This is a genomic window from Halochromatium salexigens, from assembly GCF_016653295.1.
Lineage (GTDB): Bacteria > Pseudomonadota > Gammaproteobacteria > Chromatiales > Chromatiaceae > Lamprobacter > Lamprobacter salexigens.
The window spans coordinates 55744-170776 of record NZ_NHSF01000054.1; the positions used below are offsets into that span (position 1 = coordinate 55744).

Consider the following 115033-nt stretch of genomic DNA (forward strand, 5'->3'; position numbering starts at 1 on the left):
GCGTTGATGGTCAATGATGTCGTCGCCTCGCCGTTGGCCAGTTTTGCTGCGCAGCCCGAGCGCATCGATGAGCCCTTCATGTCAGCCCCCATCACCACCGCCAACAGCGTGCTCGGGGTGATCAACGTCAGCAAGCGCCTCCAAGGCGACGCCTTCAGCGAGGCGGACCTGGAGCTGCTGGAGCTGTTCGCCTTGTTCGTTGGCAAGTCCATCCATGTCTTCCAACTCGAGAAGCTCTCCGAATCCCGCATCCTGCAGATGGCCCAGATGCTTGATCAGCGTGAAACGGGTAGTGGTGGGCCGATCAACCCTGATCCGGCGCGGATTGCCAAGATCGTGGCGAAATCGTTCTATCGCGAGCTCACCTTGGCCGGCTTCGGCCCCAAAGCCATCATGTCCGTTGCCAGCGAGGTGTTGGGGCAACTGAACGAGACGCTGAATACGCATCGCACGCGTCTCGAGCGGCGGGAAGAAAGTGGGTGACACGCCGGGCGATGAGGGATTCCTTGGCCTGCTCGATCATGTCCCGATTGATGGGGCTTTTGAACAACGACAATGGCATCAGTCTCGCTTACTTGCACGCACAAGTCGAACGGTATGCGCCCGGTGCATCCGGGTGAGATTTTGCGCGAGGACTTCCTCGCCCCTTTGGGTCTGAGCGTGAACGCCCTGTCCGTGGCGCTGCGCGTGCCGGCGACGCGACTGCATGAGATCGTCAAGGAGCGCCGCGCCATCTCGCCCGATACGGCGCTGCGCCTGGCGCGCTACTTTGGCGGCGATGCGCAGTCGTGGCTAAACCTGCAATCCAGCTTCGATCTGCGCCGCGCGGAGCTGTCAGGAAAAGGTTTATAACCCTGCCTGTAATCTGTCAAGGAATACCCGTAACCGCTCTATCCTGACGGTTTTACACGCCGTTCCAAGGTGTCAGGATAGGCAATTCAAATGGGCAGTAGGGAAAGAAAAAAGCTTGTCTTTTGGTAACACATGCGTTACCTTTAGATATGATCGAGGTTGTCCAGTACGAGACAGAGGATGGTCGTTGTCCGTTTGCCGAGTGGTTCACGGACCTGGATGCATGCGCCGCCGCGAAGGTGACGACAGCCATCGCACGGATCGAAGCGGGCAATCTAGGCGATGTCAAACCGGTCGGCGAAGGGGTCGCGGAGCGGCGGATCGACTTTGGTCCCGGCTATCGGCTCTACTTCGGCCAAGATGGTCGACGACTGGTTATCTTGCTCATCGGCGGAACCAAGAAGCGTCAGCAACAGGATATCGCCGAGGCGAAGGCGTACTGGAGCGCTTACAAACGGCGCAAGAAAGGAGGATAAGGCCATGGCACTGACACGCAGTTTCAAAGAAACGGTCAAGGCACGCGCCGCGCAGGACCCGGTGTTTCGCGTTGCCTTGCTTGAAGAGGCCCTTGAAGCATTCGTGAATGCGGATCTCGAGACCGGAAAGGTCTTGCTGCGCGACTATGTCAACGCCACCCTGGGCTTCGAGGAGCTCGGTGCGCGTCTGCACAAGAGCCCGAAAAGCCTGATGCGCATGCTCAGCACCGAGGGCAATCCGCGCGCCAACAACCTGTTCGCCGTGGTGTCGCACCTGAAAGAGCGGGAAGGTTTGCGCTTTGACATCACACTGCATGGGCGCCAACCCCAAGCCAAAGGCCTTAACACACAGGTTGACTTGTGAGCGCAGGACGTGAGCGAAGCGCCCCGCCTGTGCCGGAATGGAGTTGATGAAAAAGCGCCGTTCGAGGCTGTGATGCTGATCGATCCAACATTCACGTTCCACCATGCCGATGCTGCGTAGGCCCGACCAGCGTTCGCGCTCTGAGAGCGTGTTCAGTGCTTCACTGATCCAGTAACGGCGCACTTCCAGGCGCCCATGATCCTTATCGGTCTCCTCGGCGTAGTCGTCGGTCACATCGGCAAACTCACCCGCACGCGCAGTGTCGAAGAAATCTTCGACCTCCTCGTGCAGGTTACTCTGATTGCCCTTGAGACCAAGCACATAGTCTCCGCCCTGGTCGATGATCTGCTCGGCAATCTTGGTCTGACAGCCCATGGCATCGATGGTCACAATACAGCCCTTGAGCTCAAGCAATTCCAGCAGCTTGGGAATGGCGGTGATCTCGTTGGATTTCTCCTCGCTCGCTTCTTGGCCCAGCACCAAGCGGTTGCGGTTGCTCCAAGCGCTGACCCTGTGCAGGGCCTGCAGCCCGCGGCGGCGATCCCGCGACCCCCGGGAGGTCTTGCCATCGACCGCCACGACATCGCCGTCGGTCGCCTCGGCGAGCGCTTGCGTCCAGCTCACGAAGCAGCGTTGAAAGGCCTCCGGGCGCAGCCGCGAGATCACGGTGGCGATACAGTCGTGCGAAGGAATCCCGTTGGCGAACGGGGCGAACTTGCGCAGCCAGTCGAGCTTCTCCTGGCCGAACTCCTCCATCGCCTCCCAGCCCTCGGCTCAATGATCCCGGCGCTGTTTAGCGAGCCAGGCTTCGATCGTGGCCGGATCGAGCCCCTTGAGCCGCTCCTCGGGATCGAGCCCCTTGAGTCTGTCCTCCGGTGCGTAGTGCTTGAGGATGTCTGCTGGATCGCGCCGTTTGAGCGCATCTTCGATCACGAGTTCGTGGGTCTCGCGGATGAAGTCTTCCATGGTGTAGGCCATATCGGGGATCTCCTGTTGATAGATCAGGTAGAGGTGTTCAAGCAGCGCCCAGTGTCCGCCTTGGCTCGGGCTCGGGCTCGGGCGCGGGTGGCGGGCGCGGTAGTGGATCAGCCCCTGACGCATGCGATCCTGCTCGCAGGCGAAGAGTTCCCAAGCGGTGTTGCGCGGGTACTGGGCGATGGCATTGAGCACGATCACGCGCACCCGATGTCCACCCCAGGGCAGTTCATAGACACCGTCCCAGTCGGTGCGCTGTAACGGGTGCGTGCGCACCAGATCGCGCGGAAAGCGCGTGGCCACGGCGTAGAGGCCAAAGACACTTTCCTGGTGGCGCTCGCCTTTGCGGTTGAGCCTGAGCTTGCGGTAGTTGACGTAGTGCCCGATGAGTTCATCAAGCGTCCAAGCGTTCAGCGGTTCGTGGCGGGATTTGTAGGTCAGCAGATTGTGCGGGCGCAGGTTCTCCTTGATTTTCAACAAGCTCAAGCTTGATACGTTTTCCAAGTACAGCCGCAGCACGATTTAAGGTGTCGAGACGCACTTTATCGTTATCTGGATCGAGGAGGCGGTCAAGTTGTGACCTGCTGGTTTGCATACGCTTGGCCATTTCCACTTTGTTGATGTGTAGATTTTTCATGGCTTCCTGAAGTTGCCACCCTAGAAGGCGTTTGGCTGCTATTTGCCGTGCTTCTTCAAGTTGCCCTTCGCCTTGAAGAAAATCTTCAAGGGTGGAACCTATGTTTTTATCTTCAATCATGTGTTTCACCTTTCATACGCTTAACAGCAACGCTAAGGTCTTTCTCTGGGCTTTTTTGTGTTTTCTTTATATATGCGTGAAGCAAAACTAGCCTGCCACCAGAGAGACAGAAAAGAACCCGAGCGATTTTCCCAGAAGTCAAGTTGCTGCGGACTTCCCAAAGCCCCTTGTGTGAGGATATCGGCCGGCACACAGGCATTCCGATAGGCCAGCCGTACTCTAGTGTCTGAAGATCTGCCCCTACGCGCTTCCGATCTTCCTGCTCTAATTGCTTAAGCCACTCTCTGACAGGTTCACGACCTGAGCCCGTTTTATAGAACACGACTTGGACGCGTTTCTTTTTGTCTTCCGATTTACCTGTCATATAACAAGAAGTACCATAGAAGGTACATTAAAGCAAGAAAAAAATGCAACAAAACTGTTGCAGTATCACAGAGACACTGATCGCAGCTTAGACACTGACGGCTGTGACTAAATTGCCCCCAACCCGAGGCACTCAAACAGCGCGGTTCCACGCATCCCACTGCCTGCGAAAGGTGCGGAAGGCATGTTCGTTGGTCAACAACTGACTCTCAGTCAGCAGCAGCGTTTCCATGGCCTTATCGTCGAGCCACCGCTGTTTCTCATCTAGCCCGGCGCGGATAGAATCAACAATTTGCTCTTGATCACGCTCAAAATAGAAATGATCTAGATCTTTTTTTCCGGGCCGGCCGCTATATTGAGCATGGTAGCGTTCGCGCACGGTATCGAGATTGAGCCGCATGAGGATTCCCGGAGCACCCTTGACAGGCGCGTACTGCGGCTTTTTTTTCAGCTCCTCGAACAGCAGCAGGTCTTCATAAAAAGGTGCATGTCGAGGATGTACGGTGATGATGAAGTCGGTGCCCTGCATGAAGCCTGTGGTCAACGCCAGGGCATAGCGAAACAGCTTGAGTACGGTTGTCGCGCTCGCATGCTTCCGGTCTATCGCAAGCCCGGATATCTCACAGAGGCGTCGACCCTCGATCCTGAGCCTTTGTAGTTCTTCGGTGCAAAAACCATCTGCTGGCAAGCCAGCTTCTGAATCCATGACGCAGGTCAATGTTCCAGCGAGATTGCCTTGCTTCTCGGCGAGAATGGTGTGCGTGCCTGGCAAAGTGTTCCATAGGTTGATCCGCATCTGCTCTGGCTTCAGCTCTGTATAACCACATTTGAGGTAGACTTTGTAGACAAGCCGGTAGCAGTTGGCGAGATCTTCGCGCGAGGAGGCGATGCGCGTCTGCTCTTTGCCCTTGTTGTGCGTGCGATCTTCGGGCATAGAGCCGGTTTTCGTACTGTTTTGTTGTTGCCACAACATGGAGTCGTACCAGATTGATGCGAGTGTCAAGGGTGCATGGAGCTGAAGCACGTCGACGCGCGATCAGCGCAGCAGAAGCCGGCCATGCCGGTCGCGTCAGGTGTCGAGCCGCGTTGCTTGGATGGTGGTGTACGGGATTTTACTAATAAATGCAAGAGTCTGTTGTAAAATTTTCTGACAATCTGGGCAGATGGGTATCGCTGATTTCCCTTTTTTAATAAGGTGTTACAGCGATACCAACAACGCTACAACAGTCTGCAACGTAGGGAGGGAAGGAGTCTCCGCCTCGACAGCTTTGTTGCGTTAAGTTAGGTGTCAGAAACTTTAACATACCCCTTGATGGCTGCGAGAGGCATGAAAAAACGCTTTGTTTTATATGATAAAAAAATAATGGCATACTTTGTGCTTGTTTTTAGGGTTACTGGATCGCCTGGATTTAACGATGTAGACAGCTTATGAACGAAAACATCGAATATATAAGGCATAAAAGTCAAGCGCCTTTATTGCCTTTTCAATGAAATTGTGCTTGAGGTTATCAAGATGAAAAAAAACAACTTCTTCGCTAGTCGTTACCACTACTATTGGCTTCGCTTTTGCCACTTCTGTTGCAAGCGCAGACGTGTGTAATGTGAACGATGTTATGCTTACGAGCTACAGTAAGCAGGGTAGCGGTATCAAAAACACAGTAAACCAAAGTGCTAGCAATTGTCTGGGAGCATTTGATCAAAAGAAAGATGGTAATGATGGGTTTACTGGTAACACGACACAGGGAAATATCGGTATAAAAGATACCGGCTATCTGAACAAAACAAACTATTTTGATGGATATGAGTACGGAGCCTTTGTCGGCGAGGACGATCTTCTTGATCTCAGTGGAAATGGGGAGGCGGATGACCCAGGTTGGATATTTGCCGCTAAAATCGATTTCAATGAAGATGGAACAGGCAATACAACTACAGGTAAGATCGAAAATAACGGCCAAACCTTAGAGTTCGCTGAAAGCCTTATCGAGCTGGAATTTGATTCAGGCAGCGGCATGACTTCCGGCACCTGGACCTACACCCCACCGGAGACCAACCCGCAAGGCCTCATCGACGTTCTTGGAGCCAATAAATTCTTTGATCAGGCAGCGGTCATTTTTAAATCGGCCCGTGAATATGCCATCTATAATTTTACACTCGCCGATTTAGGGCTAGACCCGGTCGTCGGAACCGAAGATACAAACTATCGCTTCAGTGGCACTTGGGATATGTCAGGTACACTAAAAACCCCAAATGGAAAAAACCCAGCGGGACTCTCAAATGTCAGCCTCTGGCTCCGTGACCCGGATTTTGTTACCACTTCTTCCCAGCCGACGCCTAACACAGTGCCGACACCTGGAACGGTGTTCCTGTTTGGGGCGGGCCTGTTTGGGCTTGGAGCCATGCGTAAGCGCACCTTGTGGGGTTAGTGTAGATTAGAAAAGACTGTTTGCGATTTTCCGTGTGGATTCAAGGTCGTGTGTCGATTGTTGTCTTCACGACCCTTTGTTTGGCATCACCCGTCAGTGCCGATTGGCAAAGAATCGATGTACCTGCTGGGTTTCGGTTCTTCGATGATCAAGGGGTCGAGAGGATGCCTGGCTGCTCGCAAGGCCCGATCATGGAGCCGGGTAGCAGTGGGAATGCCACGCTCGATCAAGAAGATGGGGTCGTTGTCAGCCCTGCCAATGGTGCCTTCTCGTTCTTCGTCGACATGGAGGGCGCGGTCAGCGGGGATCTGTTGATCTACTTCGCTGGAGGCTTACTCGGCCGATCATGACGGGTCTGGCGCTGGCGGTATTCTGGTCGATACGCGGCTGACAAACCCGTTCGCTGGGTTCGCGAAGGTCTATATTCCTTTTGCTTTCTGTACTGAGCTAGGGCAGGTTATACCGACCCGGCGCAATGATATTGTCCGGGTCGAACACCTGCTTGAGCTTCCGCACTGTCTGCCAGTAAGGGTCGTCCGCCGAGACGATCTTGTCCATCATATCGACCCGCGCGCGATACGGCGACAGCCCGCGTTCCTGGACATAAGCCAGCAGCGCATCGGCACAACGATGCGCGCGCGTTGTTTGCTCGTCCTCGCTGCGATCGAACAACAGGTTGATCACCGCGACCAGCGAGGTGGCAGTTTCGATATTGAGCGTCATGTAGAGCCGATGGCCGTGCTCCTCGGCGATGCGCTCCATGCCCGCGACGACGTCCATCACCAGCGCACCATCCAAGGGTAGGGCGGGACTGATGAACAGGACGCCACACTTCGAGCTGTCAAATTCTTCGACATCCAGGTTGGGGTGCCCGAACTGCCACATCAGATTTTGGATCGGCAGATCGGTCGGTGTTCCGAGCGCGAGCTGATGCAACGGCCGCATGGCATGGATCGCTGCCGCGTTGGCGCGGGCGATGGGCAGGAAGCGCAGTGCATGGGTGACGGCAAAGCCGACATCGAGCAAGCGGTCGGTGACCACCATCACGCGCGCGAGCTTGCCGATGCGTTGGCGGATCTCGCGCAATGCGGCGCGCACCTGGCCATGATTGCCGGTCACGGCGGCGAGCGAGGCCCACTCGTTCGGCGCGAGCAGGTTCAGCACTTGCTCGGACTCGGCCAGCGCTTGGGAAGGCGAGCGCCCGCACGCGGTCTCCAGATACTCGGCGATTCCGTAGGTCAGGGTCGAGTGGTTCCGAGCCCGGTTGCCGATATGTGTCACTGAGGTTAACAGTCCGTCGCGTTTCAGCCGGGCCAGCCGGTTGATCAACTCGCCCAAGTCTTGCGTGCGATGCAGCGACAGCGACACCGCGACCTCGCGCGGCCGGCGTGGCCGCAGTCGCAGGCAAGCGCTTGTGACGATACCGAAATTCCCTTGGAAGAACAGACCATCGAGGATCGGGCCGAGTCCGTCCGGGTGAAGATGGGCGAGGGGTGAGTCCTCGCCGAGACGCCGGAAGCCGGTCTTGAGGATCTCGCTGGTGCCGGTGACGATTTCGAGGCCGAACAGGTCTTCGCGGCGCGGGCCGAAGTAGCCGACACCGCGATCGAGGGCGCAGCCGATCAGGCTGGTCGCTCGGCCGGCGCCGGTGACATTGAAGGTCAGCTCCGGGCAGTGTTCGGCGAGGAAGTCGTGGAGTTGTCCCTGGGTGACGCCGGGCTCGATGACCGCGATGGGGTGATCGACGGAGATCGCCTCGGCATTGCGGATGCGATTCATGCCGCTGAGGTCGACGAGGGTGTTGCCCTCGGTGACCGGCGAGCGCGAGCCGTAGCCCCAGTTGTGGCCTTTAGATATTGGATAAAAAGGAGTCGTCTTGTCTTGGCCATGCTCGCGGACTAGCGCTTGGACTTCGGATGTTGAGCGAGGCGACAAGACCATCGCTAAGCGCTGGTGGAATCCGGTGACATTGCTAGATGCGCTCATTAACACACTGAATCGATCTGAAAGTTTTACCGGCGCTAAAAAAAGCTAGCGCCTAAGCGCTAGCCTTTTAGTTTTCGTCAATTCCGGCTTATCGAAGAGCCGTTGCGATGACGATCTAGGCTGATTAGCTAGCCCGGCGGCGACGCGAAGCCGTCCAGCCTAACGCGATCAGTCCCAACCCGATGAGTGCCATGGATGTGGGCTCAGGGACAGGGGTAGAGGCAAAGCGCACTTCCGTTGTTCCATTGAGTGTGCCGGCGGTAAAATCATCGTTAAGAGCTGGAAGTACGGTACTGGCGCTCTGGAATGCAAGATTGAAAAATGGATCGGGCGCTGTGAAGAAAGTGCCCAAATTCACTAAACTGAAATCAGTATCTACGGCAGAGAAGGACTGATTTGCTTGGTTGGTTATTCCGCCACCGAAGTAATTCGTGGCGCTACCAATTAAGGTGTTAGTTCCCGAATTGGTCGTGACCGTAGGCGTTCCGCCTCCGTTTGTCGCTTCAACGAAGTCTCGGTCTACACCTGAGCCAGCATACATGCTATACGAGACTGAATCGATAGTGTAGGAAGGTGCAATTCCACCACCGGCGCCGCCCGATGCCTCGTACTCGAATTCAAACCAGAGGTGATAGTCACCGGTGAAATTTACGCTACTGGCGTCGAGCCCTCCCGTGAATTGCTCCGCACTGTTCAGATTGATGGTTTTAACTTGGAACCACCCAGTGGCATCAAAGCTAGCAAAGGCGTCGGTCGACGTGAATCCGGTCGAAAATGTTCCAACGAGTTCATCGCCGGAAAAAGTGTCATCCGTCCCACCGAAATTGACAGGATTGAATTCAAAGACATTGGCCTGGGCCAAGGGAGCAGCACTCCCAAGGATGAGTGCCATGGATGTGCCTAGAAATGCGTTTTTCGTGATCATCGGAAACTCCAGAAGTGTTGATGATGAGGTGCCTGAGGTGACGCTCGTAGTCACGGTAGCGTTCCGTTATCAGTGATGCAAACCCCTTGCCAAACGTCATTAATTTTCTTAACTTATTGTATTAGAAGTTTTTCTTTGCTTTCTTGTGTTTCTCGTGCTGTTGTTGGGAGGCGTCTGTGTAAGGTTTTTTGACGGTCCGAGGGGCTGGTGGTGTCTCCGGTTTGCTAGGTGCTGGGTGTCGCTGCTGAGGGGGGATGTCCGGCGTTGAGAGACCGCCGAGCGAGAAAAACCGCTTCAAGTCTAGAAAGTCCTGTTGCTGTGGCGGTTGCAACGAGGCATGAATCGCCTTGCAGTGCGCTAGCACGGTGTCTGTAAGACGATGCGGTTGGCCTTTGCTGACGACGACCATGAAGGGCACCAGCCCGGTCGCCTGAAACCGCACACCTGCGCCGAAGACCTGCATCGCCTGCTTGAAGTCCTGCGCCGTGAACGCTGCCCGAAGCGAGTTGAGATAATCGGTTGTAAAGAGTTCCGATTGTTGTTCGGCATGTTGCTCGGCGAAGAAGCGCCGGCTTGCTTCGCGCTTGAGGCGGCTGAAGTCGGCAAGATACACGGCACCGTCGGGCTTGAGAACCCGTGCGGCCTCTTGGAAGCTGGCGGTAAGGGTTTTCTCGTCAGGTAAATGATGCAAGGACATCGTCGACATCACAAGGTCAACCGATTGATCAGCAAAGGGTTTCAAATCCTGGATGTAGCAAGATTCAAAGCGCACGTTATCTAGCGCAAAGCGTTTTACCGTGTCGGCGGCGAACCCTAGCATGCTCTCCGAGGCATCGATGCCGATAAACTCAGCCTCCGGGTTCACCCGCGCGACCTGAGCAAGCTGGTTTGCTGGACCGCAAGCGAGATCAAGCACCACGTCGCCTGGCTTGATCAGACGACTTAGCTGGAGCGTATGGAAGAGATAGGTCGGCGCAATGACGCCGTCTTCACGTCCCGCGACCATGAATGCCTCGGCTTGGCTGGCGTCGGCCATGACCAAATCTGGCTCGGGTATGCGCTGATCCCGCCGCACAGCGAGCAACTCTAGGATTAGGTGCTTGAACAGCCCGACTTGAGGTGCTGACATGTTATTGATTCTCTTCGTTGAGTCTTCTGTGCTATCGCTGTTCCAGCAGTTGTGCGGCCTCTTTTGCCTCCTCGCTGCTAGGGTAGTCCGCAATCAGTGTTTCCAACTGGTCGCGCGCCTCTGCCCCGCGCCCAGCGGCAAGCAGAGCCTTGGCCAGATTGAGCTGAATCGACGGCACTTCCGGATTCAGGTCAACCGCTTGTTCAAAGCTGCTGACGGCAGCGGCATAATCGCCTTGCTCCATCTCGATGCTGCCCTTAGTATCGAGAATTGTACCGGCGTTCGGGGCCAGCTCGACAGCCCGGTTGGCAAGACGCAGCGCCTCGTCAGTGTCCCGCTGACGGAGTAGCCAGGCGAGATTATTTAGCGCGATCAGGTTATCCGGGCTGCTCTCGAGTAAGTGCTGGTAAGCAGCGATGGCCTCGCCCTCGCGTTCCATCGCGAGCAGTTGATTCGCGAGCAGTAAGCGCACCCCTTGATCCTGCGGGTGCTCGTCGAGCCACTTGGAAAGTGTCTCCACCGAAGCCGCTGCGTCGCCTGATTCGTACTGCGCTTGGGCGAGGGCGCCGATGAGGTAACGATCCTCCGGGGCCTGCTCGACCGCGCGCTGAAAGGCATCTAGCGCGTCTTCGATGCGGCCTTGGTTGTAGGCAATGGCTCCGACACGGCCTAGGACCTGTGGGTTATCCGGGTGCGTTTCCTGCGCCGGGGCAAGCATCTCGGCGGCTTGTTCAAGCTGGCCGTCCTGCGTCAGCAATTCGACCAGGATCAGCCGCGCTTCGAGATGGTCGGGGCGCAGCGTCAACCCCTGCTCCAAAGCAGCCCGACCCTCGTCTCGTCGCCCGAGTTCGACCAAGATGCGGCCAAGCAGGAGCGACACATCGGCGGAATCCGGTTGCTGCTCCTGAAGACGTTGTAGGATCTCGACGGTTGCTTCCCGGTCGCCACTATTCAACAGCGCCAGCGTCATGAGCCGCAGCCAGTCCACCGAGTCGCCATGGGTCTCTTCGCCCTCGCGCAGCACGGCAACGGCCTCTTCTGGGCGATTGGTTTGTAGATAGATTTCGGCCAAGCCACGCCGGGGTTGCAGGGCTTGCGGATGAGCCGCGACGGCCTGCTTGAGCAGGTCTTCGGCCTGCTCGGTATCCTCGTTCGCCATGCTGAGTCGGGCGAGATTGGAGAGCAAGCCAAGGTGCTCGGGATAATCTTCCAGGTACTGGGCTGCCAGCTCACGCGCTTCATCGACACGTCCATCCCGGGCGAGGAGGCCGGTCAAGTTGCTCGCAAGATCGGCTTTTGCGTCGGGGACTGTTTCCAGTCCTTCGCGAAACACGGTTTCGGCCTGCTCGGTATCGCCTTGAGCGATGTAAGCGAGCCCCTTGAGATTGTAATAGAGGGCGGGAGGGACATCGTCGCGCTGATCGAGTCGCTCGATCAAGGTGAGCGCCTGCTCGTACTCATTGGCACGCAGCCGTTCCATGATCATGGCGATTTCCAGGCGGGCATTACCACCTTCGGGGGCTAGCTCAAGCGCGCGTTCCAATTCGCTGAAGCCTTCCTCGCGCTGACCTTCCTGCATCAACGCCAATCCAAGCTGCGCGCGTGTGGCGGCCGAATCGGGCTCCATCGCGATCACCTTGCGCAGATGATGCAGAGCCTCATCGGCGCGCCCTTGCGCAAGATAGAGGTTGCTCATCATCGCCAGCGCCGCGCGATCCTCGGGATCGGTCTCCAGCACTGCATTCAGCGCCCGCTCGGCGCGCTCGCTGTCACCATCGCGCAGACGCGTCAGGGCCAACAGGCGGTTGGCTTCCGGCGAACTGGGGAATTCGCGAGTGTAGCGGTTCAGATAGCTCTCGGCCTGTTGCCAATTCTCCAGCGCATACTGGGTCGCGCCTAGGTAGAACACCGCCGGCATGTAGTTGGGCTCACGCGACAAGGCCTCTTCAAGCGCCGTGCGCGCGCTTTCGTAGTCTTGCTGATAGAACGCGATCATGCCGCCGACATAGCTGACCGCTGGATTCTCGCCAGAGCGTTGACGCAATGCTTGCCAGTCTTGCTCGGCGCCTTCGTAATCTTGCTGAAAGATCCGGGTCAGGGCGCGTTTGAAGCGTGGCGTGAAGGGCTGGTTGGTGGTGTCCACGGCCTTGCCGTAGGCTGCCTCGGCGTCTTCGAGCTGGCCGGCGTCGCGCTCCAGATCACCGAGCAGTTCCCAGGCGCGGTTGGATTCTGGATCGTGATCGAGGGCGGCTTGCAGGTAGCCGCGCGAGGCTTCTCGATCGTCTTCCAGCAGTTCAACCCAGGCCATGCCGAGCAGTGCCTCGGCGTTGGCTGGCTCGAGTTCGAGTGCTTCCTCGAACGTCGAGCGGGCCTCTTCAGTCCGTCCCTGTGTCAGCAGGGCCTGACCGCGCAGGGTCAGCACCTCGGGCTGTTGCGCGCTATCCGCTAACTCCTCGGGCGCGGTGGCGTCGATGACAAGATCGGTCTTGTCCTGCATCAGCCATGCGCGCAGGAGCGGCAGACGTAATTGCTCAGGGTCGGCGCCGAGTTCCTGGGCGCGGACCAGCTCGGCCTCGGCCTCGACGGCGTTGCCGGCGGCGAGACTGTATTCACCGAGCAGGCGACGCGCCTCGGCCTGCGACGGATCTTGCTGCAGGGCGTTCTTGATCTCGATGATGGCCGTTCGGACATCGCCCTCGGCATAAGCCTGTTGTGCTTGAGCGACATGCTCCTCGGCTGAGAAGGATGTCTGCCCGCAGGCGGTGACGAAGAGAAAAGCAGCAAACAGCGACTGACGCTGATTGGCGGTGAGGCAATGATAGATGTTCGTCAGGCTTGCTTTGCGCATGGTGCTGATCCTATACATACCGATGAAAACCGCTGAATGTGATGACCGGCCGGCGTTGGGTTAAACGTCAGTCGGCGAGGGCGTTGTTGGGACCGTCAGTTGGCTGCTAACCATCGATAATAGGGCCTTGACCTCGGGTTTCATGTGCTGGAGGAGGCTGTCGCTGGTGATAAAGAAGGGGCCGCGTTGGCCATGATAATCGACGATATCACCCGCTTGGACGAAGTGGATGCCAAAATATCTCATGTGCCGAGCGAGCCTGGGCTCCATCATCACCACCACCATCTTCATGCCTCGTTTTAGGCTGATGGTCGCGGAAGCCAAGTACAGGCCGAGGGCGATGTGCGGGAAGACGCGGCGCTCGGAGGGCGTCAAGGATACAGCTTCCTCACTGACACCATGTGCGGTCTTCGCTTCACCCGGGCGCCGGCGGAAGCGCCCGACGATGGCGAGACGTGATAATTCTCCAAAGGTGCTGCGATCGAGTTTGCTGAAGTCGATGATCGTATTGTCCAGGCTGTCGCGACAGTGGCGCTCCAAGGGTAATTGCGGCTCGTTACTACTGGATTTATTCAGCACCAGGCGCACGCAACCGGCAAACTCGCCCGAGGGACGGTGCCGCAACAGGCAATGCACCGAATGGGCATCGAATTCATCGAGTTCCCGGCCATCGGGGAAGTCCGCTTCGTTCTCGAAGTGGAGTTCGTGGCAGTAGACCTGGTACCGAATCCGATAGACCACATCGCGCAGCGCATCGGTGTTGGCGGGAACGAGTTCGAAGAACTGATTGAAGGCGTCAGCAAGGGAGGGGGCTGTGTCAGTCATCACTAATGTCTCGTCCGCCATGCGGGCATTGTTGATCGGTAGGATGGCCTGCCGCTGGATGATTCGGAGAGCGCGGAATCCCTATTGGCATTTCCCCGATGCTTACCACATACTCGCACCAAGGTCCATTGAGCAGCAGGTGTCAGCATTTTTTACGCCTCTGCCCCGCCTGTTGTTTCAGTCTTTATGCTATTGATAGTAAAGGCAATCTTGATGTTTTCTCATGGTTGTTCGCCTGCTTGGAGCCTCACCTTAAGGGGCCGACGCCAGCCGTGCTTGCGGTGTCGGCACGCTGATGTTTGAAGCCTTCTACGGCCTGCGGGAAGACCCCTTCCGCCTCAGCGCCGACCATCGTTTCTGCTTTGCGCACCGCAATTATGCGCGCGCGCGGGCATACGTGGATTATGCGTTGCACCGCGCCGAGGGCTTCGTCATGGTCACCGGCAGCCCCGGCACCGGCAAGACGACGCTGATCAACGAACTACTGAACAGCCTGCCTAAGGATACTACGCGCGCGGCCACCTTGCTGAGTACTCGCCTGGAGGCCGAGGATCTGTTGCGCATGACCGCCTATGCGCTGGGGCTGGAGTCGCGCATGCAGCCCAAGGCGATGCTGCTGCAGCAGTTGATGGAGTCGATGCACGAATACCATCGCCGGGGTGTGCGCACGCTGCTGATCATCGACGAGGCGCAAGACCTGGGCGCCTCCGCCCTGGAAGAGTTGCGCCTGCTGACCAATCTGCATCAAGCCGGCCATCCGCTGCTGCAGATCGTCCTGGTCGGCCAAGAGCCGCTGCGCGAGCTGGTCCGCCAGCCGGAGATGGAGCAGTTGCATCAGCGCCTGATCGCGGCCTGGCATCTGCAGCCATTGGACCCGGAGGAGACGATCGGCTACGTTCGCCATCGGCTCGAGACGGCGGGCTGGCAGGGTGATCCGGTGTTCGAGCCCGGTGTGATGGAAGCCGTGTACGCGTTCAGTCAGGGGGTGCCCCGGCGCATCAATCTGGTCTGCAGTCGCTTGCTGCTGCATGGCTGTATCAGCGAGTTGCATCGGTTGACGGAGGCGGATGCGCTGGATCTGGTCCATGAGCTGGGCGAGGAGGAGTTGGCGCCATCCGCCGAGCGGGCGTCCGCGAGCGAACAGTCGAAGGTGGATTGGGCGGCGATCGATCAAGGACTGGATTGGACGCCACGCGAGGCGCTTGTGTTGACTGAAGAGCCCGAGCCTGAGCTAGAACCCGAACCTGAGCCCGAACCAGCAGTTCGGGCCAGTAGGGATGCGATCGAGATCCCTGAGGCAGCAGAGATGCCTCAGTCAGCCGAGACGGCCAGCGCCGGGGCAGAGCAGGCCAACTCTTCTACTTTGGGGCAGCGTCAGGAGCAAGAGCAGGCTGAGGAGCAGCCATTGCCGGCGCCGAGCGCGGAGCAGGTTCGTATAGGCTCTCGATTGGAGCCAACGCTCAACCCCTTGCCCGGTCTCGCCGTCGAGGATGCAGGCGGGGGCAATGGCGCGCGCGTCGAGCGCGCTGCATCGAGGCTGGCGCAGGCACAAGCCGCAGAACTTCCGCGCGCGCGGTCAAGCCCGCGTATCATTAGGCGGCGCTCGGCGGGTATCCTTGGCTTCATCCTGTTCGTGCTGCTGAGTCTGGTGCCTGCCGGCATCCTGCTGCTGCCGATGGTCGCGGGCCTGTCCGCCAGCATGCCGGCGGCTGTGCCCTGGAGTCCGCCGCTGCCGTTGTCATAAGGTGCTATCGCAAGGGGAATCTCCGTGATGCAAACTCCGTTTCTGACTGACGCCCGGCTGTTCCTTGCGCTGAGCCTGGCGCTGCTTTGGGCGCTGGCGATGCCGGGGCTCGCCCTCGCCGATACCGAGCGCGGACGCGCGCTGGCACGGCAAGTCTACGAGCGCCCGGATGGTCGTGATACGGCCAGTTACGGCACCATGATCTTGACCGAGGCCGGGCGCGAGCCGCGGGTGCGCCGGCTCTATAGCTATCGGCGCGATGGCGCGGGTGGCGAGGTCGCGAATCTGATCCGCTTCACCGCGCCAGCGGATATCGCCGACACCGGTCTGCTGACCATCGACCGGGCCGATGGCAGCACCGATCAGTGGGTCTATCTGCCCGCGCTCGGGCGCGACCGGCGCATCCCCTCGTCGCGCAAGGGCGGGCGTTTCGTCGGCTCGGACCTCTTCTATGAGGATCTGCAGGATCGCAAGGTCGATGAGGACCGGCATCGCTGGCTGCGCCAGGAGACCCTGGAAGGGGTGACCACCGAGGTGCTGGAGAGCATTCCGACCGATCCGGACAACTCGGTCTATGGGCGGCGGCTGAGCTGGATTCATCCCAAGACCCTGATTCCGATGCGGATCGATTTCTATCAGCCGGGCGGCAAGACGCCCTTCAAGCGCCTGCGGGTCTATAAGGTCGAGCGCATCCAGGGCTATTGGACCGTCACCGATAGCCTGATGCAGGATCTGGAGTCGGGCCATCAGACGCGGCTGACCGCTGACGAGACCGTCTATGATCAGGATCTGCCAGAGCGGCTGTTCAGCAACCGCGCACTGAAGGACCCGGCCCTGGAGCGGCCGTTCAGACCATGATGAGCATGCCGTTTCTGTTGCGCCTGATTCGCGCCTGGGCTCGCGGATGATGAAGCGGATGTCGCTGAACCCATTGCGTCTGCCGCCCGTGGCTGCACTGGTGATCCTGGTGTCGTTGGCGATCGTGCCGATGGCGATCGCCGCGCTGACACTGACGATCAATAATTCGCCCGAGGCCTACATCCCTCCACAGAGCGAGGCGGCCATCCTCGAGCGCCAACTGCGCGAGCGTTTCCCGGGCGATGAAGTGCTGGTGGCGGCCTTCGTCAGCGAAGACCTCTATCAGGATGCCTTCCTCGAACGGCTCGAGCAGTTGGTCGCGACCATGCAGGAGCATCCGCTGGTCGAGCGGGTGCTGGCACCCGAGACCATGGATCACATCAGCGGCACGGCCGATGGCTTCGTGGTCGAGCCCTTGTTGGATGCCGCGATCCGCGCGCGGCTCGATCCCGATGAACGCCGCGCGCGGTTGCTGGCGGATCGCTTTGCGCCGGGCTTGCTGGTGTCCGAGGACGGCGGCCTGATTGCGCTGGCGGTGCGCCCGCGGGAGCTGGACAACAGTCTGCAGCGCCTGTCCGTCGAGGATGCCTTCAAGCAGGCGCTGGCGGAGACCGGGCTCGAGGCCGAATTGGTCGCCATGTCCGGGCAGCTACCGCTGGATGCGGCGCAATTGCGGGCGACGATCCGCGATAGCCTGACCTTCGTGCCAGCGACGCTGGCCATTGGTCTGGTGCTGATCGCCTGGCTGTTTCGGCGCTGGTTGGCGCTGGTGGTGGCGCTGGCGGTCATCAACGCGGGCGTGGGCACGGCCCTGCTGATGCTGGTGGTGCTGGGGCAGCCGTTCACGCTGATTACCGCGATCCTGTCGCCGCTGATGGTGTCGCTGTCGGTGGCGTTCCTGTTGCATTGGTACAACGCGATGGCGATGGCGGAGCGCCAAAAGAGCGCATCGGAAGCCGACGCGGCGGCCACCTCGCCCTGGCGCGTGCGGCGAGCCTGGGGCGCGATCCACCGCCCGGCCCTGTTCTCCGCGCTGACCACCGCCGCCGGGCTGATCTCACTGAGCATGAGCGAGATCCCGCCGATCCATGCGTTGGGACAGTCGGCGGCGGTGGGCGTGCTGATGCTCTATCTGCTGGTCGCCTGGATCCTGCCGCCGATCTTCGCGCGTTGGGATCGCGGCGCTTGGGCGCGGCCCGGCAAGGGGATCGGTATCCTGGATGCACCGGTCGCCTGGCTGCGGCGGCTCGGCATGCGCTATCCGCGCTGGGTGCTGATCCTCACCGTGCTGCTATTGGCCGCTGGCGCGCCGCAGGTGGCCAATGTCGAGGTGGAGAGCGATCTGTTCCGCTTCTTCCACGAGGACCATCCGATCACTCAGTCCAATCAGGTGCTGACCGAACGGCTGTCCGGGGTCACCGCGCTGGAGGTGGTGTTCGAGGCGCCCGCGCGCGATACCTTCAAGCAGGTCGAGCCGTTGCGCGAGATCCAGGCCTTTCGCGAGTGGATCGCGGCGCGCCCCGAGGTCGATCGGGTGACCACCCTGGTCGACATGATCGAGGAGATGCACTGGGGCTTCCATGCCGAGGACCCCGATTATCGCCGCCTGCCGGCGCAGAGCGATCTGATCGCGCAATATCTGTTCATCTACGACGGCACCGATCTCTACGAGTTGGTGGATCGGGATTTCCGCATCACGCGGGTGCTGCTGAACCTGAATGTCAATGGCGCGAGCAAGATCAACGCCGTCATCGATGACATCGAGGCGTTTTTGGAACAGCAGGCGCTTGGCGAGCTGACCTTCGACATCGCCGGCTTCGGGCGGCTGTTCGCGGATCAGGAGCGGTTGCTGATCGAGGGCCAGATCCGTGGCCTGATGTTGGCGGTCGGGCTGATTTTCCTGCTCATGGTCGTCATCTGGCGCTCGTTCTCGGCGGCGCTGCTGTGCATGGTGCCGAATCTTTCGCCGATCCTGGTGATCTTCATCGTCATGGGGCTCTTCGGCATCTGGCTGGATATGGCCACGGCGATGATCACCGGCGTCGCGGTGGGCATCGCGGTGGATGACACCATTCATGTCTATTATGGCTATCGCAGCCGCCGGGCTCGGGGGCGCTCGCCGGTCTGGGCGCTGGCGCGCACCTATCAGCACGCCGGGCGGGCGGTGACCGCGACCACGCTGATCTTGAGCGCGCAGTTCCTGTTGCTGCTCGGCTCGCCCTTCATGCCGACCAACGACTTCGGGCTGCTGACGGCGCTGGGCCTGGTGACGGCGCTGCTGTTCGATCTGCTGGTGCTGCCGGCGCTGCTGATGGTGACCGCCGGCTGGTGGTGGGCTCGAGGCCAGCGCAAGGCGGCGTTGAGCGCCCCGGAGGCTGATCGATCATCCCGCGCTGAAGCACGGGAGGTCTCGCGGAGGAGCTGATGAACGTGTCGCGTGCTTCGAGACGGATCACCTGGGTTGTGCCGCTGCTGGTGCTGCTAACGCTGCTGCCCATCGCGGCGGCCGCCGAGGTGCTGGAGCTGGGTTCGCCGGCGCCGCCTTTGCCCGAGCAGGTGCTGGAGTTGGGCTCGCCGGCGCCGCCGGCCGCCGTTGATGCGGATGACGGCGCGGATGAGGATGCGGCTGGCGGAACCATTGGCGAGTCGGCTAACGGCGCGCCAAGCATCGCGCTCGAGCAGGTCTGGATCGAGGCCGGCGTCCTGACCAAGGATCAGAGCCAGGCGCGCACGAGCAACTATCTGCATGCCGATCTGGCGGTCGATTGGCCCTTGGCGTCGCGCTGGTCGGTGCGGCTAGGCGCGCGCCTGGATGGCTATCTGCAGACCGGTGTCGAGGACTTTGACAGGCTCGAGCTGGATGTCGGTGAAAGCTATCTGCGCTATCAGGACATGGACCGGCGTATCACCCTGGGCCCGCAGATCGTCACCTGGGGGCGGGTCGACGAGACGCCGCCGACCGATCAGCTCAGTGTGCAGGATCTCAGCCGCATGCTGCTCGATGATCTCGAGGATCGCCGGCGCGCGGTGCTGGCCGCGCGTTGGGAGGAGTTCATCGGCGAGGTCAAGGTCGATCTGCTCTATGTGCCGCGCCTGCGCGCCGCCGAGATGCCGCGTCTGGATAGCATCTGGTCGCCGGTCGACAAGACGCGCGGGCGCATCATCGGCATGCCCGTCGACCCCTTGATGGCGCCGTTGATCCAGGCCGGTAGCGTCGATGAGAACGAGGGCGGCAGCGGTGGCTGGGGGCTGCGTCTCAGTCGCCCGGGCCGTGGCCTGGATTATGCGCTGACCGTGCAGAACACGCGCCCGTCGGTGCCTTACTATGGGCTCGATCCCCGGGTGCGCGAGTCACTGCTGGCGCGCCCTTGGGATCTCGCCGCTGCCTTGCGCGCGGCACCGGATACCTTCGTCGCCCGCTATCCGCGCACCTGGGTGCTGGGGGGCGATCTCGGGCTGACGACCGAGAGCGCGACCTGGCGGCTGGAGGCGGCCTGGCTCAGCGATCAACCCGCGACCGCCGCCGATCTGCGCGTGATTACCCGCGAGGCGATCCAATGGGTGGCGGGCGTGGAGTTCTATCCCGGCGATCGCGAGCTGCGGGTCAATCTGCAGCTCGGTGGCGGTCAGCTCCTGGATGCCCCGGTGGGGGTGTTGGATCGGCGCAAGACGCTGGAGTTGTTCGGCGATCTGGAGACCAATTTCGCCCGCGATCGCTGGCGCGCACGGCTGCGCTTCTTCAAGGGGTTGGACGACAGCGATCTGTATCTGAATCCGCAGCTCAGCTTCGTCGGCTTCGAGCCGCATGAGATCACGCTGGCCTACCATTACTTCGATGGCGCCGAGCAGACCCTGGGCGGTTTCTATGAGGAGAATGATCTGGTCACTTTGGGTTGGCGGATGCGTTTTTGAGTCAATTGCGCTCAACTTTTGTTGTCTTTAAGCAACGCCCGTGTTGAAGTTTACCAACATGCTTGGCTATGCTACTTTGAGATCGTGGGTTTTATGCTAAAGAATCCCTCGGTCGGCGGATCGGGTCAGGATGGAGGAATGGCGGTGAAGACGCTTTTTTCGCGCGGCGGGAAAATCCCTCGGCATGTATTCATGTGGCTCGCCATGATGCTGTTGTTGTCCGCCTGCTCAACTGGCCCCAAGTATCCCCCCCTGCCGTCGATGGCCCTGGATGAAACGCCGGATTATCTGATCGGTCCGGGTGATAACGTCAATATCTTCGTCTGGGGGCTGCCCGAGCTGTCATCATCGGTGCCGGTGCGTCCCGATGGCAAGATCACGACACCGCTGATCGAGGATGTGCCCGCCACCGGGCTGACGCCGACGGAATTGGCGCGGGACATGGAGGAGGTGCTCGCCACCTATGTGCTCGATCCGGTCGTCACCGTCATCGTCACCGGCTTTACTGGCCCCTATGATCAGCAGGTGCGCGTCGTTGGCGAGGCCGTCAACCCGCAGGGCGTCCCGTACCGGGAAGACATGACCGCGCTGGATCTGATGATCCAAGTCGGGGGCTTGACCGAGTTTGCCGCTGGCAACAAAGCCAGTATCGTGCGGGTGGTGGATGGGCAGCCGAAACAGTTCAGTGTGCGCCTGGATGATCTGATCAAGCGCGGCAAGATCAAGGCCAATGTGTATATGTTGCCGGGCGATATCCTGATCATTCCCGAGACCTGGTTCTGAACCGGTTTCCGATCTGTTTGATGACTATGCACGAGCAAGCATTATCGACATGGCTGTCTGTGTTTTAGGAACCTGACCCAATGCACGAACTTTTGAGTCAGGTGCTGGGGTATATCCGTGGCGTCTGGCGCTTTCGATGGTTGGTACTGGCGGTGGCCTGGGCGGTCTCGCTGGGGGGCTGGGCCTATGTCGCCGAGATTCCGAATGAATATCGCGCCTCGGCGCGCGTGCATGTGGACACGCGCTCGATGCTAGCGCCGTTGTTGCGCGGACTGGCGGTAGGCTCGGACATCAATCAACGGGTCAGCATGATGACGCGGATGATGCTGACGCGGCCGAATCTCGAAAAGATCGCGCGCGCGACCGACATGCATCTGCAGGCGGGGACCGAGGCCCAGATGGATGGCGTGATCGGTCGGCTGCGCTCGGGGACACAGATCCAAGGCACGCGGGAAGGCGATATCTATAACCTCTCCTACAAGTCGCGCAATCCCGAGGAGGCTTATAGGGTCGTCCAGGCCATGCTCGATCTGTTTGTCGAGGGGGCGTTGTCCGATACGCGTTCGGATTCCGAGATGGCTCGGCGCTTTATTGACGAACAAATCGAGGCCTATGAGCAGCGCCTGGAAGCGGCGGAGCAGCGGCTTGCCGATTTTCGGCGCGAGAATGTGGGCATGCTGCCGGGCGAGAGCGGCGACTATTATCAACGCCTGCAAAGCGCGCAGAGCGAGCTGCAAAAGACCGAACTCGAACTCCAGGAGGCCGAGCGGCGCCGCGACGAGATCGAGCGCCAGCTCACGGGAGAAGCGCCCACCTTCGGTATCATGGGCCCCATGGCCTCCGGGCCTTCTGGCGCGGGGCGCCGCTCGGTCGATCCCGAGCTGGAGGCCCGCATCCAGCAGCTGCGGGAGCGTCTCGACGAATTGCGCCTGAGCTTCACCGATCAGCACCCGGATATCCGCTCCATCAAGCGTACGCTCGAGCAGCTCGAGCAGCAGCGCGAGGAGTTACTGGCGCAACTGCCCCCTCAGGAGCAGACCGCGCGGCAGGGAGACAATCTGGAGGCCAACCCCGTCTTCCAGCAACTGCGCATGGCCAAATCGAACGCCGAGATCGAGGTCTCGGCGTTACAGGTGCGCGCCGCCGAGCAACGCCGGCGGATCGAGGAACTGCAGGGCTTGGTGAATACCATTCCCGAGATCGAGGCCGAACTCAAGCGCTTGAACCGCGATTACTCGGTCAATCAAGAGAACTATCGGGCGCTGCTACAGCGGCGTGAACAGGCCAACCTGTCGCAGAACGTTGAAGATCAAGGCGAGCAGGTCCAATTTCGTGTCATCGAGCCGGCGCGCGTGCCCAAGTCGCCTTCCGCACCCAATCGTCCGGCGATGTTCACCGGTGTCTTGGTGCTCGGCCTGGGTGCTGGCGGCGGGCTCGCCTTCCTGCTCTCGCAGCTGCGGCCGGTGTTCGACGATCGCCGCACGCTCAATCGCTTGACCGGCTTTCCGGTGCTGGGCAACGTCGGCTATCACCGTTCCGAGCAGCAGCGCAAACGTGAACGTCTCTGGTTGCTGGCGTTCATCGGCGCTGGTCTGCTGCTGCTGCTGGCCTATTTCGTCACCGTTGCAACCGCCGGCAGTTACCTGAAGCCACTGGGGCAGTTGTTCTGATGAGCGCAGAGACGGGAAACAACGCGAGCCTGATCGAACAGGCCGCTCAACGGCTCCGGCAACAGCAGGCGCCGGAGGCTGAACCGGCGCCGTCCGCCTCCACGGATGCGCCAAGCGCCGAGGCGGAGCCGCAACGTGCGCGGGCACAGCCCGCACAGGCGCAGCCCCAGCCCGAGGAGCAGGATCAGGATCGCGGGGCGCAGGTGACGATCGATCTCGCCCGGCTCAAGGCCGAAGGCTGTGTCACCCCGGAGGGCGATCGCTCTCGGATAGCCGAGGAATACCGCATCATCAAGCGCCCCTTGCTGGAGAACGCCTTCGGGCGAACCGCGTTGCTGGTGGAGCAGGGCAACCTGATCATGGTGACGAGTTCGCTGCCCGGCGAGGGCAAGACCTTTACCGCGGTCAATCTGGCGATGAGCATCGCCATGGAGATGGATAAGACCGTGCTGTTGGTGGACGCGGATGTCGGGCGTGCGCGCGTGCACAAGATGCTCAATATCCCGATGGGCCCAGGGCTGATCGATCTGATGATCGATCCGTCCCTTGATGTCAGTGATGTGATGCTGCGCACCAACATCCCTAAGCTGCGCATCATCCCGATGGGGAAGTTTCATCCTCACGCCAACGAGTTGCTGGCCAGCGGCGACATGCAGCGACTGATGCATGAGATGGCCAGCCGCTACGAGGATCGCGTGATCATCTTCGATTCGCCACCGCTGTTGGTCACCAGCGAGGCGGTGGTGTTATCCAATCTGGTCGGTCAGATCGTGTTCGTGGTCGCGGCTCAGAGCAGCCTGCAGCATTCGGTCAAGGATGCGCTGGGCTTGCTGGATGCCTCCAAACCCATCGGCCTAGTGCTCAATAAGACGCGTCATCTGGGCGGGGACTACTATTATGGGTACGGCGGCTATGGATACGGCGGCGACGGTCGTGGAGAAGAACGGCAGTGACTTGGCGCGATGCCTTGGGCCTCCTGTCGGTGATGGTCTCGCCCTTGATCTTGGCGCAGGATACTGCATGGGAGTTCACGCCGAGGCTCTCACTGAGCCAGGAGTATTCCGACAATATTGGTTTGGCTCCGCCGGGTGACGAAGAATCCGACTTCATCACCCAACTCAATACCGGCTTCAACCTCAACCGTGAGGGTGGGCGCGCCCGCGCACAGCTTGGCTACAATCTACAGAGTCTGTTTTATTGGCAGGGCAGCAACGCCAGCGCGCTCTTCCATCAGTTCCTCGGCAATGGTCGCATCGATGTGCTGCCCGAACAGTTCTTCATCGAAAGCACCGCCTCCTTTTCCCAACGGCAGTTGACCCGAGCCAGAGCCGGTGCGGACAACCTGAACTTGGATAACAACCGTGGCGATGTGCTGACGTTCAGCGTCAGTCCTGTCTACAATCAGCAATTCGCGGATCTGGCGACCGGGCAGTTGCGCTATAGCTACAACCGTGTCGATGTCCAGGGCAATGCGGGCAGCAACAGTCAACTCCATACGGCCTCGTTGAACATCGATAGCGGCCCGCAGTTCTCCCGCTTTGGCTGGGGCTTTGCCATGAATTACTCGCAGACCGACGCCGATGACGGGACCTCGACGACGCAGCAGAATGCCGAAGTGCTGGGGCGCTGGAATGTCACCGACCGCTTGGGTCTGTTCGCGGTCGTGGGCTACGAGCAAGACGACTTCGACCAGGATACCCAGAACACGCAGTCTGATGGCCTCACTTGGCGCTTGGGCAGCACCTATGAGCCAAGCGCGCGCACCCTGTTGGAGGCCTTTTTCGGCAAACGCTTCTTCGGCACCACCTACGGGGCCACGGCGCGCCATCGGATGCGCAACAGCCAGTTCACGCTCGATTACACCGAGAGCATCACCAGCGCCACCCAGTTCGAGATCGACCAGAGTATCCCGCGCGGGGTCAATGCAACCGTCGGCGAGTCGCTGATCGTCGATGGCGAGCCGTTCTTGTTCGATCTCGAGACGCCGCAGTTGCGCAGCGGCTCCTTCATCAGCAAACGCCTGAGCGCGGGCTACACCGGGCAGCGCCGTAAGCTCGGCTGGGGCCTGCGCGTCTTCCATGAGCTGCGTGATTACGAGATCAGCGACGACAGCGAGGAGGCGCAATCGATCGCGGGCAATCTCTCCTGGCAATGGCGACCGCGAACCTCGCTGTTCGCCAATGCCAGTCGGCAGGAGAGCACCTTTGCCGGCCAGGATGGCGAGGAGACGCTGTATGCCACCCAACTTGGGATCAGCCGCCAGTTCGGCAACCAGGTCAGTGCCTCGGTGCAATACAGCTATCGTGATCTCGAATCGGGTCAACTCGACAATGACGGTTATCAGGAAAACCGTGTCTCGGCCACGCTCCAGAAAACCTTCTGAGGTCTGCTTATGCGCCCGCGCCCGAATCCGTCAGAACAGCCCCGCAACGCCATGACCGTCGACGTCGAGGACTATTTTCAGGTCTCCGCGTTCGAGCCGCATATCGCCCGCGAGCAGTGGGAGCGGCTGCCGTGCCGGGTCGAGCGCAATATCGAGCGCATCCTGGCGCTGTTCGAGGAACACGAGATTCAGGCCACCTTCTTCGTGCTGGGCTGGATGGCCGAGCGCTACCCGCAGATGGTGCGGCGCCTGAGCGAGGCCGGCCACGAGGTCGCCAGCCACGGTTACGAGCATGTGCGGGTGGTCAATCAGACCCCGGAGGCGTTTCGGGTCGATATCCGCCGCACTAAGGCGCTGCTCGAGGACACCACCGGCCAGCCGGTGCGCGGTTATCGGGCCGCGAGCTATTCGATCGGTCGGGACAATCTCTGGGCGTTGGATGAATTGCGCGAGGCCGGGCATGACTACAGCTCCAGCATCTATCCGATCCACCACGATCTCTACGGCATGCCCGAGGCGCCACGCTTTGCCTTTCGCCATGGCGGTGAAGAGGGGATTCTCGAGGTGCCGGTGACCACCGTGATGCTCGGACAGCGGACGTTTCCCTGTGGCGGCGGGGGCTATTTCCGCCTCTTCCCTTACGCGCTGTCGCGCTGGGCGCTGCGGCGCGTCAACCGGCATGACGGCGAGTCGGCGGTGTTCTATTTCCATCCCTGGGAGATCGATCCGGAGCAGCCGCGCCAGGCGGGGGTCGGCCTGAAGACGCGCGTGCGCCATTATCTGAATCTCGCGCGCACCGAGGCGCGTTTGGGCCGACTGCTGCAGGATTTCGCCTGGGGGCGGATGGACGCAATCTTCCTCGAAGGGACCGCGCGGCCAGCGCTGACGTTGGGGCAAACACTGGCGCGGCAGCATCTGGAGCAGGCCGCATGACGTCTCCAGATCCAGAAAGCGCGGCCGGGCCGGCCCCCGCCGCGACCTCCGTCTCGGCGTCGGCCGAGGGAGCGGTCGACCCGGTCAAACGGCTCGACGCGGCCGCCGGACCACTCGCGGAGACCGAGGCCGCTTGGGACACCTTCGTTGAGCAGTGCCCGGAGGCGACCTTCTTCCATCGCGTCGGCTGGCGGCGCATCCTGGAAGAAACGCTCGGCCACCGTGCCTTTTATCTCTACAGCGAGCGCGAAGGCGCCATCACCGGCGTCCTGCCGCTCGGTCAGGTCAAGAGCCTGTTGTTCGGCAATGCGCTGATCTCGGTGCCGTTCTGCGTCTATGGAGGCGTGGCGGCCCAGGATGCGCGGGCGGCCGCGAGCCTCACCGAGGCGGCCCGCGCCCTGGCCGAGGAGCTGCAGGTCGATTATCTGGAGCTGCGCCATCGCGCGCGGCGCAACCCGGACTGGCCGTGTAAGGACGACCTCTATGTCACCTTTCGCAAGGCCCTCGCGCCAGAGCCTGAGAAGAATCTGCAGGCGATCCCGCGCAAGCAGCGCGCCATGGTGCGCAAAGGCATCAAGTACGCGCTGCAGAGCGCGGTGGACAGCGGTATCGAGCGCTTCTACCCGATCTATGCCAGCAGCGTACAACGTCTCGGGACGCCGGTGCTCCCTCGGCGCTACTTCCAGGCGCTGCGCGAGACCTTCGGCGCTGACTGCGATGTGGTGACCACCACCAAGGATGGCGAGCCGGTGTCCAGCGTGCTCAATTTCTACTTCCGCGACGAGGTGTTGCCCTACTATGGCGGCGGCACTGAGCAGGCGCGAGCGCTGGCCGGCTTCGATTTCCTCTACTGGGAGGTCATGCGCCGCGCCTGCGAGCAGGGCTACCGCTGGTTCGACTACGGCCGCAGCAAGCGCGGCACCGGCTCCTTCAGCTTCAAGAAGAACTGGGGCTTCGAGCCGCAACCGCTCTACTACGAATATCATCTGGTCGGCGCGAAGCAGATCCCCGAGATCAATCCGCTGAATCCGAAATACCGACTCTTCATCGCCGGCTGGAAACGCCTGCCGCTGTTCGTCGCCAACTGGTTGGGCCCCTGGCTCGCGCGGAGGATCGGGTGAACGGGACGAGCGGGAGAGACGATCTGTTGTTCCTGGCGCATCGCATCCCGTTCCCGCCGAACAAGGGCGATAAGATTCGCTCGTTCCACATCCTCCAACATCTTGCCGGCCGGTTTCGCATCCATCTCGGGGCCTTCGTCGATGATCCGAACGATTGGCGTTATCGCGATGAGGTCGCGGCCTATTGCGCCAGTCTCTGCCTGCTGCCGCTGAAGCCACGCTGGGCCAAGCTGCGCAGCCTCGGCGGCCTGCTCAGCGCCAAAGCCCTGACCTTGCCCTATTATCGCGACCGGCGCATGCGCCGCTGGGTGCGGGAGACCTTGGAGGCGTCCGGCCCCATGCGCGCGCTGGTGTTCTCCTCGGCGATGGCGCAATACTTGCCCGGACCCCAGGCGACGGAGCCGCCGCGGGTGGTGGATCTCGTCGATGTCGACTCCGACAAGTGGCGTCAGTACGCCCAGGGCCATCGCGGGCCGATGCGTTGGATCTATGCACGCGAGGCCCGCCGACTGCTCGCATTCGAGCGCGCGGTGGCGGCGCGGGCCAGCGCCTCGGTGTTGGTCAGCGAGCAGGAAGCGGCGCTGTTTCGCAAGTTGCTTCGGAATCAGGATTCGGATCGGGCTCGGGAGCGGGTTGAAGCGCAGGCGCCGGATGCGGCCGCGCGCGTGCATGCGATCGACAATGGCGTCGATACCGAATATTTCTCACCCGAACGCGACTATCCCAATCCGTATCCGCCGGGCAGCGCGACCCTGGTCTTCACCGGCGCGATGGACTACTGGGCCAACGTCGATGCGGTGCGCTTCTTCGCCGAGTCGGTCTTCCCCTTGATCCGTCAGGACATGCCCGAGGCGCGTTTCGTCATCGTCGGCAGCCGGCCCACGCCCGAGGTGCGCGCGCTCGGCGAGCGCCCCGGCATCGCGGTCACCGGCTCGGTGCCCGATGTGCGTCCCTATCTGGCGCATGCGCTGGGCGCGGTGGCGCCGCTGCGCATCGCGCGCGGGGTGCAGAACAAGGTGCTCGAGGCCATGGCGATGGGCTGTCCGGTGGTGGCGACGCCACAGGCTCTGGACGGGCTGCGCGAGTGCGCCGGCATGGAGTGGCTGGTGGCCGAGGAGGCCGAGCCCTTGGCGGCGCTCGCGCTGCGCTTGCTGCGGCTCGGCGGCGAGGAGCGGTCGCGGCTGGGCGGGCAGGGGCGCGATTGCGTGCTCCGGCAGTACAGTTGGTCCGAGCATCTCGATCGCTTTGTTCGGTTGCTGGAATCTGGATCTCTCAGCCTGGAAGCTGGGCCCTAGCCAATTAGGAGTTGAGCCTTGAACGTACCGCGCAAAGTCTCTCACTCCGGTTTTCCCGTCCAACTGTCGTATGGCTGGGTGCTGGCACTGACGCTGCTGACGCTCTTGACCCTGCTGACCCTGTGGCTGCTCTGGCCCTCGGCGCTCAGCATGGCGCACATCTGGCTCAACTCCCAGACCTATGCCCACGGCATGTTCATCCCGGCGCTGGCGCTGTTCCTGGTCTGGACCCGTCGTGAGGAGTTGGCCCGGCAGTCACCCGAGCCCTGGGCCTGGGGGCTGGTGTGGATCGCGGTGGCCACGCTGGCCTGGATCTTGGCGCGCGGCGTGGATGTGAAGACGGTCCAGCATTTCGCGCTGGTGGCGATGTTGCCCGGTCTGGTGCTGACCCTGCTTGGGCCAAGGTTGGCCTGGTCGATGGTGTTTCCGCTCGCCTATCTGTTCTTTGCGGTGCCGTTTGGGGATTTCCTGATCGAGCCGATGATGGGCTATACCGCCCGAATCTCGGTGCTGCTGCTCAAGCTGACCGGCGTGCCGGTCTACATGGATGGCTTTTACATCAGTATTCCGGCGGCTGATTTCGTGGTCGTCGAGGCTTGCAGCGGGGTGCGCTATCTGATCGCCTCGGTCGCGCTCGGGTTGGTCTATGCCTATTTGAACTACGACAGCCTGTGGCGCCGTCTCGCCTTCATGGCCTTGGCGATCGCGTTACCGATCCTGGCGAATGTGTTGCGGGTGTATACGATCATCATGACTGCGCATATCACGGATGGACGGATCACCCTCGCGGGCCACGGCCACATCGTCGTCGGTTGGGTGTTCTTCGGTGTGGTGATGTTCCTGCTGTTCTGGCTGGGCTCGTTCTGGGCCGATCGACACGGCCTCTCCGGCGCTCGCGGCGCAGCGGGGCAGGCAGAGGCAGCAGCGGCGACGCCACCTTCACGCCCGGTGAAGGGGGCGAATCTGGCGCTGATCCTGCTCGCCCTGGTGGCCATGCTCGGCTCCGCCCGGGGGACTGAGGTCTTGCTCCAGCATCGGGCCCAACGAACACTGAGCGAGGCCCCACTCCTGCTGCCGAGTGCGCTGCCGGGTTGGCAGGGGCCCGAGGATGTGTCAGGCACTTGGCGGCCCGCCTATCATGACGCCGATGCTGAACTCGCCGGTTTCTATCGCGACAACGGCGCCGAGGTGGAATTGCACCTGCTGCATTATCGCAATCGTGGTCGCGGCACCGAACTCATTTCCTGGCGCAACCAGATCCACGCGCGCGACGAGACTTGGCGCCGCTCCGCCGAGACGACGCGGCAAGTCACAGGCACCACGGGGCGAGCCCAAACGCTTCAGGAGACCTTGGTGCGCGGTCCTGGCGGCCGGCTGCGGCTGATCTGGCACTGGTATCAGATCGGCGATCGTGCGACCATCGATCGCGTTGAGGTCAAGCTGCGCGAGCTGCAAATGGTCTTGGTCGGCGATGGTCGGGGTGCCTTGCTGGTCGCGCTCAGTACCGAAGGCGATGAACTGACGCTGGACACGGCGCGCCAACGGCTCGAACGCTTCCTGCGGGCCTTGCCGCAGCCATTGGGTCATCTCGATCACGATGGATGAATCAGGTCAACCCGCGGTGCCTCCGCTCATCGCCCACATCATCCATCGGTTTGATGTCGGCGGCATGGAGAACGGGCTGGTCAATCTGATCAATCAGATGCCGCCGCAGACCTATCGCCACGCGATCATCTGCATGACCGACTACACCGCCTTCAGCGAACGTCTACGGCGCGACGATGTCGGGCTGTACGCCCTGCGAAAGCGCGAGGGCAAGGATTTCGGCGTGCATGGCCGGCTCTGGCGCCTGCTCAGGCAACTGCGGCCGGATCTCGTGCATACCCGCAATCTGGCCACGTTGGAAACCCAATTCACGGCGGCCGCTGCCGGGGTGCGGGCGCGGGTGCATGGCGAGCATGGCTGGGATGTCGGCGACACCGACGGCTTGAATCGCCGCAATCGTCGGCTGCGGCGCCTAGTGCGACCCTTGGTCGGCCAATACATCGGCTTGTCGCGCCATCAGATGGGCTATCTCGCCGAGCAGATCGGCGTACCGCGCGCTCGGCTCGATCAGATCTATAACGGCGTCGATACCCAGCGTTTCCATCCGCCGGCCAGTAGCGACGATCGGCGCGCGCTGCTACCGTCCGATTTTGCGCCATTGGATGCGATCCCGGATGCGCTTCCGCATGTGCCTTCACATGCCCCCCCGCAGACACTGATCATCGGCGCCGTGATGCGCATGCAGGCGGTTAAGGCGCCCGTGGAACTGGCGCGAGCGTTTATCCATCTGCGCGAGCTATTGCCGGAGGCGTTTCCGCGCCTGCGCTTGCTGCTGGTCGGCGATGGTCCCTTGCGGCCCGCCGTTGCCGAACTCCTGGCCGAGGCCGGCGTGGCTGAACAAGTCTGGCTGCCGGGCGCGCGCGACGATGTCCCCGAACTGATGCGGGCGATGGATCTGTTCGTGGTGCCCTCGCTGGCCGAGGGCATCTGTAATACCATCCTCGAGGCCATGGCCACCGGCCTGCCGGTGATCGCCACGCAAGTCGGCGGCAATCCGGATCTGGTGCAGGCCGGCGTCACTGGCAGCCTGGTGCCGGCGGCTGATCCCAAGGCGCTGGCCGCCGCATTGGCTGGTTATCTCTCCGACCCCGAGCGCCGCCAACGCGAGGGCCAGGCCGCGCGCGCCCGGGCCGAGCGCGACTTCAGTTTGGCGGCCATGGTGCAGGGCTATCTGCGCGTGTATGACAAGGCGCTGGGTCGGGTACCGTTAGGACAGTAGTAGGAGATTGGAATGTGTGGCATTACTGGCATTTTCGACCTGCGCGAGCGGCGCCCGATCAATCGCGCGTTGCTCGAGGCGATGAACCAGACCCAATTCCATCGCGGCCCGGACGAGGGCGGGGTGCATTGCGAGCCTGGGGTCGGGTTGGCGCATCGGCGGCTGTCGATCATCGATCTCTCCAGCGGTCAGCAGCCGCTGTTCAATGAGGACGAAAGCGTCGTCGTCACCTACAACGGCGAGATCTACAACTTCATCGAGTTGACCAGGGATCTCGAGCAAGCGGGGCATCGTTTCCACACCCATTGCGACACCGAGGTCATCGTGCATGCCTGGGAGGAATGGGGCGAGGCCTGCGTCGAGCGTTTTCGCGGCATGTTCGCTTTCGGCCTCTGGGATCGCAACCGCCAGACACTGTTCCTAGCGCGCGATCGACTCGGGATCAAACCGCTCTACTACAGTCTGCTGCCCGATGGTCATCTGCTGTTCGCCTCGGAACTCAAGGCGCTAATGGCGCATCCCGATCTGCCCCGGGCACTGGACCCGCGCGCGATCGAGGATTACTTCGCCTATGGCTATGTGCCCGAGCCGCGCAGTATCTTCAGCGCCGTGCACAAGCTGCCGCCGGCGCATCGGCTCAGTTTGCGCCACGGCCAGCGCGACCTGCCGCCGCCGCGCGTCTACTGGGAGGTGCCGTTCGACGCATTGCCACCGCTCGACGAGACCACCGCCGTGAGGGAACTCGTCGAGCGTCTGCGCGAGGCGGTGCAAGTGCGCCAGGTCGCCGAGGTGCCGCTCGGCGCCTTCCTCTCCGGTGGCATCGACTCCAGCGCGGTGGTGGCCATGATGGCCGGGCTTTCGCGCAACCCGGTGCGCACCTGCTCGATCGCCTTCGCCGATCCGGCCTATGACGAGTCGCGCTATGCCCAGCAGGTCGCGCAGCGCTACCAGACCGATCATTATCAGGAGCAGGTCGATAGCGACGATTTCGCGCTGCTCGATCGTCTCGGCGAACTCTATGACGAGCCCTTCGCCGACAGCTCCGCGCTGCCGACCTACCGTGTCTGCGAACTGGCGCGGCGTAAAGTCGTGGTGGCCCTCTCCGGCGATGGCGGCGATGAGAACCTCGCCGGCTATCGGCGTTATCGTCATCATCTGGGGGAAGACTGTCTGCGCCGCCCGTTGCCGCTGGGACTGCGCCGGCCCCTGTTCGGCGCGCTCGCGAACCTCTATCCGAAGGCCGATTGGGCACCGCGCGTGTTTCGCGCCAAGGCCACCTTCCAGGCGCTCGCGCGCGATTCGGTGGAGGGCTATTTCCAGGGCGTCTCGATCCTGCGCGATGACCTGCGCGCGCGGTTGTTCTCGCCGGACTTCCGGCGTGAGTTGCAGGGCTACAACGCCGTCGATCTGCTGCGCGAGCATGCCGCGCGCGCGCCGGTCAACGATTCCCTGTCGCTGGTGCAATACCTGGATCTGAAGACCTATCTGCCCGGCGATATCCTCACCAAGGTCGACCGCGCCAGCATGGCCCATGCGCTGGAGGTGCGGGTGCCGATCCTGGATCATCCGCTGGTGGAATGGATCTCGGGTCTGCCGCCGACGCTGAAGATCCGCGACGGTGAGGGGAAGTATCTACTCAAGAAGGCGATGGAGCCCTATCTGCCCAATGATGTGCTCTATCGCCGCAAGAAGGGCTTCTCGGTGCCGGTCGCGGAGTGGTTTCGGGGACCGCTGCAGGGGCGATTGCGCGAGCAGGTCTTGGGCGAGCGTATCGCCGATAGCGGCCTCTTCGATGTCGATCACTTGGCGCACCTGATCGATCAGCATGTCAGCGCTGCGCGTGACCATAGCCCGGCGCTGTGGTCGCTGCTGATGTTCGATGGCTTTCTGAAGCGTCTGGATGTCAGCCCGGAGGCCTGATCCGATGCGCTTGAGCGAACTTGCGGCCCGGCATCTCCTGCTGCCGCTGCACGAGCGCCTACGCGGCCGAGACACGCTCGCGCAATGGCGCGCGTTGCGCGCCCAGGATCATCAGTCTCCAGCATCCCTGGATGCCGTGCGGTTAGCAAAATTGCGTCGGCTCATCGCGCATTGTCAGCAGCATGTGCCTTATTACCAGCGGGTGTTCGCGGAAGGGGGCGCCCTGAACCCGGCTGAACTCCAATTCGCCGATCTGGCGCGTCTGCCGATCCTGGAACGGGCGGCCTTGCGGGAACGAGGCGCTGAACTCAAGGCCCAGGGTTGGGACGATCGGCTGATTCGCTACAGCACCGGCGGCTCCACCGGCGAGCCGCTGGTGTTCTATACCGACAAGCACCGCGAATCCTGTCTGAATGCGCAAAAACTGCGCGGACGCGCCTGGTTTGGCGTCTTACCGGGCGATCGACAGGTCGATTTCTGGGGCTCGCCGATCGAACTCTCCCGGCAAAGCCGCTTGCGGCGCCTCAAGGATCGCTGGCTGCTGAATCAGGTGGTGTTATCGGCCTCGAATCTGAGCCTCGAGCGCATCGATGGTTATCTAGCTTACCTAGACCATTTTCAGCCGCGTCTGATCTACGGGTACCCGACCGTCATCTATCGCATCGCAAGCCGCATCCTGGAGACCGGCAAGGCCCGGCGCCCGTGGTCACCCAAGCTCATCGCCTGCACCTCTGAGATGCTGTGGCCGCACATGCGTGCGGTCATCGCCCAGGTCTTTGAATGCCCGATCGCCAATGAATACGGCTCGCGGGACGGCGGCATGATCGCCCATGAGTGCCCTGAAGGCCATCTGCATCTCTTCGCTGAGCATGTGGTCGTCGAGGTCGATCAACCCGATGCCGAAGGTGTTGGCGATCTGCTCGTGACCAATCTCGATGGTTTCGGCATGCCCTTCATCCGCTACCGCATCGGCGATCGCGGTGCGTTGACCGAGGCGCCTTGCCCCTGCGGTCTGCCGTTGCCACGGCTGCGTGAATTGCAGGGCCGCGCCAATGATTTCCTGATCGGCCGTGATGGACGGATGATTCATAGCTCGACGGCCAATTATGTGCTACGCGAGATCCCGGCGCTGCGTCAATATCAGTTGCGCCAGCGCGCCGACCGACATTTCGATCTCTACATGGTGCTGCATCGGCCGCTGACCGACGACGAGCGAACCCGCATCCGCAGCGAGCTGCAACAGGTGATCGATGAGCCGCTGGAGGTCAATCTCATCGAACAAGAGCACATCGCCCCCGAGCCCTCGGGAAAATACCGCTGGGTCATCAGTGAGGCGCGCTCGTGAAGCCCCCGTCGTCGCATTCCGCGCTGGTGGTGTTCACCCATGTGTTTCCCAACCAAGCCCAGCCAACCTATGGGGTCTTCGTGCGTGAGCGCCTGTTTCGCGTCGCCGAGAGCCTGCCGGTCACGGTGGTGGCGCCGGTGCCCTGGTTCCCAGGCGAGGGGCTGATCCGCCGCTGGCGCCCGCAGTATCGGCCGCCGGTGCCTTATCACGAAGTCCAGCAGGGCATCGACGTCTATCATCCGCGCTTTTTGTCGATTCCGCGCTTTCTCAAATTCACCGACGGCCTGTTCGAGGCGCTGTTCAGCCTGCCGCTGATGCGGCGTCTGCAGCGTGCCGGCCGGCTGGATGTGCTGGATGCCCATTTCGTCTTCCCCGATGGCGTGGCCGCGAGCCTGTTGGCACGCTGGCTGGGTGTGCCGCACTGCATCACATTGCGTGGAACCCTCGTGCGCGTCTCCCGCACCCGGCTGCGACGACGCCTGGCCTACACCGCGATGCGGCGCGCCGCCCGCGTGTTTTCGGTCTCGGATTCACTGCGGCAGACCGCGATCGCGATGGGGATCGCCGCCGATCATGTCCAAGTCGTGCCCAATGGCATCAATCTCAGCCTCTTTGCGCCCGAGGATCGAGCCCAGTGCCGGGCGCAACTCGATCTCGATGCCGAGGCGCCGGTGTTGATCACCGTCGGTACCCTGAGTGAGCGCAAAGGGTTTCACCGCGTCATCGGGCAGCTCCCGGCATTGCTGCAACGCTATCCGACGTTGATGTATCTGGTCGTCGGCGGCGAGCATCCAGATGGTGACGAGCAACGCCTGCGCACCTTGGCGGCTGATCTGGGTGTCTCCGAGCATGTCCGCTTCCTGGGCCGGCAGCCACCGGAACAACTGCGCTATTGCTATTCCGCCGCCGATCTGTTCGTGTTGCCGACGCGCTTCGAGGGCTGGGCCAATGTCTTCCTGGAGGCCGCTGCTTGCGGGCTGCCGTCGGTGACCACGCGCGTCGGCGGTAATGCCGAGGTGATTTGCAGTGACAGGCTCGGGCGGCTCATCGATTATGGTGATGATGATGCCCTGCGTGAAACGATCATCGAGGCGCTCGACACCGATTGGGATCGTGCCGCCATCATCGCCTACGCGCGCGAGAATGCCTGGGAGCAGCGTATCCCGCGACTGGTCGCCGAGTTTGAGCGCATCCATACCCAACAGAGCCAGCCCAGTCAGCCTTCAGCGTTGGCAGATTAAATGCTCGATGGAATGCCTAGTTGAATGCCCGATTGAATGCTCAAGTGAACGCCATCAAACTAATGCTTCTGCGCGTGCTGGCCAGCCAACTCTCGCCAGCAGGGTCCAGAGCGCGCTTGTCCATCCTCATCTATCACCGTGTCCTGGCGCAGCCGGATGCATTGCTGTCAGCCGAGCCGGATGCTGCGGCGTTTCGCTGGCAGCTGCAGGTCTTGTCTAGCCTGTTCACTGTGCTGCCGCTGAGCGAAGCGGTTGAACGACTCGCCAAGGGAACGTTACCGGCGCGGGCTGCCTGCATCACCTTCGATGATGGCTATGCTGATAACGCCACAGTCGCGCTGCCGATTCTCAAGGAACTCGGCCTGCCCGCCACCTTCTTCATCGCCACCGGTTATCTCGATGGCGGGCTGATGTTCAATGACCGGATACTCGAGACCCTGCGCCGAGTCCCCGAGGGCGCCATCGAGTGGCCCGACCTTGGGCTTGATCATCGCCTTATTGGTGGTGACCAAGACCGAAAACAGATTGCCGCTGAGTTGATCCAGGGCTTGAAACATCTTGAGCCCAGCGAGCGCCAGGCGCGAGCCCAGGCCATTGCCGAGCGTTCACCGACGCCGCTGCCAAAGGATTTGATGATGACGCGCGAGCAGGTTAAGCACCTCGCCGCCGCCGGGATGACCATCGGCGGACACACGCACGCCCATCCGATCTTGGCGCGCACGCCCGATGCGCAGGCCCGCGCCGAGATCGCCGGTGGCCGCGAGACGCTGGAGCATCTGCTCGGCGAGCCGGTGCACCTCTTCGCCTATCCCAATGGCAAGCCGGAGCAGGACTACGATCACCGCCATGTCACCATGGTCCGTGAGGCGGGCTTCGCGGCGTCGGTCTCGACAGCCTGGGGTGTCTCCACGAGCAGCAGCGATCCCTATCAGCTCGCCCGCTTCACGCCTTGGGATCAGACGCCTGGGCGTTTCGCGCTGCGGCTTGTTCGCAATCTGCTGACCAGCCGGGGAGCGCACGAAGTTTAAAGGGCGGTGGGCTGTGGGCTGGATGCTTTACTGGGATACTTCAAGCTGAGGATGTCGATTCAAGCGTCCGCAAGCAAATCTCCTCGAAGCGTTGAGCAACGGCTTGCGAGGAGAAGTATTCCTCGACATAGGCGCGTGCCGCTCGCGAGAGTGATCGGCGTAGTTCCTGATCCTCGAGCAGTTGCACCAGCGCATCGGCGAACTCGGTGCTGGTGTCTGCGCGCAGATAATGCTCATCCGGTGTGACAGGCAAGCCTTCGACACCAAGTGCGGTCGAGACCACCGGGATGCCCATGGCCATGGCCTCGAAAGCCTTGATCCGGGTGCCGCCACCAACCCGCAACGGGATGATGTAGGCAGCTGCTCCCGCAACCTCGGGGCGGATATCATCGACAAAGCCGGTGAACCGGAAGGGTAAGCGCAGGCGGCGCGCGCGCTCGACCAACGCTGGCGACGGATTGCGGCCAACGATGGTGACCCGCGCCTGAGGCCGTTGCTCGGCCACGCATGGCCAAATCTCTTCCATGAAAAAGCTGATGCCGTCGATATTCGCCTGCCAGTCCATGGCGCCGGTGAAGACGATATGGTCGTCATCACCAGGCTCTTGAGCCGGGAAGAACTCAAGATCGACGCCGGTGGGAATGGTCTCAACCGTCGGTATGTCGGGTATGGCGCTGAAGAGCTCGGCATCGCGCTCCGAGACGGCGATTACGGTCTCGACCCGCTTGAGACTCTGCGCCTCGTAAGCCTGCATCTTGCGATATTGCTGCTGCCAGATCAGCCGCTTGAGCGGGTTCTTCGCGACCTCGGCATGGCGTCGAAAGATCTCGGCCTCGACATTGTGAGTGAACAGCAGCGACGGCGGCGCGATACGCTCGGGCGCCAAGATCATCGCATGCAGGAAATCGAAGACCACCAGGTCAGCCTGCCCGAGCGCATCACGAACCACCGAGGCGCCCGCAGGCGAGGCATCGCTGATCACCGACACCGGTTGTGATGCTGGCAGATGGCGCAGGCGGGTGAGCGCATGCAGCGGAGACCTTGACGTTGCAGGCCAGGCGATCAGCCTGTCACAGATCGCATCAAGCTCGGCGCGATAGCGCTGGGCCTCATCGCCGGCCACCGGCGAGGCGAGCAGGATCTCGAAATGCCCGCCCTTCATCCCCCGCAGGATCTGCGTGGTGCGGATCTTGCCTCCCTGATCGGCCGGGAACAGGAAGCGCGGCGAGACGAACAGCAGGCGCGGTCGCTGGCTCACCAGCAGATGCCTCGGTAGGCGGCCTGGAGCCGATCAAGCCCTTTCATGCCGACCAGATCGAGCACCGTCTGCGAGGGCTTGGCGTTGGCGATCACCTGCTCGGACAGAGGCGCATCGCTGAGCCCGACGATGATCAGCTCCGAGTCTTGGATCAGTGCGCCGCAATCCTCGCTCAGGAGCCGGCCGATATGTGGCAGCTTGTCTTCGATGAAGCGGCGATTGGCGCCGAGCAGCCGCGCGAGCTGCACATTTGGATCATGGATACGCAGCTCGATGCCCTTGCCGATGAGCCGCTCCGCCAAGGTCACCAGCGGACTCTCGCGCAGATCATCAGTCCCACTCTTGAAGCTCAGGCCGATCATGCCGACCTGTCGCCGGCCCTGTTGCAGGATGAAGTCGACCGCATGATCGATCTGTTGTTGATTGCTGCGAACCACCCCATCCAACATCGGCAACTCGGTGTCCTCTTCCTTGGCCATGTAGAGCAGGGCGCGCAGATCCTTGGGCAGGCAGGAGCCGCCGAACGCGAACCCAGGGCGCAGATAGGCCGGCGAGATATTCAACTGCCGATCCTGCGTGACCAGGCGCATCACCTCGCGCGAATCCACGCCCAGCGCCTGCGAGAGCCGGCCGATCTCGTTGGCGAAGACGATCTTCAGCGCATGGAAGGCATTGCAGGCGTACTTCAGCATCTCGGCGGTGCCGATATCGGTGCCGAGGAATTCACAGGGCAGATGCTCGAAGAGCGTGCGTACCACGCTCAGTGTGCGCTCCGAATCCGCGCCGACGACGGTAAAGGGCGGATTGTCGTAATCGCGGATCGAGGTGCCTTCGCGCAGGAACTCGGGCTGAAAGGCCAGGCCGAAGCCCTCGCCCAAGCGCTTTCCCGACTGTGTTTCAAGGATGGGCTTGACCCGCTCCATGACCGTGCCGGGGCGCACCGTGGAGCGGATCACCACGACGTGGTACTGATCCTGCCCGCGCAGTGCCGCGCCAATCTGCTCGGCAACATGCTCGATGGCCTTCAGGTCTTGGCTGCCATTGGGCTGTGACGGTGTTCCCACACAGACGAACGAGAGCGCACTCGCGCCGACGGCGGCCTCGACATCATCCGTGACCTGCAGCCGGCCCTCGCTAACCATTTGCGCGGTGAGCTCTTGAATGCCTTCCTCGACAATCGGCGAGCGACCACCGCGGATCAGCTCCAGTTTATTGGGATCAACGTCGACACCCAGTACAGCATGTCCATCGCGGGCTAGACAGGCAGCCGAGACCGCTCCTACATAACCTAAACCGAAGATTGCAATATTCATCAGCTGTTTGGAGTTCTGTCGTTTACCAAGGGAGTGTGCAGCTCAGGAGCGGGCAGTCCAGTCTGCGATGACAGCCAGAGATCGAGCATCATCAAGACCCAGACCAGTTCACCATAATAGACTGCGTGCGCCTCGCGATGCAGGTCGATCAGGCGATCGATGAAGGCGGGCCGCAGGAACCCGCGCGTCTTCAACCGCAACAGGCTGTCGTAGGCCAGCTCGTGCAGCGGCTTGTGCTCGCGCATCCAGACCCCGAACGGCAGGCCAAAACCGTGTTTTTTTTTGTCGATGATCTCGGGTGGCAAAAAACCGCGCGTAGCCTCCTTATAGAAATACCGCAGTTGGCCTGGGCGCAGCTTGAGCGCGCTCGGTACCCGGCAGGAGAATTCCAGCACATCGTCATTGAGCATCGGATACACGACATCCACCCCCGCAAGCTGACACATGCGCGTGACCTTGCGCAAATCGTTATCAGCCAGGGTCTGCTGCCAATCGAGATAGAGCATGCGATTGACCGATGAGGCGTCGTCTGGGCGCTGATAGAGTTCCCGCATCAAGTGCCAGGGGGCCTCGGTATCGATCTGTTCGAGAAAATCCGGCGCGAACAGCTCCTGCAAGGGCAATCGGTGCAGGTAATTATAGGTCTGCAGCCGATCCGGCAGCGGGATACGCGCCTGCTCGACATAGCTGCGCGCCTTGCTCACCAGCGGGACGGCGCGTGGCAGCCGGGTGAACAGCGGCTCCAGCAGCGTCTTGCGCAGAGGCGCTGGGATTCGATTCCAATGCTCGAACACTCCCTGCTTGGCGTAGCGCTCATTGCCGGCGAACAGTTCATCACCGCCATCACCCCCAAGCAGATGGGTCACGCCGGTCTCGGCTGCGAGCCGCGCGCAGAAATAGGCGGGCAGGGCGGACGAATTGCCGAAGGGCTCGTCGTAGCTAGCGGCGATCAGCGGCACCGCCTCGACCACATCCTCCGGGGTCACATAGTACTCATGGGCGTTCAGGCCGAAATGCCGCGCGGCCAGGTGCGCGTAGGGCATCTCGTCGTAGCCCTCGGCATGGAAGCCGATACTGAAGGTGTCGGCAGCGCCGGGGCGGATCTCGGCGAGCAGGCCAGCCACGGTGGAGCTGTCCAGCCCGCCGCTGAGGAAGGCGCCGATTTGATCCGCATCGGCGGCGCGTGCGACCGCAGCCCTGAGCAACGCGTTCATCTCCGCGCCCAAAGCGCCCTGGTCGGCATCCGCCGGTTCCGTGAACGACGGCAGCCAGTACGGCCTCGTGCGCCAGCCGCCGCGATCGATATCAAGGCGATGTGCCGCCTGCAGCTTGTGCAGCCCAGCGAACAGGCTCACCGGCGCCGGCAGCATGTGGAAGAACAGATAATGGAACAGCCCCTCGGCGGTCAGGCGGCGCTCCAGGCCCGGATGCGCCAGCACGCTATCCGCCGAGGTGCCAAAGACCAGGCCACCGGGGATCGGCGCAAAGTGCAGCGGCAACTGCCCGGTGCGGTCGATACCCGCCAATAGGCGCGGCTTGCTGGGGTCCAGGACCACCAGCGCGAAATCGCCGGCGATGCGCTCGAAGAGTCCGTCGCCAAAGCGTTGATAGGCGCTCAGCAGCGCGACGGCGGGATCATGGGCGCGCGCCTGCTCGGCCAGCTCGCTATCACGCCAGCGTGGATGGCCGGCGAGTGCGGCGATGCAGGCCGTCGCGTCCTGGCTGACCCAGCCGGCGCGGACCAAGCAGGCACCATGCGGATGATGCCGATGGCTGACGCTGGCCCCAGCCGCCGCCGGCAGATGCCGGGCGCGCGCCTCGACGCCGGTGGATTCCTGTCCTTGCCCCTGCTCAAGGCTGAACCAGCCGCAAAGTCCCGTCATTCAAGTTGGTCCGCACAGGTTGCTGATATAGTCTTGCGCGCAATGATAAAGCATCCGTGCTTCAAGGGGGCAGGACAAGCTCGCGCCGGCAAGCTTTCCTGAGCACTGCCCTTGGGTGTACGAGCAACTGATCGATGCCGAGTTCTGGCCTGGCGGTGAGACATAAGCAACGCGGCTGACGATCCGCTGATCCGCTTCGCCTGCGGTGTGCTGATATACTGCGCCAGACCGAATATCGTACAACATCGGCCCCGGCAGACTCGCTGCCGGCAGCTTTGGGAACAGGTTTATGGTTTATGGCTACTAGTCTTGACGAGGTTCGCAACATCCTGGACAGCACGCTGAGCCTCAACGGCCGCGCTCAGACGTTCGACAGCCAGACGGCGTTGCTGGGGAATATCCCCGAGCTGGACTCGATGGCCGTGGTCGGGCTGATCACTGCCATCGAGGAGCACTTCGGTCTCATGGTAGACGATGACGAGGTCAGCGCCGAGACCTTCGAGACCCTTGGCAGCTTGGTTGCCTTTGTGGATCAGAAGCGCGAGTCTTCAGGCGCCTAGCAATGTGCTAGCCTGTGTACATCCAAGTGACCGGGGTACACCGATGGCGGATTCCACCACCATGACGATCCGGCTAGACGAGGCGTTAAAGTCACGCTTGAGTGCTCTAGCCCGCACCATGCAGCGCAGCAAGTCTTTCCTTGCCGCCGAGGCGCTGCGCGACTATGTGGAACTGAACGAATGGCAATTGCAAGAACTCGAAACAGCCGTCAAGGAAGCGGATGCCGATGATTTTGCGAGCACCGACCAAATCCGTTCTGTTCTAAGCAAATGGGGCCTAGATGGAGATTAAGTGGCTACGGAAGGCACTGGAAAATTTGGACCAGGAAGCGACCTATATCGCTAAGGATAATCCACAAGCTGCACGAGAAGTGGTGCGAAAAATCGTACAGACGGTCTCCCTGCTAGCGGACAATCCCGGTCTTGGACATCCAGGCCGATTGCCTGATACGCGAGAAATTCCGGTTCCCGGAACCAGATACCTGATCCCTTACCGTGTCCGTCCAAGGCTGCAGCGAATAGAGATTCTGAGGGTCTTCCACATGTCACGTCGGCTGCCGATGCGATGGTAGCTCGCGCTGCTTTCGTCAACGGAGAACAGGGCGCTCTGTTCCAGATCCTGCACGAGCCAGCCACCCAGCCTGTGCGCGGCGCCGTGCTCTATGTGCACCCGTTTGCCGAAGAACTGAACAAATCCCGGCGCATGGTCGCGCTGCAGGCGCGCCGCCTGGCCGAGTTGGGTTACGCGGTGCTGATGCCCGATCTCCACGGCTGCGGCGATAGTAGCGGCGATTTCTCCGATGCCCGCTGGGAGACCTGGCTGAGCGATCTCGGTCAGTGCCTGGAACAGTTGCAAGCAACCTACCAAGCACCGCTGATCCTCTGGGGCCTGCGCGCTGGCTGCCTGCTGATCAGCGATCTGCTGCAGACCCGCGAGGAAATGCCCGCCGCGACGCTGTTCTGGCAGCCCGTGACCAATGGTGAGCTGCATCTGACCCAATTCCTACGCCTGCGCATGGCCGCTGGCATGATCGGGGGCGCCAAGGAAACCACCGCGCAACTGCGTGCGCGTTTGGATGCCGGTGAAGTGCTGGAAGTGGCCGGCTACGGTCTCGCGCCGGCACTGGCTGAACGGTTGGCCGCAGCTCGCCTGCAGCCGCCTAAGGCGGGTGCGGTCTGCTGGCTGGAGGTGACCCAAGCGGAGTCACCAACGCTTCCCCCCGCTAGCGCCCGAGTCGTGGAGACCTGGCGACAATCCGCTGAGCAAGTAGGTGAACAGGTGGTTCAGCCATTGGCCGAATCGACAGCGCGACAGACAACGCAACACCCAGGCATCGGCATCCAGATCAAAACCGCGGTCGTTCAGGGCGAGCCCTTCTGGGCAACGCAAGAGATCCGAGAGGTGCCGGCCCTGTTGACGGTGACCGAGCGCGCACTGACCGAGGTGCTAGGCTGATGATGACGGCGGGTCCGATGCAAGACGCGCCTGCGCAGCAAGAGGCGCCGATGGGGCAGGATCAGCCGCAGGCCGTTGCGATGGAGCGGGCATTGACCTTTGAGGTCGATGGCGAGCAACTGCTCGGCATCCTGCATCCTGCAACCGCAGTTGCCGAGCCGCATCGCGGCCTACTACTGGTCGTCGGCGGCCCGCAATATCGGGTCGGCAGTCATCGCCAGTTCCTGCTCCTAGCTCGTCATTTGGCAGCCGCTGGCATCCCGGTGTTCCGCTTCGACTACCGCGGCATGGGCGACTCCAGCGGCCCGCAGCGCGATTTCGAGCAGATCGACGAGGACATCCGCGCCGCCATCGACCGCTTTCAGGCCGAATCGCCGGGGCTGCGGGAGGTCGTGATCTGGGGGCTCTGCGATGCGGCCTCCGCCGCCCTGTTTTACGCCTGGCAAGACCCGCGCGTGAGCGGGCTGGTGCTACTCAATCCCTGGGTGCGCACCGAGGAGGGACTCGCGAAAGCCTATCTCAAGGGCTATTACCTGCGCCGCTTGCTAAGTCGGGATTTCTGGACAAGCCTGATCAGCGGGCGTGTCAATCCGCTCAACTCGATCAGATCATTGGCGGCGATGGTGCGGCAAGTCGCCGGCGCTGGTCGTGCTTCGAACGCGTCAGGCTCGTTAGGCGGCAACGCGGGCGTCGATGCGGATTCGGAAGAGAAAGCCGCAACCGGGGCGACAGAGACGAGTGGGACGACGGCGGCGACGGCGGCCGCATCAGCGACCACCAAGGGGCGCCAGGGGCAACGCCTCCCGCCTGGACCGCTTCCCAAGCGCATGGCTGCGGGCTGGCGACGTTTTAACGGCCCGATTCTGTTGATTCTCAGTGGCGATGATCTTACCGCCGCGGAATTTCGCGATGTTGCCAACCAGTCGCCCGCGTGGCAGGGGCTGCTCGATGCCCCCCGAGTCACGCACCGCGAATTGCCCGAGGCCAATCACACCTTCTCTCGGCGTGTCTGGCGCGATCAGGTGGCGGACTGGACGCGAGACTGGATCAGCTCGTCAACTTAAACGGAGCAACTGATGGCTCGATCGGGTTTCGAAGAACATTGGCGGCAACGTTTCGTGCAGCGCGGTCGCCAATTCGACGACGATGCCGGGATCGCCGGCTGGACCGCCTCCGGGCTGGAGACCCGATTGCGGCATTTCCAGCGCGTCTGGCCAGGCGATGCGCCTGGAACACGCTGGCTGGATGCCGGTTGCGGTGCGGGCAGTTACACCCGTTATCTCGCCAGCCGCAAGCTCAGCACGCTGGGGCTCGATTATTCACTCCCCTCAGTGCAAAAGGCCCGCGAGCGCAGTGATGAGGGCATCCGCTGGCTCGTCGGCGATGCCACGAAGCTGCCGATTCGGTCCGCGAGTATGGATGGCGTCATGTGCCTCGGCGTCTTGCAGGCCCTCTCCGCGCCTGAGCCTGCATTGCGGGAATTGATGGCCGCAACGCGCCCTGGCGGACAGGTCTGGGTGGATGCGCTGAATCGGCGCAGCTTGGCCACACTGATCAAGCGCCTGCGCGCCCGCCTCGGTGGGCCGCCGTTGAATCTCCGCTATGATGAGCCCGAGCGATTGCGCCAGATCCTGCTCGCCCAAGGTGTGCAGTCGGTCCAGGTCTACTGGGTGCCGATTCTGCCTAGCCGGCTGCAGCGGTTGCAGCCCTGGGTCGAATCCAAACCCATACGCTGGCTGTTGCGTCGCTTGCCTTGGCTCGCCTCACCACTGAGCCATGCGTTTCTCCTTGGTGTCCGCAAGGGACCAGCCTGAGTGAGTCGTTCGATTAGGCTAAATGTATGACCCCCAAAATCCATCACCACGGCGCCACCACCGGCGTTACCGGCTCCTGTCATGAACTGCGTTATCCCGCGCCCGATGCCCAGAACGCTACCGGCTACCACTCGCTACTCATCGACTGCGGCCTCTTCCAGGGCGACGAGGCCGGCGACGATGGCGCGCGTGCCAACCAATTGCAGATCGGCTTCGACATCGCCCCGATCCAGGCGCTGATCATCACCCATGTGCATATCGACCATGTCGGGAGGCTGCCCTATCTGCTCGCCGCCGGCTACCAGGGTCCGATCTTCACTAGCCCGGCCTCGGCTGAGCTGCTGCCGCTGGTGCTCGAAGACGCGCTCAAGGTCGGTTTCACCCGCGATCAACGGCTGATCGAGCAGGTGCTCGCCGTATTGCGCAGCCGCATCATCGCGCTGCCGTTCGGGCAATGGCACCGGCTCGACGGGCAGGGCGGCGTCGTCCCGCTCGCGTCGGCCGGCGAGCCACCCGGCAGCGCCCCGCTGATCCGCCTACAGCGAGCCGGCCATATCCTCGGCTCGGCTTATGTGGAGATTGATGTCCCAATTGACGTCCCACACAAGCGCCAACGCATCGTCTTCTCCGGCGATCTCGGCGCCCCCGACACCCCGTTGCTGCCCGTACCGCGGCCGCCGGAGCGCGCCGACATCCTGGTGCTCGAGAGCACCTATGGCGACCGTTGCCACGAAGACCGCGGCACCCGCGTCGAGCGCCTGCGCACAGTGATCGAGCACGCCCTCGCCGATGGCGGTACCGTGCTGATCCCGGCCTTCAGCATCGGCCGCACCCAAGAACTGCTCTACGAGCTTGAAGGCCTGTTCCACGCCCATGGCGAAGGTGGCGCACAAGCACGCCCGCACTGGCAGCGCCTGCAAGTGGTGCTCGACTCACCCCTAGCCGCCGACTTCACCAAAGGCTATCGGCGCCTGCGCCAGGTCTGGGACGACGAGGCCCAAGACCGGCTGCAACAAGGTCGCCATCCGCTCGCCTTCGAGCAGCTCGTCACCGTCGACCACCACGCCGACCACATGCACATGGTCAACTACCTGGCCCACAGCCGTCAGCCCGCCGTGGTCATCGCCGCCAGCGGGATGTGCGCCGGGGGCAGGGTGGTCAACTATCTCAAGGCCATGCTCGGCGACCCGCGCCACGACATCCTCTTCGTCGGCTACCAGGCCAGGGGCACGCCGGGGCGCGACATCCAGCGCTATGGTCCACGCGGCGGTTATGTGATGCTCGACGGCGAGCGCTACGACATCCGCGCCCAGATCCATACCATCGGCGGCTACTCAGCCCATGCCGACCAGCGGGATTTGATCCAGTTTGCCACTGGCATACCGACCGCGCCGGCCGAGATCCGGCTGGTGCATGGGGATGAGGACGCAAAGGCGGTGTTGGCCGGGAAGCTCCGTGACGTGCTGAAAAGAACCGAGGTTGTTGTGCCCCGCTCCCTATCGAGCTGCAGCTGATTGACAAATGGTGTCACTAATGGCACCATTAAGAGCATGGCATCGGTGGAGAAAGTCCTCACCAAAATGCGTGAGGAGCCGAAAAATGTTCGCTTTGCAGATTTGAGAAAGGTTTGCGAGACCTATTTCGGGCGGCCGCGCCAAAGTGGCACCAGTCACTTGGTATTCAAAACCCCTTGGCCAGGTGATCCGCGTGTCAACATCCAGAACGCGGACGGGCAGGCCAAGCCGTATCAGGTTCGGCAGGTGCTTCAGGCAATTGACAAGCTGGAGAAGGGTGATGAGCGCTGATCACTACACCTATCGCGTGACTTGGTCCGCTGAGGATCAGGAGCACGTTGGGCTCTGCATCGAGTTTCCAGCCCTGAGTTGGCTGGCAGCAACGCCCGAAGAGGCGTTGAGCGGTATCCGCACGCTGGTCCATGGTGTCGTGGACGACCTGCGAGCGAACCGCGAGCCTGTGCCTGAGCCACTCGCAGAGCGCACATACAGCGGTGAATTTCGCGTGCGCATCCCACCGGAGTTGCATCGCCAGCTTGCCATGGCGGCAGCCGAGCAGGGTATCAGCCTGAACCGACTAGCCAGCGCCAAACTGGCCTTCGTCGGCTACCCGGCCAAGGGCATATCTGGGCGAGACATCTAGCGCTCGACGGCGAGCGCTACGACATCCGCGCCCAGATCCATACCACTTGAGGCTTTGCGGTTTTCTGAGAAAATCTCGATATCAGTGAGTCTTTTTCGAGGACTGATGGCCAAGTTTACGATGTCACTGCTGGGTTAGAGAAACCGCAACGCGGCGATGATCAAGCCCACGCCGGTGGCGATGAAGCCGAGCAGCCAGAAAAATTGCTGATCATGGCGCTTGAGCATCTCATCGAAGCGCTTATCCATTTGCTCAAAGCGCTTATCGACTTGTTCAAAGCGCTTATCAACTTGTTCGAAGCGCCTATCAACCTGCTCGAAGCCTTGGCGCATCAGCTCGCGCTGGTGCTTGAGTTCCTCTTCCACCCGCACCATGCGCTCGCGCAGCTCGATCTCGTAGACCGCCGCTGGCTTGCCAAGGCTCTGCTCGGTGAGCCACTCGCCGATGTGGGTTTTGATATAGGCAATGTCTTCTTCGGCTAAGGCCATAGGCGTTGTGCTCGTGTTTTTTTGCCCTGTTTTCAGATTAAAATTGCGAGATAAGGGTCTCTACACTTTTCGTGACTCCCTGAGTCGCATATCCGCGTTTAACCCTGGCTCTCACTTCAACCTCTTTGCATGCAGTTGACAGCATTGCTAGCATAACATGCGGTTGTCTTACACCAACACCTCGACCGGCTCTGGATGCCCAAGGAACCGCGTCGGGCTGGCGGTCTAGCCATAGGCGCCGGACTGGAAGACGACGATCAGATCACCGATCTCGGCGCGGGCTAGCTCCAATGGCCGGGCGGCTGCTGGTCATAAGTCGTCTTCCTCCTAAGATAGATCGGGAAGGGAGGGAAAGCTAGAGAAACCGCAATGCGGCGATGATCAGGCCCACGCCGGTGGCGATAAAGCCGAGCAGCCAAAAGAATTGCTGATCATGGCGTTTGAGCATCTCATCGAAGCGCTTATCCATTTGCTCAAAGCGCTTATCGACTTGCTCGAAGCGCCTATCAACCTGCTCGAAGCCTTGGCGCATCAGTTCGCGCTGGTGCTTGAGTTCCTCTTCCACCCGCACCATGCGCTCGCGCAGCTCGATCTCATAGACCGCTGCTGGCTTGCTAAGGCTCTGCTCGGTGAGCCACTCGCCGATGTGGGTTTTGATAAAGGCGATATCTTCGTCGGCTAAGGCCATAGGTGTTGTGCTCGTGTTTTTTTTTGCCCTGTTTTCAGATTAAAATTTCGAGATAAGGGCCTCTACACAAATGTGCCGTATTATTATTGTTAAATCAGATATAGCGGAGCATCGGACATGCAAAAAATCATTGAATCACTGCGCACCAATTTCCAGACATTAGGATGGCTGAACGGGTTTTTCTATCTCATTTCCGTTGCCCTCTCTCGGATCAGCAGAGATCGTGCGCGGTTGATCAAATATGATCTCGTGGTGCAACCCATACACACCAAGCCTTTGTTGCCATCTCATCGCGGCCGCCGAGTTCATGTGTACGAAGCAACCCCTGAAAATACTTTGTTGCATTCAGTGCCTCATCGCAATGAAGGTGTCATTGTAGACCGGTTTTCCAAAGGCGGCCGCTGCCTGATCGCGGAGTTGAACGATGATCTGGCCGGCTTCCTCTGGTTCTCCCATGGCGACTACCTGGAAGACGAAGTCCGATGTTTGTTCAGACCCGAACCTGCAACCACCAGCGTCTGGGACTACGATGTCTACATCGCCGATCGATACCGGCTCTCGCCCGTGTTCATGAAATTGTGGCAAGAGGCGAATTCACTGTTGTATGCGGAAGGTTTTCGTGACTCTCTGAGTCGCATATCCGCGTTTAACCCTAGCTCTCATGGCTCGCATGCGCGACTCGGCGCCAAGAAGATCGGTTGGGCGACCTTTCTGGTGGTCGGCTCAATGCAGCTCATGTGGGCAAGCAGGTCGCCATTCCTCCACCTCTCTTTTAGAGAGCGGCATTATCCCGTCCTTCGACTTCGGGCAAGATAGCCGGCCTTACACCAACACCTCAACTGGCTCTGGATGCCCAAGGAACCGTGTCGGGCTGGCGGTATAGCCATAGGCGCCGGACTGGAAGACGACGATCAGATCACCGATCTCGGCGCGAGCTAGCTCCATCTGCTGCGCCAGCACATCGAGCGGCGTGCACAGTGGGCCGACCACGTTCACCAGTTCGCGCTCGATGCCCTGGACGCGATTGCCGACCACCACCGGATAGTTCTTACGAATCACCTGGCCAAAATTGCCCGAGGCAGCCAGATGATGATGCAGGCCGCCATCGGTGATCAAGAAGGTCTGCCCGCGTGATTCCTTGCGATCCAGCACCTCGGCGACATAGACACCGGCCTCACCGACTAGATAGCGCCCCAGCTCGAGGATGATCTCGGCCTCGGGCAGCCGCTCGCGCACATCGGGCAGGCGTTTCGCGAGGTGCTCGCCAATAGGCGCAAGATCCAACGGCTGTTCACCGGGGAAATAGGGGATACCGAAGCCGCCACCGATGTTCAGCATCTGCAGCGGTGAGGGTGCATCTTCGGCCAGTCGCAGCGCCAGCTCGAAGGTCTGCTGTTGCGCCTCGATCAGGGTCTCCGGGCGCAGATTCTGCGAGCCGGAGAAGATATGCAGCCCGCGAAAATGCAACCCCAGCTCGCCGATGCGCGCGAGCATCGCCGGCACTCGCTCGGCATCGACGCCGAACGCCTTGGGGCCGCCGCTCATTTTCATGCCCGAGCTTTTCAGCTCGAAATCCGGATTCACGCGCACGGCGACATGGGCGTTACGGCCGCTGCGCTCGGCGATCGCCGCCACTCGCGCCAGCTCGGTCTCGGATTCGAGGTTGATGGTGATCCCCGCCGCGACCGCCGCCTCCAGCTCCCAAGGCGCCTTGCCGGGGCCGGCGAAGCTGATCTCTGCGGCCGGCATGCCGGCATCTAGTGCGACGCGCAGCTCGCCGGCCGAGGCCACGTCCAGCCCATCGACCAGACCGGCCATGTGCTGCACCAGTACCGGCATTGGGTTGGCCTTGATCGCGTAATGGATCGACAGCTCATCGGGCAGGGCTGCGCGCAGTGCCTGCACACGCGCGTCGAGCAGTTGCCGGTCATAGGCGTAGAAGGGCGTTTGGCCGACGCGCGCCGCAAGCTGGGGCAGGGGTATGCCGCCGACCTGCAAGCAATCGTCGATCACCGGGAAGTGCGCCATCGGGGCATGGCCAGGGCGGCTGCTAGTCATTGATCAGTCTGCTCCTAAAACAGATCGGCGGATTCTGTGGCCAAGGTCTAGCGGTCAGTCGAAAAAGATGTCCTCGAGCGCATGGGCTTCCAGGGCGCGATCGAACCAAAGGGCTAGGGTATCGGCGTCGGCGGCTGCAATGCGTTGCTGGATCGACTCGGAGGGCTCGCCGAAGCGTTTGACGAGTAGGCGCCGTAGCAAGCTGGCTTCACCCTGGCGCAGAAAGCGCTCGGCAAAACCGCTGATCGCGGCGGCCTCCGGGGCGTGCTCTTGTTGGTAGATCATGCGTTCCTCCTCGCTCAAGTGCGCGTAGATATCGACGAAGTCGAGATATTTGAGTTGCCGCTCGGGGTCGGGTTCCAGCTCCAGCAGCCCGCGCACGGCCTGGGCGTAAACCGCCACGCGCTCGCTGCGCGCGTGGCGCATGTTCGGGAGATTGAGCCGGGCGATGAGATTAGGGCTGGAAAAATGATCACGCGCCTGCTGCTGGCGAAAGGCGTAGGCATGACATGCGAAGGCCAGGTAGACGCGCCGCTCACTGCCAAGACGCAGTTCGGTCACGTAATGCCCGCCGCGCAGGAAAATCACCACCGGCACGATGCGCTCGGTGCCGAGCAGTTCGGCGATGTCCAAACAGTAGTGCGCCAGCCGATGGATCGAGAAGCGTCGGGTTTTGGTCTCTTCCTCGAACAGAAACAGCAACGCCTCACGCCGACGGTCTGGCCATTCGACCAGCACGGGAGTATCCAGCTCACGAAAGCGCTCACCGAGACGCTCCTTGAGCTGTTCCTCGCGCACCGGCAGATAGCGCACGCCGGGGGCGCTCAGGCCCTCGGCCTCATCGGGAGCGAACAGCTCGATGGCTTGGCGCGGGTAGTCGAGGATCAGGTTCTTAAAGTTTTGGTCGTGACTGCTCGGCATGGTGCCTGTGGCTCGTCTTGAGAAGCGTTATGCAAGATGCCATCGGGGCATGGCCAGGGCGGCTGCTTGTTATTGATCAGACGACTCTTGAAACAGGTCGGCAAATTCAGTGGCCAAGGTCTTGCGGTCGATCTTGCCGTTGGCGTTACGCGGTAAGGCTTGTGCGCGGACCTCAATATGAGCCGGCAGCATATAGGCCGGCAGCCGGGGGCGCAGCGCGGCCAACAGCGCCTCGACGGTCAGCGTCGCCTCCTTGCCCAACACCACCAGCACGATGCCATGCCCCAGCATGGGGTGGGCGACGCCGAGCGCGGCGGCCTCGGCCACTAGGCCGTTGGCATAGACCACTTCCTCGACCTCGTTGGGGCTGACCCGATAGCCCGAGGTTTTGATCATCTCATCCTGGCGGCCGATGAAATAGAGGTAGTCATCGGCATCCCGACGCACCCGATCGCCGGACCAGACCGCGATCTCCGCCAGCGGCAGCCCGGCCGGTTGCCCCGGCGCCGGGCGGAAGCGCTCGGCGGTGCGCTCGGCATCGTTCCAGTAGCCGAGCGAGACCAAGGCGCCGCGATGCACCAGCTCGCCGGGCTCGTCGGGGGCGCAAGGGCTGCCATCCTCGCGCACCACCAGGGTCTCGGCATTCGGAATCGCCTGGCCCATCGAGTCCGGGCGGCGGTCGATCTCCGCCGGCGGCAGATAGGTCGAGCGAAACGCCTCGGTCAGTCCGTACATCAGGAAGAACTCGGCGTGCGGCAGATGCGCGCGCAGTGCATCGAGCGTCTTGCGCGGCATGGCGCCGCCGGAGTTGGTCATGTAACGCAGACTTTGGCGCGCCTCGTCGGGCCAATCCAACTGCGCCAACTGAATCCACAGCGGCGGCACGGCGGCCAGGCCGGTGATGCCCTCGCGCGCGACGGCCTTGATCACATCGCGCGGCAGCAGATAATTCAGCAGCACCACCGAGGCACCGCTCAGAAAGGCCGTGGTCAACTGGCTCAGCCCATAGTCGAAGCTCAGCGGCAAGACCGCGAGCAGCCGATCCTGCGGGCGATTGTCGAGATAGGTGGCGACACTCTCGGCGCCGGCGACCATGTTGCGATGCGAGAGGACCACGCCCTTGGGCCGGCCGGTGCTGCCGGAGGTGTAGAGAATGGCGGCCATATCGGTGTCGATGGTGCGGTGCGGCGGTGGGCTGGCGCTGGGGTCGGTCGCATCCAGCAGCGCCTGCCAGCCGAGGATGCGCACATGGCCCATGCGCTGCTCGTCCGCCACTTCGCCCAGCACCAGGACAGTATGCAAATCCGGGCAATCGGGCAGGGCGTCTGCTAGGCTCGTCAGGCGGTCAGGCGAGGTCACCAGGATGCGCACGTTGCAGTCGCGCAGGATGTAGGCGACCTGCTCGGCCTTGAGCAGCGGGTTCACCGGCACGAAGACGCCGCCGGCGCGGGCGGTGCCGAAGAGGGCGTGGACGGTTTCCAGGCGTTTGTCGAGGTAGACCGCGACGCGCTCGCGCGCGGCCAGGTCATTGGCTAACAGACAATCGCTGGCCTGTCGCACCGACTCGGCCAGGCGAGCATACGACTGCGCGGTCTTTGCATGGCTCAGGGCGAGGGCATCAGGCGATCGGTCGGCGTGGACAAAGAGGGCCTCATGGAGCAGCATAGGGTTTCCGGTGTCACTGTGAAACGCTGGCGATATCAGCCAATGATACCTCAACCGGACTACATTAGGAGGACTAAGATGCGGATTGAAACACTACTGGTGGGATCTTTGCTTTTCGCAAGCATCTCGGTCAATGCCGCTGTCTGCCCGGAATTTAGCGGCAGGGGGTTGGATTACACGAATCCCAAGGATCGCAAGCGCCTTGGTCTCGTGGAAAAATTTCATTTTACCGAGGACGTCCGATCGCTGCGCAAGGGGGCTTCGAGCTATCTTATCGATGATCTTGAATATGTATTGAATTTTTTCCCCAATCATCATCCAGCGCTTAATGCGCTTGCGCGGCTTGTGATCCGTGAAGGGACGCCACTCCCCCCTCATGCCGATGCAAATATCGAGTGCCGCTTTCGGTGGGCGGAACAAGCACAACCAATGGATGCCATGGTCCCCGTCATTCAGGGTGTCTATTATTCTCGTGTCGGGCGGCCCGAGGATGCAAAGACTGCCCTTGAGAAAGCGGTCAAGCTCGCCCCGGATAATCCTGAGGTCAATTACAATCTAGGCTTGGCCCTCTATGATCTAGAGGAGTACGAGGGCGCGCGATCCTATGCCAGGAAGGCCTATCGAGGAGGGTATCCGCTGCCCGGCTTGCGGAATATGCTTGAGCGCGCCGGTTATCCATTGTCAGATTAACTTGCTGGCGAATATTGACTGGATGGCGTTATCGGGATGCGTGATATTCTGCTCTTTGTGATCGTCGTTGGCTTGGTGCCCGTCATCCTAATGCGCCCATGGATTGGCATTCTGGCTTGGTTTTGGTCTGGCCTGATGACGCCTCATTTCCTGACGTGGGGGTTCATGAGAACATTCCCCATCGCGATCGTCTTCGGTGGAGCGACGCTCGCTGGATTGATGATGACAAAGGATCGTCGCGGGATGCCATTCACGCGGGAAATGATGATGATGTGGATGCTGGTCGCCTACACCGCCATGACCAGCTATTTTGCCGTTTACCCCTCGGCTTGGAGTTTTTGGCAGCATTTGATGAAGATTCTACTGATCACCTTTATCACGCCGATATTGGTTCATGGTCAGCGGCGAATCATTGCATTGCTTCTAGTGATTACGTTCTCGATCGCATTTTATGGATTCAAGGGGGGGCTTTTTGCGATCAGCACGGGCGGTGCTCATATGGTTCTTGGAGCCAAGGGGTCTTATCTATCGGGAAATACTTATATCGGCATCGCAATGATTATGGTGCTGCCTTTGGTTCTAGTCAGTGCACGACTGTTCCACTACCAGTGGGAAGACTTTGGGTCTGAGCTGGTTCGACGCTTTTCCACCAAAATAGGCTTAATCCTTTATGGGGTTTTTTGGCTGACCGCGATTGCGATTCTTGCCACCTATTCTCGGGGGGCTTTGCTGGGCCTTCTCGCGATTGCGCCGTTCCTGTTCATACGCATGAAACGAAAAGGGTTGATGATAGCGCTTGCTTTCCTGGGGATTACGGTTTTAGGTGTCACTGTTCCCGATCGTCTGATGGCGCGATGGGGGACGATCGAAACCTATGAAGAAGATACATCGGCCATGCAACGTGTGCAAGCATGGGGCGTAAGCTGGAATATGGCGTTGGAGCGGCCCATACGGGGTATGGGCTTTAGGTTTACATACATGGATTATGATTGGTGGATCACCTATGCTAATTTCGAGGGCACTTGGGAGCATGTGCTATCGCCGCACAGCATCTATTTCAGTCTCCTTGGTCAGCATGGCTTCGGCGGTTTGGTCGTTTTCATGACTCTTGTGGGATTCACTTTTTTGACGCTCAACCGAATACGACGACACGCAGTGCGTGAAACGGGTCAAATTTGGCTGTCGGAGTACGCCTGGGCGATGCAAATGGGGCTGATCGGTTATCTCGTGGCAGGCACTTTCTTGGATGTCGCTTATTTCAGTCTGTTTTATGCCTTCGTCGCATTAGCGATCATCATGCGCCGAGAGCTGGAAGAGGCGCCTAGAGCCAATGAGACGATCCAAGCTGACAAGCACTCGGTCAACGAGCCAGCACAGAAGCCGGAATCAGCAACAGGCCCAAGGTTCCCGGACTTCGTTCCCAAGCCTGACGATCTGCTGAATCAGCCTAGGCCTTGGTTCAAAAATCAATGAGCGAGCCAGGGAGCTACAGCGGGACGTCCGATTCGCCGAGTCGACTGCTCGATCATCATTCAGAGACACTCGGCCGAGGATTGGCGTCCCAGATTCGACCCGATATCGGTCTCTGGGATCCAGAGCGGAAGCAGCCGACTCCGGCCGATCATTACGGCCAACTCGCCTGCGCCCTAGCGTTGTCATTGTTGGGTTTCCCAAAGCAGGCCCAGGCCGCCGAACACGCCTGGCTGTCGTTATCGCCGAAACAGCGCGGTCATGCCCCCTTCAACCGCTTCTTGCTCCTGCTTTTGAATCAGCACAATGGCGGTCAGCGCCCGCTGAGCCATTGCCCACTCCAGCGCACCTATCCCTCGAATAACTGGACAGTGCTCGCGCAACTCTGTCGGCTGCTCGAAGCTCAGGAGCCAGCCCAGCGGCGGCGTGCGGATGCGCGACTGCGCCAATGGTTGACGACCTGGATGACCGACAGCGGCGGTTTCATCGACTATCCAGCCCGCCCAGCCCGGTCCGCTCGATCAATCGCCGGCTCCGGGCGAATCGCCACCCCGATGGCCTATCATCATAAGGCCCTGTTCGTCGCGACCGTCGCGGCCTGGCAGAGCGGGGATCAGCGCTGGGCGCCGATCTTGACCAAGCTGCTCGATTGGACCCTGCTGAGCTGGGATGGTGATGGCTGCGTCGGCGGCTTTGGGCGCAGTAACCATGCCCTGTTCGGGGAGGCCTGCCTGCTCGCCGCCCTGGTGCTCATCGGCGCCGCCCAGCCCGAACACCGCGAGTGCATCCCTGGCCGGATGCTGACCGGTGTGCTGCGGCGCTGGCAGCATCAAACGCGCGCCGATGGACTGCTCTGGCTCAGCCCCGCCGATGCGCGAGCGCAAGCTCAGAGCGGCTGGGACGAGTACATGCACCTTTCGGTCTATAACGCCTGGACCGCAGCCATCCTCGCCTGGGCGCGCCAGCTCACCACCAACGCTGAGCGTCCAGCCGTGCTCGCCGCACTCAGCTGGCCGACCACAGCGACAGGGCTGCGGACCGACCCGGCCGCCGGCTTGCTCCGGGTCGAGTCGGAGGCCGGCCTGTGCGCGCTCGTCTCCACGCGCGGTCAGCCACCGCAGGCCTTCCGGCGCACCGAGATCGAGGGCCGTTACAGCGGCGGTCTGCCGTTCCATCTCAGGGCGTGGGATCGCTACCTGGTGCCGCCGCCGGTTCGTCTCCCGATCGACGCGCTCTTGCAGCAACCGGCACTGGCCGGCTGGATGCCCGTGTTCGAGGTTGGCGATCTGCTCTATGGGCTGACCGATTTCGAGACGATCGAGGTGCAATGGTCGCAAGCCGTCCTATCGATCGTAGCCGAAGGACAACCCCTGGCGCTGACGCGCTCGCCCGCGCATGGACTCACCGGGCGCGTGCTCGCAGCACTCGACTGGCGACTGCTCGGCGGCCGTCTCGGGCGCCGACAGGCCTTGCAGCGACCGGCTCTGGCAGGTGTCAGCGGACAGCTTCGGCTCAGACTGGATCTGAATCGGGATCACTTGACGCTGACCCATCAACTGACCCTGGACAATGCACAGGCCGAGGCGATTCGCTATCTCAATCCAGCGGGTCACGCTTTGATTGCCGATGCCTTGCCAGCTCAACGCCGCATCACCGGCACCGACCAGACGGCGGTTGATGCCACGGCGATGGCGCCCGTCCCGCTACCGACGACCCTCGCCGGGGGGCAGGGCTATTGCCAATCATCGGCTATACTCCCGCCAGGGCGTTCCACTTATGGGATCGAGCTGGGCTGGTCTGGGGATACGAGCAACGATTGATGAGTGGACAAGTGAACGATGCAAAAACGGGCAAAGAGATTGTCGGGAAACTTTACAATGCAACCTGAGCAGCTGGCTTCAATGTCAGAAAAAATATAATAATCATAGTCTTGAGATATTGGCATGAGTTTTGCTTTAACGCTGTTGCCTTGCTTCAACTTCCTTAACCTACAGACTGAGGTTATATTTATCATGCGCAATGCATTATTGATTGCCGGAATTGCGACGGGCTCACTTTTTGCAGGTTCCGCCAGCGCGGCAACAATCGATATCATCAGTATTAACGGCGATTGGGCAAACCCAAATCCTGCTTCCGTAGGCATCGTCAATGATACTGGAACAGGTAATAGAACAAACACGATGACCTGGGGCGACCCGGCGACCAATGCGGGCCAAAGCAGCTATGTCTTCGTGGACAATGAAGTGCCTATCGAGAGTATCGTTCCGGAAGATCTATTCCAGATTGGTGAGTTCACACACAACAATTTCCCAATCTTTCCACCCTCCTTGGACTCGGCAGATCTTCAGATCAGTCTCGTCATCGATATTTTCGATGACTCCGATGTCAAGATTGGTGAGAATCTTTCCGTTTCGAGCGTGTTCAGGTTCGATCACCTCGAAACGCCTAATAGCGCTGATCCCTGCGAAGCGGGCGGCGAGCAACCTTGCCCTGATCTCGTATCCTTCAGCCTCACTAGCACACCGGACACGATCACGATCGACGATGTCGTATTTGGGTTGACGATCGCAGGATTCTCAACCATCCCGGTCAATCTTCCAGAGAGCTTTACCGAGGAGTTCCTAACTCTCGAGAACCAAGCGAATACAGCGGTTCTTTTAGCGTCCTTTAGCAGCGACATCCCGCGCGAGGTACCCACTCCCGGCGCTCTGCCGCTGCTGGCGATCGGAGCCGCTGCGTTTGGCCTCGCTCTGCGCCGTCGTCGCTCCTAACCGATCGTACCTGGGGAGGGTCGGGATTGACCCTCCTAGATGATCGATTTAGGCGGCTGATTTCAGGACTGCAGGACACGAGCAAAGACTTGATGAGCGTACAGGCGAAGCAGGTCGCGGTGCTGATCCCCTATTTTCAGCGGGAGCCCGGCATCCTCAGAAACACCCTCGGCTCGGTGCTCGCCCAGCAAGGCTTTGATGACTATCAGATCATCGTCGTCGACGATGGCTCGCCAGCGCCGGCGAGGGAGGAACTCGAGGCGCTCGGGGCCGAGCAGGAGCGGATCATCCTCGTCGAACAGCCCAACGCGGGACCAGGCGCTGCCCGGAATACCGCGCTCGCGACGCTTCCAGCGGACACGCCCTATGTCGCCTTCCTGGACTCCGATGATGCGCTTCATCCGTCCTATCTGGCCGATGCGGTGCATGCGCTGGACCAAGGCTACGATCTCTTCTTCGGCAACAGTCAACGTGCCGACATCGAGGACACCCGTTTCGAGTGGCGTTCGGGGCCGGGGGCAACCCTGGAGACGGCGTCTCACACAGTGATCGACCCGGACCGGAATCTCTACGCCTTTCAAGGCGATTTCTTCGATTTCATCGTCTATCGCAGCAACATCATCGGTCCCTCGACCATGATGTATCGTCAGGCGATTGCCCCCGATATCCGCTACAACGAGCAGGTCTACAACGGCCAGGATCGCATCTTCAAGCTCATGCTCTGCCAGCAGGTCGGCCCCGTCGCCTTTTCCACGCGGTGCTATGCCCAAGAGGGGAAGGGGATCAACATCTTCGATAGCGCGGGATGGGGCTCGGAGCGCTCGCTTTCCTTCACCGCCAGCTATATCGAAATGTGCAAGGTCGTCCTGAATCAAATTCCGCTGAACGAGCGCCAACGCGCGCATGTGAAGGCGCATCTGGCCCAAACACGCTACAACTTCACCGCAAGCTTGCTGCATCAGGCACGCCAACGCACCGGAATCGACTGGAAGGCCGTAGCGAAAACGCTTCGTCATGATCCCGGTACCTGGATCGGTTTCCTCCCGAATGTCGCCCGAATCCTCCTGCGCAAGGCACAGTCAGCATGACACCCTACGATCTCGAGGTGCTGGGGCAAGAGTCGCGCCCCTATTTCGCCGCCCGGTTCCTCGGGGATCATGTCGAGATCGAAGGAACGACCGAGTGTTTGATCGGCGAGAAGCTTCCCGGCGCCACCCCAGAGCGTCCAGATGGTCTGTTCGTCGAATGGCACTGGGATGGTCGCCGATTGGTCGTTCGCAACGATTTTTATGGCTTTTCGCCGCTGTTTTATGCCAGCTATGGCAACGCCATTCGCATCTCGCCAAATCTCGAACAGGCGCTCAGCGCCGATGTGCCGAAAGACTTGGACTATGCCGCCCTCTCCGTCATTTTGCGCATGGGCCATCCGGTTGGCGATGACACCCCCTTCCTGTATGTGCGCGCCTTGCCGCCGGGGAGCACGCTGATCTGGGAGCAGGGTCAGCTTCAGATCGATTCACCTGAGTTGCCCATACGCACAGGCCCCTATGCCCAGTTCTCGTTCGATGAAGCAGTGGATCGGTTTGCCCAGCTGTTCGATCAAGCCATCCGCAAGCGTTTACCGAAGGACGAGAAGATCGTCCTTCCGCTCAGTGGTGGCCGTGATTCCCGGCATATCCTGTTCGCCTTGGAGGCCAATGGGGTCAAGCCTCGATCCTGTGTCACGCTGGAGTTTCGACCGCCGACAACGAATGAGGATGCACGCATTGCCGGACTGATTGCCGATGCGATGAACATCGAGCACCAAGTGCTGGAAAAAGCACCATCCTGGTTTCAGGCCGTGCTCAAAGAAGCCCACCTCAGCAACTTTTGTGGCGGATCGCATGGGTGGATATTGCCATTGGCGGCCTATCTCAAGGGGCAGACCAGTACGCTTTATGATGGCTTAGCGGGGAGTGTGCTATCCGGTGGGTTTATGACGGATGAGCGCAAGCTTGAACGCTACCGAGAGAATCGTTTGGAGGAATTGGCTCAGATCCTTTTCAACGAAACGGGAAACGAGGGTTTTAATAACACGGTGTTGAGAGCGTCTTTCCGCAAGAAAATCTCGATGGAGATCGCGATCGAACGGATTGTGAAGGAGTTACAGCGTCATACCGAAGCGACCAATCCCATGCTCTCCTTCATTTTTTGGAACCGCACGCGACGAGGGGTCAGTCAGATTCCGCTCGCCATCATGGCACACATTCCGGCCGTGCATTGCCCTTATTTGGATCGGGATGTGTACGACTTCTTGACCGGCGTTGAACCATCCTATTTTCTTGGCAATCGACTTCATGATGAGGCGATTCGTCGTGCCTATCCAAGTTACGCTCATCTGCCTTACGAAGATTCATCAAAAAAGGCTGATTACAAAAAAGAAGATTACATTTATTTTAGGAAGTCAGTGAAAGCGTTTTGGCGTTATTTGTTAAAGCATGGTCTGCAACCCTCCGAGACCTTGCGAAAAGAATATCTGTATCCGAGGGCTTCATATGATTTGCTTAAACGCAAAAATCGGATGCCTTGGTATTTGATTAAATCTGTGTATTTTTTAGAGTTCGAGGAAGTTGTTAAATCTTAGATGTTCTTGGCATACCAAAATCTATCAATTGTATAAAAAGAGGTCGCAGTGGGCAAACTAAATGTTTCGGTCGTGATTCCGGCATATAATGCAGAAAAATACCTTGAAACAGCAGTAAGGTCTGCTGTTGATTTTTCAGATGTTCAAGAAGTTATTATTGTTGACGACGGCTCCCAGGATGGAACCCTAGAATTAAGCCTGAAGTTGAAAGAAGAAAATCAAAAAATCAAAGTTTGCCAGCATCCAAAGAAAAAAAACAAAGGAGTGTCTGCTTCTCGTAACCTTGGTATTAACCTGGCTACAGGTGATTATATTGCTTTTTTGGATGCTGATGATTTTTACTTACCCAATAGATTCGACGCTGAAAATACTATTTTTAATGAAAGGCCAGATGTAGAAGGAGTCTATGGAGCGATTGGCGCCCAATTCATAACAGATCTTGGTGAAGCTCGTTTCAAAGATTCCAAAATGATGCAGTTGACAACAATATCTGGTTCGCCACCTCCAGAGGAGTTGCTTGATGTTTTATTAGGAATTCATGAAACATACCATGGACATTTTAGCCTGGATGCTCTAACCGTTCGTAAGACAGTCTTTACTAAATCTGGCTTTTTTGATGAAACTTTGGAGTTTGCTGAGGATACCGATCTCATTACAAGGTTAGCGACAACCTGTACTTTGGTGGCAGGCATGATAGATCAACCGATCGCCATGCGAGGAGTGCATGACACGAATCGAGTAACGAACACCCAAAAACTGCATCGATCTTGGGCTATTGCTTACGATAAACTTTACACATGGGGAAAAGATAACAGCATGCCAGAGAGGGCGCGTTCACGATGTCTTAGAAAAGCCTTGATAAGGCGCACTTGGAATCAGAGTTTCTTTCAGGGTTTGAAATTTTTGCTTAACCTCAAAAAAGATCATCCTGAATTGCGATCAGATATTGCAGCATATCGAAAAATTGTCTTTGGGGTTTTTGGTGATAATATAATTGCTAAAATCTTTATAAAGTTTAGCGATTTTACAGGTATTGCATGAAGCGAATGCTTCATGCAATGTCTATAAAATGAAATAAATTTAACTAGTTTAGCTGACAGGAAAACAAGGTGGACATTAAAGCTACAGCAAAAAATGCAATCAAAGATGCCTATATGGCTTATGTGAAGGTTACTTATAAAAGAAAATGCAGACTATACTGTGTCGGTGCCGCTAAAAGCGGAACACACTCTATAGCTGGTATGTTTGATCAAACAATTCGTAGTGGGCACGAACCTGAAAGTAAACAAATTATCGATAAAATAATCGGTCTCTCTGAAGGAAAGCTTAATAGTCAAGAGATGTCCTCTTACATACGAAAGAGAGATAATAGACTCTGTCTGGACGTTGATTCTTCACAGCTAAATTTTTTTTTAATCGACTATTTGCTGAAAGAATTTCCTGATGCGAAGTATTTGCTAACAATCCGGGATTGCTATACGTGGCTTGATTCATTCATTAATCACTCGTTACGTGATAAAGCTGAAGCAAAGTGGATAATGCTTAGAGATTTTCGATTTGGAGCCGATAAATATTCACATAGCGAAGCGGAGATGATTTTAAAGCGTAATGGATTATATACTTTAGATGGATACCTGAGTTATTGGGCAAACCATAACAAAAAAGTTCTAAAAACGGTTCCCCGAAATCGCTTAATGGTTTTAGACACGTTAAAAATTTCTCAACATGCATACGAAATTGCAGACTTTGCTGGCCTTCCACGTTCGACGATTCAGATAAAAAACTCTCATGCATTCAAAAATAAACAAAAATTCCAAATTTTACGGCAACTACCAGAAAATTATTTGGAAGAAAAGGTGCAGGAATACTGTGAACCAATAATGCGAGAAATATTTCCACACATTAAATCTATCAACGATACTAACTTATAAAAATCTGATAATTACATTGTTATGAGTAATATCTATGAGTAAAAAAGTCGCTGTAGTTTGCGCTTCTAATCCCGGTAGCTTGGGAATGTATAGCGTTGATCTCGCAGCCGTGGATTTTTTATCAAGAAACGGCATTGAATTTGATTTGTTTACATCGCATACATTATCGCGTCGTGGTCGTTATAAGCTTCTACAGTTCGGGGTTGACATAGGACATCGTTCAAAAATATGTTTTGGGGATCTTGTCTTTAAGCGATTATCGAATATATCTCAATTACGCAGTTACTCCCACGTTTTATATTGGGGGGATTTTACTCCTAATCCTATTTATGGTTATGAAGATTTTCAAAGGTGGGAAAAACGTCGTGATGTAAGATCAACTAATTCTCAATCCTTAGAAAAGTGGGGTCATCTTTTTAACTTGTCTGGTGGTAGAATTTTGCCCTATGTGATAGCAGTAGGTAATAATTTCCAACACGATTACCATCATGCGCATCATCTTTACGAAAAATATCTTGCTAACTTAGGCGCCAATTTTGATCTGATATTACCGCGTGACAAATACTCAGTTGACAATCTTAAAAAGCACATAAATGTGAGCGAACGACATAAAATCGAATTAGGGCTCGATCCTGCATTTTTGCTAAGAGATGAAAATTTAGATAACACAAAAAAAGCTGAGAATTTTTTTTGTTATAGATTTGCTCGCTCAAAACTTCCGCTGTCAAAGATTTACATTCACGAGCTTGAAAAAATGATGGGTTGTGAAAGTGTTCATCTTTCGGATTGGGATATTATAAAATCTTCCGATGCGCATTTTTCTTTCGAGCGTTACATTTCAGACATCAAGAATTCACTTTTTGTGATTACTGACTTATACCATCTTGCAATCAATGCTATTCGTTTAAACGTACCCGTATTTTGTCTTGGAAATCCCGTAAGTAGACAGCAGGGTAGTCTTGGTGACTTCAAAAAGAAAATACTTTTTGATATGTTAAATATCAAATCTTATTATTTTGAAATTGACCCAAGCGGGCATAGCGATAATGCTTTTATTCATACCATAAAGAGAGAGTTAAACGATTATAAAAAAAATTTGGTTTCTATCTACGAACAAAAAGAAAAGCTTACGAAAAATTTTGAGGAACGCTTGATCAAAGCCCTAGTTGAAGAAAGGTGAAAGGTAACCGTTGACGGGGCGAAAACCTGCCATTGCCTACGGCCAATGGCTTGAGTCCGTGCTGAGGCATAGCAACCCAGAGGAGGTGTTGCGCAAGATGCCGCCGCCGCACCACCGACCGCTGGCCGAGCTGGCGAAGGAAGAAGGACCAGAACGCATAACGAGCGTTTAACTTTTCCGCAAAAAACTCATCAACTTACGAAACCGCCAACTTAGGAATTCAGGCAGAAGACCGGCTATTGCATTCAATGCTTGATTTCTGAGGTAACGAACACGCCCTACGAAAGGGATTCTACGAGACAAACCTTCTTGAATTGTGTAAATGCAGGGATGACATACTCCGCAAGGGGTCTTTTTTTTGGATCGGTGTGTGACAAAACCAAGTTTCTTCAAGAATATCACTATAGCCTCGCACCTTGGCGATTTTCTCCATTTCTATTTTTGTTGTTTCGAGTATGGGAAAACGAAGATTACCAAACAAGCAACGCACGTCGTCCGGAGCGTCGCTTCTAAGTTCAAACCATTCATCACCATCGTCACGAACATTTTTGACATAAGGCCTGATGAAACAATATGCTCGGTCATCCTTATGTACACTCAACTGTAGATCGTTGACCCCATATTGTTGGGCGAATTTTGCGATGAATATGTACTGTTTTCCAAGATAGCCCTGAAGTCGTAGCCGTGTATGAGCGGCCCAGAAGTCATCGGCTTTTCCCAATTTGCCAATGTCAAGGGTGACCAATTGTCTAATTAGGAGCAGCGCTTCTGGTGATCGAGCCCCGATGATAGATCTGATACGCTCCATTGTTTCTTGTTCTATATCGGCGCAGCGACGAAACCTGTTATCGATCAAGTAGAATGGCTGAACACTCCTCTTCAGTCTAAAAACCAGATCAAGAACCCTAAATGTCGAATCCCATCCACCAGTCCAGAGTATGTTATTAATTTTTTCCGGGCAGTGTTCATTTTCCAGACGACTGTCGTCACCAAGGTTCATTGTGTCTTTCCCTCGACTTTGGCCATTTTGCTGAGCAGGTTCGTGGCCGGTGAGCGGTCAGCGCATTCTGCCTTTAACCATTGTAGCCGTCTTGGAGCCGTTTGCCGTCCTGTTCACGCGTCCGCGAGCTGGGCACATGCGCAAGGGTGCTGGTGATCGGCGCCCTGCTCGCGCAAGGGCCGCGCACGGTACGCTGCGCTGCGCGCGATGGGGCTATCGAGTGGGGGCCGCGCGGGGCTTCGAGCGCGACCATCAGGTGCTTAACCGCGCGCGCTAGTCAGGAATGCGCGCAGCGCAGATCCTGCTGGGACTGTTACTGGCCTTGCTCTCGCCCAGCCTGCGGATCGTGATGGCGATCGACGAGACCCTAAAGCTGCGGTTCGGGCCGCACATCCGGGCCAATGGGGTGTATCGTGATGCGGTGCGCTCGAGTCGGGGCAAGTTACATCAAGGTTTGAAAAATGAAAATAAATTTTATTGATCGTATTAAAGCAGGTTTAGATTGGCGTTACAAAAAGTTGCAGGAAAGCATAAAGTTAATGCACGCCAAGCTTTGGAGAGCTAGTCTTAAAGAAACTAAGTTTATTGGTATTACCGGCTCCGTCGGCAAAACAACCACAAAAGATTTAGCAGTATCGGTTCTTAAAAAATGTGGAAAAACCAAGGGAAATGCGCTCAGTCTTAATTATCTTATTGATATCGCAAAAGCAATCACGGAATTGCCGCGCAACGTCCGCTTCGTGGTACTCGAGATAGCGACTAGCGGCCCCGGAACAATCGATGATCGAGTTCAGTTATGTCGGCCAGATATTGCTGCAATGATAGTGATAGGTCGAGATCATATCAAGAAATTTGGTTCTATGGAGGCCATTGCGGAAGAAAAGGCGAAGTTGATTAGTGCATTGCCAGAGACCGGCACCGCTGTGTTGAATCGAGATGATCCTCTCATTCGGAATGTTGCAGCGAAAACGAAAGCTCAAAAATTATGGTTTGGTCGTTCTGAAGATGCTGATTTGCGTTTATTGGAGGCAACTTCTAATTATCCCGAGACGCTTGTCTTAAAGTTAAGTTACGAAGGCCGTTATTACACTTGTAAAACTGGAGTCTATGGCACCCATCTGGCTGTACCTGTTCTCGCAGCTATTGGGATTGGTTTAGCGGCAGGCTTATCGATAGAAGATGCAATAGTTGGAGTTGCTAACGCAAGGCCGACTACTGGGCGTATGCAGATTGTCACTGACATAGAGGATGTCACTTTTTTGAGAGATGACTATAAAGCCCCTCATTGGACTTTACAGACAGTCTTAGATTTTATGGCAAATGCCAAAGCTGAACGTAAAGTCGCCATTATAGGCACTCTTTCCGATTATTCGCTTTCTGCTTCAAAACTTTATCCGAAGGTCGCTCGAAAGTTACGCGAAGTTGCGGATCTCGTTGTGTTTGTAGGGCCTCATGCTCTGCGTGCGCTCAAGGCACGCAATGGTGAGGACGATATTGGTTTACAGGGTTTTACTCAGATTCGAGATGCTCATCGATTTCTCGAAAAAGAGTTGCGACAAGGGGATTTGGTAATACTGAAAGGGTCGAATCGGGCAGACCACCTCGTGCGGCTTATATTGGCTCGACAGCAGCATGTTGGATGCTGGATTGCGAACTGTGGTAAAAACCGCTTCTGCGATCGTTGTGAATTCATCGAGGGAAATGGGGTTGTTGATACTCAGGTGTGTCTACCAGCTGAAACCGATATAGACTTATCAACAACCGCATCTAGCCCTTATCTCATTGTTGGTTTGGGCAATCCAGGCACAGCCTATGACGACACACCTCACAACATGGGCGCGGCTGTGCTCGACCGACTGGCGCAATCGCTTGGTAACGATAAAGAATGGGTTGATGTACCTGAAGGTAAAATTCTCCAAGCAAATATAGAGAAAAGTGATGTCATTCTTTTTAAGCCTGGCGCGATGATCAATCACTGTGGCTCAATGGTTGATGCCCTGCGCCGTCGGATGAGCATTCATCCCCAAAAAATTATAGTTGCTCATGACGATATTGATCTACCACTTTCTGAAGTTCGGCTAAAATATAGTGGTAGCGATAGTGGCCATAAGGGGCTGAGATCAATCTTCTCAGCACTTGGCAACGATGGTTTCATGACGCGAGTGAGGGTAGGTGTACACACATCAAACAATATGGATCATGATTCTAGAGCAATTGTGCTAAAACGTTTTAGCGAAGATGACAGTTCTTTAGTCAATGCAGGCCTTGAAAAATCATCTTCGTTGATCAGAGACGCGCTTAACGCACGAGGATGAATAAAAAATATCCCTATTGGTACCGACCTCGGCCCTCAGTCATTGCTCGAAGGTTTTTATGCCGAGAGAATCCCGGCCTTAAAGAACTGCGCAAATGGCTTTTTTGGGCATGGTGGGCCAAGCCGCGTACGCCGCTTGAGCGAATAGCCTCAATCTGGAATCTTTTTTTGTTGCCCGCAATTCGAATCAAAGGATGCTTGCAAACGCTCAAGGCTCATGGTGAAGAGGTTCATTCTGTTTATGGAGTCAATAAGACGCGCCAGCTGTTTGATCTGCTAAGGCTTGCGGTTGGGACCGATATCGACGCTATTACTTATTATCGATACCACCTTTTTCAGCATGATCGTCGTGTAAAGCAGCGTGAATATCTGGATCAGTCAGGTAAACTCCTGCAAGTTTTAGTACAACGCCTTCCAAAGCACGATGATGATGTCATTTTTTCAGATAAGCTTGCGTTTGAAAAATGGTGCGCCTCAAAGGGTTTGAATGCTGTCAAGAGCTATGCGGTTATCTCGAACATTAGCGAGCAAAATTCTTCTTTTTTCGATGCTGATCTCCCAGCGAACGATTTGATTGCAAAGCCCACTCGAGGACGGGCTGGGCAAGGTGTAACGCTTTGGCGATACCGTTCAAGGAGTGATCACTCTGTCTGGGAAAACCTGATTGAAGGCAAGCAGCTAGATGCCAAGGATTTGATAAGGCATCTGCATCACTCTGCTGTTAAATCAAAAACACCGTATCTGTTGCAGCCGAGATTGCTAAATCATCCCGTTCTTTTATCAATGGGGAATGGCTCTCTAAGCACGGTTCGTATCATGACCGTACAAGAGAAAAAGGAAGCCCCTGTTTTTATCCTCGCTGCAGCACTACGCATCCCGATAGGTGATATCGATGTTGATAATTTTGATCAAGGAGGGCTGGCAAGTGGTATTGATTTAGAAACAGGGAAATGTGGATTAGCGATACAGAAAAGAGGTCAATACCCTTTACCTTTTTTCGATAGAAACCCTATTACAAAAACAATTATAAAAGATCAGGTGTTGCCATATTGGAAAGAAACTATACAGTTGAGCATTGCTGCTCACCAGCATCTGGTTACTCGCATACCGATCATAGGTTGGGACATTGCTATTCTCCCGGATGGTCCTGTTCTCATTGAAGCTAACCACCTTCCTGGGGAGCAACTTGTGCAGATGGCTTCCGGGATTCCTTTGGGTTCAACGCGTTACCCTAATGTTCTTTGCAATGCTCTCTGTGAAGCGTTCAACATTTGATAGATAGACCAGCGTCCCGTTAATCCAATCCAGAAGCCAATTTTTGAAAATGGGATCCTTCGTGACTGATTAGTTCGTCCCAACGTCCTTGTTCGGCGAGTTCACCTCGAACCAGTACATAAATACAATCGCATGGCTTAACGGTGCTCAACCGATGTGCCACGAGTAAAATCGTTTTTGTGCCGCTCAAATTGTGAATCGCCTCCATCACGGCTCGTTCGGTCGCGTTATCCAGAGCACTGGTCGCTTCATCGAAAAAGATCACAGCAGGGTCTCTATACAGAGCCCTGGCAATGCCAATCCGCTGGCGCTGCCCGCCTGAGAGACGAACACCCCGCTCGCCAATGATGGTGCCGTACCCTTGAGGAAGCTCGTTGACCAAGAATTCGTGTAGGTTGGCGAGTCGGGCGGCCCTCTCGACTGCTACATGATCGATCTGCGACTCCGGGAGTCCCAGCGCTATATTCGAAGCAACGCTTTGATCAGCCAAGAAAATATGTTGTGGGACATAACCAATTGCTGCTTGCCAGTTCCGCGTATTCGTTTCCATCAAAGGCTGATCATCGATATAGATCTCGCCTTTGTCGGCGGGTAGAAGCCCAAGCAGCAAGTCGACCAAGGTACTCTTGCCGGCACCAGAAGGACCAACGAAGCCAACGGTGGTGTTTGCCTGAATGGTCAGACTCAGTTTTCTTAGTGCGGCTTCTTCGCTGCTGGGGTAGTGGTAAGTGATGTCGTTTAGCGTGATCCTGCTGGAAGGGATCAAAGGCATCAATTGTTTCCCACGTTGTGGTAATGCGATCGAACCGGATTGGGAGCCGAGATCCGCAAGGATATTGTCGACCGCTGCCGTGTTGAAACGCATTTGTGCCACGCTACTGAATATTTTTTGGAATGCGGGGATGATCTGGCGTCCAGCAAGCCCATACGCACCAATGAGAGGAAGGGCTGTCTCAATGCCACCATGGCCATCCATTAAATAGAGCACAACGAGCAAGATGCCACCAAAAGCGATGGCTTCGATGGCATATTGAGGGAGATTTTGAAGAAGGATCGAGTTGGCCTGATGCTTGGCGAAGCGCTTGGATGGATTACGATAACGCTCGAGATAATCGAATTCTCTGCCGAGCAGGCGAATTTCTTTAGAACCGGCAAAGGCTTCAGCGGCTACTGTGAAGCGTTCGCGATTGGATTGAACGCGGTCTTGACCGATTTTGTTCAACCAGGTTCTGGCGAGCACATAGATCAATCCGTAAACGCTCCCAAGGGTGATCGCAACGACCATGGCCAGGAAAGGGTAAATCGCGATCAGCAGCGCGACGATCGCACCCGCAAGCAGCACTTGGCTCGCCAGGCGCATGGCCGGCATCAATCCGCCGTTGATGGCCTGCGCCGTCTCTTGCAGGACATTCTTCGCAAGATCGCCTGAATTGCGATTCAGGAAAAAACTATAGGGTCTACGGAGATAGTCCGCCATCAGGCGACGCGACAATTCATACTGTTGCAGATGCGAGTAACGGGTGATGGCCCATTGCGTCAGTGCCTGCAATGCGGTTCCAGAGATAAAGACCACAAAGGCCGCCGCGCCCAAAAAATAGAGAAAGCGATCCTTCGACTCGAATTCGAGCGCCTCATACGCTTGACTGAGCCAAATGTTCGTGTCGATGATGCCAGGATTCGACAGCACCGCGAGGAATGGCATGATCGATGCCACACCTGCAGTTTGCACGAACGCGGTCACGATCATTACGAACAGCAATATGAAAACTTTTTTGTAGTCGCGTGGATCGAGTAGCGCTTTGATTTTTGCGAGTGTTTTGAACATGATCCAATGCGGGGCGTTAGCTGTGTGAGCGAGTGGGCGCTGAACGCCTTGGCGCGACGATGAGAAGGCTCGAGATGACCCAATAGAGCCATGTCCGAGGTTGCCAGGGTGATTGCCTCAGTGAGGCTGCGAAGTCTTTCGCCGCCAGGCGATAGTCAGCGTTGCCATAGCGCCGATAACCGAGGTCGAAGTGGATGCCCGCGATGCGCTTGCGGACTTGCCGTACCGGCACGCTTTCGCCATTGGGGCTGCTGCATCCCCACTGCTTGACAGCTCGGGTCAGTATCTTGGCCCCGTAGTTGACGGATGCCCCTCTGACGGTCGCGCTGCTGGGATGCTGGCGATAGAGCGCCATCGGTCGGCGCAGGGTGTGGATCGGGGTGATGCGTGACGCGCGAAGCCAAAAATCATAGTCCTGACCGAGTCGCAGCGTTTCATCGAAGGTGCCGATGTGCTCTAAGGCCGACCGGCGGAGCATCACTGTCGAGGTCCAGACGTGACAATCCAACAGGAGTTTATGGTAGACCCAGCCGGAGAGGTCGTCATCCAGCTCGGTTTCCGGGATCGCCTTGGCATCGGCGATGAGGGTATCCAACGGCGGATAGCTGCCATCCTCGTGCTGTTCCCAACGCGCGAACCGGGTGCAGACCAGTCCGGTCTCGGGATGGGTCTCGAGGTGATGGCGTTGCGCGCTGAGCTTTCCTGGCAGCCAGAGGTCGTCCGCGTCGAGAAAGGCGATCAACTCGCCTTCAGCCCTTGCGATGCCGGCGTTGCGCGCGGTTGCGGCGCCGCCATTCTCCTTGCGCACCAGCTCCACGCCGGGGTGTTCGCCGGCGACCTGCTCGGCCGTGCCGTCGGTCGACCCGTCATCGACGACGATGATCTGGAGGTTGGCCATGTCCTGTGCCTGCACGCTCTCGATGGCCTCGCCAATGAACGCCCGCGCATTGTAAGCGGGGATGACGACCGAGATGGACGGGGGCGAAGACATGGTTAGGCCTGGACCTTGCGGGCGAATAAGGCTGTCGATGGGCTCAGCGTATGCGCGAGCCAGCGCAGCGGAGGAACGCGACGAATCATCGCCAGGGCCAGCCGTCGTAAGGGGCTGCCGTTGTCATCCATGAGATCGAAGCGATCACGGGATTCCATGCCGAAGGCGCTCAGGAAATCGCGCAGTTGAAAATAGGTGAACCAGTTGACCGCGGGATAAGCGGCGTAATTGGCCAGCTCTGGACGCGTCGTGACCGCCAGATGTTCATAATGGCGCTTGAGCGGTTTCGGATACCAACTGTACACGGGCAGGGAGAATTCGTTCTGCACGGGGCAGAGCCGGTTGGTGGTGCTGATGAAGAGCACGCCACCGGGTCGGAGGATACGGGCGAACTCCGCGAGGCATGTTTCCCATTCGGCGACATGCTCGAGCAATTCTGGGGCGATGCAAATATCCATCGAGTGATCGCGGAAGGGCAGGGAGGTCGCTGATGCAAGCTGGAGTTTCACATCGAGGTCGGCCTCGCGCAGGCGCTGGTGCGCGATCTGCACCAGTTCCTGGTTGATATCGACGCCGTAGACCTGATGGCCGAGTTCCGCCCAGACGCGGCTTTGGGTGCCGGCGTTGCAGCCGATGTCGGCGATGTTGAGCGGTACGCGAGCCTCACCGTGAAAGGCCAGCAGCTTGTCGCGCAGGCGTTGGGATCGCTCCCGGGACTCGGAGGTCAGGCTTTGCCGGGCGTAATAATCGACAAATTCAGCATGTGTCTGGGTTTGCCAGGGTGTGTCGTTCGATTGCACGGGGCTCGGGCCTGAAGCTTTATGATGCACTTGGCTAACGTAGCAATTTTGCGCCTGCGGCGCTAGATAAACGAGGGGGACGATATGCGCATCGCGTTGGCATGGTGGGTTGTTCTAGCGTTGGCGGGCTCGATGCTTGGTCAAACGGCGGTGGCAGAGCGGTTGCTGGAGGCTGGACCAGACGATTATCGCCAACATCTTAGCAAGTTGCAGCCTGGAGATACGCTCAGGCTTGGCCCTGGCATTTACCGCAAGGGGTTGCCTCTGCGTGGAACCGCGGGCGAGGCGGGCCAGCCAGTGGTGATCGAGGGACCGACCGAGGGACCGCCGGCGGTGTTCGAAGGCCGTGATCGCGGTATTACGGTGAGCCTGATCGATGTCGCCCATGTGACTCTCCGAAATCTGTATCTGGAGGGGAACGGCGTGCGGGGTCATGCCATCGTTGCCGAGGGGCGAGGGCGTTTTGCGCATGATGTGACACTTGAAAACCTCACCATCACTGGCTTTGATGCGGCGCAAGGCTTTAATGGGATCGCGACACGAGTGCCGGCCTGGAACTGGGTGATCCGCGATAACCATATTCAAGGGGTTGGCACTGGGATGTATCTGGGTAACCCGGATGGTAGCGCTCCCTTTGTCAACGGTCTCATCGAAGGGAATCGCATTGAGGATACCCTGGGCTATAACCTGCAGATCAAGCATCAGGCATCGCGGCCGGTGCTCGAGGGCATGCCCCAAGGATCGTCGGTGACGGTGATTCGCAATAACGTCTTCAGCAAGCTGACCGGCGGCGGCGAGGGCGAGCGGGCGCGACCCAATGTGCTGGTAGGGCACTTCCCGTTGGAGGGCGCTGGCGCCGAGGATCATTATTTGATCGAGCGCAACCTGTTCTTCCAGAACCCGACCGAGCGCCTGCTCCAGGGCGAGGGCCGGGTGGCGCTGTATGACAACCAGTTCGTGAACTGGCTCGGCGCGGGTGTGATCTTCATGGCGCACAACGATGTGCCTCGGGTGGTGGATGTGATCCACAACAGCATCCTGACGCAGGGGCCAGCGCTGACCGTGACCGGCATGCCCGAGGGACTGTCTCCCCAAGTGGCTGGTAATGTGCTGCTGAGCGCGAATCCGCAGCCGGAATGGGACGATGACTTGAACGTTGTCGGCGAGCTGGCGGAGGCGGAGGCGATGTTTGTTGCGCCGCTCGCCGGGCTGGAGGCGCTGGATCTGAGCCCGCGCGAAGGTCGGCTGCAGATGCCCGATACATTGGAGATCGAGTCCCGCTGGCCACGCAGCGGACCGTTGCGCTTCACCTTTCGCCACCAACCTGCTTCTGAATGAGGTTGAGTACGCTATCCAGCGTAATATCGCTGCTCTCGACGATGCCTTCTGGCTTATGCCGATGGTGTGGAAAAGTTGCGATTGTCCGATGATGTGGTGCATTATCCCAACGGCTAATCAGCTGTTTGTCAGCTGTCTGCCAATGGAATGCGTAATTACGTTCGTTGGCATCGATATATTCTCGTGCGTGCAACTCGGACCCATCTGATAATCGTAGTTTAATCTTGACGTAAAATCCATCTGCCCAACGTTGATAGACCTGAACATCATAGGCCATTACATATGAATACGTTTCAAGTAAGCTCAAAATGTCCATTTTTGATCTCGTCGATTTTTTCTTTTAAATTATTAGAGACGTGTTGAAACGCCTTCCACTCCATATAATCATCCCAAGCCTCGAAATCTTCTTGATCGCTCACTTTGAGTAAAGCTGAAAAGTTTTCCAAAGATGTTTGATATTTGCATTCAAACAGACGTAGTTTTTCTTGTGCCTTATGCAGAGAGGCCAGATAGTCGAGTAATAGGAGCTGACCGATATCCTGTTTGTCAACGGTGATCATGGGTGTTCTCCATTTGGTTGTCCAACGAGTGTTTGGCGAGCCAGGCGTTGAGGTCGGTCAGCTCGGTGAAGTCCATATAGGGTTTCGTCCAAGGCTTCGAGCTGTAACACTTGCAGGGCAATGTGTAGATTTGGGTGTCGTTTTTCACAGGCATGCTGAGTCCGTTCAGGCATTGCCGGTAATATCTTCCATGAACAGGCGCACCGTGCGCCGCATGGTGCGCGATGCGCTGATGCCGGCCTGGGCCGCGAGCGCTCTGATGCGTTGTGCCTGATCCTCGCGGAGATCGATCATTTGTTCAATCAGTCGCTGGCCGGGGTCATCCGTCTGGTAGAGGGTAGGACGGCTCAGACGCTCCACTAGCGTTGCTTCGCTGTACTCATTGAGCGCGACATCGACCACGCGCCGAATCGCGCTCTGGAAATCGAGTTCGAGCTGCTTGGCGACCTGTTCGAGGAAGTCGAGCTGTTGCAGGGTCAATCTGGCTGTGAATGTCGTCTCGGCATGGGCTTGTGACTGAGCACGCACTGGCGACTGAACGTGCGCTGGCGTTGGTTTCTCCGAACTCACCACAGGCCCGAACAGCGGGGTCGCCAATCTCAAACCGAGTGCGAAGACCATGACGGCGGCGGTCTGCACGACGACCCAGCGCGCGAGCAGGGCCTGCTCGCTCAAAAGGTCACTGCGATCCGGCCCGAGCAGGAATTGGATACCGGAGAAGGTCAATCCGTACTTTTGCACCTGATCTGCGAGCGCTTGGTTGAGCAGCCACCAAGCGATCGGCACGACCATGAGGCTCGCGAGCAGGGCGATGAACGCGGTGCGTCGCGAGCGCGCTTGCGCGACCAGGACCGCATTGACAGCAACAACGGCGACCAATGCGTAGAGATAATAGTCGCCGTTGATGCCAAATAGGCCCTGCCGTGCAATGAGTTCGTTCAGGTTATCGGTTGAAGACCAATCGAAGGCGATGGCTTTGCAGAGCAGCAGCCAGGGCAAGGCGTTGAGCGCGAGCCAGGCCACGCGCGCCGCGATCGCACGTCCAGGATCTTGTTGCTCCTGATGTTGCAGCCAAGCCGTTTGCGCAAGGGCGAGCATGATGAACAAGGGGCCGAAGAGCGCCGCAAAGCGCACTGGGCGTTCGACGATGGCGACCAGGTCCGGGCCGAGGGCGAGAAACAGCACTCGGGCCTGCTCGCCCCAGATGTCCCGGTTGGTCACGAACCAGTGCAGGTTATTCGATCCGGCGATATCCAGGATGCTCTCCTGGGTGACGCTGAGACTGAGCAGCAGCAAGCTGACCATGGCGGCGGCGAAGGCGCTGAACGGAATGCGCAGAATCGGCCAGCGCGATTGATTGATCTGGTGCGCCATCCAGGCTGCTCCGGCGCCAATCCAGAGTAACGCGAGGACAAAGACCCAAGCGGCAAGTGGGTGCGAATCGCCGTGCAGCAGCTCGCGCAGGTTGTAGGGAACGCCGGGCAGCCTGACTAGCAACCAGAGTGGAATCGCGCCGAGGGCGGCGGTCACCGCGAATTGGATGAGCACCTGGCGCCAAGGTCTGGCTTTGAGGGGCGTTGATGATGCTGAGGCGTGGGCGTCGATGGGCTGGCTGGCGAAGGCGCGCTGCTCATTGATAGGCCGAGCGGCGGGCCTGTGTTGCCCATCGATAGGCCGCGCTGTGTCGGTCAGGCGTGAGAGCGTGACGGCAACCAGGATGACCCAAATCGGCTCGGTGATCGAGGGTGTCCGGCCGACGAGGAAAACCTGCGCGATCTCGAGCAGCGTCACCCAGAGCGCAAGCATCAGGCTGGCCGCGCGCAGTGAGCCACCGCGTTGCTGGACCAACCAGAGGATCGCGGTATAGAAGAACAGGTTGGTCGCGAGTGCGCGGGAATTGATCAGCATCGATCCTTCGAGCACCTCGGCGAACGGAATCCAGCCCATGGGATTGGTCCCGTGCGTGAGCTGGAAGGGTTCCAGGCTACGGGCGGTCAAGACGAAGACGAGCCCAACGAGCAGGATGAGAGCGCGCGCTCGCCCATCGACGCGCAGCAGCACCGCCCAGGCCAGGCAGCCGAGGCCGAAACCGATGACGGTCGAGAGGTCGAGTTCGACGATGAGGATGAACGGCTTGGCCGCGAGCACCAGCAGGGCGGCCAGCAGCAGCCAGGCGAGGCTCATGCGCTCGCCCAGGATGCGCACCAGCGCCTGGCCGAGCACGCCGATGCCGACGGCTGCCGCCAGGCTGTCGAGGAGCGACCATTGCGGCTCGAGCAGCAGCGGCTTGAGGCTGTCCTTGATCAGTTGCAGGTCGATGCTGGGCACCAGGGGCACGAGTTCGGCGGCGCCCCACAGGGCGGCGACCAGCAGCGTGGCCATCGGCAGGGGCTGATCGGCGATGCGCCCGAGCCAGCGCGTGGTGAAGGCCGCAGAGGCCAGTGCGAGCCCGAGGCCGAGACCGACGGCGTTCCAGACCACATCGATCAGCGCCGCATCGCGCGCGGGGATGTAGATCTGCAGCACCTGCAGCACGAAGGCGAACAGGACGCCCCAGAACAGGATGGCAATGAACTGAGGCGCACGCCGCTCTGGCGCAACGCCGGTGGCGGCGAAAAAGCCGAGCGGGACGAATAAGGCAATGTTGCCAACGAGATCGCCGAGCGAGTCTTGGCCGCCCCATGCCGAGAAGAACCGCGCCCAGGTGTCGGCGTTTCCGGCCTCGAGCGAGATCGCGAGCGGATACAGCGAGCCGTAAGTGACGAGCGCCAGGACGATCGCCACGATGCTGCGGTGCGATGTCTGGCTGGCCTGCATCCTCGGGGGGTCCTCCGTTATTGCCCGTTGCGCGTATTGCTGGACGCAACCGCGACCCAGCTCTTGTGCAGCAGATGCCGGACCAGTAGTGCTGGCGGCATGCGCCGCAGATGGTAGCGGATCAGGCCGGCTTGGGCGGCCAGTCGTTGAGACAGGGTTGGCGGAGTCTCAGGCAGGCGCGGCGGGCTGATGCGCGTGAAGATCCAATCCAGCGCCGCGCGGGCCATGGCCGGTGGCGGCGCAAACGCCAGATCCTCATTGCGGTGCGCCAAATCCTCGGGTATCGGGGTCTTCAGCCAATCGCGGCAGTAGCGCAGCGCATACCAGAGCAGGCGCGAGGCTTGATGCTGATGCGCGCGCGCGATCAGCGCCCGCCAATCGTCGTCGCTGCGCAGGTGCGTGCGCAGCAGGGCGTCGATATCGACCAGGCCGCGTAACTCGCCCTCGAGTTCGGAGTCCTGGAACAGGTGGATCACGGCGTGGATGATCTGATCCGCTGGACCGAGCGCGAAAAAACGCGAGCCGGGGATGGGTCGCAGATCGGCGAAGAGCAGGCCGGCATCGGCGCGGGTGCGGCTGGTGACCGGGGTGATCGTATGATGCAGGTCGACCTCGAGCGGGTGGTTTGGATAACGCAGTGGTGGCAGTTCGTGGCTCCACTCGCGGTAATAGCGCTCGTCGTAGGCGTCTTTGGCTTCGGCTTGCCAGCCGGCGTTCCTCAGCGCGGCCTCGGCGCGATCGAGATCGGCCCGGCGCACCAGCAGATCGACATCGTTGGGCGCGCGACCTCGGGTGAGCGGGAGGTCTTGTAGCAGATAGGCGGCGCCCTTGAGCAGGGTGACGGGAAGCTCGGCCGGTAGCGCGCGTTCCAGATCGCGCAGCTCCATTCGCACCAGCTGCGCGCGGTAGGCGCTGTAATTGATCGCGGCTTGCAGGTGACCACGAACGCGTTCCGGGATCGCGCGCCAGTGTTCTTCGGACCCTTGCTCCGTTCGCAGCCGATGCGCGAGCATGCCGAGCACGCGTGCCTGGCGGGCAAGACGCAGGGTGTCGTCCCAATCGGCGAGCCGCATGCAGTGCGCATGTTCGGGGTCGCTCAGCAGCGGCAATAGGTGTTGGCCCGCCGGTATGGGGAGCCTAGCATGGCGCCTCTTGGGCCTTTTGATCCCATTGGGCGTGATCTGAGCATCAGTCGGCATCGGCGTCAGTGTCAGCTGGCCTCATCGAGCAGTGACTCGATATGGCTGATGGCCGCATCGAGCGCGCTGTAGCGTATCTGATAGGCCGGGCAGGCGACGATGATATCGGCGACGGCCTCGAATCCCGTCGCGCCGAGCAGATGATAGTTGAAGCTGTTGAAGGCGAGGTGGGCGAAGGCGTCCTTACCTGGCAGACGGTGGCTGGCGAGTGTGGCGCCGACCTCGAAGCTGGGGAAGAGCACCAGGGCCGGGCGGGCCGGTTGATGAATCGCATCAGCGCTGGCGTCATTCGCCGCCAGATGGGCGACATCGCCCTTGCGGGTGCCGGTAAAGAGCGGGCCGATCACCGCTTCATCCGAAAAGGCGCGAATGACCTCGACCGATTGGTTCTTGAGCGCGACGGGTTTGAGCATCGCGACGAGATCACCGGTCTCTGGTCGCAGCACACCGAATTCATCGGACAGGAGCCGAAAGCCGCGCAGCATCATCGCGGCGGCGAGGGTGCTTTTGCCGGAGCCGGGCGGGGCGGCCATGATGATCGCGCGTTCACCCTTGGCGAGTACGCCGGCATGCAGCAGGATGTATTGATTGGCGCGCTGGCCGAAGCACCAATTCACGCCCCATTCGAACAGCGGCAACGCATTCGTGAGCGGAAAGGGATCGAACGGCTGAATGCCATCGATGCGAAATTGCGATTGCGGGCGGATGAAGGCGCGCGGGCCGCGCGGCCGGATGACCTCGACATGATAGTCGGCACACTCGGCCTGCGCCGGGTGCGGCAGCCGAAAGGCGCCGTAAGTGCGCTGCAGGGTTCGCGCGAACACATCGAGCGGGCTGCGCACGCGCACGAGGGCGGCGCCATAGTCGAGGTGGAGCTGTCCGGTGCGGCAGCGCTGGCTGATCTCGCCGAGATCACACTCGCGAAGCCGCAGGCTCGGCGCGCTCATCGGCGGATCACGCCGAGCGTTGTGAGCATGGCGAGGAGTTGGGCGATGTCCGGTGTCTCTGGATCGAGGTCGAGCGTATCGCGCACTACCTGCGCGGCCTCGTCCATTGTCACCGCGTTGCCGCCGCCCTGTTCGATCAGGGTTTCGTAGACGAGGGCGGCCGAGGCGGTGAGGATATGGGTCTTCCAGGTGGTTTCATCGAACAGGATACCGCCGTCATCCATTGGACGATAACGCAGAGCTAGGCGCACATTCGTAGCGGGTCTGGTTATTAGATAAATCCGTCAAAGAATTTTGTGGAGCTGAGATTGATCGAATTCCAGCAGGACCCTGCGATAAGGGTTTGGTCCGTTTGATAGTAGATGTAGTCTTTTCCGCTATTATGGAATTCGTCTTTGTTGTCGACTGTGTTGCCGGTAGGCGTGAAAACTCGGTTATCAGGATCTGGAGCTTTTAGGACGGTTTCACAGTTTAGACCATCATCATCACAGTTAACTTCTTCTGTGACGCCTGTAATAATATTTTCGCTATCACCCAGGCAGGTTGTCGAACTCGCCGCAAGCGCCGCGCCACTCGGCAATGTGTAGATAATGGGCGCCACGGTCGCGGCCTTCAGTAACCGCCGGCGGGCTTCTTGATGCCCCTGGCCAGCGTTGCGAGCCTGGGGCATTGGCGTTGCCGCCTGATCTTGTTCAACCGGGGTCGTCTTGTCGTCTCGGTTCATCGAAAAACTCCTGATGGGGGGCTGCCTGCACTGGGCATCGACCGCGAGCGATGCCGAGTACCAAGGACAGGCGTCAATGACTGTTCGCTGCGCTACAGACTACACTATAGACGAGGCAATTTTCGCGCCATTTATCCATTTGATTTCAAAATCAGCGGCCTAGCTTTTCATGGGGCCAGGCTCGGGGGCTTGCTTCGAGGCTGTGTCAAGTTTTCTGACGCCTGGCGGCGGCGATCAGCATGGTAGTGTAGCCAATATCTGGATCTCTTCGAGGGTGTCGACAACATGGGTATCACAGTGTTCCAGACTGGAACAGCACATTGCAAAGGCGGGCTGCTGCTGCCAAGGCTACTCGGGTTGGCGCTGTTGCTAGGCGTGAGCGGGGTCGGGAACGGTTGGGCGAGCGATCTGCCAGCGGCCATCGACCGGGTCAAGCCCTCGGTGGTCGGCATCGGCACCTATCAAGAAACCCGACAACCGCGCATGCAGTTGCGCGGCACCGGCTTCATCGTCGCCGATGGGCGCCATCTGATCACCAACCATCATGTGCTGCCGGATCGCCTGAACGAGGAGCGACGCGAGTTCCTGGCCGCCTTCGTGCCCAAGGGCGGCTCCCAGGCCGAGGCGCGCCCAGCACGCATGGTGGCACAGGACGAGGCGCGCGATCTGGCGCTGCTGCGCATCGAGGGCTCGCCACTGCCGGCGCTGCGGCTGGGCGATTCCAGCGCGGTGCGCGAAGGCCAGGAGATCGCCTTCACCGGCTTCCCGATCGGCGCCGCCCTGGGGCTGTATCCGGCCACCCATCGGGGCTTGATCGCGGCGGTGGCGCCGGTGGTGATGCCGGCGCGCTCCGGGCGTGAGCTGAAACCGGGGCTGATCCGGCGCATGCGCGATCCGTACACCATCTTTCAGCTGGATGGCACGGCCTATCCGGGCAACAGCGGCAGCCCACTGTTCGACCCCGCCAACGGCCGGGTGCTGGGGGTGATCAATATGGTGTTCGTCAAGGAGGGCCGCGAGAGCGCGCTGGAGCGCCCGAGTGGCATCAGCTACGCGATCCCGATCGACTTCGCCCGCGATCTCTTGCGTGAGCAGGATCTGCGGCCTTGAGGGTGACTGTCCGGCCGTCAAATTTTTTTACATCTTTTGTGCAGTGCGGTTAGCACGGGTAGGAGTGTGACGTAAATCCCATCTTAAACAGATGCTTGTTGTTTTTGGCGTATTATTTGCTTCGTCGCTCTATCAGTCACTACTGCGTTTTATAACCGGGCGTCGACGCTCAAGTCCAGAATCCGCATTCTTCAGGAGTCCACCATGTCCCAACACTTACCAAGCTTGGAAAAACTAGAGCCCCTCGTCGAAGAGCTGGCTGAGTTTTGGGTATCCGCGCTTGAGCACGGCAATTGGGAGCGGCGACTTCATGTGCTGAATAAGATTCATGATCAGTTGCGTGCGGATCTGGCTACCAAGGCGGAGTTCGATATGGTCTCACCGCGCTTTGTCGCAGCGATCATCGATCGCTTGGGCGCGCCGCCGGTGGAATCCGAGGCGCAGGCAAAGATCTATGCCTACTCTCTGAACGAGGTCCATCGGGACGCGGCTTCGGCTTGGAGTCTTCGCCATCGTTCCTTGGAAGGGTCGGATCAGTCGGACCGCCGCCGGTTCCCGCGGAAGGTGGTCAACATGCTGAGCGAGATCTGGATTCAGGGCTTCACGGCGCCCTGTCGCCTGATCGATGTCTCCCTCGGTGGCGCGCGGGTGGCGCTACAGCAAGCCGATGCGCCCGAGCCTGGGACCGAGGTGCGGGTGGTGGTGCCTGGCAAAGGCATCTGCGAGGCCATCGTGGTCTTTGTCAACAATAGCCTCGAGGCTGGGTTGCGGTTCTGTCATCAACCCGAGCCGGCGATGATGTCGGCCTGATTGGTTGCGGCTCGGCGAAGCGGCGCTATTCCCGCAGTCCGTATTTATCGAGCAGGTTGTACAGCGTTGGCCGGGTGATGCCGAGTAGATCAGCGGCCTGCGCGATATTGCCATTGCAGCGGCTCATGGCCTTGATCACGGCCTCTTGTTCGGCTGTATCCCGGACCTCGCGTAGGCTGATGCGTTCATCCTGCTCGGTCGGTGCCGGCAGCCCCAGATCGTCCGCTTGGATGTGCGGACCGTCGGCCATGATGACCGCCCGTCGAATCAGATTTTCCATTTCTCGCACATTGCCCGGCCACTGATAGGCTTCAATGGCTCTGAGGGCTTCGCCGGAAAAGCCGAGGCGGCTGGTTTTGCGCTGGTCTTGACGGAAGCGTTCCAGCAGCGCATGGGCGAGCAGGCTGGGGTCGCCTTGGCGTTCGCGCAGGGGCGGGATCTCGATCGAGATCTCGCTGATGCGATAGTAGAGGTCTTCGCGGAAATTCCCGGCTTCGATCAGCTCATGCAGGTGCTGATTGGTTGCTCCCACAACACGGATATCGACCGGGATTTCGGTGCGTCCGCCGAGCCGCTCGACGACGCGTTCCTGCAGAAAGCGCAGCAGCTTGGCCTGCAGGCTCATCGGCAGATCGCCGATCTCATCGAGGAACAGCGTGCCCTTGTCGGCGTGCTCGATCTTGCCGATGCTCTGGCGGGTGGCGCCGGTGAAGGCGCCTTTTTCGTAGCCAAACAGCTCGCTCTCGAGCAGATTCTCGGGGATGGCCGCGCAGTTGAGGGCGACGAAGGGTTCCTTGGCGCGCGGACTGAGCTGGTGCAGGCCGCGAGCGAGGACTTCCTTGCCGGTGCCGCTCTCGCCGAGCAGTAGCACGGTGGCGTCCGAGGGGGCTACGCGCTCGATCATGCGACAGATCTTGAGCATGCTGGGCGCGGCGGTGATGAGCCCTTGCAGCGGGGAGGCGCTCTGGTGCGCGAGCTTACGATTCTCGGCTTCCAGCTCGAACAGTTGGGCGGCGCGATCGGTGATCAGCCGCAGGGCGTCGGCATCCACCGGTTTGATGTAGTAGTCGTAGGCGCCCAGGGCGACGGCCTGCAAGGCGTTGGCGCGGTCATCGTTGCCGGTGACGACGATGATCTTGGTCTCGGGGGCGAAGGCGAGGATCTCTTCGAGCAGCGCGATGCCTTCGGTGGCGTTGGCCGGGTCGGGTGGCAGGCCGAGATCGAGTGTCACCAATTGCGGCCGATGGCGCCGGACCTGGCTCATGGCGCTGGCGCGGTCTTGCGCCTCGAGGATCTCATAGCCGTCAAAGCACCAGCGCAGTTGGCTCTGCAGGCCGCTGTCATCCTCGACGATCAGCAATTTCACTGGCTTTTTTGCGGAAGAGGCCATGGTTGGATCACCTGCTGTGAGAAGGGGCGGGTGGGGTCGTGGCTGGTTGCCGGCGCGGCAGCCAGAGTCTGAAGAGGCTGCCCTTGCCGAGTTCGCTGTCGACCTCGATGCGCCCGCCCATACGGTTGATGCGTTCGCGCGCCTCATACAGGCCGATGCCCATGCCGGCATTGCCCTTGGTGGTCTGGAAGGGCCGGAACAGGCGTCGGCGCATGAAGTCGTCGTCCATCCCCGAGCCGGTATCCCGCACCTGTATCCGCGCCCAGTGCTCATCGGCGTCGAGGGCGAGATGGACCTGGCCGTCGTCCGGGGTGGCCTCTTGGGCGTTGCGGACCAGATGCTGGACGATATTCTTGAGACCTTCGGCATCGGCGTTCAACTCGATCGGCTGGCGGATCTCGAGTTCGGGGGTCGGTTGGGCATCCTGGCTGTCGGCGATCACCTCCGTGAGCAACTTGGCGAGGTCGATTTGCTGTCGCGGTGCCGTCTCCGCGCTGGGCTGCACATTGCGGAGCTGCGCCTGGGTGCGGTCGAGGCGGTCGCGCGCGTGACCCATGGTGCGAAAGGCGTCCGTGATGAACTCCGGGTTGTCGCGGTGGCGTTCGGCATTGGAGCAGATCAGCGAGAGCTGAGCGGAGACATTCTTGAGGTCGTGTACCAGAAACGCGGCCAGGCGGTGGAAAGCCTCGAATTGGCGCGCTTCGAGCAGGGCCTCCTGGGTGCGCACTAGCGCTACATAGACCGCGAGCTGGCGGCCCGCGGTCTTGAGCAGGTCGCGTTCTTCCCAGTCGATGCGGTTCGGCGCGCGCGGTTGCGCGAGGACCACGAAGCCCTCGAGGACCTCGCCCTTGAGCAGGGGCACGACCACCCAGTGGCGCGCATCATCGAGCAGCCAGTCCGGCAGGCGTAAGCCCTTGTAGAAGTCGGGATTGTTGCGGTATTCGTTGAGTTCGATGATCCAATGGGTCCGATTGAGAAAGCTGACCAGCGCAGCCGTTGAGCGTTCGGGTGGATACGTTGGTGTGCCTAGATTGAGCGCGCCCGCGATCTCGTAATCGCCCTCGTCGTTGCGTACCCAAAGGAGTCCACCTGCGCTTTCGACCATGTCGCTGATGGCGCTAATGCAGCGCTCGTGGAAAGGCATCGGCTGATCTTCAGAGGAGAGCATGCCGGTGAAGCGCAGCCATTCTTGGCGATAATCGTATTTGTACTTGAAAAAATGCTTCGACAGGAAGACCCGCAGCCGGGCCCGGACGCTGCCGGAGAACAACACCAGTGCCAGCAGCAAGGCGGCGCCGAAGAGGAAACCCACCTGCAGCAGGGTGCCGAGTTCGCCGCCGAGCTGGCGCAGGAAGTAGGCCGCGCTGCCGATGGCGAGCAGATAGAGCCCCGCGCCCATGAGCGCGGTGGTATGGAACAATACATGCCGGGAGACCTGAGCATCGTTGCGCTCGGGCAGGCGGCGGCTCAGGGCGATGCCGAGCAGGGGCGCGACCATGGCATTGACGATGCCGCGGGCGCGCCAGGTCGTGCTCTCCATGCTCTGAAACAGGACCAGATCGGCATACAGGAACAGGTCGAAGGCGAAGATCCCGCCGAGGCCGAGGCAGAGGAATTTGATCTGCCAGCGGCGCTGAGGTGGGGTATTGCGGTAGACCTGCTCGACCAGGATCAGCCCGACGATGGCCATCAGCAGGATGGCCAGGCTGCGCCAGAGTGGCATGCCGGGGAGGCTGGCTGGCAGCAGAAAGAGCAGCAGCAGGGCCAGCAGAAACCCGATGGTGGCGTTGATCCAGAGGCGCAAGGCACCGGACCCGGCGGAGGCGGCAAGCGTGGCCAGCAGCAGCGCGAACCAGCCGGCGTTGCGGCCGACCTCGAAGAGGCCGCCGGTGATGGCGGCGTTGCTATCGAGCTGCCAGGCGAGCAGGCTCAGGTAGAGCGCCCAGCCCACCGTGAGCAGGCTCGCGGCCAGCATCCAGAGACTGGTGGAGCGATGGCGCCAGAGTGTCGGTGCCAGGGCCGCCAGGACCAGGTAGGCCAGAGCGGCGCTCAGATAGCCGATGGCGGTGACGGGCATGGCGAGCCTGACTCGCTAGCGGGCGCCGCGCCCGAACAGCACCACCTTGACCGTCTCGAGGATGATGAGGATGTCTAGGAACAGGGTGTGGTTCTTGACGTAATAGAGATCGTACTGGAGCTTTTCCTTGGCGTCTTGGACCGAGGCACCATAGGGATAGCGCACCTGCGCCCAGCCACTGATGCCGGGGCGGATGCTGTGTCGGGCCAGGAAATAGGGGATCTGCTTGCTGAGCTGATTGACGAACAGCGGGCGTTCCGGGCGCGGGCCGATAAAGGACATCTCACCCCTAAGAACATTGAGGATCTGCGGTAGCTCGTCGATGCGCAATGTGCGGATCACGCGTCCGACCCGGGTAATGCGATCGTCGTTGCCGGCTGCCCAGCGGGGCTGTCCGTCCTTTTCTGCATCCGGGCGCATGCTCCGGAACTTACAGATCTCGAACGGTTTGTTGCCGAGGCCGACTCGGGTTTGCCAGTACAGGATCGGTCCTGGGCCCTCGAGCTTGATGGCGATGATCGTGAGCAGCATCACGGGCAAGGTCACGAGGAGCAGGACCAAGCTCAGGAGGATGTCGAACACGCGCTTGATGAGATTGCCGAACCAGCTCTGGCGGAAACCGCTGCCGAAGACAAGCCAGCTGCTGTTCATCGAGTCTAGCTGCAGGCGTTGATGCTCGCGCTCGAAGAAGGAGGAGATGTCGGTGACGGTGATGCCATGCAGCTTGCACTCCAGCAGATCCTTGATGGGCAGGCTGTTGCGCCGCTCGCGGATGGCGACGACGATTTCCTCGGCCTTGATGCTGCGGGCGAGATTGAGCAGGGTCTGACCGTTTTCGAGATAGATCGTACGATTCGCGGGGACTTCGCCTGGTTCCGTGGACTCAATAGCGAGGAACGCGAGGATCTTGTACGGATTATGCGCATTGGCATGGGTGCTTGCCGTTTCCAGCGTCATGGCGCGACTGCCCGATCCGAGCACGAGGATGCGGCGCGCAAAGGTGTCGGAGCGGCTGACGCGGCGATAGACCAAGCGCTCGCTGGCGAGCACGATGAAGACCACGCCGATGCTGATGGCGAAGACCTCGGTGCCTGGTAACCTGAGTGGAAGCATGGGACCGATGAGTGCAAGCGCGGCCAGGGTCAGCAGCAGGGCGGCCGCGATGCGCAGTATGTCGTCGAGCCCCTCGGTGCCGACCTGGGCACGGGCTTCGCGATCGTAGAGCCCCATGGTTTCCATGATTAAAGACCATGGCAATCGCGAGTACGAGGTTGATACCGAACTGCGCTCCCTGCTCGTCAGGCACCTGAGCAATATTAATCAGGGCCAATTGCAGGCAGGCAACAATGAGCAGGATCTCAATGCCCGCCAGGATGAGCGTTTGGCGCGAGATGTGATGTCCGAAGAGCCGCAATGTCTTGCCCTCATCCTTATCGATGACTTTAGTGACGTCATGTTGTAAGTCTACGCTGTGAACTCCGTCACAGCCAGAGCTTACGCGCGCTGATAAGGCTTGACATGGCTTCCCGCAGCCGCCTGAGCGCGCCGACATCCTGGTGCTCGAGAGCACCTACGGCGATCGCTGCCACGAAGATTATGGCGGCAGCCGAGCAGTATTTTGGCGTCGACGGTTGTAATGCGCGGGTGGATCGACTCAGCGGGCTCGCCGGCGCGGGTTGACCATGGTCTTGGTTGTTTAGTATTTTTATACGTTTCCCGAGGCCATGCTTTCGGTGCATGGCTCCTTGTCAAGACCCTCTTGGCCCCTCAGGTATCGGCTTTGAGGCCGACCGTCGCCTGTGCGGGTGCTCGGCATGTTTGACATCTCACCGGTTGCTGCCTCGGCGGCTGTGAGCAGCGGATGCTGCCTCGTGGCCTCCGGGTCGATCCGTACGGAGGACGCCTGCGTGCAATCACATTTGGCCGATGGGCCTGACCCTAACGAGACCGCGATGGCGGCTGAGCGACCGCTACTGAGTGGCGCCGAGATCGCTATTCAGGCGCTGATCGACGAGGGTGTCGAATACGTCTTTGGCTACCCTGGCGGGGCCGTATTGCATATCTACGACGCGCTTTTTCAGCGCGGCGATGCGATCAAGCATGTCTTGGTCCGCCATGAGCAGGGGGCGACCCATGCCGCAGACGGTTATGCGCGCGCGACCGGCAAATGCGGCGTCTGCTTGGTGACCTCAGGGCCGGGCGCGACTAATGCGGTCACCGGCATTGCCACCGCGCATCTGGACTCGATCCCGTTGGTGGTGATCACCGGTCAGGTACCGACGCCGGTCATCGGCAGCGATGCCTTCCAGGAGGTCGACACCGTCGGCATCACGCGTCCCTGCGTCAAACACAATTTTCTGGTCAAGCGGCTCGAAGACCTTGCGGAAACCATCCGTAAGGCGTTCTATATCGCGCAGTCCGGGCGTCCCGGACCGGTAGTGGTCGATATCCCGAAGGATGTGACCGATCCGAATGTCAAGATTCCTTACGTTTATCCGCGCGATCTGAACATCCGCTCTTACAACCCGGCCAAGCGCGGCCATCTCGGGCAGATCCGCAAGGCGGTCGAGGCCATGCTCGATGCCAAGCGGCCGATCTTCTACACCGGCGGCGGCGCGGTGCTGGACGATGCCGCCGCGCCACTGACCGAGCTGGTGCGTGCACTCGGCTTCCCGATCACCAGCACCCTGATGGGGCTGGGTGCCTACCCGATGACCGACAAGCAGTTCCTCGGCATGCTCGGGATGCACGGCACCTATGAGGCCAACATGGCCATGCACGAGACCGATTGCCTGATCGCGATCGGCGCGCGCTTCGACGATCGGGTCACCGGCAAGATCGAGCATTTCTGTCCGCATGCCGAGATCATCCATGTCGATGTCGACCCCTCGTCGATCTCGAAGAATGTGAAGGTGCAGGTGCCGATCGTCGGCCCGGTCGGCAGCGTCGTCACCGACATGCTTAGCATCCTGCGCGAGAGCGGCGGGCGCCCGGATCAGACCGCGCTCGCGGCCTGGTGGGAACAGATCGATGCCTGGCGCGGCATCGACTGCATGCGCTACGACCGCTCGAGCCCGATGATCAAGCCGCAGTTCGCGGTCGAGACCCTGTACAAGGTCACCAACGGCGACCTCTACCTGACTTCGGATGTCGGTCAGCATCAGATGTTCGCGGCCCAGTTCTATCCGTTCGACAAGCCGCGCCGTTGGATCAACTCGGGTGGGCTCGGCACCATGGGCTTCGGCCTGCCGGCGGCGATGGGCGTGCAGCTCGGTCATCCGGACGCACAGGTGGCCTGTATCTCGGGCGAGGCGAGCATCCTGATGTGCATCCAGGAGATGGCAACCTGCAAGCAGTACAGTCTGCCGATCAAGGTCGTACTGCTGAACAACGGCTACATGGGCATGGTGCGCCAGTGGCAGGAGTTCTTCTACGAGAGCCGCTACGCCCATTCCTATGTCGACGCCTTGCCAGATTTCGTCGCCCTGGCGCAGAGCTTCGGCCATGTCGGCATGCGCGTCGAGCAGCCGGATCAGCTCGAGTCGGCGATGCGCGAGGCCTTTGCGATGAAGGATCGCTTCGTCTTCCTCGATGTGATCGTCGATCCATCTGAGAATGTCTATCCGATGATTTGCGCGGGTAAGGGCCATCACGAGATGGAACTGCCGCCAACCATGTCTGAGCGGGAGCTGGCCTAGGGCCTGGAAGCAGCATGAGACATATTATTTCGATGCTGGTCGAGAACGAGGCCGGCGCGCTCTCGCGCATCGCCGGCCTGTTTTCGGCCCGCGGCTACAATATCGAATCCCTCACCGTCGCGGCGACCGATGAAGCCTCGCTCTCGCGCATGACGCTGGTCACGAGCGGCAACGATGACATCGTCGAGCAGATCAAGAAGCAGCTGAACAAGCTGATCGACGTGGTCAAGCTCCAAGATCTCGCCGAGGGCGAGCACATCGAACGCGAGATGATGCTGATCAAGGTCAAGGCGGCCGGGCCCGACCGCGAGGAGCTGAAGCGCCTGACCGAGATCTTCCGCGCCAAGATTATCGATGTGACCGACGCGAGCTATATCGTCGAGCTGACCGGCGCCTCGCGCAAGCTTGATGCCTTCATCGGGGCCGTGCCCGAGGGGCTGATCACCGAGGTGGTTCGCTCCGGGCCGACCGGTATCTTGCGCGGCGCTAAGGGTTTGACGCTCTGATCAACACGCACAACAAACAGCCAACACCACGAACAGGACCTGTCATGGCCATCAACGTTTACTACGACAAAGACGCTGACCTCTCACTCATTCAGGGCAAGAAGGTCGCGATCATCGGTTATGGCTCGCAAGGCCATGCGCATGCCAATAACCTCAAAGAGTCCGGTGTCGATGTCGTCGTCGGCCTCCGTGCGGGCTCCAGTTCAGCCGCCAAGGCCGCTGATGCCGGGCTCGCGGTCAAGGAGATCCCGGAAGCAGTCAGCGGCGCCGATGTGGTGATGATCCTGGCGCCCGATGAGCATCAGGCCGCGCTCTATCGCGATCAGGTCGCGCCGAACATCAAGCAGGGCGCGGCGCTCGCGTTCGCGCACGGCTTCAACATCCACTTCGGCCAGATCGAGCCGCGCGCGGATCTGGACGTGATCATGATCGCGCCCAAGGGGCCGGGGCATCTGGTGCGCTCGACCTACACCCAGGGCGGCGGCGTGCCGAGCCTGATCGCGGTGCATCAGGACGCGAGCGGCAAGGCGCGGGATATCGCCATGGCCTATGCCTCGGCCAATGGTGGCGGGCGCGCCGGCATCATCGAGACCAGCTTCCGCCAGGAGTGCGAGACCGATCTGTTCGGCGAGCAGGTGGTGCTCTGCGGTGGCCTGACCGCGCTGATCCAGATGGGCTTCGAGACCCTGGTCGAGGCCGGCTATGAGCCCGAGATGGCCTATTTCGAGTGCCTGCACGAGGTCAAGCTGATCGTCGACCTGATCTATGAGGGCGGCATCGCCAACATGCGTTACTCGATCAGCAACACCGCCGAGTATGGCGACCTCACGCGCGGCCCGCGCATCATCACCGAGGAGACCCGCGAGGAGATGCGCCAAATCCTGCGCGAGATCCAGACCGGCCAGTTCGCCAAGGAGTTCACCCTCGAGAATCAGGCCGGGGCGCCGTCGATGAAGGCCATGCGCCGTCTCTCGCAAGAGCATCAGATCGAGCAGGTCGGCAGCCGCCTGCGCGAGATGATGCCCTGGATTCGCGAGAAGCAGCTGGTCGATAAGTCACGGAACTGACCAGCCGCCGCGCTGAGCGCAAGTCACGCAAAAAGGCCCCGAATCGGGGCCTTTTTGCTGTCTGGAAGCGCTCTGCTACTAGCCTATGCCCAACTCGGCATGGGAGCCCAGTCGTACGAGTTGCAGTGTCTCTGCGTCAGGTTTGCGATAAATCAAAATCAGGTCGGGTTTGATGTGGCAGTCGCGGTGGTCTTTCCAGTCCCCGGTGAGGGCATGGTCGCGATACTGCTCAGGGAGATGGAGATCCCGGGCGAGGATCTCGATGATCTTCGTAAAGTCGCCTTGCAGGGATTGTCGGTGCCTGCCTTTCGCTTCGCGCTTGAGATCGCGTTTGAAGCTTGAGGTTTGTTTAATCTTCCGCATCCAGAACGGCTTGCAGCTGATCCAGCGTCACCGTCTCTGTCTCTCCTTGGCGCGCCGCTCGCATCGCAGCGATGGTTTCTTCGTTGGGCACCAGCGGCTCAAACGGCAAGGCGTGCTCTCTGGCAATCCGAGTCATCATGATGCGGAAGGCATCGGAAACGGTCAGCCCCATGGCCGCGAGCACAGCGGTTGCCTCGTTTTTAACCTCCTCGCTAATGCGCGCCCGCACGACGGTATTCATGGCCTAAGCCTCTGGTAAGGATCACTTGGGCCACATTGTAGCCCAAGTTGGGGCCGCGTAACCAATGCCGAGCCTCAGAATCCGTTGGACCTAGAGCTAACGGATCTGAGAAGGCTCATCCGTGCGCAGATAGGCCTCTTCTTCCGGCGTCAGGTCCACCTCGTCGAAGCCGGTGATCATTGGCATCACATGCTCGCGGAAGGAATGACCGGTGGTGAGCAGGTAGACATGGATGAGCACGAAGGCGAGGATCGCGAAGGCGGCGGCGGTATGCACCAGCGCGATGTTCTCGAGCCAGACCGGGGCATTCGGCAGATTGCGCCAAGCGTAGTAGGACAGATAGGTCAGGCCGCTGACCCAGATCGCGGGGAAGAGCACGATCTTGAGCACCAGATAGGCCAGGGCCTGCAGCGGGTTGTGCTTGCGCCAGTAGGCCTTGCGGTAGGGATGGCGCTCGCCCTTGAAGATGCCGTAGACGTAGAAGCGCAGCACACTCCAGAGGCCGCTGCCGGTCGGGATGAAGTGCCGCCAGGCCCCCGTGGTGAAGAGCCAGAAGACGCTGAAGGCCCACAGCAGCAACAAGGCGAAGGCGGCCAGGGTGTGCAGGGTCACCGCGTCCTCGAAGCTGAGCAGACCATGGAAGCCGTGCAGCCCGAAGCCGCTGATCAGCAGCAGCATGATCAGCGCCATCTGGCACCAGTGCCAGAAGCGCTCGAAGATGCTGAAGATCTTGACGTGATGTAGGGCCATCAGTGTTGGTCTCCTTTCGGCGAGAAGAAGCGGATGCCGCCGTGGATGAGGATGCCACCGAAGATTCCAAAAACCAGGAAGGTGCCGAGGATATCAATCCAGCGGTTGCGGTCACGGCCGGGCAGATAGACACCCTTGACCTCGGCGAGACGGCTGTCTTTCGGGGTGTGACAGTCGCCGCAGGCGAGGGCCTGCTCCTTAGGCGCCACCATGTGGGTGATCGGCCACCAGGAGAGGGTCTCGATGAAGCCGTATTCGCCCGAGTAGTCGAGGCCGAAGTCGGCCATGCCCTTCTCGATCGCGGCACCCATGTCGTAGTTGCCCCAGTAGGCGGCCTCGTCCTCGCCCCAAAGGTGGGTGTAGACCAGGGTGCCATTGCCCTTGTCGTAGGGCTGCCAGGTATGCATGCGCTTGAACGGCCAAATCCGTGAGCGCTCATCCTCGCGCGAGCCGGTGAAGCCGTTGATCTCGATCGACTCGGCGTTGGGGTCGAACCGGGTGTCGATGGTGGTGTAGCGCATCTGGCCATCGAACCAGTCGTACTCGGGGACGACGTTCTCGTCGTAGGTGAAATTGCCCTTGATCGACTTATAGGTGTAGCGGTGGTCGCCGTTACCCTGGATGTAGCCTTCCTCATGGTAGCCCTCGCCGTTGCGGGTCTTGCCGGCGGTGCGCCAATCCCAGTCGACCACGGTGGCCACCCCGCCGCGCGCGAACTCGGGGATGTGGCAGGTCTGGCAGGCGATGCTCTGCACATGGTCGTTGAGCTTGAAGGCGGCGATGGAGTCGACCGGGTGCGGCGCCAGTCCGTGGCAGGATTCGCAGGTAGCGACATCGCTGCGCTGGCCGGGGAGTCCGGTGCCCTCGGTGTCCTTGGAGACGACGTTGTAGCGGCTGCCGGCCCAGACGTGCTGGTTGGTCACATGGCAGGCGCTGCAGGCGAAGTTGAGCCCATCGACGCCCATGTGCACGTCGAGGCTGCGGGGTGGTTTGATCAGCGCGGTCGAAAGATCGCCGTGCTTGACGTTATCGCCACCGCCACCGTTGAAGTGACAGGTGCCGCAGTTGGCGCGCTCGGGCAGGTCGACGCTTTGCGCGGCGGCGACCAGATCGATCGGCGGCTTGCCCTCGAGCATCACCGAGCAGGCCGCATGGCCCTCGCTGTTTGGGGTCTTGTAGTAGGTGCCGGTGGTTTCGTGACAGACCAGGCAGTCGATCTTGGTCTCGTCGGTGAAATCGAAAGTTTCGTCCTTCCAGCCATAGCCGGCGTGGCACTGGGCGCACATGCCCTCGTTGCCACGCGAGTTGGTGCAGAAGTTATTGATCAGGTAGCGCTTGCCAAGCTGCTGGCCGGTGTTCGGGTCTGTGTACGACCAAGTCCAATGGATGTTGCGCATGAAGTGCTCACCGGTCTCGGTATGGCAGCCGAGACAGGCCTGGGTCACCTCGGAGCCGTTGGCGAACGGCCCCTTGAGTGCCTCGAACTTGGTGTGATCGGCGGTGCCACCGCGCAGCGGCCCGGAGATCTGCGGCCCTGAGGTCTCGGAGGCGGGTGGCGTTGGCCAACCGCTGGGCTCGGCGCTGATGAGTTGGCCGAAGAGGCTCAAGCTAACGGCAAGCACGCCGGCGGTGAAGGATCGGCCGAGGGGGTTGGGCCGCATGGATCGTTTTTCGACTGGTCGTCGCGGGATCGAGGGGGTGCGGAAGCCAGGGAGACCGCGCATGGATTGCCTCCAGTCAGTAATCGGTGCGAACTCTAGAGGCGCAATCGCCATGAGTCTGACCGGTAAGACTGCGCCGAGCGCGGCGATGCGTCGCTGATATGGCGCAAATTCTCGGGCTTGAGGACTTGCCTGGCTGCGCTAGATCAATTCGTCGAGTGGCGAATCAAAAAACCCGCCTTGCGGCGGGTTCGAGCGTGGCTCGCGCGTGCGGCGCAGGGACGGCGCAGGGACGGCGCACGCGACCGCCGAGGATCAACTGAGTTCGTCGGCGCCGATCTGCTGCATCAGGTTGAAGCTCTTGACGAAGGGCCCCGCCATGCGCGGATCCTTGATCATGGCCGAGTAATCGCCGGTCTTGAACTTGAGCTTACCGGTGGCGTAAGCGGTGCCCATGCCGACCATGCCGATGCCTTTCTCGACCCACTTCAACCAATCCTTCATGTCGGCGCGCATGTCCCAGTCGGGTTGCTCGTCGGACCAGTCGCCGGCGCGCACACAGACGCCGTTCTCGACCACGAAGACGCCGCGCGGATCGGACTCATCCTTGAAGCCACAGGTGATGATGGAGTTGAAACCGATCTCAGCGAGCTTGCCGCTGACCTCGGGATCGTTGTTCCAGGCATCCTTGAGTTGGTTCATCCATTCGGCGGAAAAGAGTTTGGCCATGGGTAATGGTCCTCCGTTATGGGTATTGGGATCGGCTTCTGGATGGATGGTGGTGCGTGCTTGCGGCGAGGTTCGGCTCGACGCCCATCACGCGCGCGCAAACCTCGCACGCCGTTATTCTAACAGCAAGCCAGCTCGGACAGGGTTGCCGAACCGCGTCCGTGGCAGCCGACAGCGAGCGCTTCAGCCGAGCTCGAGGCTGATACCGGCGGCGGCCAGTCGCTCCGCCTCTGTCTCGAATTCCAGCCGCGTCAGCGGATGGTCATCGAGCCAACCTGCCGGGAAGCGCAGTTGCAGCGTCTCGCCCTCGGCGCTGATCTGGGGATTGGGCTCGGCGCTGGCGGAGCGGCCGCGATGCATGAGCACCGCCAGTCGCAGCAGCAGCGCGAGCCGGCGCCCGCACAGGCGCGCCGGGCGCGGCAGCGCCGTGAAGACGTCGACGGGAAACTTGCGCCGGTGCCCCAGCACCAGCGCCGCGAGCGCATCTTGCTCCTGGCGCGTGAAGCCGGAGAGATCGGCGTGGCGCAGCAGATAGGCGCCGTGTTTCTGGTACTGACTGTGCGAGACGGCAAGCCCGATCTCATGCAGATCCGCCGCCCAGCCGAGCATCTTCGGGTAATTATCGTGATGCAACGCCCAGGTGTCGCGCAGTTGCTCGTAGAGATCCAGCGCGGTGGCGCGCACGCGGCTGGCATGCTCGCGGTCGATATCGAAGCGCCGACAGAGAGTGGCCACCGTGCGCTCGCGCACGTCTTCGTGATGCACGCGTCCGACCATCTCGTAGATCAGGCCCTCGCGCAAGGCCTCGTCCGAGGCCCGCATCTGTTGGATCTCTAGGGCTTGGAAGACCGCTCGCAGCACGGCGACGCCACCGGCAAAGACCGGTCGACGCTCCTCGCTGAGGCCTTTGAACGCGAGTGCCGAGAGCTTGCCGCAATCGATCATTGCCGCGCGCAATTGGGCGAGCCCATCGGCGGTGATGCCATCGTCGCTCCAGCCCTCGGCGGCGATGACCGCGGCGATGGCCTTGATGGTGCCGGAACTGCCGCTCGCCGTGCTCCAGCCGGACTGGCGGAACAGCTCGCGCACCGGGCGGATCTCGAGCGCGCAGGCCAGCTCGGCCTTGTCCATCGCCTTAGCGGTGATCTTCTCACCCGGCAGATAGCGCCGCGAGATGCTGACGCAGCCCATGTGCAGGCTCTCGCGCAGCGTGGCCTTGAACCCCTGACCGACGATCAGCTCGGTGCTGCCGCCGCCGATATCGACTACCAAGCGCTTCTCGTCACCGATGGCGAGCCCGTGGGCGACGCCGAGATAGACCAGGCGGGCCTCCTCGCGTCCGGCGATGACCTCGATCGGATGGCCGAGCCTCTGCTCCGCCTGCTCCAGGAAACCGGTCTCCGGGCGGAGCTGCCGCAGGGTATTGGTGCCGACCGCGCGTACATTGGTCGCCTCGACACCACGCAGGCGCTGGCCGATGCGCTCGAGGCAGGCCAGAGCACGCTCGCTGACCTCGGGTAGCAGGTCTTTATCCTCGGTGAGGCCCTCGCCGAGGCGTACCATCTCTTTGTAGCGATCGATGGTCTGGAGACTACCGCCATCGATACGGGCGACCAGCAGATGGAACGAGTTCGAGCCCAGGTCCACCGCCGCGAAGCTGTCCGGCGGGGCGGGTTGAAAGGGATCGGCCATACAATTCTCGCGAGCGTGGGCGGCAACGGCGCCAGAGTATAATCGGCTTTCGGCTTAGGGGGGCGGCTTAAGGGCTGATTCAGCGGGAGTGTGTTCGCGTTGCATCTTGAGTGCGATCGGCTCGGCCGCGCCTAACTGGACGTTACGCCGTGGCAGGGCGATGTTGATACCGGCGGTGCGGAACTTGGCATTGATGGCTTGGTGCAAATCGCTGATCACCGGTAGCCGGAAGTCGAGGGTCTCCAGATAGCACCGCAGCACCAGATTGAGCGCGTGCTCGCCGAAGCCCTCGAAGGTGATCACGGGTTCGGGATGATCGAGCACCCTCGGGTGCTCGGCGGCGACCTCGGTGAGCAGGGCGAGCGCCTTGTTGGTATCGCTGCCGTGCTCGACCCCGACCGGGATCACCAAGCGGTTGATCTGGTCGCTCAGCGTCCAGTTCAGCAAGCGTCCGGTGATGAACTCCTTGTTCGGCACCAGCAGCTCTTGTTGGTCCCAGTTGCGCAGCGTGGTGGCCCGGATCTGGATGCGGGTCACCGTGCCGGTGATGTCGCCAATGGTGACCGTGTCGCCGACCCGCACCGGTCGCTCAAAGAGGATGATCAGGCCACTGATGAAGTTGGCGACGATTTCCTGGAGCCCGAAACCAATACCGACGCTGAGCGCGGCGACGAGCCATTGCACCTGCGACCATTGCAGGCCGAGGGCGCCAACGATCATCAGGAGACCGATGGCCGTGACCAGGTAGCGCGTCAGCGTGACCAGCGTGTAGCGCGCGCTGGCGCTGACCTCGGTGTTCTTCAGCAGCAGGATCTCGAGCAGTGCCGGGAGGTTTTTGACCGCGATCAGCGCGGTGGTGGCGAGTACCAGGATCATCCCCAGATCGCCCAGGGTGACCGGAAGCAGTTCCTTGACGCCGTCGATCTCGGCGGTGTAACGCCAGAGCGTGAGCTTATCGAACAGATTCAGCGCCGGCAGCACGTCCGACCAGATCATCCAGAAGCCGATCGCGGCGATGATGACGATACTGCTATTGAGCAACTGCCGCGTCTGGCTATCGAGCGCCGCGAGATCGACGGGATTATCGTTGGCGTCGATCCATTGCGCGCCCTGTTCCAACGCCTCGCGCTGTGCCTCGCGTTGGGCGCGGCGCTCGAGCGCGGCCTCCAGCGCGAGCCCGCGCCGGGTCAGGACCAGCCAGCGCGCGACCATTTGGTGGAATATGACCAGCGCCAGCGCCAGCCAGAGCAGGGCGGCGACCGAGGTCAATAAGGTCCCCGCGGTGTAGATAAAGCCGGCGAGGGCGAGTGCCGCGAGTGCGCCCGGCATCGCCACCGCAAAGGGATACCAGAGCAGCCGCGAACGGTTGAGCCAAGCCGTTGGCCGGGCCGCGAGCAGGTTTTTGAACACGCCTCGGGTGGGGTGTAACAGCCAGGCTGTGAGTGCCGATAGCCCCAGGCAAAGCAGGATCAGCGCGAGTCGACCCAGGGTGCCATCGAAGGCGGGGTTGTGGGCGCGGCCGATGGTCTCGGTGACGAAACCGACAGGCAGGAGCAGGAGCGCGGCGATCTTGAATCCACGGCGCAGTTTATCGAGGTTCTCCGAACTCCAGCGGAAGTGGCGCGCGGCGACGCCTTCGTTCATACACAGCAGCCGGAACGCGCGCAGATAATAGAAGGGTAGCGCGATCGTGAGGAGTCCCTGGCCGACGGCGAGCGCGAACGGGGAGGCGTGCGGTGTATTGTGCAGCGCCCATCCCAGCACGGCCAAGAACAAGGGCCAGGGCAGCGCGAGCAAGAGGGTCAGGCCGAGCGCGGAGAGCGAATAACCGAAGCGGTCGGTGCTAATCCGTCGCATCGGTTCGGCATAATCACGAATGCGGCGTCGCAACAGGGGAGCTGCCGCCAACAGCCCCAATACGCTGAGCAAACCGAGCCAGAAGAGCGTCGATGAAGCGGCGGCCTGTCGCGTGGCCTGAAAAACGCTGAACCAGTGGGTCGGCGCTAGCAGCCACCAAGCTGCCTGGGGAAATGGGCCGAAGGGCTGTTGGGTGATCGGGGCGGCGTTGCGGACCCAGAGCAGATTCTCGGCGAGGAAGTCCCGGTAGCGCTTGACCAAATCGGCGTATTGGTCGGCGACGAAGTCGAGATCGGCGATCGCGCGTTGATAGCGCTCTTTCAGACGCAGCGCGCGTTCGAGCAGATCGCGCTGACGCAACAACTGTTCTCGAACCTGCGCCTTGAGCGCTTCTGTGGCGCGTTTTTCGGCGAGCTTCCTGGCGATCGCGGCGTCGATATCCTCAAGCGCGCCGAGTTCGTCGCGCAGTCGCAGCTGGTTCAGGGTCAGCTGCGCGATCTGCGCGGCGCGCGCGGTCGCTTCTTCACGCAGGCTGCTGGCCTCCGGTAGATCGGTGCGTTCATCGACCAGAATCTGCCCTACCGCTTGGCTTAGGCCGGCGGCGCTAATGCGCGTGCGCGCGCTCCTGAAGTCGTTCTCGGTCTCTCGCAGCTGGTCTTCGACTGTGGCCTGGCGCTCGTCGAGCCGAGCGAGCGCCATCGTGATCTCGCTGATGGTCTCGCTGATCTGTCGATTACGGTGCGCTAGCTCGCGCACCAATGGATCGGCGTCACCGAGTTCACGCTCCGCAGATTCAGTCTCTTGTCGTGCTCGCTCGGCCTCAAGGCGGCGCAGGCGGTCCGCCTCGTTCTCGAGGGAGGTCCGACGCAGGCGCAGACGTTGCAGCTGCGCCGCGTGCTGAGCCCGTTGGGCCTCGGCGAGCTGACGCCGGGCCTCGGCGCTGAGGATGCGTTGTTCGAGCATCAGCATCTCGGCGCGGAGGGCATCGCGCTCGGTCTCGAGCGCCCAGGCACGGGCTTGGCGGGCAGCCTCGTTTTGTCCCTCGGGCTGCGGGCGCTTCAGCTCCTTGTCGAGCTCGGCGATGCGCTGAGGGATCTCGCCGAGGCGCCGGCGCGCGGCTACGAGTTGCTCGGATTCCTGCTCGAGTCTGTCGTTGAGTGTGCCGAGCTGTGCTTCGAGCGAGGCGGCCTCGGCTTGCGCGCGCGCGAGGCGCTGCTCGATCTGATCGATGCCGGCATCTGCGGGCAGGTCGAGCGACGGATCGGGCGTGGCCTCGAGTTCGGCGCGCAGTGCTTCGGCCTCGGCTGGCGCTGTCCTCAGGGCGTCAAAGTAGCCCATGGCTTGGGCCTGAAAATTGCTTAAGATTTCTAGGTTGCCGAGGATGTTGCGATAGTGCTCGCTGAGGCGTTGCTTGGTTTCCTTAGGCAGATCCTTGTCCTCGGCGAGTTCGCTGAGCTTGGCCTCGATTTGCGCATGGGTGACGCTCGTCTGGATGCTCAGGGGAGCCTCTGCTGGGAGGTTAGGCTGCGCGCTTGCGCTCGCGATCAATAGGCCGGTGAAATCGACCATTGCGAGCAGCAGGCTCAGCAGGCCGAGCAACAGCGCCGTGGCGGCCTGGCCGTGCTGGCATCGCGTATGCGGAGCGCAGGGGCGATGAGGTGATCGAGCCTGTTGGCGAGCGCGCAATCCGAGACTAGGCATGGGTGTTCGACAGCGTCCGAGGTGGCTGGCGTGCTGAGTGCTGTGGCTGCTTAGGGCTGAGTGAGTTCAGGGCTGGCGATGCAATGGCTTGATGTAGACCTGTGAATTACGCGCGTTGTTGTACAGGCGCCGACGCTCCTCGGGCAGGTCGTCGACATCGCCGGGCAGGAAGCCGCGTTCGCGGAACCAGTGCGCGGTTTGCGTCGTCAGCACGAAGAGCCGTTCGAGGCCCAGCGCGCGTGCCTGTGCTTCCATGTGCGCGAGCAGGCGGTCGCCGCGCCCTTGGGCGCGATAGCGTGGGTGGACGGCGACGCAAGCAAGTTCCCCGATCGGCGCGCGCGGACAGGCCGACAGCGAGGCGCAGGCGATGATGGTGCCATCGAGTTCGGTGACCTGGAAGCGATCGATGACCAGTTCCAACTCCTCGGCCGTGCGCGGCACCAGGATGCCGGCGCGCTCCATCGGCTCGAGCAGGCCGCGGATGCCGGGGATATCGCTGCTGCGAGCCGGGCGCAGGTGTTCGTAGGGCTCGCCGGTCATGAGGGTGCCGGCGCCATCGCGCGTGAACAGTTCGCGCAGGAGTGCGGCGGGGTCGTCGCGGCCAACAATGTGGACTCGGGCGATGCCGTGCTCGCAGGCCTCGGCACCGGCGCGTAGCGCTTGTGCGAGGTCTTCGCCGAGGTCGCCGCGCTGGGCAAGCAGGTCCGCGACCTCGGCGCCGAGTAGGTGCGAGCGGACCCGAGGCGCTTGGTCGGCATCGCTGGGCGTCTGCCTGGGGGCCTGGCTAGGTGCTTCGCTGAGGCCGCCGCCTTCGACGAGGAAGATCAGCTTGTCCGCTTGCAGGGCGATGGCGGCCGCACGCGCGACATCGGCGGCGGTGAGGTTGAAGACCTCACCGGTCGGCGAGTAGCCGATCGGCGGCATCAGGGCGACGGCACCATCATCGAGCCGCTGGCCGAGCGAGGCGCGGTCGATGCGGCGCACCGCGCCGGTATGCTTGTAATCGATGCCGTTGAGCACGCCGAGCGGCCGTGCGAAGACGAAATTACCGGAGGCCACCGGGATGCGCACGCCGGCCATCGGCGAGTTCGCCAGGCCGAGCGACAACAGGGCCTCGATCTCGACGCGCGCGGTGCCGGCGGCCTCCTTGACGCAGGCGAGGGCGGCGTCATCGGTGACGCGCAGGCCGTTGATGACCTGCAGCGCCGCGTCGCGTTCGGCCAAGCGGTGCTCGATCTGGGGACGGGCGCCATGCACGATCACCAGGCGGATGCCGAGCCCATGCAGGAGCGCGATGTCATGCACCAGCTCGGGCAGCCGGGCATCGTCGAGCGCCTCGCCGCCGACGGCGATGACGAAGGTGCGGCCACGATGGGCGTGGATATAGGGGGTGCAGTGCCGGAACCAGTCGAGGAAGGGGTCTGTGGTTGTGCGGGAGACCATCGGGTGAGTCCGAGTCGGTGCAAACAAAAGTAGTCCCGCCCGCGCGCCTCGGTCGCGGTGGCGACTCAGGACGCGATACGGGTGTCGCGTTGCGCGGGTGGGGATTTGGACGGGGCACTTGGTCGTTGTCCACGAATCCCGCAGAATACGCGATCATTGCCCTTTTGAGGATGGGTGTCGATGGTGCCGCCTGCTCCTCGGACAGCGCGAACCCCTGGTTTTTTTTCATGAATCTGCACGAATATCAAGCGAAAAAGCTCTTCACTCGCTTCGCCATCCCGGTGCCCGAGTCGCTCGTGGCCTCGTCGCCCGATGAGGCACGGGCGGCGGCCCAGACCCTGGGGATGCCGGTCTTGGTCAAGGCTCAGGTACATGCGGGTGGCCGGGGGAGGGCGGGCGGCGTGCAACGCTGTGAGTCGGTGGCCGAGCTAGAAACCCAGGCAAGCGCCCTGCTCGGCAGCCGGCTGGTGACGTCACAGACGCCGCCGGCGGGGCTGCCGGTCTCGCAGTTGCTATTGGAGGCGCCGGTCGTGATCGCGCGCGAACTCTATCTAGCGCTGCTGGTGGACCGCGAGGCGGAGTGTATCGCCATTATGGCCTCGGCCGCCGGGGGCATGGACATCGAGGCGGTGGCGGCAACCCAGCCCGAGGCGGTGTTGGTCTCGCGGATCGAGCCGGCGGTAGGCCTGCGCCCCTGGCAATGCCGCCAGGTCGGGCTGTTCCTGGGTCTGACGGCACAGCAGCAGCGGGCTTTTGAGGGGCTACTGAGCGGGCTTTACCAGTTGTTGACCAGCTGCGATGCGCGCCTGGTCGAGATTAATCCGTTGGTGGTGACCGAGGACGGCGAACTGATCGCGTTGGACGCGAAGCTGGATCTGGACGATAGCGCCCTGTATCGGCACTTGGAGCTGGCGGCGCTGCACGACCCTAGTCAGGAGGATGCGCGCGAGATTGCGGCGCGCGCCGAGGGGCTGAGCTACATCAGTCTCGATGGCGATATCGGCTGCATGGTCAATGGCGCCGGGTTGGCGATGGCGACCATGGATCTGATTGCCTTGCATGGCGGTGCGCCGGCCAATTTTCTCGATGTGGGCGGTAGCGCTACCGCCGATCGCGTTGCCCGTGCCTTCGCGCTGGTGCTGAGTGATGACAAGGTGGCGGCGGTGCTGGTGAATATCTTCGGCGGCATCGTGCGCTGCGACCTGATCGCCGAGGGTATCCTCGCGGCGGTCGAGGAGGTCGGTGTCGAGGTGCCGGTAGTGGTGCGGCTGGAAGGCACCAATGCCGCCCTCGGGCTGGAGCGGCTCGCGCACAGTGGGCTCGCGATCGAGACCGCCGCGACCTTGGTCGACGCGGCCAACAAGGTGGTCGCGGCCGCAGCCGGCCAAGGCGCAACCATCCAGCACGCCGGAGGTGAGGCATGAGTGTGCTCGTCGATGCGAGGACGCGGGTGATCTGTCAGGGCTTCACCGGGCGCCAGGGCAGCTTCCACAGCGAACAGGCGATCGCCTATGGCACGCGCATGGTGGGCGGCGTGACCCCCGGCAAGGGCGGGCAACGGCACCTGGGGCTGCCGGTGTTCGATACGGTCCACGCGGCGGTGCGCGAGACCGGCGCCGAGGCCTCCATGATCTATGTGCCGGCGGCCTATGCGGCCGATGCCATCCTGGAGGCCGCCGATGCCGGTATCCGGGTGATTATCTGTATCACCGAGGGCATTCCGGTGCTGGAGATGCTGGCGGTGAAGGCGGCGCTGGCACGCGGCGAGGCCGTGCTGATCGGGCCGAATTGTCCGGGGATCATCACGCCCGAGGGGTGTAAGATCGGCATCATGCCCGGTGCCATCCATACACCGGGGCGGGTTGGCATCGTCTCGCGTTCCGGTACCCTGACCTATGAGGCTGTCGAGCAGACTTCGGCCGAGGGGCTGGGACAGAGCACCTGTATCGGCATTGGCGGCGATCCGATCCATGGCTTGGATTTCGTCGACTGTCTGGCCTTGTTCGAGGCCGATCCGGACACCGACGCGGTGCTGATGGTCGGCGAGATCGGTGGTGGCGCCGAGGAGGCGGCCGCCGAGTTCGTGCGCCGGCGCATGACTAAGCCCGTGGTGGCCTATATCGCCGGCGTGACCGCGCCGCCTGGCAAGCGCATGGGGCATGCGGGCGCTATCGTCAGTGCTCGCGGCGGAACCGCCGAGGCCAAATATACGACGTTGGAGGCCGCCGGTGTCCAGGTGGTGCGCTCGCCCGCGTTGCTTGGGCGGCGCGTCGCCGAGCTGCTTGTTCAGTAAGCCTGTGGGTTGGTCAGCCGCTGGCTATGGCCAATCCCCGGGCAGACTCTTATACTCACCCGATTACCAGCCCGAGAGGTTGAACGGAGAATCGCAATGAAGAAGGTCGAAGCCATCATCAAACCCTTTAAGCTCGACGACGTCCGCGAGGCGTTGTCGCAAGCTGGGATCACCGGCATGACAGCCATCGAAGTCAAGGGCTTCGGCCGTCAGAAGGGGCATACCGAACTCTATCGCGGTGCTGAGTACGTGGTCGATTTCCTACCCAAGGTCAAGGTGGAGCTGGTAGTCGCCGACGACCAGCTCGATACCTGCGTCGAGGCCATCACCAAGGCGGCTCGCACCGGCAAGATCGGCGATGGCAAGATCTTCGTCGGCCCAGTCGATCGGGTGGTGCGCATCCGCACCGGCGAGGAGGACGAGGCCGCGATCTGAGCCCGGCCGCTCGGTTTCCGTTCCCGTCCCTCAGTTTCGATCCAGGCCGAGATAATCCCAGACGCGTCTCGCCAGGCTGACTTCGCTTGGGTCCGGCGTATCGTCGAGGAAGCGCCCCGCCTCGCGGTTCATCACCAAGACCCGGCGCGCATCAGTGGCGAGTTGATCCTCGCCCAGCCGCTGGTAGCCTTCGATCATCAGCTCTAGGGCATCCTCGACGGCGCCGGTGCGCTGGAAACGCTCGACCACATACTGGCCGCGGGCCACGGCGGCGAGGTAAGCGCCCCGCTCCATGTAGTAACGCCCGACGTGCAGTTCACCTTTGGCCAGCATGTTACGCAGATGTAACATGCGCTGCCGGGCATCGGCGGCATACTTGCTGTTGGGATAGAGACGCACAAGCTCCGAGAAGTCGTTGAAGGCATCCATCGCCGAGCCGGGATCGCGCTGCGAGGTGTCGAGTGGGAAGAAGCGGTCGAGGAAGCCAATGCTGCGATTGTAGTTGACGATGCCCTTGAGATAGTAGGCGTAGTCGACGTAAGGGTTTTGCGGATAGAGCTTGATGAAGCGGTCGGCGGCGGCAAGCGCCTGCTCGGGCTCCTCGGCCTTGTAATAGGCGTAGGCGATATCGAGCTGGCCCTGCATCGCGAAACGACCAAACGGATAGCGCGCTTCCAATTTCTTGTAGAGTTCGATGGCGCGTTTGTAATTGGCGGAATCGAGTTCGCGCGCGGCCTTGCTGTAGAGTTCGTTTGCCGACCAGCCCTCGGTCTCGTCGAACTCCTTACCGAAGATGCCGCAGCCGCTCAAGAGGGCAACAGCGATGAGGGTCGTCACTAGGATTCGGATCATGGAGAATGCGGCGTCGCTGCGGTTGTTCATAGGGCGAAGAGATGGCTTGTCAGTATACTGAATCGACGTGACAGTCACAGAAGTGCCCCCAGACATCGCCGATATCGCCCAACGCGAACCAGAGTGCGAGCAGGCCAGGCTCGGGGAATCCGAGCCCCAGAGCTTGCATCTGCGGCCCGAGCACGCCGGGCGCCGCCTCGATCAGGTGCTCGCCGAGCTGCTGCCGGCATTCTCGCGCAGCCGACTGCGGACCTGGATCGAGCAGGGACGGGTGTCGCTCGACGGGTATCAGCCACGGCCGAAGGACCGCGTGCGCGGGGCCGAGCAGGTGCTGGTGCGGCCCTTGATCGAGTCCTTCGGCGCCTGTCTGCCGCAGCCGATTCCGTTGCGCGTCGTGTTCGAGGATGCCCATCTGTTGGTGATCGATAAACCGGCGGGGCTGGTCGTACATCCGGCTGCCGGGCATCCGGACGGCACATTACAGAACGCGCTCTTACATTATGACCCGCGCCTCGCTGAGCTGCCGCGCTGCGGCATCGTCCATCGCCTGGACAAGGACACCACGGGGTTGATGGTGGTCGCGCGCAGTCTGCTGGCGCATCGCTCGCTGGTCGCACAGCTCAAGGCGCGCAGCGTCAAACGCGATTACCGGGCCTTGGTGGTTGGGCAGCCCAAGGCCAGTGGTCGCGTCGATGCGCCGATTGGGCGGCATCCGACGCGGCGCACGGCCATGGCCGTGGTCGCCGGTGGCCGGCCGGCGGTGAGCGACTACCAGGTGTTGGCGCGTTATCGCGCCCATAGCCTGCTCGGTGTGCAGCTGCAGACCGGGCGTACGCATCAGATTCGCGTCCACATGGCCCATCTGCGCCATCCGTTGGTGGGTGATCCGCTCTACGGAGCGGGCGCGCGTTGTGTCGCCGCCGCTCGTCCCGAGCTGGCCGCGGCGCTGCGTGGCTTCCCGCGCCAGGCCTTGCATGCCATCGGGCTGGGGCTGATCCACCCGGCCAGCGCCGAGCCCCTGCACTGGCAAGTGCCGATGGCCGCCGATCTGGCCGCGCTCTGTGTCCTTTTGCAACAGGAGACCGAGGATGCGGCTACTGAGACCTGATTGGCCGGCGCCCTCGACGGTGCGCGCGCTTAGCACGACACGTGAGGGTGGCCTGAGTACCGGGCCTTACGCGAGTCTCAATCTCGGCGATCATGTCGGCGATGATCCGCTGGCGGTGCAACGCAACCGTGCACTGTTGCGCACGCAGGCAGGGCTGCCGGTGGAGCCCGATTGGCTGCAACAGGTGCATGGCTGCACGGTCAGCGCCTTGCCCCGCGCACCGGGTGCGGAGTGCGTCGCCGATGCCTCGGTCGCGTTCGCTCCCGGTTCGGTCTGTGCGGTGATGACCGCCGACTGTCTCCCTGTGCTGCTCTGTGATGAGGCCGGCAGTGTGGTCGCGGCGGCCCATGCCGGCTGGCGCGGCTTGGCGGCCGGTGTCCTCGAAGCCACGGTGCGGCGCATGCAGCGCCCGGGCGAGCAGTTGCTGACCTGGCTGGGACCGGCGATCGGCCCCGAGCATTTCGAGGTCGGCGACGAGGTGCGCGATACCTTTTGCGCGGCGCGCACCGAGGCGACCACTGCCTTTCGTCGCACCGGCCAGGGGCGCTGGTTGGCCGATCTCGGACTGCTCGCGCGCCAGCGCCTGGCCGAGCTTGGCGTGTGCTGGATAGGCGGGGGGGAGCATTGCACCTTTGCCGAGCCGGAGCGCTTCTTTTCCTATCGGCGCGATGGGGTGAGCGGGCGCATGGCGAGTCTGATTTGGCTCGAGCCGCACCCGTTGCCCGACTCGGCTGCGTTTGAACCCGAGGACGAGAGGGCTTGACTAAGCATTGCTGGCGCACTGGCTTGATTGATCTCGACACCTGGTGCCGCTACTCTCTTTTTATTATCAGATCATTGAATCCACAAGCGCTAGATCATGAGTAAACGACGCTTCCACTCGGCTGCCCCGATCGCGGTTCGGAGCCAGGCACCCCAGCACGCCCGCCGGCCTCGAGCCATGGCGCTCGGCCGTCTCTCGGTCGCGCTGCTGAGTGCGCTCATCGCCTTTGGCGCGTTGGCCAAGACCCAAGAGGTCGGGCTTGCCGAGCTGTTCCCCGATGAACGCCAGGCACGCACCATGGTGGTGATCAACAAGGTGCTCGAGCGCTTTCACTATCGCGACTTCGCGCTCAGCGATGCTTTCGCCGGCGAGGTCATCAACAACTACTTCACCGATCTCGACTCGGGCCGGCTGTTCTTCCTGGAGCGTGATGTGGAACGCTTCCAACGTTCAGCCGCGCGCCTTGACAGCGACCTGGCTAAGGGCAAGATCGATACCGCTTTCGATATCTTCCGTGTCTACCGGATGCGGGTCGATTCACGCGTCGATTATGCCTTGTCGTTGTTGCAGCAACCGTTCGATTTCGAGCGCGATGAACGTTATCTATTCAAGCGCGACGAAGCGGATTGGGCCGCGAACGAGGCTGAACTCAACGACATCTGGCGCAAGCGGGTGAAGAACGACTACTTGCTGCTGAAGCTTGCCGACAAGAGCGACGAGGCGATCCGCGAGCAACTGCGCGAGCGCTACACTGGCATCACGCGGCGGATCCATCAGTTCACCGCCGATGACGTCTATCAGGCCTTCGTCAACGCCTACACGCGCACGCTCGAGCCGCATACCAGCTATATGTCGCCGAGCACCTCGGAGAATTTCGATATCAGCATGCGCCTCTCGCTGGAGGGTATTGGCGCGGTGCTGCGCGCCGAGAACGAGTACACGGTGATCCAGCGCACCATTCCCGGCGGTCCCGCGCGTCAATCGGGTCAGATCCAGACCGGCGATCGGATCGTCGGCGTTGGCCAGGGGCTCGAGGGCGAGATGGTGGACGTGGTCGGTTGGCGGTTACAGGATGTCGTCGACAAGATCCGCGGTCCCAAGGGCTCGGTGGTGCGGCTGCAGACCTTGCCGAAGTCCGAGACGGTTGGCGGGCGCATGCGCGAGGTCTCGTTGGTGCGCAACGAGATCAAACTCGAGGATCAGGCGGCGCAGCGGTTCATTATCGAGAGTCCGGAGAATGCAACCGCGCTGCGTATCGGTGTGATCGAGGTGCCGGCCTTCTACCGGGATTTCCGCGCCGAGTCCTCGGGTCAACGGGATTTTCGCAGCACCACCCGCGATGTGCGTGCCTTGATCAAGGAACTGAAAGCCGATGAGATCGATGGACTCATCATCGATCTGCGCGGCAATGGTGGCGGCTCGCTGACCGAGGCGCTGGAGTTGACCGGCCTGTTCATCGAGGAGGGGCCGGTGGTGCAGGTCAAGGACTCGTTCGGCAAGATCGAGGTCGAGGTGGACCCGGACCCGGCGATCTTCTACACCGGCCCGCTCGCCGTGCTGGTCGATCGCAACAGCGCCTCGGCGTCCGAGATCTTTGCCGGAGCCATCCAGGACTATGGTCGCGGCATCATCATCGGCGAGCCTACCTTCGGTAAGGGGACGGTGCAGACGCTGATCGACCTTGATCGCTACGTACCGGGCGATGATACGCAGCTTGGGCGTCTGCGCCTGACCATGGCTGAGTTCTTCCGCATCAGCGGAGCCAGCACGCAGCTGAAGGGGGTTGAGCCCGATATCAACTTCGAATTGGGCCTACAGGGTATCGAGCATGGTGAGCGCTCACTCGACAATGCACTGCCTTGGGGGCGTATCCGCCCGGCCGAGTTCGAGGTCAAGGCCGAGCTTGATCTCGCGGCGCTCAAGCGTCGCTCGGCGCAACGCATCGTCAATGATGATGGTTTTCGGATGCTCCTCGAGCAGGCCCGCGTCCTAAGCGAGATCGAGGCCCAAGATCAGGTCTCGCTGAGCGAGCGCGAGCGACGTGCCGAGTCCAACCGCCGTGACCAAGTGCTGAAAGAGCGCAAGGCGGCGTTCCTGCGCGCGCGTGGCATCGAGCCCGTCGATGAAGACGCCGATCATGTCGACGAGGAGGCGTTGGAGAAACAGCAGGAGGTCATCGATCGCATCCTGACCCGGGAGGCGGCTCGCATCCTGGCCGACATGATCGTTCTGCAGGATGCCGGCGAGCGGCCACGCGCGGCCATGAGCGACTGAGACCGCTGCCCATGTCCGAATCCATGTCGTTCGCCGCGCTTCCGGCGCGGCGCCTGCGCATCGTCGCCGATCCGACGGTCCGCGCCTTGCTTGCCAACGCGCTGATCGGGCTCGAGAAAGAAACCCTGCGCGTGACCCCGCAGGGGCGCGTGGCGCCGACCCCGCATCCAGCGGCGCTGGGCTCGGCCTTGACCCATCCGCATATCACCACCGACTTCTCCGAGGCCTTGGTCGAGCTGGTCACCCCGGCGCTGTCGCAACCGCAGGCGGTGCTCGATTTCCTGCGCGATCTGCATCTGTTCGTCTCTCAGCACATCGGTGACGAGCGCCTGTGGGCGGCGAGCATGCCCTGCGTGCTCGGTGGTGGGGCCGACATCCCGCTCGCGCGCTATGGCCGCTCGAATGCCGCCGAGATGAAGACCGTCTATCGACGCGGGCTTGGCAATCGCTACGGCCGGGTGATGCAGATCATCGCCGGCGTGCATTTCAATTTCTCGCTGCCGGAGGCCTTTTGGGGTCCGTTCCAGGCCGAGGTGGGCGGCAGCCAGGACGGCCTGTCCGGGGTCCGCAACACCGGCTACATGGGCATGGTGCGCAACCTGCAGCGCCTGGGTTGGATGGTGCCCTATCTGTTCGGCGCCTCGCCGGCGGTCTGCAAGAGCTTCGTGCAGGACGCGACCACCGACCTGGACACGTTCGATGCCAACACCTTCTATTATCCCTATGCGACCTCGCTGCGGATGGGCGATATCGGCTACCAGAATCGCCAGGAGGAGGGCACCGGCCTCAAGGCCAACTACGACAGCCTCGATGCCTACACCCGCAGTCTGACCTGGGCGATTCGCACACCCTGCCCGCACTATGAGTCGATCGGCACCAAGGTCAACGGTCGCTGGGAGCAGTTGAACGACCATGTGCTGCAGATCGAGAACGAGTACTACAGCACCGTGCGCCCGAAGCAGCTCACCGACTGGATGGAATTCCCGACGCTAGCGCTGCGCCGGCGCGGGATTCGCTACGTCGAGCTGCGCTCGGTGGATGTCAATCCGTTCGAGCCGCTCGGGATCGGACTCGAGCAGATGCACTTCCTGTCGCTGTTCATGCTGTATTGCTTGTTGCTGCCGAGCCCGACGATCTCCCCGCGCGAGCGCCGCTGGATCGACAGCAACGAGGTGCTCGCCGCGCACCGCGGGCGCGAGCCGGGTCTGCTGCTGGAGTGCTCGGCGGGTCCGATTGCGTTACGCGACTGGGGTGAGCAGGTGCTGGCGGCGATGGCGCCGCTCGCCGAGCTGATGGACGCAGGCGGCGACGGTGCGTACAAGGCTGCGCTGCGCGCGCAGCAGTTGAAGATGGCCGAACCCGAGGCGACCCCCTCGGCGCGCATACTGGCCGAGATGCGCGCGCGCGGCGAGGGCTTTGCGCAATGCGCGCGCCGGCTCACGCAGCAGCATTGGGAGGGCTTTCGCCAGCTCGAACTCGATCCGGCGCGCGCAGCGTCGTTCGAGCGGCTGGTGGCGGAATCACGCGCGCGGCAGGCGCGGATCGAGGCCCATGACGAGTGTGATTTCGACACCTTCCTCGCGCGCTACTTCGCGCAAACCGAGGCGCAGCCGGTCGCGCTGCGCTCGCCCTTTGCGCCGGCGGGCGCGCCGAGCGAGGAGACCGCCTAGCCGCGACCACCGCGCGAGGCCCGGCGTAGGACCCAGTCCATGGCCCGGCTCGGCAACAAGCGGCGCAGCACAGCGAGCACATGGGTTGGCAAGGTGACGGCGTAGCGCGCGCGTGGGCGGGGGCTCTCCAATGCATGCACGAGCCGGCGCAGCACCGCCTCGGGCGACAGCGTGAAGGGTTGTGCCGCACCGACCTTGCGCAAACGCTCCTCCATCTTGCGATAGGTCTCGCGGTGCGGGCTGTGGCTCGGGTCGATCTGGCGCTGATAGGCGTCGAAGGCGTTCTCGCGAAAGCGGCTCAGGATTGGCCCCGGCTCGATCAGGGACACCGTGATACCGCTACCGCGCAGCTCCAGGCGCAGGCAGTCGCTGAGGCCTTCGAGCGCGAACTTGCTCGCGACATAGGCGCCGCGAAAGGGCAGCGCGACGAAGCCGAGCACCGAGCTGTTGTGCACGATGCGCCCCTGGCCCTGGGCGCGCATGATCGGGATCACCCGCCGGGTCAGGTCGTGGCCGCCGAACAGGTTGGTCTCGAACTGGGCGCGCAGCGCCTCGCGCGTCAGATCCTCGACCGCCCCGGGCAGCCCGTAGGCGCCGTTGTTGAACAGGGCATCCAAGCGTTGATCGGTCAGTGCCAGGGCCGCCTCGAGCCCGGTGGCGATGCTCTCGGGGTCATCCAGATCCAGGCGCACGGCCAGCAAGCCCTCGGCCCGCAGGCGCTCGACGTCGGCCTGATGGCGCGCCGAGGCAATCACCGTCCAGCCGCGCTTGGCCAGGGCGTGGGCACAGTGGTGGCCGATGCCGCTCGAACAGCCGGTGATCAGGATGCAGCGTTGTGGGTTCATGGTGAGACAGACGGCGGGCGATTCGGGTGAACGGCGATAGTATGAGGATTCATTCCGCCTGGCCGCAATGGCTATCGGTTCCCGCAGCGCCGGTTCAGTATGGTGTTGGGGAGGGTGCTGGCCATGGGGCTGGGAACGGCGCTGGACAGGCTGGCGCGCTGCCGGTTCGCCTGCTCGCCATGGTAGCCGATCATGGTCTCGCCGCTCGGGCGGATCGCCGAACCGGCGATCGCGCGCCGCGAGACTGCGCTCTCGCCACCTCAGTGACCGAAGCCAGGCTCGATCTCGGGCGTCATGATGCGGCCCGGGTCGATCCCCAGGCGCAATGCTTCGCGCTGGGGCCGGGCACGCGCGACAGCCGCTTGGGGCCGGCGATGGATGGCCATCAGCTCGATCGGGCGCTGAGTGTCGGACGTCAGGCGATCGAGCGGGCCAAGCTCGAGGGGGTCGCGTTGATCCTGGCGCACGGCGAGGCAGGGGCGGGCGCGCAGAGCACCAATCGGGCCTGGCGTCATCTGCTGGACGGCGGCCTGGTCGAGCACCCAGACCCGGACGCCGCGCTCATCCACGAGCGCCATGCCGAGACCCTGGAGCGCGCGGACCCCTATCAGGCATTGCGCTGCCTGGGTGGCTTCGAGCATGCGGCGCTGGTTGGCTCGGCGTTGGCGGCGGCCCAGCTCGGACTCGCGTGGCGGGCCGTCGGTACGAGCGCGTGGATCGCGTCGCTGCTGGCGCTGCGCCTGAATCCCTCCGCGCGCGCCTGGCTCGGCGCCACGCCCAGCCTGCGACACGCGCAGCTCGAGGCGGGCTTTTGTCTACAATACGCGCCTTGTTGGCATCACCGGAGACCTGACACAGCGTCATGGGCGCGATCATCCCTATCATTTCGCAAGAGCTAGACTGTCATCCACGACAGGTGCAGGCGGCTGTCGACCTGCTCGACGAGGGCGCCACGGTGCCGTTCATCGCGCGTTATCGCAAGGAGGCCACCGGCGGGCTCGACGATACCCAGCTGCGGCATCTGGCCCAGCGTCTGGGTTATCTGCGTGAACTCGAAGAGCGCCGCGCCACGGTGCTGACCAGTATCGACGAGCAGGGCAAGCTGAGCGAGGCGTTGCGCGCCGAGATCGAGGCCGCCGAGAGCAAGCAGCGACTCGAGGATCTCTATCTGCCGTTCAAGCCGAAGCGCCGCACCAAGGCGCAGATCGCGCGTGAGGTCGGACTCGAGCCGCTGGCGGATGCACTGCTCGCCGACCGGGCGCAGGCACCGGAGTCGCACGCGGCGGCCTATGTCGATGCCGGCAAAGGCGTGGCCGATGGTGCGGCGGCACTGGAGGGGGCGCGTCAGATCCTGATGGAGCGCTTCGCCGAGGACGCCGAGCTGGCTGGACAACTGCGCGAGCGGCTGTGGGAGGTCGGTATCCTGGTGTCGCGGGTGATCGCCGGCAAGGAGGCCGAGGGTGCCAAGTTCTCCGATTATTTCGACTACGCCGAGCCGATCGCCAAGGTGCCCTCGCATCGGGCGCTGGCGCTGTTCCGCGGTCGCAATCAGGGCATCCTGGCGTTGGAGCTGTTGGCGGGTGAGGGCGAGGACCCGGACCTGGCCTTTCGGGGTCGCATCGCACAGCGCTTCGGCATCCGCGATCAAGGCCAGCCGGGCGATGCCTGGCTGATCGAGACGGTGCGCAAGACCTGGCGCATCAAGTTGATGGCGCGCCTTGATCTTGATCTCAAGCATCGGCTGCTGGAGGCGGCGGAGGCCGAGGCGATCCGGGTCTTCGCCAAGAACCTGAAGGCGCTGCTGCTGGCCGCGCCGGCCGGGCGGCTGCCGACCATCGGGCTCGATCCGGGGCTGCGCACCGGGATCAAGGTCGCGGTGGTGGATGCGACCGGGCGCGTGGTCGACACCGACACCCTCTATCCGCATGCGCCGAAGAACCAATGGGATGCGTCGATCGCGGCGCTGGCCAAGCTGGCCGCGACCCATGGGGCTAAGCTGATCAGCATCGGCAACGGCACCGCCTCGCGCGAGACCGATAAGCTGGCGCGCGAGCTGATCCGCCGCCATCCGGAGCTGGACTTGCAGTCGCTGGTGGTCAGCGAGGCCGGCGCCTCGGTCTATTCGGCCTCGGAGTACGCCTCGCGCGAGCTGCCGGAGCTGGATGTGTCGCTGCGCGGGGCGGTGTCGATCGCGCGCCGGCTGCAGGATCCGCTGGCCGAGTTGGTGAAGATCGAGCCAAAGGCGATCGGCGTGGGCCAGTATCAGCATGATGTGAATCAGAGCGGGCTGGCGCGCAGCCTCGATGCGGTGGTCGAGGACTGCGTGAACGCGGTGGGCGTCGACCTGAACACGGCCTCGGCGCCGCTGCTGGCGCAGGTCTCGGGCCTGACGCAAACGCTCGCCGAGAACGTCGTGCGCTTTCGCGAGGAGCAGGGCGCCTTTCGCAATCGCGCGCAGTTGAAGAAGGTGCCGCGCCTGGGCGAGAAGACCTTTCAGCAGTGCGCGGGCTTCTTGCGCATCAACGACGGCGACGAGCCGCTGGATGGCTCGGCGGTGCATCCGGAGGCCTATCCGCTGGTGCGGCGGATGCTCAAGGAGGTCGGGCGGGATATCCGGGCCTTGATCGGCGATCGGACGGCCTTGAGCAGATTGCAGCCGGCACGCTTCGCCGATGAGCGTTTCGGCGCGCCGACGGTGCGCGACATCATCGCCGAGTTGGAGAAACCGGGGCGTGATCCGCGCCCGGAGTTCAAGGCGGCGCGCTTCATGGAGGGCGTCGAGACGCTGTCGGATCTACGCCCGGGGATGGTGCTGGAGGGCACGGTGACCAATGTGACCAACTTCGGCGCGTTCGTCGATGTCGGTGTACATCAGGATGGGCTGGTGCATATCTCGCGCTTGGCGGATCGCTTCGTGCGCGATCCTTATGAGGTGGTCAGCACCGGGCAGTTGGTGAAGGTCAAGGTGCTGGAGGTGGATCTGCCGCGCAAGCGGGTGTCGCTGAGCATGCGGTTGGATTATGTGCCCGAGGGTGAGGGCGGTGCTGGGAGGGGGCGTGCTGCTGAAGCGGGGGCCAGTGACGGTGCTGCTGTCGGGCGCTCGGTCAGTGGTCAGCCGCCGGGTGCGGGTGCGGCTGGTCGGCGCGCTGGAGCTGGAGGTGGCGGTCGCTCAGGCGTGAAGCAGACGCCGGGGCGCGAGGAGTCGGCCGGGGCGAGTGGGACGATGGCGGATGCCTTTGCGAAGGCTCGTCGGAGGTGATTGGCTGCTGAGGACTTGGGTTCTCGGTGCCTGGTCCTGGTGCCTGATACGGCTGGTGCAGGTCGCGTCGCTCGTGCCGGCATCGGGTAGCGCCCGCCGGGGGGCTCCGTGAATCCATCCTTGGAGGCTCAACGATCGCCCTCCGGGCGATCGACGCCCCCGACGGGCGCCACCCGATACCGACACCTCTGGCCTTGTCGCCGACGGGTATTCCGACTGGGACTCTAAATAGCCTGATCGCCAGTGCATCTGCGGGCTCATGTCACGGGTGCGCCGACTTCAAGTTGGCACTTAACGGACCAACATGATCAGCACGATGACGAGACCGACGACAGCGGCGAGCGGCAGGATCGCGGCTTGCCAGTCGCCTTTTTCGGCCTTGGGGCCGTTCTCCTGCCAGGCCTTGAAGGCTGGCCAGAGGAAGAATAGCAGCATGATGAGGACGCCGGCGGCGGCGATCTTGAGGAACAGGTCCATGGGGCCTCCGTGAGTAAGCGTCTTGTCAACAAAAACCCCGGCCGGAGCCGGGGTCGTGTTAGCCAAGTTGCTACTATTGATTATTCATCGCCCATGATGCCGAGGATCTGGAGCAGGCTGATGAAGATGTTGAAGATGGCGAGGTAGATGCCGTAGGTCGCCATGATGTAGTTGGTCTCGGCACCGCTCTTGATGCGGCTGGTGTCGAAAAGGATGAAGCCGCTCATCAGCAGAATGATGGCCGCCGAGAGAGCCAACGCAAGGGC

General features: G+C 60.9%; 102 protein-coding genes and 2 pseudogenes (2 of these 104 running past the window's edge). 59 read left to right on the forward strand and 45 right to left on the reverse strand.

From position 1 onward, the window contains the following. The 3 genes from CCR82_RS08465 to CCR82_RS08475 all read left to right on the forward strand — a co-directional run. Positions 1–483 carry the 3' portion of a GAF domain-containing protein gene (locus tag CCR82_RS08465; protein WP_201245027.1) on the forward strand. The gene continues 273 nt to the left of window position 1, outside the view, so the window shows 483 of its 756 coding nt (coding positions 274–756); the start codon falls outside the window, past its left edge; its stop codon occupies positions 481–483. Between the two features lie 114 nt (positions 484–597). Then, a complete protein-coding gene (locus CCR82_RS08470; protein WP_201245029.1) occupies positions 598–852 on the forward strand; it encodes a HigA family addiction module antitoxin in 255 nt (84 codons plus the stop codon). A 149-nt stretch (positions 853–1001) separates the two neighbouring features. Continuing rightward, entirely contained in the window at positions 1002–1328 is a 327-nt protein-coding gene (locus tag CCR82_RS08475; protein ID WP_201245031.1) for a type II toxin-antitoxin system RelE/ParE family toxin, read from the forward strand. Here the strand turns inward: CCR82_RS08475 and CCR82_RS18280 are convergent. The 5 genes and pseudogenes from CCR82_RS18280 to CCR82_RS08500 all read right to left on the reverse strand — a co-directional run. Then, positions 1237–2454: pseudogene (locus CCR82_RS18280) on the reverse strand (ISAs1 family transposase); the annotation flags it as partial. The gene CCR82_RS08475 and the pseudogene CCR82_RS18280 overlap by 92 nt on opposite strands. Positions 2455–2466: 12 nt before the next feature. Further along, the gene (locus CCR82_RS08485; RefSeq protein WP_201245033.1) at positions 2467–3153 is read right to left on the reverse strand and encodes a hypothetical protein; all 687 of its coding nucleotides are present in this window, start codon (positions 3151–3153) and stop codon (positions 2467–2469) included. Next, positions 3062–3424, reverse strand: coding sequence for a helix-turn-helix domain-containing protein (locus CCR82_RS08490; RefSeq protein WP_201245035.1), 363 nt, complete (start codon positions 3422–3424; stop codon positions 3062–3064). Before CCR82_RS08490 ends, CCR82_RS08485 begins: the two co-directional genes overlap by 92 nt. Further along, positions 3417–3788 carry a type II toxin-antitoxin system RelE/ParE family toxin gene (locus tag CCR82_RS19335; protein WP_201245041.1) on the reverse strand — a complete coding sequence of 124 codons (372 nt, stop codon included), beginning with the start codon at positions 3786–3788 and terminating at the stop codon, positions 3417–3419. Before CCR82_RS19335 ends, CCR82_RS08490 begins: the two co-directional genes overlap by 8 nt. Before the next feature lie 132 nt (positions 3789–3920). Then, entirely contained in the window at positions 3921–4721 is an 801-nt protein-coding gene (locus tag CCR82_RS08500) for an N-acyl amino acid synthase FeeM domain-containing protein (RefSeq protein ID WP_201245043.1), read from the reverse strand. Positions 4722–5400: 679 nt separating this feature from the next. Here CCR82_RS08500 and CCR82_RS08505 point away from each other — a divergent pair. Further along, the gene (locus tag CCR82_RS08505) at positions 5401–6210 is read left to right on the forward strand and encodes a PEP-CTERM sorting domain-containing protein (RefSeq protein WP_201245044.1); all 810 of its coding nucleotides are present in this window, start codon (positions 5401–5403) and stop codon (positions 6208–6210) included. Positions 6211–6374: 164 nt separating this feature from the next. Next, entirely contained in the window at positions 6375–6560 is a 186-nt protein-coding gene (locus CCR82_RS08510) for a hypothetical protein (protein ID WP_201245046.1), read from the forward strand. 97 nt (positions 6561–6657) lie between these two features. Here the strand turns inward: CCR82_RS08510 and CCR82_RS08515 are convergent, their stop codons facing one another. The 5 genes from CCR82_RS08515 to CCR82_RS08535 all read right to left on the reverse strand — a co-directional run bounded on the left by CCR82_RS08515 (position 6658) and on the right by CCR82_RS08535 (position 13923). Further along, on the reverse strand, positions 6658–8196 hold the full coding sequence (locus tag CCR82_RS08515; protein WP_201245049.1) for an FAD-binding oxidoreductase: 1539 nt from the start codon (positions 8194–8196) through the stop codon (positions 6658–6660). A 124-nt stretch (positions 8197–8320) separates the two neighbouring features. Beyond that, complete coding sequence (gene pepA, locus CCR82_RS08520) at positions 8321–9121, reverse strand: flocculation-associated PEP-CTERM protein PepA (protein WP_201245050.1); 801 nt, start codon at positions 9119–9121, stop codon at positions 8321–8323. A 121-nt stretch (positions 9122–9242) separates the two neighbouring features. Beyond that, on the reverse strand, positions 9243–10157 hold the full coding sequence (locus CCR82_RS08525) for a class I SAM-dependent methyltransferase (RefSeq protein ID WP_201245051.1): 915 nt from the start codon (positions 10155–10157) through the stop codon (positions 9243–9245). 124 nt (positions 10158–10281) lie between these two features. Next, complete coding sequence (gene prsT, locus CCR82_RS08530) at positions 10282–13098, reverse strand: XrtA/PEP-CTERM system TPR-repeat protein PrsT (protein ID WP_201245052.1); 2817 nt, start codon at positions 13096–13098, stop codon at positions 10282–10284. 60 nt (positions 13099–13158) lie between these two features. Beyond that, on the reverse strand, positions 13159–13923 hold the full coding sequence (locus tag CCR82_RS08535; protein ID WP_201245058.1) for a PEP-CTERM/exosortase system-associated acyltransferase: 765 nt from the start codon (positions 13921–13923) through the stop codon (positions 13159–13161). 295 nt (positions 13924–14218) lie between these two features. On the opposite strand from CCR82_RS08535, the gene CCR82_RS08540 reads away from it, so the two are divergent. From CCR82_RS08540 to CCR82_RS08620, 17 genes are all read left to right on the forward strand, one after another. Further along, positions 14219–15667: an ExeA family protein gene (locus CCR82_RS08540; protein WP_201245060.1), complete on the forward strand. Its 1449-nt coding sequence runs from the start codon at positions 14219–14221 to the stop codon at positions 15665–15667. Positions 15668–15694: 27 nt separating this feature from the next. After that, complete coding sequence (locus CCR82_RS08545) at positions 15695–16525, forward strand: outer membrane lipoprotein-sorting protein (protein ID WP_201245062.1); 831 nt, start codon at positions 15695–15697, stop codon at positions 16523–16525. 58 nt (positions 16526–16583) lie between these two features. Then, positions 16584–18950 carry an efflux RND transporter permease subunit gene (locus CCR82_RS08550; RefSeq protein ID WP_201245069.1) on the forward strand — a complete coding sequence of 789 codons (2367 nt, stop codon included), beginning with the start codon at positions 16584–16586 and terminating at the stop codon, positions 18948–18950. After that, positions 18950–20437 carry a hypothetical protein gene (locus CCR82_RS08555; RefSeq protein ID WP_201245071.1) on the forward strand — a complete coding sequence of 496 codons (1488 nt, stop codon included), beginning with the start codon at positions 18950–18952 and terminating at the stop codon, positions 20435–20437. The genes CCR82_RS08550 and CCR82_RS08555 overlap by 1 nt, the downstream gene beginning before the upstream one ends. 192 nt (positions 20438–20629) lie before the next feature. Then, positions 20630–21220 carry an XrtA/PEP-CTERM system exopolysaccharide export protein gene (locus CCR82_RS08560; protein ID WP_201245270.1) on the forward strand — a complete coding sequence of 197 codons (591 nt, stop codon included), beginning with the start codon at positions 20630–20632 and terminating at the stop codon, positions 21218–21220. 80 nt (positions 21221–21300) lie between these two features. Continuing rightward, complete coding sequence (locus CCR82_RS08565; protein WP_201245072.1) at positions 21301–22890, forward strand: XrtA system polysaccharide chain length determinant; 1590 nt, start codon at positions 21301–21303, stop codon at positions 22888–22890. After that, positions 22890–23843, forward strand: coding sequence for an XrtA-associated tyrosine autokinase (locus tag CCR82_RS08570; protein ID WP_201245073.1), 954 nt, complete (start codon positions 22890–22892; stop codon positions 23841–23843). The genes CCR82_RS08565 and CCR82_RS08570 overlap by 1 nt, the downstream gene beginning before the upstream one ends. Beyond that, on the forward strand, positions 23840–25273 hold the full coding sequence (locus CCR82_RS08575; RefSeq protein ID WP_201245074.1) for a TIGR03016 family PEP-CTERM system-associated outer membrane protein: 1434 nt from the start codon (positions 23840–23842) through the stop codon (positions 25271–25273). The genes CCR82_RS08570 and CCR82_RS08575 overlap by 4 nt, the downstream gene beginning before the upstream one ends. A gap of 51 nt (positions 25274–25324) precedes the next feature. Continuing rightward, complete coding sequence (locus CCR82_RS08580; protein WP_201245075.1) at positions 25325–26206, forward strand: XrtA system polysaccharide deacetylase; 882 nt, start codon at positions 25325–25327, stop codon at positions 26204–26206. Continuing rightward, positions 26203–27327, forward strand: coding sequence for a FemAB family XrtA/PEP-CTERM system-associated protein (locus CCR82_RS08585; protein WP_201245076.1), 1125 nt, complete (start codon positions 26203–26205; stop codon positions 27325–27327). The genes CCR82_RS08580 and CCR82_RS08585 overlap by 4 nt, the downstream gene beginning before the upstream one ends. Next, complete coding sequence (locus CCR82_RS08590) at positions 27324–28622, forward strand: TIGR03087 family PEP-CTERM/XrtA system glycosyltransferase (protein WP_201245077.1); 1299 nt, start codon at positions 27324–27326, stop codon at positions 28620–28622. Before CCR82_RS08585 ends, CCR82_RS08590 begins: the two co-directional genes overlap by 4 nt. Positions 28623–28640: 18 nt before the next feature. Beyond that, positions 28641–30227, forward strand: coding sequence for an exosortase A (gene xrtA, locus CCR82_RS08595; RefSeq protein WP_201245079.1), 1587 nt, complete (start codon positions 28641–28643; stop codon positions 30225–30227). Between the two features lie 28 nt (positions 30228–30255). After that, complete coding sequence (locus tag CCR82_RS08600) at positions 30256–31446, forward strand: TIGR03088 family PEP-CTERM/XrtA system glycosyltransferase (RefSeq protein ID WP_201245272.1); 1191 nt, start codon at positions 30256–30258, stop codon at positions 31444–31446. Between the two features lie 12 nt (positions 31447–31458). Beyond that, on the forward strand, positions 31459–33366 hold the full coding sequence (locus CCR82_RS08605) for an XrtA/PEP-CTERM system amidotransferase (RefSeq protein WP_201245081.1): 1908 nt from the start codon (positions 31459–31461) through the stop codon (positions 33364–33366). A gap of 4 nt (positions 33367–33370) precedes the next feature. Next, entirely contained in the window at positions 33371–34711 is a 1341-nt protein-coding gene (locus tag CCR82_RS08610) for a phenylacetate--CoA ligase family protein (protein WP_242513353.1), read from the forward strand. Next, positions 34708–35952, forward strand: a complete 1245-nt coding sequence (locus CCR82_RS08615; RefSeq protein WP_338073142.1) for a glycosyltransferase — start codon at positions 34708–34710, stop codon at positions 35950–35952. Before CCR82_RS08610 ends, CCR82_RS08615 begins: the two co-directional genes overlap by 4 nt. Positions 35953–36014: 62 nt before the next feature. After that, positions 36015–36980 (forward strand): polysaccharide deacetylase family protein, encoded by a 966-nt coding sequence (locus CCR82_RS08620; protein WP_201245276.1) that lies wholly within the window; start codon positions 36015–36017, stop codon positions 36978–36980. Between the two features lie 40 nt (positions 36981–37020). Here CCR82_RS08620 and CCR82_RS08625 read toward each other — a convergent pair whose 3' ends face one another. The 3 genes from CCR82_RS08625 to CCR82_RS08635 are packed head-to-tail and all read right to left on the reverse strand — an operon-like array spanning position 37021 to position 41434. Then, the gene (locus tag CCR82_RS08625; RefSeq protein ID WP_201245091.1) at positions 37021–38238 is read right to left on the reverse strand and encodes a glycosyltransferase; all 1218 of its coding nucleotides are present in this window, start codon (positions 38236–38238) and stop codon (positions 37021–37023) included. After that, positions 38235–39551, reverse strand: a complete 1317-nt coding sequence (locus CCR82_RS08630) for a nucleotide sugar dehydrogenase (RefSeq protein WP_201245092.1) — start codon at positions 39549–39551, stop codon at positions 38235–38237. Before CCR82_RS08630 ends, CCR82_RS08625 begins: the two co-directional genes overlap by 4 nt. Next, on the reverse strand, positions 39551–41434 hold the full coding sequence (locus CCR82_RS08635; RefSeq protein ID WP_201245094.1) for an asparagine synthetase B family protein: 1884 nt from the start codon (positions 41432–41434) through the stop codon (positions 39551–39553). Before CCR82_RS08635 ends, CCR82_RS08630 begins: the two co-directional genes overlap by 1 nt. 296 nt (positions 41435–41730) lie before the next feature. Here CCR82_RS08635 and CCR82_RS08640 point away from each other — a divergent pair, with 296 nt between their 5' ends. From CCR82_RS08640 to CCR82_RS08680, 9 genes are all read left to right on the forward strand, one after another. Continuing rightward, positions 41731–41994 carry an acyl carrier protein gene (locus tag CCR82_RS08640; protein WP_201245096.1) on the forward strand — a complete coding sequence of 88 codons (264 nt, stop codon included), beginning with the start codon at positions 41731–41733 and terminating at the stop codon, positions 41992–41994. A 43-nt stretch (positions 41995–42037) separates the two neighbouring features. Continuing rightward, on the forward strand, positions 42038–42286 hold the full coding sequence (locus CCR82_RS08645; RefSeq protein WP_201245098.1) for a CopG family ribbon-helix-helix protein: 249 nt from the start codon (positions 42038–42040) through the stop codon (positions 42284–42286). Beyond that, entirely contained in the window at positions 42276–42566 is a 291-nt protein-coding gene (locus tag CCR82_RS08650; protein WP_201245100.1) for a type II toxin-antitoxin system RelE/ParE family toxin, read from the forward strand. The genes CCR82_RS08645 and CCR82_RS08650 overlap by 11 nt, the downstream gene beginning before the upstream one ends. Next, positions 42560–43450 (forward strand): hydrolase 2, exosortase A system-associated, encoded by an 891-nt coding sequence (locus CCR82_RS08655; protein ID WP_201245102.1) that lies wholly within the window; start codon positions 42560–42562, stop codon positions 43448–43450. Before CCR82_RS08650 ends, CCR82_RS08655 begins: the two co-directional genes overlap by 7 nt. Before the next feature lie 80 nt (positions 43451–43530). After that, positions 43531–44514, forward strand: a complete 984-nt coding sequence (locus CCR82_RS08660; protein ID WP_201245278.1) for a hydrolase 1, exosortase A system-associated — start codon at positions 43531–43533, stop codon at positions 44512–44514. Between the two features lie 12 nt (positions 44515–44526). After that, positions 44527–45264, forward strand: a complete 738-nt coding sequence (locus tag CCR82_RS08665; protein ID WP_201245104.1) for a class I SAM-dependent methyltransferase — start codon at positions 44527–44529, stop codon at positions 45262–45264. A gap of 26 nt (positions 45265–45290) precedes the next feature. Further along, a complete protein-coding gene (locus tag CCR82_RS08670; RefSeq protein WP_201245106.1) occupies positions 45291–46778 on the forward strand; it encodes an MBL fold metallo-hydrolase RNA specificity domain-containing protein in 1488 nt (495 codons plus the stop codon). Between the two features lie 36 nt (positions 46779–46814). Next, on the forward strand, positions 46815–47069 hold the full coding sequence (locus CCR82_RS08675) for a toxin HicA (protein WP_201245280.1): 255 nt from the start codon (positions 46815–46817) through the stop codon (positions 47067–47069). Continuing rightward, positions 47059–47421: a type II toxin-antitoxin system HicB family antitoxin gene (locus CCR82_RS08680; RefSeq protein WP_201245108.1), complete on the forward strand. Its 363-nt coding sequence runs from the start codon at positions 47059–47061 to the stop codon at positions 47419–47421. Before CCR82_RS08675 ends, CCR82_RS08680 begins: the two co-directional genes overlap by 11 nt. Positions 47422–47555: 134 nt before the next feature. Here CCR82_RS08680 and CCR82_RS08685 read toward each other — a convergent pair whose 3' ends face one another. Beyond that, the gene (locus tag CCR82_RS08685) at positions 47556–47909 is read right to left on the reverse strand and encodes a hypothetical protein (protein WP_201245110.1); all 354 of its coding nucleotides are present in this window, start codon (positions 47907–47909) and stop codon (positions 47556–47558) included. A gap of 355 nt (positions 47910–48264) precedes the next feature. After that, positions 48265–48597: a hypothetical protein gene (locus tag CCR82_RS08690; RefSeq protein ID WP_201245112.1), complete on the reverse strand. Its 333-nt coding sequence runs from the start codon at positions 48595–48597 to the stop codon at positions 48265–48267. A gap of 117 nt (positions 48598–48714) precedes the next feature. Between CCR82_RS08690 and CCR82_RS08695 the strand changes: the two genes are divergently transcribed. Beyond that, positions 48715–49413 carry a GNAT family N-acetyltransferase gene (locus CCR82_RS08695; protein WP_201245114.1) on the forward strand — a complete coding sequence of 233 codons (699 nt, stop codon included), beginning with the start codon at positions 48715–48717 and terminating at the stop codon, positions 49411–49413. A 6-nt stretch (positions 49414–49419) separates the two neighbouring features. Here CCR82_RS08695 and CCR82_RS08700 read toward each other — a convergent pair whose 3' ends face one another. From CCR82_RS08700 to CCR82_RS08710, 3 genes are all read right to left on the reverse strand, one after another. Then, on the reverse strand, positions 49420–50655 hold the full coding sequence (locus CCR82_RS08700; protein ID WP_201245116.1) for a pyridoxal-dependent decarboxylase, exosortase A system-associated: 1236 nt from the start codon (positions 50653–50655) through the stop codon (positions 49420–49422). 54 nt (positions 50656–50709) lie between these two features. After that, complete coding sequence (locus CCR82_RS08705) at positions 50710–51576, reverse strand: RpnC/YadD family protein (protein WP_201245118.1); 867 nt, start codon at positions 51574–51576, stop codon at positions 50710–50712. Positions 51577–51645: 69 nt separating this feature from the next. After that, entirely contained in the window at positions 51646–53241 is a 1596-nt protein-coding gene (locus CCR82_RS08710) for an acyl-CoA ligase (AMP-forming), exosortase A system-associated (protein WP_201245120.1), read from the reverse strand. A 78-nt stretch (positions 53242–53319) separates the two neighbouring features. On the opposite strand from CCR82_RS08710, the gene CCR82_RS08715 reads away from it, so the two are divergent. The 9 genes from CCR82_RS08715 to CCR82_RS08755 all read left to right on the forward strand — a co-directional run bounded on the left by CCR82_RS08715 (position 53320) and on the right by CCR82_RS08755 (position 63906). After that, positions 53320–53931 (forward strand): tetratricopeptide repeat protein, encoded by a 612-nt coding sequence (locus tag CCR82_RS08715; protein WP_201245122.1) that lies wholly within the window; start codon positions 53320–53322, stop codon positions 53929–53931. 36 nt (positions 53932–53967) lie between these two features. After that, positions 53968–55404, forward strand: a complete 1437-nt coding sequence (locus tag CCR82_RS08720) for a putative O-glycosylation ligase, exosortase A system-associated (RefSeq protein WP_201245124.1) — start codon at positions 53968–53970, stop codon at positions 55402–55404. Continuing rightward, positions 55401–57221 carry a hypothetical protein gene (locus CCR82_RS08725; protein ID WP_201245126.1) on the forward strand — a complete coding sequence of 607 codons (1821 nt, stop codon included), beginning with the start codon at positions 55401–55403 and terminating at the stop codon, positions 57219–57221. Before CCR82_RS08720 ends, CCR82_RS08725 begins: the two co-directional genes overlap by 4 nt. 123 nt (positions 57222–57344) lie before the next feature. Then, complete coding sequence (locus CCR82_RS08730; RefSeq protein ID WP_201245128.1) at positions 57345–58172, forward strand: THxN family PEP-CTERM protein; 828 nt, start codon at positions 57345–57347, stop codon at positions 58170–58172. A gap of 92 nt (positions 58173–58264) precedes the next feature. Continuing rightward, positions 58265–59260, forward strand: coding sequence for a glycosyltransferase family 2 protein (locus CCR82_RS08735; protein ID WP_201245130.1), 996 nt, complete (start codon positions 58265–58267; stop codon positions 59258–59260). After that, a complete protein-coding gene (locus CCR82_RS08740; RefSeq protein WP_201245132.1) occupies positions 59257–60795 on the forward strand; it encodes an asparagine synthase-related protein in 1539 nt (512 codons plus the stop codon). The genes CCR82_RS08735 and CCR82_RS08740 overlap by 4 nt, the downstream gene beginning before the upstream one ends. Before the next feature lie 48 nt (positions 60796–60843). After that, positions 60844–61836: a glycosyltransferase gene (locus CCR82_RS08745; protein ID WP_201245134.1), complete on the forward strand. Its 993-nt coding sequence runs from the start codon at positions 60844–60846 to the stop codon at positions 61834–61836. Between the two features lie 68 nt (positions 61837–61904). Next, entirely contained in the window at positions 61905–62726 is an 822-nt protein-coding gene (locus CCR82_RS08750) for a sulfotransferase (RefSeq protein WP_201245136.1), read from the forward strand. Positions 62727–62760: 34 nt separating this feature from the next. Further along, positions 62761–63906: a polysaccharide pyruvyl transferase family protein gene (locus CCR82_RS08755; RefSeq protein WP_201245138.1), complete on the forward strand. Its 1146-nt coding sequence runs from the start codon at positions 62761–62763 to the stop codon at positions 63904–63906. 292 nt (positions 63907–64198) lie between these two features. On the opposite strand, the gene CCR82_RS08760 is transcribed toward CCR82_RS08755, so the two are convergent. Further along, entirely contained in the window at positions 64199–64906 is a 708-nt protein-coding gene (locus tag CCR82_RS08760) for a hypothetical protein (RefSeq protein WP_201245140.1), read from the reverse strand. A 283-nt stretch (positions 64907–65189) separates the two neighbouring features. Here CCR82_RS08760 and CCR82_RS08765 point away from each other — a divergent pair, with 283 nt between their 5' ends. Genes CCR82_RS08765 through CCR82_RS08775 form a run of 3 tightly spaced genes read left to right on the forward strand, consistent with a single transcriptional unit; the run spans position 65190 to position 68495 of the window. After that, positions 65190–65387, forward strand: a complete 198-nt coding sequence (locus CCR82_RS08765) for a hypothetical protein (RefSeq protein ID WP_201245142.1) — start codon at positions 65190–65192, stop codon at positions 65385–65387. Next, positions 65368–67221 carry an aminoacyl-tRNA hydrolase gene (pth, locus tag CCR82_RS08770; protein ID WP_201245145.1) on the forward strand — a complete coding sequence of 618 codons (1854 nt, stop codon included), beginning with the start codon at positions 65368–65370 and terminating at the stop codon, positions 67219–67221. The genes CCR82_RS08765 and pth overlap by 20 nt, the downstream gene beginning before the upstream one ends. Beyond that, on the forward strand, positions 67218–68495 hold the full coding sequence (locus CCR82_RS08775; RefSeq protein WP_201245147.1) for a sugar-transfer associated ATP-grasp domain-containing protein: 1278 nt from the start codon (positions 67218–67220) through the stop codon (positions 68493–68495). The genes pth and CCR82_RS08775 overlap by 4 nt, the downstream gene beginning before the upstream one ends. Before the next feature lie 19 nt (positions 68496–68514). Here CCR82_RS08775 and CCR82_RS08780 read toward each other — a convergent pair whose 3' ends face one another. From CCR82_RS08780 to CCR82_RS08790, 3 genes are read right to left on the reverse strand one after another with little or no spacing between them, the layout of a single operon-like run. Then, positions 68515–70320: an ABC transporter ATP-binding protein gene (locus tag CCR82_RS08780; RefSeq protein WP_201245149.1), complete on the reverse strand. Its 1806-nt coding sequence runs from the start codon at positions 70318–70320 to the stop codon at positions 68515–68517. Positions 70321–70336: 16 nt separating this feature from the next. Then, positions 70337–71311 carry a glycosyltransferase family 2 protein gene (locus CCR82_RS08785; protein WP_201245151.1) on the reverse strand — a complete coding sequence of 325 codons (975 nt, stop codon included), beginning with the start codon at positions 71309–71311 and terminating at the stop codon, positions 70337–70339. Between the two features lie 2 nt (positions 71312–71313). Next, the gene (locus CCR82_RS08790) at positions 71314–72111 is read right to left on the reverse strand and encodes a methyltransferase domain-containing protein (protein WP_201245153.1); all 798 of its coding nucleotides are present in this window, start codon (positions 72109–72111) and stop codon (positions 71314–71316) included. A gap of 132 nt (positions 72112–72243) precedes the next feature. On the opposite strand from CCR82_RS08790, the gene CCR82_RS08795 reads away from it, so the two are divergent. Next, on the forward strand, positions 72244–73449 hold the full coding sequence (locus CCR82_RS08795) for a right-handed parallel beta-helix repeat-containing protein (RefSeq protein ID WP_201245155.1): 1206 nt from the start codon (positions 72244–72246) through the stop codon (positions 73447–73449). Here CCR82_RS08795 and CCR82_RS08800 read toward each other — a convergent pair. From CCR82_RS08800 to CCR82_RS08835, 8 genes are all read right to left on the reverse strand, one after another. Continuing rightward, positions 73418–73765, reverse strand: coding sequence for a toxin-antitoxin system TumE family protein (locus CCR82_RS08800; protein ID WP_201245157.1), 348 nt, complete (start codon positions 73763–73765; stop codon positions 73418–73420). The two genes, CCR82_RS08795 and CCR82_RS08800, sit on opposite strands and share 32 nt — an antisense overlap. Next, positions 73743–74009, reverse strand: coding sequence for a hypothetical protein (locus tag CCR82_RS08805; RefSeq protein ID WP_201245159.1), 267 nt, complete (start codon positions 74007–74009; stop codon positions 73743–73745). The genes CCR82_RS08800 and CCR82_RS08805 overlap by 23 nt, the downstream gene beginning before the upstream one ends. Then, positions 73996–74163: a hypothetical protein gene (locus CCR82_RS08810; protein ID WP_201245161.1), complete on the reverse strand. Its 168-nt coding sequence runs from the start codon at positions 74161–74163 to the stop codon at positions 73996–73998. The genes CCR82_RS08805 and CCR82_RS08810 overlap by 14 nt, the downstream gene beginning before the upstream one ends. A gap of 11 nt (positions 74164–74174) precedes the next feature. Further along, the gene (locus CCR82_RS08815) at positions 74175–76826 is read right to left on the reverse strand and encodes a VanZ family protein (RefSeq protein ID WP_201245163.1); all 2652 of its coding nucleotides are present in this window, start codon (positions 76824–76826) and stop codon (positions 74175–74177) included. 17 nt (positions 76827–76843) lie between these two features. After that, a complete protein-coding gene (locus CCR82_RS08820) occupies positions 76844–77899 on the reverse strand; it encodes a nucleotidyltransferase domain-containing protein (protein ID WP_201245165.1) in 1056 nt (351 codons plus the stop codon). 137 nt (positions 77900–78036) lie between these two features. Next, on the reverse strand, positions 78037–78972 hold the full coding sequence (locus CCR82_RS08825; protein ID WP_201245167.1) for an HprK-related kinase A: 936 nt from the start codon (positions 78970–78972) through the stop codon (positions 78037–78039). After that, entirely contained in the window at positions 78969–79196 is a 228-nt protein-coding gene (locus CCR82_RS08830; RefSeq protein ID WP_201245169.1) for an HPr-rel-A system PqqD family peptide chaperone, read from the reverse strand. Before CCR82_RS08830 ends, CCR82_RS08825 begins: the two co-directional genes overlap by 4 nt. A gap of 47 nt (positions 79197–79243) precedes the next feature. Further along, positions 79244–79696, reverse strand: a complete 453-nt coding sequence (locus tag CCR82_RS08835) for a hypothetical protein (protein WP_201245170.1) — start codon at positions 79694–79696, stop codon at positions 79244–79246. Positions 79697–79981: 285 nt separating this feature from the next. Here CCR82_RS08835 and CCR82_RS08840 point away from each other — a divergent pair, with 285 nt between their 5' ends. Beyond that, a complete protein-coding gene (locus CCR82_RS08840; protein WP_201245171.1) occupies positions 79982–80806 on the forward strand; it encodes a S1C family serine protease in 825 nt (274 codons plus the stop codon). A gap of 204 nt (positions 80807–81010) precedes the next feature. Beyond that, positions 81011–81616 carry a PilZ domain-containing protein gene (locus tag CCR82_RS08845; protein ID WP_201245172.1) on the forward strand — a complete coding sequence of 202 codons (606 nt, stop codon included), beginning with the start codon at positions 81011–81013 and terminating at the stop codon, positions 81614–81616. Between the two features lie 25 nt (positions 81617–81641). Here CCR82_RS08845 and prsR read toward each other — a convergent pair whose 3' ends face one another. From prsR to CCR82_RS08860, 3 genes and pseudogenes are all read right to left on the reverse strand, one after another. Then, positions 81642–83006, reverse strand: coding sequence for a PEP-CTERM-box response regulator transcription factor (prsR, locus tag CCR82_RS08850; protein WP_201245173.1), 1365 nt, complete (start codon positions 83004–83006; stop codon positions 81642–81644). 7 nt (positions 83007–83013) lie between these two features. Continuing rightward, a complete protein-coding gene (gene prsK / locus CCR82_RS08855; RefSeq protein ID WP_201245174.1) occupies positions 83014–85083 on the reverse strand; it encodes an XrtA/PEP-CTERM system histidine kinase PrsK in 2070 nt (689 codons plus the stop codon). Between the two features lie 15 nt (positions 85084–85098). Further along, positions 85099–86497: pseudogene (locus tag CCR82_RS08860) on the reverse strand (TIGR03013 family XrtA/PEP-CTERM system glycosyltransferase). Between the two features lie 538 nt (positions 86498–87035). Here CCR82_RS08860 and ilvB point away from each other — a divergent pair. Genes ilvB through ilvC form a run of 3 tightly spaced genes read left to right on the forward strand, consistent with a single transcriptional unit; the run spans position 87036 to position 90354 of the window. Continuing rightward, on the forward strand, positions 87036–88781 hold the full coding sequence (ilvB, locus tag CCR82_RS08870; protein ID WP_201245282.1) for a biosynthetic-type acetolactate synthase large subunit: 1746 nt from the start codon (positions 87036–87038) through the stop codon (positions 88779–88781). 14 nt (positions 88782–88795) lie between these two features. Beyond that, positions 88796–89287, forward strand: a complete 492-nt coding sequence (gene ilvN, locus CCR82_RS08875; protein ID WP_201245183.1) for an acetolactate synthase small subunit — start codon at positions 88796–88798, stop codon at positions 89285–89287. Between the two features lie 50 nt (positions 89288–89337). Then, positions 89338–90354 (forward strand): ketol-acid reductoisomerase, encoded by a 1017-nt coding sequence (ilvC, locus tag CCR82_RS08880; RefSeq protein WP_201245284.1) that lies wholly within the window; start codon positions 89338–89340, stop codon positions 90352–90354. A gap of 78 nt (positions 90355–90432) precedes the next feature. Here the strand turns inward: ilvC and CCR82_RS08885 are convergent, their stop codons facing one another. The 8 genes from CCR82_RS08885 to argA form a co-directional block, all read right to left on the reverse strand. Further along, the gene (locus CCR82_RS08885) at positions 90433–90717 is read right to left on the reverse strand and encodes a type II toxin-antitoxin system YafQ family toxin (protein WP_201245185.1); all 285 of its coding nucleotides are present in this window, start codon (positions 90715–90717) and stop codon (positions 90433–90435) included. Next, positions 90704–90958 carry a type II toxin-antitoxin system RelB/DinJ family antitoxin gene (locus tag CCR82_RS08890; RefSeq protein WP_201245187.1) on the reverse strand — a complete coding sequence of 85 codons (255 nt, stop codon included), beginning with the start codon at positions 90956–90958 and terminating at the stop codon, positions 90704–90706. Before CCR82_RS08890 ends, CCR82_RS08885 begins: the two co-directional genes overlap by 14 nt. 96 nt (positions 90959–91054) lie before the next feature. Next, positions 91055–91708 (reverse strand): cytochrome b/b6 domain-containing protein, encoded by a 654-nt coding sequence (locus CCR82_RS08895; RefSeq protein WP_201245188.1) that lies wholly within the window; start codon positions 91706–91708, stop codon positions 91055–91057. Further along, positions 91708–93369, reverse strand: a complete 1662-nt coding sequence (locus CCR82_RS08900) for a tetrathionate reductase family octaheme c-type cytochrome (protein WP_201245190.1) — start codon at positions 93367–93369, stop codon at positions 91708–91710. The genes CCR82_RS08895 and CCR82_RS08900 overlap by 1 nt, the downstream gene beginning before the upstream one ends. 315 nt (positions 93370–93684) lie before the next feature. Continuing rightward, the gene (locus CCR82_RS08905) at positions 93685–94098 is read right to left on the reverse strand and encodes an SCP2 sterol-binding domain-containing protein (protein ID WP_201245192.1); all 414 of its coding nucleotides are present in this window, start codon (positions 94096–94098) and stop codon (positions 93685–93687) included. A 183-nt stretch (positions 94099–94281) separates the two neighbouring features. Beyond that, on the reverse strand, positions 94282–95790 hold the full coding sequence (locus CCR82_RS08910; RefSeq protein WP_201245194.1) for a Ppx/GppA phosphatase family protein: 1509 nt from the start codon (positions 95788–95790) through the stop codon (positions 94282–94284). A 54-nt stretch (positions 95791–95844) separates the two neighbouring features. Further along, complete coding sequence (locus tag CCR82_RS08915; protein ID WP_201245196.1) at positions 95845–99348, reverse strand: mechanosensitive ion channel domain-containing protein; 3504 nt, start codon at positions 99346–99348, stop codon at positions 95845–95847. A gap of 66 nt (positions 99349–99414) precedes the next feature. Next, positions 99415–100791, reverse strand: coding sequence for an amino-acid N-acetyltransferase (gene argA, locus CCR82_RS08920; protein WP_201245198.1), 1377 nt, complete (start codon positions 100789–100791; stop codon positions 99415–99417). A gap of 227 nt (positions 100792–101018) precedes the next feature. Here argA and sucC point away from each other — a divergent pair, with 227 nt between their 5' ends. The 3 genes from sucC (at position 101019) to CCR82_RS08935 (ending at position 103519) form a co-directional block, all read left to right on the forward strand. Next, on the forward strand, positions 101019–102215 hold the full coding sequence (gene sucC, locus CCR82_RS08925) for an ADP-forming succinate--CoA ligase subunit beta (protein WP_201245200.1): 1197 nt from the start codon (positions 101019–101021) through the stop codon (positions 102213–102215). Beyond that, complete coding sequence (sucD, locus tag CCR82_RS08930; RefSeq protein WP_201245203.1) at positions 102212–103084, forward strand: succinate--CoA ligase subunit alpha; 873 nt, start codon at positions 102212–102214, stop codon at positions 103082–103084. The genes sucC and sucD overlap by 4 nt, the downstream gene beginning before the upstream one ends. Positions 103085–103180: 96 nt before the next feature. Further along, entirely contained in the window at positions 103181–103519 is a 339-nt protein-coding gene (locus CCR82_RS08935; RefSeq protein ID WP_201245205.1) for a P-II family nitrogen regulator, read from the forward strand. A gap of 30 nt (positions 103520–103549) precedes the next feature. Here the strand turns inward: CCR82_RS08935 and bamD are convergent, their stop codons facing one another. After that, on the reverse strand, positions 103550–104371 hold the full coding sequence (gene bamD, locus CCR82_RS08940; protein ID WP_201245207.1) for an outer membrane protein assembly factor BamD: 822 nt from the start codon (positions 104369–104371) through the stop codon (positions 103550–103552). A 163-nt stretch (positions 104372–104534) separates the two neighbouring features. On the opposite strand from bamD, the gene rluD reads away from it, so the two are divergent. The 4 genes from rluD to gshA all read left to right on the forward strand — a co-directional run bounded on the left by rluD (position 104535) and on the right by gshA (position 110186). Continuing rightward, positions 104535–105479, forward strand: coding sequence for a 23S rRNA pseudouridine(1911/1915/1917) synthase RluD (rluD, locus tag CCR82_RS08945; RefSeq protein WP_201245286.1), 945 nt, complete (start codon positions 104535–104537; stop codon positions 105477–105479). Then, entirely contained in the window at positions 105460–106242 is a 783-nt protein-coding gene (gene pgeF / locus CCR82_RS08950) for a peptidoglycan editing factor PgeF (RefSeq protein ID WP_201245208.1), read from the forward strand. Before rluD ends, pgeF begins: the two co-directional genes overlap by 20 nt. 177 nt (positions 106243–106419) lie before the next feature. After that, on the forward strand, positions 106420–108516 hold the full coding sequence (locus CCR82_RS08955; protein ID WP_201245288.1) for a carboxy terminal-processing peptidase: 2097 nt from the start codon (positions 106420–106422) through the stop codon (positions 108514–108516). Positions 108517–108527: 11 nt separating this feature from the next. Then, on the forward strand, positions 108528–110186 hold the full coding sequence (gshA, locus tag CCR82_RS08960) for a glutamate--cysteine ligase (RefSeq protein ID WP_201245209.1): 1659 nt from the start codon (positions 108528–108530) through the stop codon (positions 110184–110186). Here gshA and CCR82_RS08965 read toward each other — a convergent pair. Further along, on the reverse strand, positions 110183–111031 hold the full coding sequence (locus CCR82_RS08965; RefSeq protein ID WP_201245210.1) for an SDR family oxidoreductase: 849 nt from the start codon (positions 111029–111031) through the stop codon (positions 110183–110185). The genes gshA and CCR82_RS08965 overlap by 4 nt on opposite strands. A 41-nt stretch (positions 111032–111072) precedes the next feature. Here CCR82_RS08965 and CCR82_RS08970 point away from each other — a divergent pair, with 41 nt between their 5' ends. Further along, positions 111073–111930 carry a nicotinate-nucleotide--dimethylbenzimidazole phosphoribosyltransferase gene (locus tag CCR82_RS08970; protein WP_201245211.1) on the forward strand — a complete coding sequence of 286 codons (858 nt, stop codon included), beginning with the start codon at positions 111073–111075 and terminating at the stop codon, positions 111928–111930. Beyond that, entirely contained in the window at positions 111894–114290 is a 2397-nt protein-coding gene (locus CCR82_RS08975) for a Tex family protein (protein WP_201245212.1), read from the forward strand. The genes CCR82_RS08970 and CCR82_RS08975 overlap by 37 nt, the downstream gene beginning before the upstream one ends. Before the next feature lie 291 nt (positions 114291–114581). Here CCR82_RS08975 and CCR82_RS08980 read toward each other — a convergent pair whose 3' ends face one another. Further along, complete coding sequence (locus tag CCR82_RS08980; RefSeq protein WP_201245214.1) at positions 114582–114767, reverse strand: hypothetical protein; 186 nt, start codon at positions 114765–114767, stop codon at positions 114582–114584. Between the two features lie 80 nt (positions 114768–114847). Continuing rightward, positions 114848–115033, reverse strand: partial view of a Bax inhibitor-1/YccA family protein gene (locus CCR82_RS08985; RefSeq protein ID WP_201245215.1) — the 3' portion only. 504 nt of this gene lie beyond the right edge of the window; 186 of the gene's 690 nt are visible here — the last part of the coding sequence; its start codon lies beyond the right edge, outside the window; its stop codon occupies positions 114848–114850.

Coding starts and splice junctions, on each gene's coding strand:
- CCR82_RS08650 (WP_201245100.1), top strand. CDS start 42,276: ATGGAGATTAAGTGGCTACGGAAGGCACTGGAAAATTTGGACCAGGAA.
- CCR82_RS08585 (WP_201245076.1), top strand. CDS start 26,203: ATGACGTCTCCAGATCCAGAAAGCGCGGCCGGGCCGGCCCCCGCCGCG.
- ilvB (WP_201245282.1), top strand. CDS start 87,036: ATGGCGGCTGAGCGACCGCTACTGAGTGGCGCCGAGATCGCTATTCAG.
- CCR82_RS08730 (WP_201245128.1), top strand. CDS start 57,345: ATGAGTTTTGCTTTAACGCTGTTGCCTTGCTTCAACTTCCTTAACCTA.
- CCR82_RS08695 (WP_201245114.1), top strand. CDS start 48,715: ATGCAAAAAATCATTGAATCACTGCGCACCAATTTCCAGACATTAGGA.
- CCR82_RS08500 (WP_201245043.1), bottom strand. CDS start 4,721: ATGCCCGAAGATCGCACGCACAACAAGGGCAAAGAGCAGACGCGCATC.
- CCR82_RS08955 (WP_201245288.1), top strand. CDS start 106,420: ATGGCGCTCGGCCGTCTCTCGGTCGCGCTGCTGAGTGCGCTCATCGCC.
- CCR82_RS08505 (WP_201245044.1), top strand. CDS start 5,401: ATGCTTACGAGCTACAGTAAGCAGGGTAGCGGTATCAAAAACACAGTA.
- CCR82_RS08700 (WP_201245116.1), bottom strand. CDS start 50,655: ATGACTAGCAGCCGCCCTGGCCATGCCCCGATGGCGCACTTCCCGGTG.
- CCR82_RS08470 (WP_201245029.1), top strand. CDS start 598: ATGCGCCCGGTGCATCCGGGTGAGATTTTGCGCGAGGACTTCCTCGCC.
- CCR82_RS08820 (WP_201245165.1), bottom strand. CDS start 77,899: ATGCGGCTCGCCGATTGGGACGACACCCTGCGTCTTGCCCGCCAGGCA.
- CCR82_RS08835 (WP_201245170.1), bottom strand. CDS start 79,696: ATGAACCGAGACGACAAGACGACCCCGGTTGAACAAGATCAGGCGGCA.
- CCR82_RS08635 (WP_201245094.1), bottom strand. CDS start 41,434: ATGACGGGACTTTGCGGCTGGTTCAGCCTTGAGCAGGGGCAAGGACAG.
- CCR82_RS08690 (WP_201245112.1), bottom strand. CDS start 48,597: ATGGCCTTAGCCGACGAAGATATCGCCTTTATCAAAACCCACATCGGC.
- CCR82_RS08510 (WP_201245046.1), top strand. CDS start 6,375: ATGCCTGGCTGCTCGCAAGGCCCGATCATGGAGCCGGGTAGCAGTGGG.
- sucD (WP_201245203.1), top strand. CDS start 102,212: ATGAGTGTGCTCGTCGATGCGAGGACGCGGGTGATCTGTCAGGGCTTC.
- CCR82_RS08565 (WP_201245072.1), top strand. CDS start 21,301: ATGCACGAACTTTTGAGTCAGGTGCTGGGGTATATCCGTGGCGTCTGG.
- CCR82_RS08640 (WP_201245096.1), top strand. CDS start 41,731: ATGGCTACTAGTCTTGACGAGGTTCGCAACATCCTGGACAGCACGCTG.
- CCR82_RS08660 (WP_201245278.1), top strand. CDS start 43,531: ATGGAGCGGGCATTGACCTTTGAGGTCGATGGCGAGCAACTGCTCGGC.
- CCR82_RS08735 (WP_201245130.1), top strand. CDS start 58,265: ATGAGCGTACAGGCGAAGCAGGTCGCGGTGCTGATCCCCTATTTTCAG.
- CCR82_RS08980 (WP_201245214.1), bottom strand. CDS start 114,767: ATGGACCTGTTCCTCAAGATCGCCGCCGCCGGCGTCCTCATCATGCTG.
- CCR82_RS08815 (WP_201245163.1), bottom strand. CDS start 76,826: ATGCAGGCCAGCCAGACATCGCACCGCAGCATCGTGGCGATCGTCCTG.
- CCR82_RS08620 (WP_201245276.1), top strand. CDS start 36,015: ATGCTTCTGCGCGTGCTGGCCAGCCAACTCTCGCCAGCAGGGTCCAGA.
- CCR82_RS08580 (WP_201245075.1), top strand. CDS start 25,325: ATGACCGTCGACGTCGAGGACTATTTTCAGGTCTCCGCGTTCGAGCCG.
- pepA (WP_201245050.1), bottom strand. CDS start 9,121: ATGATCACGAAAAACGCATTTCTAGGCACATCCATGGCACTCATCCTT.
- CCR82_RS08490 (WP_201245035.1), bottom strand. CDS start 3,424: ATGATTGAAGATAAAAACATAGGTTCCACCCTTGAAGATTTTCTTCAA.
- CCR82_RS08780 (WP_201245149.1), bottom strand. CDS start 70,320: ATGTTCAAAACACTCGCAAAAATCAAAGCGCTACTCGATCCACGCGAC.
- bamD (WP_201245207.1), bottom strand. CDS start 104,371: ATGATCCGAATCCTAGTGACGACCCTCATCGCTGTTGCCCTCTTGAGC.
- CCR82_RS08540 (WP_201245060.1), top strand. CDS start 14,219: ATGTTTGAAGCCTTCTACGGCCTGCGGGAAGACCCCTTCCGCCTCAGC.
- CCR82_RS08830 (WP_201245169.1), bottom strand. CDS start 79,196: ATGGATGACGGCGGTATCCTGTTCGATGAAACCACCTGGAAGACCCAT.
- gshA (WP_201245209.1), top strand. CDS start 108,528: ATGTCCGAATCCATGTCGTTCGCCGCGCTTCCGGCGCGGCGCCTGCGC.
- CCR82_RS08810 (WP_201245161.1), bottom strand. CDS start 74,163: ATGCCTGTGAAAAACGACACCCAAATCTACACATTGCCCTGCAAGTGT.
- prsR (WP_201245173.1), bottom strand. CDS start 83,006: ATGGCCTCTTCCGCAAAAAAGCCAGTGAAATTGCTGATCGTCGAGGAT.
- CCR82_RS08800 (WP_201245157.1), bottom strand. CDS start 73,765: ATGGACATTTTGAGCTTACTTGAAACGTATTCATATGTAATGGCCTAT.
- CCR82_RS08725 (WP_201245126.1), top strand. CDS start 55,401: ATGAGCGAGCCAGGGAGCTACAGCGGGACGTCCGATTCGCCGAGTCGA.
- CCR82_RS19335 (WP_201245041.1), bottom strand. CDS start 3,788: ATGACAGGTAAATCGGAAGACAAAAAGAAACGCGTCCAAGTCGTGTTC.
- CCR82_RS08805 (WP_201245159.1), bottom strand. CDS start 74,009: ATGATCACCGTTGACAAACAGGATATCGGTCAGCTCCTATTACTCGAC.
- sucC (WP_201245200.1), top strand. CDS start 101,019: ATGAATCTGCACGAATATCAAGCGAAAAAGCTCTTCACTCGCTTCGCC.
- CCR82_RS08825 (WP_201245167.1), bottom strand. CDS start 78,972: ATGAGCGCGCCGAGCCTGCGGCTTCGCGAGTGTGATCTCGGCGAGATC.
- pgeF (WP_201245208.1), top strand. CDS start 105,460: ATGCGGCTACTGAGACCTGATTGGCCGGCGCCCTCGACGGTGCGCGCG.
- CCR82_RS08845 (WP_201245172.1), top strand. CDS start 81,011: ATGTCCCAACACTTACCAAGCTTGGAAAAACTAGAGCCCCTCGTCGAA.
- CCR82_RS08975 (WP_201245212.1), top strand. CDS start 111,894: ATGGGCGCGATCATCCCTATCATTTCGCAAGAGCTAGACTGTCATCCA.
- CCR82_RS08760 (WP_201245140.1), bottom strand. CDS start 64,906: ATGAACCTTGGTGACGACAGTCGTCTGGAAAATGAACACTGCCCGGAA.
- CCR82_RS08840 (WP_201245171.1), top strand. CDS start 79,982: ATGGGTATCACAGTGTTCCAGACTGGAACAGCACATTGCAAAGGCGGG.
- CCR82_RS08515 (WP_201245049.1), bottom strand. CDS start 8,196: ATGAGCGCATCTAGCAATGTCACCGGATTCCACCAGCGCTTAGCGATG.
- prsT (WP_201245052.1), bottom strand. CDS start 13,098: ATGCGCAAAGCAAGCCTGACGAACATCTATCATTGCCTCACCGCCAAT.
- CCR82_RS08675 (WP_201245280.1), top strand. CDS start 46,815: ATGGCATCGGTGGAGAAAGTCCTCACCAAAATGCGTGAGGAGCCGAAA.
- CCR82_RS08560 (WP_201245270.1), top strand. CDS start 20,630: ATGTGGCTCGCCATGATGCTGTTGTTGTCCGCCTGCTCAACTGGCCCC.
- CCR82_RS08655 (WP_201245102.1), top strand. CDS start 42,560: ATGGTAGCTCGCGCTGCTTTCGTCAACGGAGAACAGGGCGCTCTGTTC.
- CCR82_RS08605 (WP_201245081.1), top strand. CDS start 31,459: ATGTGTGGCATTACTGGCATTTTCGACCTGCGCGAGCGGCGCCCGATC.
- prsK (WP_201245174.1), bottom strand. CDS start 85,083: ATGCCCGTCACCGCCATCGGCTATCTGAGCGCCGCTCTGGCCTACCTG.
- CCR82_RS08630 (WP_201245092.1), bottom strand. CDS start 39,551: ATGAATATTGCAATCTTCGGTTTAGGTTATGTAGGAGCGGTCTCGGCT.
- CCR82_RS08550 (WP_201245069.1), top strand. CDS start 16,584: ATGTCGCTGAACCCATTGCGTCTGCCGCCCGTGGCTGCACTGGTGATC.
- CCR82_RS08665 (WP_201245104.1), top strand. CDS start 44,527: ATGGCTCGATCGGGTTTCGAAGAACATTGGCGGCAACGTTTCGTGCAG.
- argA (WP_201245198.1), bottom strand. CDS start 100,791: ATGGTCTCCCGCACAACCACAGACCCCTTCCTCGACTGGTTCCGGCAC.
- CCR82_RS08535 (WP_201245058.1), bottom strand. CDS start 13,923: ATGACTGACACAGCCCCCTCCCTTGCTGACGCCTTCAATCAGTTCTTC.
- pth (WP_201245145.1), top strand. CDS start 65,368: ATGAAAATAAATTTTATTGATCGTATTAAAGCAGGTTTAGATTGGCGT.
- CCR82_RS08545 (WP_201245062.1), top strand. CDS start 15,695: ATGCAAACTCCGTTTCTGACTGACGCCCGGCTGTTCCTTGCGCTGAGC.
- CCR82_RS08555 (WP_201245071.1), top strand. CDS start 18,950: ATGAACGTGTCGCGTGCTTCGAGACGGATCACCTGGGTTGTGCCGCTG.
- CCR82_RS08570 (WP_201245073.1), top strand. CDS start 22,890: ATGAGCGCAGAGACGGGAAACAACGCGAGCCTGATCGAACAGGCCGCT.
- CCR82_RS08970 (WP_201245211.1), top strand. CDS start 111,073: ATGAGGATTCATTCCGCCTGGCCGCAATGGCTATCGGTTCCCGCAGCG.
- CCR82_RS08935 (WP_201245205.1), top strand. CDS start 103,181: ATGAAGAAGGTCGAAGCCATCATCAAACCCTTTAAGCTCGACGACGTC.
- CCR82_RS08900 (WP_201245190.1), bottom strand. CDS start 93,369: ATGCGGCCCAACCCCCTCGGCCGATCCTTCACCGCCGGCGTGCTTGCC.
- CCR82_RS08915 (WP_201245196.1), bottom strand. CDS start 99,348: ATGCCTAGTCTCGGATTGCGCGCTCGCCAACAGGCTCGATCACCTCAT.
- CCR82_RS08885 (WP_201245185.1), bottom strand. CDS start 90,717: ATGCGGAAGATTAAACAAACCTCAAGCTTCAAACGCGATCTCAAGCGC.
- CCR82_RS08705 (WP_201245118.1), bottom strand. CDS start 51,576: ATGCCGAGCAGTCACGACCAAAACTTTAAGAACCTGATCCTCGACTAC.
- CCR82_RS08765 (WP_201245142.1), top strand. CDS start 65,190: ATGCGCGCAGCGCAGATCCTGCTGGGACTGTTACTGGCCTTGCTCTCG.
- CCR82_RS08755 (WP_201245138.1), top strand. CDS start 62,761: ATGAGTAAAAAAGTCGCTGTAGTTTGCGCTTCTAATCCCGGTAGCTTG.
- CCR82_RS08670 (WP_201245106.1), top strand. CDS start 45,291: ATGACCCCCAAAATCCATCACCACGGCGCCACCACCGGCGTTACCGGC.
- CCR82_RS08775 (WP_201245147.1), top strand. CDS start 67,218: ATGAATAAAAAATATCCCTATTGGTACCGACCTCGGCCCTCAGTCATT.
- CCR82_RS08965 (WP_201245210.1), bottom strand. CDS start 111,031: ATGAACCCACAACGCTGCATCCTGATCACCGGCTGTTCGAGCGGCATC.
- CCR82_RS08905 (WP_201245192.1), bottom strand. CDS start 94,098: ATGGCCAAACTCTTTTCCGCCGAATGGATGAACCAACTCAAGGATGCC.
- CCR82_RS08475 (WP_201245031.1), top strand. CDS start 1,002: ATGATCGAGGTTGTCCAGTACGAGACAGAGGATGGTCGTTGTCCGTTT.
- CCR82_RS08895 (WP_201245188.1), bottom strand. CDS start 91,708: ATGGCCCTACATCACGTCAAGATCTTCAGCATCTTCGAGCGCTTCTGG.
- CCR82_RS08710 (WP_201245120.1), bottom strand. CDS start 53,241: ATGCTGCTCCATGAGGCCCTCTTTGTCCACGCCGACCGATCGCCTGAT.
- CCR82_RS08685 (WP_201245110.1), bottom strand. CDS start 47,909: ATGGCCTTAGCCGAAGAAGACATTGCCTATATCAAAACCCACATCGGC.
- CCR82_RS08715 (WP_201245122.1), top strand. CDS start 53,320: ATGCGGATTGAAACACTACTGGTGGGATCTTTGCTTTTCGCAAGCATC.
- CCR82_RS08890 (WP_201245187.1), bottom strand. CDS start 90,958: ATGAATACCGTCGTGCGGGCGCGCATTAGCGAGGAGGTTAAAAACGAG.
- CCR82_RS08720 (WP_201245124.1), top strand. CDS start 53,968: ATGCGTGATATTCTGCTCTTTGTGATCGTCGTTGGCTTGGTGCCCGTC.
- CCR82_RS08610 (WP_242513353.1), top strand. CDS start 33,371: ATGCGCTTGAGCGAACTTGCGGCCCGGCATCTCCTGCTGCCGCTGCAC.
- CCR82_RS08645 (WP_201245098.1), top strand. CDS start 42,038: ATGGCGGATTCCACCACCATGACGATCCGGCTAGACGAGGCGTTAAAG.
- CCR82_RS08680 (WP_201245108.1), top strand. CDS start 47,059: ATGAGCGCTGATCACTACACCTATCGCGTGACTTGGTCCGCTGAGGAT.
- ilvN (WP_201245183.1), top strand. CDS start 88,796: ATGAGACATATTATTTCGATGCTGGTCGAGAACGAGGCCGGCGCGCTC.
- CCR82_RS08795 (WP_201245155.1), top strand. CDS start 72,244: ATGCTTGGTCAAACGGCGGTGGCAGAGCGGTTGCTGGAGGCTGGACCA.
- CCR82_RS08910 (WP_201245194.1), bottom strand. CDS start 95,790: ATGGCCGATCCCTTTCAACCCGCCCCGCCGGACAGCTTCGCGGCGGTG.
- CCR82_RS08525 (WP_201245051.1), bottom strand. CDS start 10,157: ATGGCCGACGCCAGCCAAGCCGAGGCATTCATGGTCGCGGGACGTGAA.
- CCR82_RS08740 (WP_201245132.1), top strand. CDS start 59,257: ATGACACCCTACGATCTCGAGGTGCTGGGGCAAGAGTCGCGCCCCTAT.
- CCR82_RS08785 (WP_201245151.1), bottom strand. CDS start 71,311: ATGTCTTCGCCCCCGTCCATCTCGGTCGTCATCCCCGCTTACAATGCG.